The following is an 86,385-nucleotide window of genomic DNA, read 5'->3' as shown; positions in this document are numbered from 1 at the left end:
CGCAAGCTCGCGATTCTCGACGAGCTGCGCGAAGGGGTTCCCGGCGCCGAGATCGACACGCTGGCCGTGGAGGGGATGGGCGATCCGACCAAGGACCTCGTCATCCGCGCGACGTGGCGCGCGGCGGCGTACGCGAGCGCGGCGGGGGCGAGGCGCATCCTGCTCCCCAACGTGAGGACGCGCGAGGGCGCGCACGCCTGGAGCGTGACCGAGCGCCCCTGGCCGGTCGACCTCGGGGAAGCCTCGGAGGTCTTCGACACCGTCTTCCTCCGGCTGCCGAAGGGGGTCAAGGACGTCGCCCTGCCCGGCCCGAAGGCCCGCCTGGCGGCGGGGCCGGTCGGAACCTACGAAAGCCAGACCGAGCGGCGCGGCGAGGTCGTCGTCGCCACGCGCCGCATGACGCTCCACCTGTACCGATTCCCGGCGTCGTCGTACCCCGACCTGCGCCGGTGGTTCTCGGACATCGCGGCCGCCGACGACCGGCCTCTCGTCGTTACCCTCGCAGAGGAGTCCCCGCAATGAAGCTCGTGTCGCGCCTGCTCGTGGTCGTCCTCGCGACGACGCTCCTCCCGGCCGCTCCTGCGGGAACGCCGAAGCGGAAACCCGCGGAGCTCCTGCTCAAGGACGAGTACCCGCCCATCACGGACGCGGACAAGCAGCTCGCTTCCGTTCCGTTCGAGCCGGGGGCTCCCGCGGCGATGCTGCTGTACGCCGAGCAGCGGCAGCTCCTCGTCGAGTCCGACGACCTCCTGCAACGCGTGCACGTCTACCGCCGGGTCAAGATCCTCGACGCCGCGGGGGTGGAGGACTACGGCGATTTCGAGTTCGAGGCCTACGGGCGCTGGCGGCTCCAGAAGGTCGAGGCGAGGACGGTGCTCCCGGACGGCAAGATCGTCGATGCGGCGAGCGGGATCTTCCGCGAGCAGTCGAAGGGGACGACCCACGAAACGGAGCGCAACCAGTTGCGCGTCGCCTGGCCGGAGGTCCGGCCGGGGGCGATCCTCGACCTCCACCTCTCGTACATCGTCGACGAGATCCCGAACGTCATCTGGCCGGTCCAGCTCGATCTTCCGGTCCTCGACAATCGGCTGATGTTCGAGGTCGACGGCGGGTTCGGCTTCTCCACGCTCGGGATCGGACTCTCGCAGGAGGAGACCGCGGTCCATTCGTTCCGCTCCGCGCGCGGCATGGCGCACGTCTGGCATTGGACCGACGTCCCGTCGCTGTCGGGGGAGCCCCATTCCCCCCCGGAGAGCGAGAGCCCGCGGCAGCTCATCGTCTACCCGCGCGAGTACAAGACCGAGGGGTACTCCGAGCAGTGGGCCGTGGAGTGGGCGCCCTGGACGAAGCGCCAATACGAGGAGTTCTGGACGATCTGGGCCAAGCGCAAGGTCAACGCGACCACGGCTCTGGCCAAGGAGGTCGCCGGTTCTCTCGCCACCCCGCTCGAGAAGGCCGAGGCGGTGCGCAAGGTCCTCCGCGAGCGCCTGCGCGTGTCCGTCTGGGCGTACGGCGTCACCGCGCCGTCCCCGGACGACGTGCTCGCCCAGGGGTCCGGGAGTTCGACGGAGATCGCGGCGACCGCCGTCGCCATGCTGAAGGCGGTGGACGTTCCGGCGGAGCTCGTCGCCTACCGGCGGCGCGCGTCCGGTCCGCTTCCTCCGCAGGTGCCGCTGCCGATCCTCCTCGACGCGGGGATGTTCCGTTTCGCCGGGGAGAAGGGGCCCGTGTACGTCGATCCGCTCTCCGACAACCCCGCAGGGCCGGTGCCGACGCAGGCCCGCGGCGTCTTCGTGATCCCCTTCGACGGCAAGACGACGGCGCCGGTCCGGCTCGGCGAGATCGGGGTCGCCGACAACCGGTTGGTCAACGTCGTCCGCGGGAAGCTGGACGCGACGGGCCGGCTCGAGCTCGAGGGGACGTTCACGGAGTACGGCCTCGCGGCGGAGCGGGGCCGCAACGCCGTCCGCGATCTCGACGACGCGGCGCGCCGCGAGCGGGTCCAGCGGCGCCTGCGCCGCCACATGCCGGGTGCCGAGATCGTCTCGCTGCAGTTCGACGGGCTCGACGGCGACAAGCAGCTCAAGACCGTCGTGAAGTGGACGGTCGAGGGGTACGCCGTTCCGGCGGGCAAGCGGATACTGGTCAACCTCAACCTGCTCGACCGGATGGACCCCGCCGACTGGGCGGCCGAGACGAGGCGCAACGACGTGTACTTCGGGGAACCGTTCGACCGCACCGACACGGTCCTGCTCGAGCTTCCCGAGGGTGCGACCGCGGCCGTTCCGCAGGGGCTCGACGCCGCCGCGCCCCCGGTCGGGAAGTACACGTCGACGCAGGCCGTCGTGGGGCGGAGCGTCTCCAACCGGCGCCTGATGCGTCTGGAGATGCCGCGCGTCCCCGCGGCCGCGTACGCGACGCTGAAGAACTGGCTTCGGGACATCGCGAAGACCGACGACCAGCCGGTCGTCGTGACGCTGCCGTGAGTCGCGGCGGCAGGGCCGCTCTCGCCGCTCTCGTGCTGGCCGCGTCGGTCGGCGGCGCCTTCCCGGCGAAGCCGAACCGGCGGACGGTTCCGCTCGCGGATCTGCCCGCGTGGGCGAGGGAGGCGGCGGCGACGCCCACGCCCGCCACCGACGCCGCCGCCGTGGTTCTCCACGACGAGACGATCGCCCAGCCGATCGCGGAGGGGGGCGTGAAGGTCACGCGACGCTACGCCATCCGGCCCTTGAAGCGCGCCGCGATCGCCGACGCCGAGATCTTCGCGGTCCCCTATCGCCGCGACGACACGAAACCCGAGGTCCGCGGCTGGACGGTCTCCCCCGACGGCCGAACGGCGGTCGCTCCGGACCCGGTCCTGGATCGCCGGGACGATCCCTGGACCGACGGCGGAAGCGTGGCGGACGATTCCCGGATCCTCTACCTCGCCGCCGCGAACCCGGTCGTGGGGGCGACGTTCACGAGCGAGTCCTCCGTGATCCGGACGCTCGACCTCGGCGCCGTGGTCCACCACTTCGGACACGAGCGGTATCCCATGCTGCGAAGCCGGCTGATCCTGCAGGCGCCCAAGGACTGGGGGGTCGACTGGTCCGCCTCGGGAATCCGCGAGGTCCCCTGCGCGGTCGAGGGCTCGACGGTCACCTGCGACGCCTCCGACGTTCCGCCGCTCCCCACGGAGGAAGGCACTCCCCCCGCGGCGGACCTGATCGCCCGCGTGTGGGCGCGCTGGTGGAGCCCCGACGGCCGGCGCGGCTTCGCGGACTGGGAGGCGCTCGGGCGATGGTACGAGTCCTTGACCTCGCCCGTGCTCGTCGACCTCGGCGAGGTGACGCGGCTCGCGCAGGCGTGGCACCCGAGGTCTCCGGAGGAGCTCGGTCCCGCGATCGAGCGCGCCTTCGACTACGTCTCGACGGACGTGCGCTACGTCTCGATCCAGCTCGGCATCGGCGGCTACAAGCCCCATCCGCCCTCGCTCGTGCTCTCGAGGAAGTTCGGCGACTGCAAGGACAAGGCGTTCCTGCTGCGCGCCATCGTCGGACACTGGGGCCTGCGCACCTTCCCGGTCGTGGTCAAGACCCGGAGCTCCGGGGAGGTGGACCCCGACGTCCCCGCCGCGAACCAGTTCAATCATGCGATCGCGGGGATCCTGCTCCCGGAAGGCGCTCTCGTCGATCGTTGGCCGGTTCTCGACGTCGAGGGCGTCGGGCGCGTCTTGTTCCTCGACGGAACCGCGCGGGGCTGGTCCGCCTGGACCCTTCCGGACGGCGACCAGGGAACGCGCGCCCTCCTCGTGTTGCCCGAGGGCGGCCGGCTGATCGAGCTCCCCGTGCAGCCGCCCGACGCCTCGACGGTCGAGCGCACGCTGGACGCGGAGCTGGACGAGGCGGGCACGCTCCGTTCGGCCGTGCTCGAGGAGCGGCTGCTCGACGCCGAAGGGGCGGAGCTGAGGGCCGGCTGGTCCGCCGTGGCGGAGAGCGAGCGACGGCGCCTCTACGAGGCGTGGCTGCAGTCGCGTTTCCCCGGGAGCGTCTTGGGGTCGTACACCGTCGAAGGCCTCGAACGTTCCGGAGCGCCGGTGGTGCAGCGCTCCACGCTGCGGGGAGGGTGGTTCGGCAAGCGCGTCGGGGGGATGCTCATCGTGTCGCCCGGGAAAACCGCGGGAGGGCTCTACCCCCGCAACCTCCCCTCGTCGCTGCGATGGGACCTCCGGGTCCTTCCGCGCCAGGAGCGGGTCGAGGCGGCGGTGCTCGTCCCCGACGGCTTCGTTCCCGAGGAGCTGCCGCGACCGATCGAGGTGAGCGCCGGAGGCGTCGAGGGGCGTGCCGACTGGACCTTCGAGCAGGGGCGACTCCGCTACCGGCGCCTCGCGCGGCTCACGGCGCACCGGGTCGAGGCGGAGGGGTACGCGGCGTTCCGCGACGCGGTCCGAAGGCTCGACGCCGCGGACGCGACGGCGGTGGTCTTCGTGAAGGCGGCTCCCTGAGGGGTGTGCGTCAGCGTGCGTCGAGGACGAGCGCGGCCGCGACCGCGACGAGGTAGACGAGCGAGTAGAGCATCGCGCGGCGCGCCCACGCGCCGCCCACCGCCCGGATCACTCCGTCCACCGCGATGACGAGGAAGCCCGCGCCGACGAGCGCGGCGACGACGGCGTAGGGAAGCCCCGCCGCGCCGATCGGCAGCGCGACGAAGCTCCATGCCACGAGGGCGACGGTCCAGGCGAGCAGGCGACGCCGCGCGCTCGTTTCGCCGCGGACGACGGAGAGGACGCGCAGGCCCCCGCGGGCGTAGTCCTCGCGGAGGTAGATCGCGATCGCGATGAAATGGGGGAGCTGCCAGAAGAACAGGATGCCGAAGAGCATGAAGCCGCCCGCCTCGAGGCCGCCCGTCGCGGCGGCCCAGCCCATCAGCGGCGGGACGGCGCCCGGGATCGCGCCGATCTCGAGGGCCCAGGGGGTCACCCGCTTGAGCGGCGTGTAGACGAGCACGTAGATCGCGTGCGCGATCGCGCCGAGAAGGGCGGTGAGGGGATTCACCGCGACCGCGAGGATCGGGACCGCGAAGACGCCCAGGAACACGGCCAGGGCGAAGGCCGTCCATGGGTCGAACCGCCCCGCCGGCAGCGGCCGCTCCTTCGTACGGAGCATCCGACCGTCGACGTCGCGTTCCATCCAGCTGTTGAAGACGTTCGCGGAGGAGACGAGCATCGTCGTCCCGACCAGCAGCGCCACCGTGCGGGCCACGGAGATCGAGGTCGGCGCGGCCCACAGACCCATCGCGGTCGTGAAGACGACCATCCCGGTGATCCGGGGCTTGGCGAGCTCGACGGCGTCCCTGAGGACCGCGACGAGGCCCTCTTCGGGGAGGGTCAAGGCCTGCGACATGACCCCCGGACTATAGCAGGAGGGTCACTCGGCCCCGAAGACCTCCGCCTCGAAGACCAGCAGCCGGCCGTCGCGCCAGGCGTCGCCGGGAAGGCCCGCCTTGCGCGCCAGGTGCGAGAGGAGCGTCGGGACGTCCCACCCCTGCTCGGGGGCGACCTGCGGAAGGAACACCGCCCGCCGCGACCTCGCTTCGAGGACGACGCCGTGACGGCCGATCTCGATCCCCGCCGGGCCCTCGACCGGACGGGGGATCGTCAACGCCGAGATCGACACCTTGGTGCGGGGCCATTCGGCCGGGGAGAGCGGGTCGAAGCGCGGATCCTCGAACGCGGAGGCGACGGCGCACCGCTCGACCGTCTCGCGGAGGGGGCGGTCGCTCTCCAGGTGGCCGATGCACCCCCGCAGTTCGGAGGTCTTGAGGGTGACGAACGCCCCCCGCGCCGCGTCGAGCGCCGGGGAGGGGGGAAGGGCGCGGCGCGCCCGCTCGAGGACGTCGCCGCCGAACAACTCCTGTTCGATCGCGGCCCGCGCGAGCGCCAGCAGGGCCTCGCGCTCCGCAGCGTCGAGGGTCGCGGTCACGTCCGCGCCCGTTCGAGCGCGATCGCCGCGTAGGAGACCGTGTGGTCCCAGTCGCCGGTCAGGGCGCCGGAGGTCGTGTAGGCGGCGACGGCGCCGCGGCCGAGGCCGAGATCGAGGGCGACCTCGATCGCGTCGCGGCCGCAGATCGTCGCGCCCGTGCGATCGCAGTAGTCGCGGAAGCCGGGGGCGTCGCCGTTCACGATGAACCGGGCCGCCCCCAGGTCGAGGTCGCGAAGTCCCGCCTCGACGTCGTCGAGGAACGGGACGTACCCGAAGGCGTCGCCGTAGTGCGTGAAGTCCGACGAGACCACGATTCCCGCGCCGGAGTCCGCGAGCGGGCGCAGCGCGTGCGCCACGGCGTCGAGATCCGCCGCGGAGGAAAGCGATCCCACGAGCACCGGGACGATCGCGAACCCTTCGGGGTCGCCGAGTGCGCGCTGGAGGAACGGGAGCTCGCTCTCGAGACTGTGCTCACGCTCGAAGACGCGGTTGTCGAGGGCGAAGCGAGGGTCCTCGGCGAGGGCGCCGACCGCCTCCAGGTCGATCGGGACGTCGCCCAGGGGCGTCGAGCAAGCGGCGGCGTCCGGAAGGCGCGCCCCTCGGAAGCCGTGATAGTGGCTCGGGCCGAGGAGGATCCAGCGACGGATCCCGGCGCCGACGTATCGGCGGAACGCCGCGGCGGCGGTCGCTCCCGAGTAGGCGTATCCCGCGTGAGGGGCGATCACCGCGGGCACGAGCGGTGCGTCCGCCGCGCCGTCGAGCAGGGCGTCGACCGCGTCGGCGAGGGCCTGCGCTCCCGCCGGGTACCAGCGGCCCGCCACGGCGGGCCCGACCCTCGCGGCGCGCGGGGCGGTCATCGCGCCTCCACGGCCGCGCGGATCGCGTCGGCGACCTCGGCGGGCGTGCGGCCGGTCGTGTCGACGGCGTGATGCGCTTCGGCGTAGAGCCGCTCGCGCGCGGCGAGCATCGCGCGAAGCTGCGCCAGGGCGTCGGGGTTGTCCGCCATCGGGCGGCGATCCCCCTGCGCGACGACGCGGTTCCAGTGGTCTTCGGGGCGCGCCTTGAGCCAGACGACGGTGGCGCGCGCGAGCAGGGTCTCCCACGTCGCCGGTTCGTTCACGACTCCTCCGGCCGCGGCGAGAACCGTCGCCCGCCCCTCGGCGAGGATGCGGCCGAGGATCTCCCGCTCGAGACGACGATAGTACGCCTCGCCGTGGAGCTCGAACACTTGGTCGACGGGGACGCCGGAAGCTTCCCGGATCAGGGTCTCCATCTCGACGAACGGGGCGCCGAGCCGCCGCGCGAGCAACGGTCCGACCGTGCTCTTTCCCGCGCCGCGCATCCCGACGAGGGCGACGACCGGTCCGTGGCCCGGGTTCGGGCGGAGCAGCTCGTCGGGAGCGACTCCCAGCGCCGCGGCGATCTCGGCGAGCCGGAGCACCGAGAGGTTCCCGTCCCCGGATTCGACCCTCGCGAGAAAACGCATCGAGACCCCGGAGCGCTGCGCGAGGTCGGCGCGCGTGAAGCCCCGGGACTCGCGGACGGCGCGTATCCTCGCGGCGAGCGCGTGGAGGAGTCCCTCGCCGTCGATCCGGATCGAGGGAGGAAGATCGGACCGTTGCGTCATGCGTGCACTATAGTGCATGGCGATCCCCGTAATCGACGGGTAGTTTGTGCAGTATATTGCGCGCTCGAGGAGGAACGTTGGAAACGCAGGTCAAGCACGAACCGGTGACCTTCGGGCGCCACCCGAGCACCTACAAACACTGGAAGCTCGCGTTCGAGGGGGAGATCGCCCGCCTGACGATGGCGGTCGACGAGGACGCCGGCTTGCGCCCCGGGTACAAGCTCAAGCTCAACTCCTACGACCTCGGCGTGGACATCGAGCTCGCCGACGCCGTCCAGCGCCTGCGCTTCGAGCACCCCGAGGTGCGGTGCGTGGTGGTGACGTCGATCCAGGAACGGATCTTCTGCGCCGGCGCGAACATCTTCATGCTCGGAAGCTCCGGCCACGGCTTCAAGGTGAACTTCTGCAAGTTCACCAACGAGACGCGCATCTCCATCGAGGACGCGTCGTCGGGGAGCGGCCAGAAATACCTCGCCGCGCTCAACGGGACCTGCGCCGGGGGCGGGTACGAGCTCGCCCTCGCCTGCGACGCGATGGTGCTCGTGGACGACGGAAACTCCGCGGTGAGCCTCCCCGAGGTGCCGCTGCTCGGCGTGCTCCCCGGGACCGGCGGCCTCACGCGCCTCGTCGACAAGCGCAAGGTGCGCCGAGACCTCGCGGACGTCTTCTGCACGCTCGCCGAGGGGATCAAGGGGAAACGCGCGGTCGAGTGGAACCTCGTCGACGAGGTCGCACCGCGCAGCCGCTTCGCCGAAGTCGTCGATCGCCGGGCGAAGGCGCTCGCCGCGGCCTCACCGGCCCGCGCGGCGAAGGGGGTCGCCCTCACGCCGATCGCCTCGCGCCGCGAGGGGGACGCGATCGTCTGGACGCACGTGCGCCTCGACCTCGACCGTGAGCGGCGGGTCGCGACCCTGACCCTGCAGGGTCCGCCGGCCGACCTCCCCGCCGACGCGGCCGCGATCCGCGCGCTGGGCGCCTCGTGGTGGCCGATGCAGGCCTTCCGGGAGCTGGACGAGGCGCTCCTGCACCTGCGGCACAACGAGGACGAGATCGGCCTCGTGCTCCTGCGGACGCAGGGAAGCGCCGAGGCGGTCCTCGCGCTCGACGCCACGCTCGACGCGTTGCGCGGCGACTGGTTCGTGAACGAGGTGCGGCTGCTGATCGCCCGCGTGTTGCGCCGGGTGGATCTCACCGCGAAGTCGTTCTTCGCGATGATCGAGCCGGGCTCGTGTTTCGCAGGGACGCTGTTCGAGCTCGCGCTGGCCGCCGACCGGTCCTACATGCTCGACGACGAGGAGCGGCCGACCGCGATCCACCTCTCGCCGCTCAACGGCGGGACCTACCCGATGACCCACGGCCCCTCGCGCCTGGAGGTCCGGTTCCTCGGGGAGCCGGGGCGGGCCGCGGCGCTGCTCGAACGGCCGCGCGGTTACGACCCCGGGGAGGCCTCGGAGGCCGGGCTCGTCACGATCGTCGCCGACGCGATCGACTGGGAGGACGAGGTGCGGGTCGCGACGGAGGAGCGCTCGTCGCTCAGCCCCGACGCGCTCACCGGGATGGAGGCGAGCCTGCGCTTCGCCGGGACCGAGAACGGCGACTCCAAGATCTTCGGAAGGCTCACCGCGTGGCAGAACTGGATCTTCCAGCGCCCCAACGCCGTCGGGGAGCGGGGCGCCCTCACGCTCTACGGAAAGCCGGAGCGTCCGACGTTCGACTTCAGGAGGACGTGATGCAGCTCTTCGAGAAGATCCCCAACAACGTGAACCTCTCGCAGGACAAGAAGCTCCTGCGCGCGCTCGAGAAGTGGCAGCCGAACTACCTGAAGTGGTGGTCGGACGCGGGGCCCGCCGACTACCAGGTCGACGAGATCTACCTGCGCACCGCGATCTCGGTCGACGCCAAGGGGTGGGCGCACTTCGACTACGTGAAGATGCCCGACTACAAGTGGGGGATCTTCCTGACCCCGCCCGAGCACGACCGCCGGATCGGCTTCGGCGACTTCTTCGGGAACCCGGCGTGGCAGGAGGTCCCCGGCGAGTTCCGGAACCAGCTCCGGCGCATCATCGTGACGCAGGGGGACACCGAGCCCGCGTCGGTGGAGCAGCAGCGTCTGCTGTGCGACAGCGCCCCTTCGCAATACGACTGCCGGAACCTCTTCCAGGTGAACGTCGAGGAGGGGCGCCACCTGTGGGCGATGGTGTACCTGCTGCACGCCTACTTCGGGCGCGACGGGCGCGAGGAGGCGGACGAGCTGCTCGAGCGGCGGTCCGGGTACACCGACAAGCCGCGCATCCTCTCGACGTTCAACGAGCCGATCGAGGACTGGCTGTCGTTCTACATGTTCACGATGTTCACCGACCGGGACGGGAAGTACCAGCTGCTCGCCCTGGCGGAGAGCGGCTTCGACCCGCTCGCGCGCACGACGCGCTTCATGCTCACCGAGGAGGCGCACCACATGTTCGTCGGCGAGACGGGCGTGGGTCGCGTCATCCAGCGGGCCTGCGAGCTCATGAAGAGCGACAAGAACGAGGACGCGCGCGCGCAGGGAGGGATCGGCCTGGATCTCATCCAGAAGTACGTCAACTTCTGGTACTCGTCGTCGCTCGACCTGTTCGGCGGGGAGATCTCGTCGAACGCGGCGGAGTACTTCGCCGCGGGGCTCAAGGGGCGCGAGCACGAGGAGAAGTTCGAGGACCACGTCGCCCTCAACGCGACGTACCACGTCCCGGTCTACGAGGACGGCCGCGTCACGGACCGCGAGGTTCCGCTGCGCAACGCGATGAACGAGGTCCTGCGCGACGCCTACATCGACGACAACCAGCGCGGCGTGGACCGCTGGAACAAGATCATCGCCGACCAGGGGGTGAACTTCACCGTCAAGCTCCCGCACCGGCGCTTCAACCGCGCGATGGGGATCTACCGCGGTCACCACTTCGACCCGGAGGGGAACCCCATCTCCAAGGAGACGTGGGAGCGCCGGAAGTACGACTGGCTCCCCACCGAGTCCGACAAGACCTACGTGAAGAGCCTCATGCTCCCCGTCCTCGAGCGCGGCAAGATGGCCCACTGGATCGCGAAGCCCGAACGCGGGATCAAGGGGCAGCCGATCGATTTCGAGTACATTCGGAGGGTCTGACGAGGAGGGGGGTCAGGTCTGACCCCCCTCCGTCCGAACGACCCGATCCTCTTCGACGCACCACGCCGTCAGCTCCCCGCCGTACACGCAACCGGAGTCGAGGCCGAGGACGCGCCCGGACCGGTGGTACCCCCGCCACGCCCAATGCCCGTGCACGACGAGGTCGTTCCCCCGGTAGAACGAGTCCCACGCCCGGAACGGGGGAGGGCAGTCCGCAGGTGGGCCGACATGTTTCGTGCGGGTCCCGTCCTCGGTGCAGCAGCGGACGCGGGTCGCGAAGGTCGTCTCCTCGCGCGCGAGCCACGCGTCGTCGTGCGGCCCGGTGGTCGTGAGGAGCTTCTCCGGGTCGTCCCAGCGCGGGTGCAGTCCCGCGTGCACGAGGACGACCTCCGGCCCGAGCCGGACGAACAGCGGCTGCGCGCGCAGGTGCGCGAGGAGCTCCCCCGCGTCGGGGGCGGCGAACAGCCCGTCGAGCCGGTCGTGATGCCGGGGGACCGCCCCCGCAAACGCCCGCAGGGCGTAGATGTCGTGGTTCCCCAGGACGGCCCGGCCGCCGAGGTCCCGCCAGAGGCGCAGCGTCTCCAGGGAGTGGGGGCCGGTGTTCACGAGGTCGCCCGCGGACCACAAGGCGTCCCGCTCGGGATCGAGCCGGATCTCGCGGACCAACCGCTCGAAGGCCCGCACGCAGCCGTGGACGTCGCCGACCACCCAGATCACGCCGCGCATGCTACACGGGTCGGGGTGGGCTATCTTCCCCGCCGGAGGGCCCATGACCCCGCAGGCCATGTACGAGCAGCTCCACGCCCGGCTCCACCGGGTCGTCCCCGACGTCGAGCTTCGCGAGAAGGCCGTCGTCGCCGCGGCGATCCTCGACGAGAAGCGCCGTCGCAACGCCGTCATCCTCGGCCACAACTACATGGAGCCGGCGCTGTTCCATTCGATCTGCGACATCACGGGGGACTCCCTCGAGCTGTCGCGGCGCGCCGCGAAGGCCGAGGCCGACGTGATCGTCTTCTGCGGGGTGCGCTTCATGGCGGAAACGGCGAAGATCCTCAACCCGTCCCGCACCGTGCTCCTTCCCGCCGAGAAGGCAGGCTGCTCGCTCGCGGCGAGCATCACCGCCGCCGACGTGCGGGCGCTGAAGGCGCGTTTCCCCGGCGTGCCGGTCGTCTCGTACGTGAACACCTACGCCGACGTCAAGGCCGAGAGCGACGTGTGCTGCACCTCCTCGAACGCCGTGGCGGTCGTCGAATCGCTCCACACGGACACGGTGATCTTCCTTCCCGACGAGTACCTCGCGCGCAACGTCGCCCGCGAGACCGGCAAGCACATCGTCTTCCCGTCGCGGGACGGCGGACCGGTCGCGGGCGACCTCGACGTCCAGATGATCGGCTGGAGGGGACGCTGCGAGGTCCACGAGCGCTTCACGGTCGCCGACGTCGAGGCGGCGCGCCGGCAGTTCCCCGGCGTCCTCGTCCTCGCGCATCCCGAGTGCAGCCCCGAGGTCGTCGCCGCGTCGGATTTCTCCGCGTCGACGACGGCGATGGCGCGCCGGGTCGCCGAATCGAACGCACCGTCCTACCTCCTGCTCACCGAGTGCTCGATGGGGGACAACATCGCGGCGGCGAACCCGGCGAAGGAGATGCTCCGTTACTGCAGCATCCGGTGTCCGCACATGAACGAGATCACCCTCGAGGACACCCTCGCCTCGCTCCGGAACGACCGCTGGCGGATCGAGGTCCCCGAGCCGATCCGGACCCGCGCGGCGCTCGCCCTCGAGCGCATGATCGCGATCGGCTGACCGCGCGATGGCCGAGCTCGTCGAAGCCGAAGTCCTCGTCCTCGGAAGCGGCATCGCCGGCGGCGTGACCGCGTTGCGCCTCGCCGACGCGGGGATCCCGGTGGTGGTCGCGACGCGGGCGGCGGATCCCGGGGAGAGCAACACGATCTGGGCGCAGGGTGGGATCATCTACCGGGGGCATGACGACTCGGCCGAGAAGCTCGCCGAGGACGTCGCGCGCGCCGGGGCCGGGCACTGCAACCCCGAGGCGGTGGCGATCCTGGCGAGCGAGGGCGCCGACCGGGTCCGCGAGGTCCTCCTCGAGCGCCTCGAGGTCCCGTTCGACCGGGACGACCGCGGGGGGCTCGCGCTCGCACGCGAAGGCGGGCACACGCTCCCGCGCATCCTCCACGCGGCCGACTTCACCGGACGCGCGATCGAGGAGGCGCTGGTCGGGGCCCTCCGCGCGCACCGCAACGTGAGGCTGCTGACGTCGCACACCGCGGTCGACCTGCTCACCCCTTCGCACCACGCGTCGAACCGGCTCCACGTCTACGACCCTCCGAAGGCGATCGGGGCGTACCTGCTGGAGCGGGACGGCGATCGCGTCGTGCGCTGCGTCGCGCGCAAGACGGTGCTCGCGACGGGCGGGCTCGGTCAGATCTTCCTGCGGACGACCAATCCCGCCGGAGCGCGCGGCGACGGTCTCGCGATGGCGGTCCGCGCGGGAGCGCGCGTCATCAACGCGGAGTTCATCCAGTTCCACCCGACGACGTTCTTCCACCCGCACGCGCCGCGGCTGCTGATCTCGGAGGCGGTGCGCGGGGACGGCGCGCGCCTCACCGACGCGGCGGGGCAGCCGTTCATGCAGCGTTACGACCCCGAGTGGCGCGATCTCGCCCCCCGCGACGTCGTCGCGCGCGGCATCCACCAGGAGATGCTCGAGCACGGCGTGCCGAACGTCTTCCTCGACCTGCGGAGCTACATCCCGCGCGAGCGCATCCTCGAGCACTTCCCGACGATCCACCGCGACCTGCTCGCCTACGGTACCGACGTCACGAAGGACCTCGTGCCGGTGGTGCCCGCGGCGCACTACGCCTGCGGCGGCGTCTGGGTCGACGCATGGGGGCGCACCACGATCCGCGACCTGTACGCCGTGGGGGAGGTGGCGTGCAGCGGCGTGCACGGGGCGAACCGGCTGGCCTCGACGTCGCTTCTCGAGGGCGTGGTCTGGGGATGCCGCGCGGCTGCGGACGTCGAGCGCACGCTTACGTCCGCGCCGCCTCCCGACGCCGGCGAGATCCCCCCGTGGCGCGACGCCGGACGCGAGCGCCCCGACCCCGCGCTCGTCGCCCAGGACATGTCGTCGATCCAGCACATCATGTGGAATTACGTCGGGCTGGTGCGAACGACCCCCCGGCTCGAGCGCGCGTTGCACGAGCTGCGCAGCCTCGAGTGGGAGGTCGAACGGTTCTACCGCCGCGCCCGGATGACGGACGGTCTCGTCGGCCTGCGTAATGCCGTCCGGACGGCCGCCGTCGTGGCGCAGGCCGCCTGGGAGAACAAGCGAAGCATGGGGTGCCACTATCGTGTCTGAGATCCGCCTCATCCAGATTCCGTTCAGCCACAACTGCATCAAGGTCCGGCTGGCGCTCGAGCGCAAAGGGATCCCTTACGCCGTCGAGAACATCCCGCCGGCGGATCGCCGGAGCCCGCGCCGCGCCTCGGGCCAGGGGCTCGTCCCCGTGCTCCTCGACGGCGGTCGGGCCGTCTCCGACTCGACCGCGATCCTGCTCCACCTCGAGCAGCGGTTCCCCGAGCCGGCGCTGCTTCCGCGGGACCCGGCGCTCCGGGCGGAGTGCCTGGTCCTCGAGGACTGGGCCGACGAGCGCTTCATGGCGATGTCGCGCCGGATCGCCTACTTCCACGTGCTCTCGCGCCCGGGACTTCTCGGACGGATGTTCTTCCCGGACCTCCCGGCCTGGCGGCGGGCGCTGCAGGAGCGGCTCGCGCGTCGCGTCGTCGTGCGGCGCTTCCGGATCTCCGCCTCCCGCCACGCGCTCGATCTCGTCGCGGCGAAAGGCGCCGCGCGCCTGGCCGTCGACCGCTTGGCGGGCCGCGCGCACCTGCTCGGGGGCGGGCTCACCCTCGCGGACCTCGCGCTCGCGACGATGTCCGCCCCCCTGGCGGCCGACGCGGGGCTTGCGGCCGACCCGGCGGTCGCGGCGCTGCTCGCGTGGGACCGGAGCATCGTCGGGGCCGCAATCATGGACGCCTACACCGGGTGATAGAATCCCCGCTCTTTCTCGGGGGCGGGGAGCCGACGTGTCCGAACGCATCTGGGACTTCGACGAACTCGTCCGGTTCACCAAGTGGGAGGACGCGGAGGTCCGTTACTGGGGCGTCGACCGCCTGATCCGCCATTTTCCCGAGCGGTGCTCGGACGCCATCGCGCCGTTCCTGCTCGACGACCACGAAGCGACGCCTTCGCTGGTGGCCCGTCACCTCGGCGAGCACGGCGATGCGCGCCACCACGCGATCCTCCTCCGGGCGTTCAAGCTGCTGCGCGGGGTGGTGCCGGGCCAGTGCCTGCAGGCGCTCGCGCGCCTGGGGTACCCGGGGACCGTCGACGTCGCCGCCTCGGCGTTCCCCCGCGGCGACCTCAACGCTCCGTCGCTCGGGCTGATCGTCGAGGCGCTGGCGGAGTTCGGGACCCCCGAGGCCCGCGCGCTCGTGCGTGAGTTCACGACGCGCAAGGTCGAGCTGCTCACCGAGCCCGCGGCGCTCGGAGGCGCGATGAAGGTCGCGGACTCCCACGAGATCGCCGACGTGTTGCGCCGGTTCCACATGGCCCTGCAGTGGCGTGGCGCGCAGAACGCGGGCGAGGGGTTCCGGACCCTGATGGAATCGCTGCAGATCGACGACGCGGGCTGGTGCTTCCGGACGGGGCCGTCGGGACGGATCGAGCTGCGCAAGACGATCAAGGCGGTCGACTCCGCCTACGACTCGGACATCCTGGCCGCGATGGGGGAGCCGACGATCCGCGGGATCGCGCAACGGTTCCGCACCGGCGGCCACGCGGAGATCGTGCGCGGCATCGCCGAATGGACCCTCGAGGCGATCTCGCGCCTGCCTCGCGACCCCGAGGACGGCCTTCCCGGCCGCATCGCCGCCGCGGTCGAGGCCTTCGTGAAGGCGGACCTCCTGCAGGACGCCGAGCGCCTCGGCCACCAGTTCCAGCAGTGGGTCGTGGGCTTCCAGCTGTCCGCGGCCTTCGCCGTCGCGCGGTACGTCAACGCCGAGCTCGCGCTCAAGCGCGCGCGCGGGGACCTGGACAAGCTGCTCCGCCTCGCGGAGCTCGAGACGGCCTTCGTGCTCCCGGACCTCCCGCCGGCGATCGCGGTGCTGTGCCGCGGCGACGACGCGCGCGCGTCCAAGGCCCAGGACTGGTGCCTGCGCATGCTCGAGGCGCAGGGGCCGTTCTTCCCGAAGGTGGTCGCCCTCGAGACGCTCGGCGAATTGCGCTCCGTGCACTTCATCCCCGAGGTCATGGAGTACCTGTCCGACGAGAACTCGTACGTGTACGGCGCCGCGGAGCGCGCCCTCGGCAAGATGGGGGAGGCCGTCGTCGCGCCGGCCCGCGCGAAGATCGAGGGCGGGACCGTGGACGTCGAGTCCGCCCACAGTCTGCTCGTCCTCCTGTGCGACCTCGGGACGCGCGACGCCTACGAGGCGGTCGTGGCCAACCTCGACTGGTTCATGGAGGAGGTGGGCCCCGGCACGAGCGCGGAATGGGTGAGCCTCTTCGGCGCGGAGGAGCTGATCGACCCGCTGCGCGACTGGCTCGACGAGGATCCGGCGATGGTCGGCCAGGGGGTGCTCCTGCTCGGCTCGATCCACAACGTGCGGATCCCCGAGGAGGAGGAGATCCTCCGCGCCATCGAGGAAGAACGCGACCGCCAGGCACGGGAGCCCGGCGACGACGACCGCGGCGCCGGCGGGGACGGCGGCCGCTACGTGAACTGAAGGCCCGATGCCCACCCTTCCGATCGAACGCGTCCGCAACATCGGGATCGTCGCCCACATCGATGCGGGCAAGACGACGACCACCGAGCGGTTCATCTTCTACACCGGCCGCAGCCACCGGATGGGCGAGGTCCACGACGGCCAGGCCGTGATGGACTTCCGTCCGGACGAGCGCGACCGAGGCATCACGATCTCCGCCGCGGCGACGACGCTCTACTGGAAAGACCACGAGATCCAGCTCATCGACACGCCCGGGCACGTCGACTTCACCGCCGAGGTCGAGCGCGCCCTGCGCGTGCTCGACGGCGCGGTCGTGATCTTCGACGGCGTCGAGGGCGTCGAGCCCCAATCGGAGACGGTCTGGCACCAGGCCGACCGTTACCACGTCCCGCGCATCGCGTTCGTCAACAAGATGGACCGCGTCGGCGCCGACTTCGACGCCGCGGTCCTCTCGATGCGCGAGCGGCTTCGGGCGCGGGCGGTTCCCCTCCAGTTTCCCGACGGAGCGGCGGAGACGCTGCGCGGCATCGTCGACGTCGTGGGCATGCGATACCTCACCTTCGACGCGGCCACCCTCGGAAGGGACGTCGTCGCCGGCCCGGTTCCCGATCGCCTGCTCGACGAGGCCAGGCGTCGCCGTCAGGAGGCGATCGAGTCCCTCGCCGAGGTCCACGATCCGCTCGCCGAGCTGTTCCTCGCCGAGGCGGAGGTTTCCGCCGACGCGCTGACCGCGGCGGCGCGCGCCGCCACGATCGCCCGCACGGCCGTCCCGGTCTACTGCGGCGCCTCGCTCCGGAACCTCGGCGTCCAGCCGCTGCTCGACGCGGTCTGCGCGCTGCTCCCGTCCCCCGTCGACGTCCCGCCGCTCACCGGCCACGACCCCAGGACCGGGGCGCCGCTCGACCGCCCGTGCTCGCCCAAGGCCCCGTTCTCCGCTCTCGTCTTCAAGGTGGTGGCGACCCCCTCGGCGGATCTCTTCTATCTGCGCGTGTACTCCGGGCGGCTCCCCGCGGGGGAGCGTGCGTTCAACCCGAGGACGGGCGAGCGGGAGCGGCTGCGGCGCGTCTTGCGCATGCACGCGGATCGCGGGGAGCCGGTCGAGGTCCTCGAGGCGGGGGATATCGTCGCGGTCGCGGCGCTGCACCGGTCCCAGACCGGCGACACCCTCTGCGACGAGGCGGCGCCGGTGCTCCTCGAGCCGATCCAGTTCCCCTCCACCGTCGTGTCGGTGGCGGTCGAGCCGCGCTCGAGCGCGGATCGGGACCGGCTGTCCGAGATCCTCGCCCGCGTGCAGCGCGAGGATCCGACCCTGCGGTCCTCGGTCGACCCGGAGACGGGGCAATTGCTGCTCTCCGGCATGGGAGAGCTCCACCTCGACGTGACGCTCGGGAGGCTCGCGAGGGACTTCGGACTCTCCCTCGCGTCGGGGAAACCCCGCGTCTCGTTCCGCGAGACGGTGCGCGCCGGATCGCGCGGCGAGGCCGAGTATCGCCGGCAGGTCGGCGGCGAGAACCTCTTCGCACGGGTCGCGATCGAGGTCGAGCCGCTCCCCGAGCCGGGGGCGTCCGTCGTCGCCGAGAGCGCGCTCGCCCACGGCGCCGTGCCTGCCGCCATGGTCGCCGGGCTCGTGGACAGCCTTCGCAACGCCGCCGACGGCGGCGGGGTCTTCGGCTACCCCGTCACCGGCGTCCGCCTTCGTCTGGTGGAGGCCGTGTTCGACGACGTGGGTCAGCCCGAGATCGCGCTCAACTCCGCGACGAGCCTCGCGTTCCGCGACGTGCTGCGCCGGGTCGGGGGCGTCGTGCTCGAGCCGTACGGTCGCCTCGAGGTTCGCGTCCCGGAGGATTTTCTCGGCGCGGTGGTGAAGACGCTCAACCAGCGTCGCGCCGTCGTCGAGGACACGGGATTCTCGCGGAGCGCGGTCGTCGTGCGGGGTGTCGTCCCGATCGGCGAGATGTTCGGCTACCTGACCCTGCTCCGGTCGAGCACGCAGGGGCGCGGCTCGTTTTCGCTCGAGCCGCTCGACTACCGGCCCGTTCCGGATCAGCTCGCCGCCTCCCAGCACCAGCGCCTGTACGACTGACCGTCGCCTTGACACCCCTCCGGCACCGTCTTAAAGCCTTGCGCGTCGCGGCGCAGCAGGCCGCGAGGAGGTGAGGACGATGACCTTGGTGCGTTGGGATCCTTTCCGTGAGCTCGTCACCATGTCCGACCGGCTCAACCGCATGCTCGCCGAGCCTTCGGCGCTCGCGCGCGAGGGGGAGCCCTACGGGACGTGGGTGCCCCCCGTCGACATCTTCGAGAAGGACGACACGCTCTACCTGCGGGCGGAGCTTCCCGGGATGCGCAAGGAGGACATCGACCTGCGCATCGAGAACGGGGTGCTCACCCTCACGGGTGAAAGGCGGCGCGACGAGATCCTCGCCCGCGCGACGAGCCATCGCCTGGAGCGCCAGCACGGCAACTTCACGCGCAGCTTCACGCTTCCCACGACCGTGGACGCCGGCAGGATCGCGGCCAGCTACCGCGACGGCGTCCTCGAGATCCAGCTTCCCAAGTCCGAGGCGTCGAAGCCCAAGCGGGTGGAAATCCGCACCGCTTGAGATCCTCGAGCGTTCGAGCCGGGCGTCCCCGCGGTTGGCCGTCGGCCGCAGGGACGCCTACTATTCCCGCGTCCCTGGCGTAGCATCGGCGTGCCGGAGGGGCCCTCTCAGGGCTCGCATCGGCGGCGAGGTCGCATGGAAAACCTGAGCATCCCGGCCGAGATCGGCGTTCTCCCCCTTCGCAACAGCGTGTTGTTCCCGCACGCGATCATGCCGATCTCCGTGGGCCGGAGGAAGACGCTCAACCTCCTCGACGACGTCGTCGCCGAGAACAAGCTCATCGCGGTCGTCTCACAGCGCAACCCGGCCGAGGACGATCCCGACCCCTCCGGCATGTACCGCGTGGGGGCGGTCGCGCGCATCCTGAAGGTGGTCCGGCTCAACGGGAACAACGTCAACCTGATCATCCAGGGGCTCGGGCGTGCGCGCGTGGACCGGTTCACGGCGACCGAGCCGTTCATCAAGGCCTCGATCAGCGTCCTCGACGACGTCGTCGAGTCGGGCGTCGAGCTCGAGGCCCACGTCCGAAGCCTGATCAACCAGTTCCAGAAGCTCGTGCAGATCTCGCCGAACATCTCGAACGACCTCGGCGAGATGGTGCTGTCCGCGGGCGCGGGCGACCCGGCGAGGCTCAGCGACCTCGCGGCGTCGGTCCTGAACATCTCCGTCGAGGAGAAGATCGGCCTGCTCGAGCGCGCCAACGTCAAGGACCGGATCCAGAAGCTCGTCGAGACGGTCACGCGCGAGGTCGAGCTGCAGGAGATCTCGAGCCGCATCCAATCGCAGGTGGCCGACGAGGTCGGCAAGACCCAGCGGCAGTACTACCTGCGCGAGCAGATGAAGGCGATCCAGAAGGAGCTCGGCGAGGACGACGACCGGCAGCAGGAGATCGACGAGTTCCGCAAGAAGATCGAGGCCGCGGGGATGCCCGAGGAGGCCCGCAAGGCCGCGGAGAAAGAGCTCGACCGGCTGAGCAAGATGCCGCCGCAGGCGGCGGAATACACGGTCGCGCGCACCTACCTCGACTGGCTGGTGACGTTGCCGTGGTCGGTCGAGACCGAGGACAAGCTCGACATCCACGAAGCGCGAGCGATCCTCGACGAGGACCACTACGACCTCGAGAAGGTGAAGGACCGGATCCTCGAGTACCTGGCGGTGCGATCGTTGAAGAAGGACCTCAAGGGCCCGATCCTGTGCCTGGCCGGCCCTCCCGGCGTCGGGAAGACCTCCCTCGGAAAGTCGATCGCCCGCGCGATGGGGCGGAAGTTCGGCCGCATCTCGCTCGGCGGCATCCGCGACGAGGCGGAGATCCGGGGACACCGTCGCACGTACATCGGATCGCTTCCGGGCCGCATCATCCAGGGGATCAAGCGCGCCGGGACCAAGAACCCGGTCATCGTCCTCGACGAGATCGACAAGGTCGGCACGGACTTCCGCGGCCATCCTTCGTCGGCGTTGCTCGAGGTCCTCGACCCGGAGCAGAACTTCTCCTTCTCCGACCATTACCTCGAGGTGCCGTTCGACCTCAGCAAGGTCTTCTTCGTGACGACGGCGAACATGCTCGACACGATTCCGCCCCCGCTTCGGGACCGGATGGAGATCCTCCGCCTCCCGGGATACACGGAGGAGGAGAAGCTCGAGATCGCGAAGGCCCACGTCGTCCGCCGCCAGATCGACGACCACGGACTCAAGCCCGATCAGGTGACGTTCACGGAAGGCGCGCTCGCGAAGATCGTCGCCGACTACACGCGAGAGGCGGGCGTCCGCAACCTCGACCGCGAGATCGCCAACGTCTGCCGGAAGATCGCGCGGAAGGTGGCCGAGGGGCAGACGGGGCCGTTCGTGGTCGACGAGACGCTCGTGGCCGAGCTGCTCGGCCCCGAGAAGTTCTTCCGGGAGCTCGCCGAGCGGACGGACCGGAGCGGGGTGGCGGTGGGCCTCGCCTGGACCCAGGTGGGCGGCGAGATCCTCTTCGTCGAGTCGACGCGCATGAAGGGCAAGGGAAAGGTCACGATCACGGGAAGGCTCGGCGACGTCATGCGGGAGTCCGCGATGGCGGCGCTTTCCTGGATCCGCACGAACAGCCAGGCCATCGGCGTGGACGAGAACCTGTTCGAGTCGAGCGACTTCCACATTCACGTTCCCGCCGGCGCGACGCCCAAGGACGGGCCGTCCGCGGGCGTCACGCTCACGGTCTCCCTCGTCTCGCTCCTCACGGGGCTCCCGGCGCCGAGTGATCTCGCGATGACCGGCGAGATCACCCTGCGCGGCAAGGTGCTTCCGGTGGGCGGCATCAAGGAGAAGGTCATCGCCGCGAAGTCCGCCGGGATCCGGCGCGTCATTCTCCCCGACAAGAACGCGAAGGACCTGGAGGACGTCTCCGCCTCCGTGAAAGAGGCGTTGACCTTCCACTTCGTCCAGGAGATCGACGCCGTTCTGGATCTCGTCTTCGGCACGGCGCTCCGGACGAGGCCGATCCCGGAGGCCTCGCTCGTGCCGCCGGTCGTTCCCGAGGAGACCGAGGACGAGGCGGCGGTGTCCTCCGAAACCGCCAACTGAACGGGAGCCACACGCACCTTGCCGCTGCCGGAACGAGCCTTTAGACTCTCGCCGCTCGTTCCAAGGAGGTACCGGCCGTGGCCAGAGGTCGAGTGAAGTGGTTCAACAACACGAAGGGGTACGGTTTCATCGCGCGGGAGGACGGTCCCGACGTCTTCGTTCACTATTCCGCGATCCGAGCCGACGGATACAAGACCCTCGACGAGGGCCAGGAAGTCGAGTTCGAGATCAAGGACGGTCCCAAGGGACCGCAGGCCGATAACGTCGTCCGCGTCGCCTGAACTCCCTTCCCAATCGACATCCTCGAGCGGCCCCGGTTCGTCCGGGGCCTTCGCTTTTTCGGGCTCCCGTCGTTTCCGTTGACTCCGACTCGCGCGCGTGCTTTCCTTCTCCGTCGCGCGGGGGGAAGCACGGAATGACGGCGTGGTCGGCGCGGCCGCAGATCGAGTTCACGGGGATTCGTCGGCACGGCGGCGTCCGCGGTGCGGTCCTCGTGCTCGAGGGCTCCACACGGGAAGACCTCCGACGCGCTTCCGCCCTCGCCGCGTTTTTCACCGACCGCTGTCTGCTCGTCGCCGTCGACGGCGGCTGGAACACCTGTCGGGCGGCCGGCCGCCCGCCCGACCTCTACGTCGGCGACGCGGACTCCACGCGGCGCGTGCCTCGCTCGGTCCCGTCGGTCGTCTACGCCGAGGACAAGGACTTCAGCGACCTGGCGGGAGCGCTTCGCGAGATGCGCCGCCGCCGCGTGCAGGTTCTCGTCGTTGCGGGGCTTCTCGGCGGGCGGCTCGACCACGAGTGGGCGAACGTGCAGGAGCTCGGCGCCCACGCCTCCGGATTCGCGGGGGTGATCGCGCCGAGCCGGCGCGGCGTGGTGATCGTGACCGCGCGCGGGTTCCGCGCGCGGACGGTGCGTGGACGCTCCCTCTCGCTGTTCCCGGTCGGCGCGGCCGCGGTCGTCAGCCTCGTCGGGCCACGCTGGGCGCTCACCCGGCGGCGCCTCAAGCCCGGCTCCGTGGGCCTGAGCAACGTGACCGGTCAGCTCATCCGGCTCACCGTGCACCGCGGCGTCGCGGTGGTCGTGTTCCCCTCGGGGAGATGACGCCGACCGACTCGAAGAACGAGACCATCGCCTCGCCCACCACCGCGCGGTAGAGCACCAGGGTGGCGTGACCCGCGTCGACGTGAAGCGAGCGTGCGGGGCGGAGCGCCGCCTCGAGACGCTCGCTCGAGGGCGGCGGGTCGACGCGATCGTGCCGGCCGGCGATCAGAGGACCGGCCGGTCCCGCAACCTCGGGGCCCATCGTTCCAGCTGCATCGCGTCGACCGACCGCTCGAAGCTCTCGCGATCGATTCCCAGCCGCGTCAACGCGTCCCGCAGGCCGCGCGCGATCGGGCTGTTGAAGACGCCGTAGCCGTAACGGTTCGTGCAGGCGATCGACACGATCGGAAGCTCGAGCCCCCCCGCCGCGCCGAGCAGGAGCGACTGGAAGGCTCCGAGGCTGAAGCCGACCACCCCGCCGGTGCGCAAGCCCAGGGTCTGCTCGAGGAAGACGCGTGTCGCCGCGTGGTCGCGGGTCCACTGCCGGACCGCGGAGTACAGCCGCCACGGGTTCGGATTGACGTACCCCTCGCCGGAGAACTCGCCGCGGGGCGTGCGGCGGAAATGGAAGGGCGCCGCCATCATCGCGACGGGTGCACGCTCGCGCAGCGGGGCGAGGAACCAGTCCCACGCCTCCCACCGCTTCTGGTAGAGCGGATGGTGGAAGAGGATCGCGGGCGCCGGGACCTTCCCCCCCGGGCCCCGATGCACGCGAACCACCACGCGGTCCTCGGAGCCTCCGGGAGGCTGCGGCGAGCGGAACGACCAGGTCTCGACGTCCCGGCTCGTGGAATCGAGTCGGACGTCCGCGGGGCGAACGTCGTCGTCCGGAAGGAGGAACCGCAACAGGTCGCGGTTCGCCTCCGCGCACGCGGCGGCGGCCGAGGCGAAGCCACCCTCGTCGAAATACCGCGCGGGATCGGGGTACTCGCCGACGCCCGCGAACCGGTTGCGCAGGCGCAACGCGCCCTCCAGGGCCTCGACCGCAGCGGGCGTCATCGCACGAGCCACAACCTTTCCTGCGACTCGGACAGGAACCGAGCGCCGTCCTCCTCGACGACGACGATGTCCTCGCACGTGGCGATGCCGTGCCCCGGCACCGTCAGGCGGGGCTCGATCGTGTAGCACTGGCCCACCTCGAGGGGCACGAAAGGCGTCGCGCCGTAACGCTCCCAGCGGGGAAGCAGCCCCCCGCCGCCGTCGTGCGCGACGCGGCCGATGGGATGACCGGTGCCGTGCGGGTATTCGTCGTAGCCGCGGGCGGTGACGTAACCGCGGACGACGTCGTCGATCTCCGCACCGGTCTTCCCGGGTCGCATGGCGCGGGCCCCGGCGCGGATCGATTCCAGGATGGTGTCGAAGCCTCGCTGGACGGCGTCGGGGGCATGCTCCTCCCCGTCGCGCAGTACGTACCAGGTCCGTTGCAGGTCGGAGCAGTATCCGTCCTGGCGGACGCCGAAGTCGACGTTGACGATGTGGCCTCGCTCGATGCGGCGATCCGTGGGCCCGGCGTGGGCGCCCGCCGAGTCGGGACCGGTGAATACGGCAGGACATTGTTCGGGATCCCACGCGGTCTCGGTGGCTCCCGCCCGGTGCATCGCCTCGACGATCGTGGCGGCGAACTCCCGCTCGGTCATCCCGGGCCTCAGTTTGGGCGTGACCGCGGCGAAGATGTCCGTCGTCGTCCGGCACGCCCGGCGGATCCGTTCGCGCTCGAGCGCGGTCTTGCGTCCCCGCAGCGAGGCGATGAGGGCTCCCGACGAGGTCAGACGATCGCCATACGGGGTTCCGTCGAGGGCCTTCAGGAGGATGCGGTGCATGCCGACGGTGAGCCCGTCCGCCGTGGGGTCGTCCTCGGAGACGTTGATCGCGATCGTTCGCGGATCGAGGCGGGACAGCAGCCGCCGCAGATCGTCCGTGATGCCGCCGACGTAGCCGGTGATCTCCGGCCACAGGCCGAGGCTTTCGAGATTGGCGCGGTCGAGGCTCCCGACGATCGCGTACCGCTCACCCGTCCGGGTCAGCAGGAACGCCGACGGCCACGTCACCTGGGTCCCGACCACCACGTCGAGCGAAGGGTCGTGGACGGCGGAGGTCTCGCGAACGAAGATCAGCCAGGCGTCGAGGTTCAGCTCGGCGAGAATTTGCGGAACTTGGGCCAGCTTCTCGAGGAAAACGGGGTCGGTGGACGCCATGGTTCCTCCTGACGGCTCCGTGGAGGAGGCGGGATATCGAAAACCGCCCACTTTGTCCACCCACCCCTGCATGGATGGATTTACAAATTCGTTCTCCATGGAGTTGCCTATGACATAAATGAAAACTAGATTGCAAAACGCGAGCACCCCAGTAGGTATCTAATGGGGTGGTTGAGGAGGGGACGATGGGGGAGCGAAGCGTTGCGGACGGCTACAGGGCACGGACCTCGGATTCCGGGTCCCTGATCGTCGATGCTCACGGGACGATCCTCGGGTTCGACGAGCGGCTCGAGCGCGTGACCGGCTGGTCGGCGGCCGAGGTGGTGGGCCGCGATCGCGTCGAAGGCCGTTCGCTGTGCATCGTCGAGGAGGGGGGGCGCCGCACGCCGTTGACCTTCGACATCGAGTCCCTGCGCCGGCGCTCCGGGATCCTCCCTCTCGAGCTTCGCGTGCGATGCGCCGACGGTCGGCTTCTCGACGTGGAGGCCTCCGCGTTCCGGACCCCCGGCGCCGGGGACCGCGTCACCGTCGTCATCCACCGCGTGCTCGCCGCCACCGAGGGCCCCGCCGATCCGGCCGAGCCGACCGACGCGCTCACGGGGCTCGCGACGCGCGAGAGCTTCCTGGAGCGGCTCGACGCGGACCTTCGCGTCGCCGCGAGGAACGCGCGCCCGCTCGCGGTGATCCTCGCCGACGTCGATCATCTCCGGAAGGTGGGGGATCGTTTCGGTCGTGAAGCGGAGAACGCCGTCCTCTGCAAGATCGCCGGGATCCTCCGGGCGACCGTGCGCGACGAGGATCTGATCGCGCGGCTGGGCGGCGACGACTTCGGATTGATCCTGTCCGGGATCGGCCGCGGCAGCGCCCGGCAGATCGCTGCGCGTCTCCGCTCGACCGTCGAACGATTCCGGTTCCTTCACCCGGGTGCGTCCGAGGGAGGCCTTCGGCTCACCCTCAGCCTCGGGGCCGCGACGTTCCCCGCCGACGCGGACGGCCCCTCGGATCTGCTGGCCCGAGCCGAGGACGCGCTGCGGGAAGCGCGCGAGCTCGGCCGCAACCGCGTCTGGTGTTACACGCGCCGGCCGCGCGTGCCGCTTCGCACGCCGGTCTACCTCGACGGCTCGGAGCCGCTGCTGCTCGGGTACACGAAGGACCTCTCGCCCAGCGGCCTGTTCGTTTCGACCCCCGCGCCCATCGAGATCGGCATGCGCTGCGCGATCTCGTTTCCGCTCCCGAATGCCGTCGGCAACGTCCACGTCATCGGGCGGGTGGTCCGCGCGGTGCCGCTCCAGGACGCCGCCTCCGGACGCGACCTCCAGGTGCCCGGGATGGGGGTCGAGTTCGAGCGGTTCGGTGCGGAGGACCGGCGGGCGATCGAGAGCTTCCTCTACGAGAACGAGAGCCGTTCGATTCGGCCGGAGGACGGCAGACTCAGCGTCGCGCCGTAACCCCGCCGTGGGGTCGATCCAATCGCCAGTCCTGTAGCGCCTCGATCGTCCGTTCGTCGAACTTGAACCGCAGCGCGACGAACGGTCCGCGATCGGTCCGGTCCAGGTCGGAGAATCCGTCGTCCCGGAATCCGAGCACGTTCCATCCGCCGAGCACCCAGAGGTTCCGGACGACGAGATATCCCGCCTCCACCCCCGCGCCGAACGAGGAAGTCCGCGTGTCGCGTTGCGCGAAGTGCCGCGCGGAGGCGCCGAGCGTCCACCGAGGATGCACCTCCGCGGTGTAGTGGAGGCCCAGCAATGTCGTCAGGCTCGAGCCGACGTGGATCGAAGGCTCCGCGTCCACCCGCCGGAGCGCCACCGTCCCGGCCAGGCGTTGGCGCGACGACGCCCGGACGCCCAGGGCCGCGACGATCGTCTGGAGATCCGGCCCGAGCGACGACCTCGAAGGATCGGTGCCGAGTCCCGGCGGGGTCGCCGCCGGCGGCGGCGACCCGAGGATGGCCCCCGCGGTCGTGGGAGTGCCGCCCGAGGTGATGTGATCGAGTCGCAAGAGCGCCTGCCACCGCCCCGCGAACGGGCGGTACGCGGCGCCCCAGAGTCCCTCCGCTCGCGCCGCGCGATCCCCGCGCTCCGGCGAGGAGGCGAAGAGCCGCTCGCGCGCGAACACCATCCACGACGGGCCCGCGCGGAACGCCCCGGAGACGGTCGCGACGTGGCGCGTCTCCAACGACTGCAGGCTCGTCTCCCATCGCGCCGAGAGCAGCGAATCTCCCGCCCGACGCTCGATGCCCGCGGCGAGCGTCGTGAAGTCCGACGCATCGTCGCCGCGCGTCGTATCGACGCGTGAGGCGGCGAGCTGGAGGGACAGGCCCGGGCGCAGCGGGAGGACGGTCTCGATCCCCGTCGCCGAACGGAGCGCCGTGCCGGACGCCCCGCCCTGCATCTCGTAGCGTGCCGTCGCCTTCGTGTTCGCACCGATGCGCGTCTCGACCCCGAGCGCGGTGCGGTCGCGGGTCTGGCCGTCCCCCGACTCCGCCTCATGACGCAGGAACAGGCGCCGTCCTTCGGCGAGGTCGTAAGCGAGTCCGGCGAGCGTGCGGGGGCCGTAACCCTCGGTCGTTTCTCCGCCCAGCGCCTCGCGCCGCGAGATCTCCGCGGTGAGCCGACGCCCGAGGCGGCCGCGGATGCCGGCTTCCGCGAGCGTCGCCCGGGACGAGGTCCCTCCCTCCTCGGAGTCGACGGCGTGGAGGCCTCCGAGGAGCGTCATCCGGTCGAAGCGACGTTCGGTCTGCACGAACGCCACGGATCGCGAGCGGTCGGTCTCGAGGTCCTGCTGCGAGAACGCCTCCGCCTTGACGCGCCAGGCCCGCCCGGGGTCCCACAGGAGGCTCCCCCCCAGGCGGCGCGAGCCGACCTCCGGCGCCGCCAGGAGCGTCGGGTTCGCGTATCCGGCGGGGAGATCGCGCCAGGCGACCTCCCACGTCAGGTGGTTCGGCGTCCGCCCACGCGCCTCGAGCCGTGTCGCGGTGGCGGTGGATCCGGCGTCATCCGTGCCGGCGACTTCCGCGCGCACGCTCGTCCCGGGGAGGGGGCGCCAAGCGAGATCGAGCCCCCAGAGGTCGAGTGCGCCGCCCAGACGGTCCTCGTGCACGAGCGAGACGCCGGCATCCAGGCGATCGTCGGGGCGGAAGGTGACGCGACCGCCTGCCACGAGCTTCGAGGGCGACGCCCCGTCGAGCTCGTAGAGCACCACGACCCGAATCGGGTTCAGATCGCCGTCGAAGGGTGCGACGGGCCCGCGGAACAGGATCGTCCCCGCCTCCGGGTCGAGGTCGTAGTCGAGGTCGACGACGAGCTGGCGGCGCGCGAGCACGACGTCCTCCCGGTAACGGTCGCGGGTCTCGATCACGATCCGCTCCGAGCGGGCGATCACCGGACGCTGGGACAGAAGGTATGGCCCCGAGGTGCCGTCCGGGGCGAAGAGATCGCGCACGACGGTCTGCTCGGTCGGCGCCGCGAACCCCTCGATCTCGAATCGTCCGAACCGTCCGCGCCCCGAAGCGCCGCTGAGTCGACGGTCGTAGCGGGCGAGCTCGGTCCTCTCGAAGCCGGTCTCGAAGTCGCCCAGCTGCGCGAATCCGCTCGGTGCGTCGACGCGGACGAACAACGGTCCCTGGCGTTCGGTCTCGCGGCTCTCGATCGAGGAGTCGCCGTAGACCGGGAAGAACCGGTCGGGCTCGAACCCGCCGAACAGGCGCGTCGTGTCGCGCCGGCGGGCGGTGTCGAGGGACACCGTGAGACGGGCGTCCCGCCCGATCGGCCCCCGCGCGAGGACGGCGAGGCGAGCGTCGCTTCCGAGCGCCTCCGCGTCGGGGCCCGGGGGAACTCCCCCTTCTCCCTCGACGCCGCCGTCGCCGGCGACCCGCGCCTCGGCGAGGCCGACGAGGCGCCAGGCGCCGCCGGCGGGGAGGACCTCGACGAGGATCTCCGCCTCCAACTCGTCGCGACGGGCGCGAAGGTCGACCCGTCCCGGAAAGGTCCGTGGCGCGAGATCGAGGGCGGCCGCACCCTGCTCGAGCGCGATCTGCCAGCCGTCGGCCCCGGGGTCGGCGTCCGGCGCGAGCGGGCGAGCGCCGTCGATCTCCACGGTCACGACGGGGGACTCGGCGACGCGCATCCCCCCGGCGTCGACGGCTTCGACGCGGACCCTTCCCGGGGTCACGCCGTCGGCGAGCCACCGCGTCTCCGGCGGAGAGAGTCTCAGCGCCGCGACGGGACCGGGGACGTGAACCGTGCGCTCGACGGATCCCTCCGCACCGTCGGCATGGAAGCGGAGGAGGTTCGGCCCGGGAACCAACGACACGCCGACGTATCGCGAGGCGGCGAGTCCTCGGGAGGGGAGCGTCGAGGTGGCGCCGATGCGGCTCGTCGGGACCTCGACGCCGTTCACCTCGAGGACCGGTCGGCTCCCCACGGGATAGGCGACCTCGACCGCGAGCTGCGAGCCACCGGCACGGTGGCCGTCGGCGGGGGACACGATCGCCACGACCGGCGGCGACTCCCGAACGACGCGTTCGAGCGGGTCCTTCGCGGGTTCCGGCGACGGAGACGGCGCGGACGGCTCCGGCGCCGGAGCCGCGACGCCGGCGCGCCGGGCCACGAGCTCACGCAGCCGCGAACGGATTCCCGGCGCGCTCCGCTCGAACCCCGGGCAACCGACCACGATCGCGTCCGGCGATCGCCCGCCGGTATCGAGGAGGTACTGCGCCGCCTGTTCGAGGTGCACGTCGACCGTGCGGGACGCACCGCCCTGGGCGTCGAGCAGGCTCGCCGCCGGGAGGGTCAGAACCGCGTCTCCCGAGGCGACGCGGCATCGTGCCGACCCCGGCGGCCCGACGGGAAGGTCCGCGATCGCGAGCGACGCGGTGCGGGCGACGACGATCCGCGAGCCGCGGTCGGAGCCCCAGTCGGCGCCGCCGTCGACGGGGAGCAGCGTCTCCGGCAGCGTCGATCGGTCCAGCCGCACCACGTGGGTTCCGGCGCGGACGCCCTCGAGATGCCACTGGCCGGTGATGTCCGTCACCGCGCCCCGGCCGTCCTCCGCGACGACGAGCACTCCCGGCACGCCGGGCTCACCCGGATCCGGCTCGCCGTCGTCGTCGTCGTCGACGAAGACCCTGCCGACCAGGTGCGCCTCCTGACGGAACGGCCCCGGCACGACCGCGATCGCCGCGCTCGCGACGTTCGAGGCGGTGTCGAAGCCGCCGGCGGTGCGGGCGAGCACCTGGGCCCGGTTCAGGGCCTCGCCCGCGCGGGCGGTGGCGGCGACGCGCGCCGCCAGCCGCACCACGCGCACCCCCCCTGGGGGGAGCGGCCCGACCGGGACGCGCAACTCGTGCCCCGCCGCGTCGATCGCGGGCTCGCCGACGGCCGCGCCGTCCACGCGAAGGGAGCCCGGCACGTAGCGGAGCTGCTCGGGGAGGGTATCGAGGAGCGTCGCCTCGGGGAGATCGGGGGACGTTCCGGTGTGGCGCGCGAGGATCGTGTAGCCGACCGCTTCGCCGGGAATCGCGGTCGCGCGATCGACGCGCTTTTCGACCGCGACCAGGGGCGGGAGCACGATGCTCAGCACGGGGTTCGAGAGCACCGGCTCCGCGACCTCCGCCGCGAGCGCCCGGCCCACGAGCTCCACGCGCGTCTCCGGCGGCGCGTCTTCGCGGACGACGGCGTCGACCGTGAAGCTCACGCTCGCCCCCGGGGCGAGCGCGTCCACCACCCACCAAGCCGAGCGGGTCGCCGCGTCGTAGGCGCGCTGCGGCCCGACGGCGGGGCTCGCGATCCGGAGATCGTCGTCGAGCGGGAGCTCGAGCCGGACCGCGGTGAGCGGGGCGTTCGAAGCATTGGTCGCCGCGAGCGTGTAGGTCAGGCGCTGGCCGGGAAGCACCGTGCCCGAGGGTCCGACCTGGAGCCGGACCGCCTGGAGCGAGAACGTCGGCGCCACCCGCGTCGACGCGGCGTTCGACGCGAAGCGCTGTGCGCCCACCGACGCCGTGGCGATGTTGACGATCGTCGTGCCGGGGGGCGTCTGGGCGAAGGCGGGGGACCAGGCGAGCAGGGCGGCGACGCACGCATTCCTTGTCGCGCGCGCGCGCGCGAAAAGAAAAGACGGCTCACGCCGGACGTCGCTCATCTCGAGGACGCTGCCTTTCGCCCGGAGGGTGAGAAGCGGCGGGGCGCCCCGAAGGACGCCCCGCCCGCCGATCACGGAACGTTTGCGTTCCGGCCGAGTGTCAGTTGATGGTCACCTGGAACGTGACGGTCACCGAGCCGCCTCCCGCGGCGAGCGTTCCCACGTTGACGGTGACCTGGCCCGCGTTGGTGAAGCCGAAGTCGGAGTCGTCGGGGTCCGCGGCGTCGGTGCGCGGGTTGCCGCCCACCGTGATCGAGCCCGGGACGTAGGTCGTGTCCGTCGGGGCCGGGTCGGTGAGCACGACGGCGTTCGCCGCGCCCGCGCCGTTGTTCGTGACGACGATCGTGTAGGTGAGGACCGTCCCGGGGGGCTGCGCGCCGAGCGGGGCGACGCTCTTCACCACGGAGAGGACCGGAGCCTGCACGTTGATCGTGTCGAGCGCGGAGTCGGTCGCGGTCGGAGCGAACACCGTCGTGCCGGTGACCGTGACCGTGTCGGGTGTTCCGTTGGCGGTTCCGACCGGGATCGAGACGGCGACGAGGATGCGCATGGAGCCGTCGTCGGCGAGCAGCCCCGAGTCGGGGATCGTATCGCCGTTGGTGTCGGCGAGGAGCAAGTCGGTGCCCGCATCGTACGCCTGGTTGCCGTTCACGTCGCGATAGAGGGTGACGGTCCACCCTGCGGCGCTCGACGCGGCGAGGTTCACCGTATCGTCGAAGTTCCCGGTGTTGGTGACGAGGTGCGGGAAGTACAGGGTCGAGCCCGGCGTGCCGTTCTGGTTGTTGTCCGGGTCGACGGTGACACCCGCGACCTGGCTGACCGTCGTCGAGACGACGTTCGACAGCGCCGTTCCGGGGTTCCCGTTGGCGTCGGTGAAATTCACCGTTGCTTGGTTCGTGATCGTGGTGCCCGCGCGCGTTCCGAGCGCGTAGGCGGGGGTGATCGCGGCGGCCGCCAGCAGGACGAGCGCCGCGGACCCGAGCCAAAGGACGAGTCGCGTTCGTTTCATGGGATTCTCTTCTCCTCTCCTCTCGGACTCTCGCTGCCTAGCGGATCCGGACCTTGAACGAGACGTTTCGGCTCTCCCCAGGCGCGATCGCGCCCGGCAGGGACCAGCGAAGGTGGGTGTAGGCCTCGGCGGGCGCGGGGACGCGGGTGACGGTCCCGTCGTCGGCGCGGCGCTCGAGGGTGGCGGGGAAGGCGACCCAGGTCTTCGCGCCGTCGAGGCTCGCGGAGAGCGAGGCGCCCGCGCGGTCGACCGAGTCGACCACGAGCGTGGTTCCCTCCGGGATGGGGTCGTCGAGATTCGCCCCCACGGCGTTTGCGTCGCCGGCATTGCGGGCCTCGAGCGTGTAGACGAGCGTATCCCCCGGCGTCGCGACCCCCACGGGCTCGCGGTGCACGATGCGGCGCCCCGACGGGTCGTCCTTCACGACCTCGCGCTCGACGCGCACGTGCACCTCGAGCCGCGGGGAGCCCGCGGTCGCGAGGGCGACGGTGGCGGCGGCCCCGAGCGCCGCGGCCAGGAACGCATACCGGATCTTCATCGGGTCCCTCCTCTGCGATTTCGTCATTGCACGGTCACGCGGAACGACACGGAGCCCGTCGCGCCCGGCGCCAGGGGGGCGGCGAGCGTGAAGCGGACGTGGGTCACCGGGGGGGCGTCGGAGGCGCCGTACGAGGCGCCGCCGTCGCGGCTGAAGGTCACCGAAGCGCCCGGGCCCGTCGCGGATCCCGGCACGTAGGCGGTGCCGGCGGGGACCGGGTCGGTCACGGTGACGGAGTACGCGGCGGCCGATCCGCCGCCGGTGTAGGTGAGCGTATAGGCGACGGTCTCGCCCGGGGCTGCGACCGCGCGGTCCACCGACTTCACGAGCGTCACGAGCGGCGTGGCCACCGTGACGGTGTCGACGACGACGTCGAAGGTCGTGGGCGAGGCCGCGGAGGTCGACCGCCCGGTGAACGTCGCGGCCTGGCCGTCCGTCGCTGCCGCGGGCGTGTCGACCACGAGCAGCAGCGCGATCGACGCGCCCGCGGCGACCGGTCCCGAGGAGACGACCGCCGGCTCGCCGGCGTCGAGGACGCCGTCCGCGTCGGTGTCGCGATGCCACGCGACGGACGTCGGGACGAGCGTGCCGGTGCCGGCCCAGGTGAGCGTGAACGTATCGCTCGCGAGGCTCGTATTCGTGAGGGTGTGGGCGTACGCCACCCGTCCCCCGACCGACACGGTCCCCGTGCGGTCGGGTTCGAGCGTCACGCCCGCGACGCGGGTCCAGCCGACGAGACCCCCGGGGCCGCCCATGTTGTCGTGGATCTGCGAGGGGAGGTTCGTGCTCGCGGAGGTGGCGACGTGAAAGCGGAGCGGCGTGCCGGGCGGCACGCCGAGCTCGCTCCACGCCACGCGCGACTCCATGCGCCGGCCGGTCGATTCGCCGCCGTAGCCGCTCTCGACGAATCGCACGAGTTGGACGCCACCGGGCATGTCCCAGCCGTCGGCGAATCCGGCGGGGCTGCCGAGAGGATCGCCTCCCGCGGAGGCGGGGAGGTAGCGGTAGAGCGAGACGTCGGTGCGGCGGGAGGAGCCGAACCACTGCACGAGCACGACGGGCTCCGCCGCTTCCTGGCGCCCGTCCTCGTCGATGTCGATGTAGTACCAGAAGCGTTGCTGGTTGTTGTCGCTTCCGGCTCGCGCGGTGTACAGGAACAGGTGGGTCGCGTCCCACGTCCACGCGAACTCGGTGAGGTCTCTTCCGGTGGTGGGAACGGGTGCGTCGCGGTCGACGAGCGCCCCCGCGGGACCGTCCAGCGAACGTTGGTAAGGGTCGGAGCGGACCTCCGACCAGTCCGAGAGATCGCCGTCGACGGCGATCGTCCTCAGCACGGCGGCCTCGCAGGGCGCAAGGGTGGCGACGGCGAGAATCGCCGCCGCCCCGAGTGCGAAAACCGTCGGGTTGCCTCCCACACGGTTTCGCAATCTATGGACAACTATTTACTAGGCAAATTCTATATAGTCACGATACAGAGTATTTATATGTATAGCGTTTGGTCGATAATTAGCCAAATTCCTCCGGGGTACTCGCCCAAAGACCCGCCGACAACCTTCAGAAAACCAACTTGAACTCGTCTCGAATCCAACTCTGAAGGTGTGGGGCCGTTCTGCCGCGATCAGGCTCCGGAAGCCGTCGCGGTGGGGCGCGGGCCTTCGGGGTCGCCGAGGGGACCCCGCTCGTACTTCTGGAACAAGCCGCCCCAAGCCGTCGAGTCCCGCCACGACTCGAAGGTCTTCCGGTCCTTCAACGGCCACCGGTAGTAATCGTGGTACGCCTCGGAGCCGAAGATGAACGCGTGCACGAGCGGGGTCCGGAAGAACAGCTTCTGGAATCGCTTGAGCGGGGAGAACCAGAGCAGGTCGCCGACGAGGCTCGCCCCGTTGTCGCCGACGCGGAAACCCCAGGACTCGTTCCCGAGGTCCGCGTCGCCGACGATCTCGATGTCTCTCGGATCGCCGACGCCCAGGCCGTCCTCGTGCGCGACCCGGATGTACTCGATGGACATCGGGTCGAAGCCCATCATCTTCGCCGCCACCGCGTCGATCGCCGTCTGGTCGGACGAGGCGAGCATGACGTTCTTGATCTCGGGGAACATCGTGCGCGGCCCCGGGCCGTTCCCCGCGGTCGTCCCGTCCATCACCGCGAAGATCCCCGGGTGGATCTCCTGCTGGATGGCCAGCAGGTCGACGAGCGTCCGGTGGATCCACGAGTGCGTGTAGTGGCGATGATTGTGGAGCAGGCCGCCGAAGGCGTTCTTCATCGCGCCCGTCGTCGTCGTGTAGATGTGACACTTCACCGTCGGGAGATGGACGATGTTCTTGCCGGGAAAGTACTCCGGGATCCGGATTCCCTCGGGGAAGATCGAGTCGAGGACGTGCAGCTTCCGCTTCGGCCGGAACTCCATCCACTTCATGTCCGACTCGCGGAAGTTGTAGAGGATCGGGACGCCGTACCGCTCGAGGATCGGGACGTAACGGTTGAGGTCCTCCCCCTTGAACGCGTCGGTGACGACCGTCTGGTTCTGCACGCACGTCAGGTCACGAAGCCCGCGAGCGCGCAACGCACGGATCGTTCCCTCGAGTTGCCAGGGCGTCGTGTTCGCGCCCGGGAAAGGGAAGTGCCACGAGATGTTGTCCTTGAGGATCGTCGTGGCCCCGCGCGCGAGCGTCCGTTCCATGCCGGCGAGGCCGCACAGGCGATCGATCTGCTCGAGGATCGTCTCCGGGGCGACGCGCAGCGCCGCGACTTGGCTCTTCATGGCGGGCCTCCAACGGGAAGGGGAGTGTACGGGAGGCGGGAGCGCCGTCAAGGAGCCGGAGGCGGGAGCCACCTCGCCAGGCTTCTCAGCGCCTCGCCCGAGCGCAGGATGCGAGGCCATTGCGCGTCGGTCTGCTCTCCTCCCGCAGCGTCGTTCCCCTCGCGTGAGCGCGCCTCGAAGTGGCGCTGGCACCCGGTCAGGCATGCCACGAGGCGCCCGGGCCAGCTCTCGGGCTCGAGCTCCGGGAGGAAGTTGCCGCGCGTCGCCTCCGCGAGCCGGTCGAGGTCGCGCTCGTAGGGGGCGAGGGCCTCCCTGCGCGCCGCGAGCCAGGCGCGCCGACGGAGCGGATCCTCGGGTGCCGGGCCGCCGAGAATCGGGTCTCGCGTGGTGCGCAGCGACTCCACGTCGTCGATCGCCGCCGCGAGATCCTTCAGGAACCGGAGCGTCTCGGGAGCCGGAGGGGACCCCCCGCCGGCGAGGGCGTCGCGTCGCGCCGTCAGCCACCGCGCCAGGTCGTTCTGCCAGTCGCAGGCATCCAGGACGTGGAATGGATCGTCGCCGTAGATCGCGGCCCGCAGTCCTTCGACATTCCGGTAGAGCGCGACGAGCCGCGGCTCCGCCCCTTCGGGTGGTCGAGCGGCGACCGCCCAGGGATCGGGGATCGGCGGCGGTGGCGGGGGGGGCGCCGCCGCCCGTTCCCGCGCGGCGACCACCTCCGGCGCATCGGGGACGTCGATCCTCACGGTCCCGCGGGCTTCGCCGCGCGCGGCGAGCGCCCGCAGCGTGATCTTCCACTGACGCCCGGCGGCCAGCCGCTCGCCGTCGACGTCGACGTCGATCCGCTGGGGGGATGGACCGGACCGCCGCCAGATCGCCCCCTCGCCCGGCCCTTCCAGGCGGAGCGAGAGGATCCGGGGCCCCTTCCAGTCCGCCGTGACCGCCACCGAACCCGCGAACACGGATTCGAAGGGGATCTCGAAGGCGGCCGGCTCGTCGGCACGCACTTCGATCGCGTACTCGAAGGTCTCCGCGCGCGCGGCGAACCCGAGCAGGAGCAGCGCAGTGGTCGGGGCCCAGCGTCGCATGGGGGCCGAATATAATTCCCGCTTCCCCGGCGGCCAATCGCCGCCCCGAAGAGGCGTCCCGATGCCCGATTCCCCCTTCCGGCGCGTCCGAGCGCTGCTCGCCCGCCCCGGGGTCCTCTGGCGCCTCCGGCGCCTGAGGGCCCTCGAGGACTGGACGGGCGCGCGCATCGCGTACGGCAATCGCGTGGAGGTCTTCCACCGGGGTCGTGACGCCTTCGACTCCATCGAGCGCGCGATCGCGGCGGCGCATCGCGGGATCGCCATCGAGATGTACACGTGGGCCGACGACCGACTCGGGCGACGGGTCGCGGAGGCCGTCGCCGAACGCGTTCGCGCCGGAGTGCCTGCGTTCGTGATCCTCGACGCCTTCGGCAGTCTCGGGAGCACGGGCATCGAGCGGATTCTGACCGCTGCGGGCGCCGAAGTGGTCTGGTACCACCCGCTCCTCCCCTGGACGCAGCGGTGGTTTCCCAATCGCCGCGATCATCGCAAGCTCGTGCTCGTCGACGGCGAGGTCGTCTTCGCCGGCGGGATGAACGTCGCGGAGCCCTACTCCGACGAGTTCGCGGGGGCTTCCGCCTGGCGGGACCTCTCCGTGCGCGTCGAGGGCCCTGCGGTTCGCGATGCCCTGAGGCTGTTCCTGGGCACCTGGGCTCGCGCGGGAGGGGACCTGCAGGGGCCCGCGGGGCTCGCGGTGGCCTCCCCGGATCGCGGCCGAGCGGGCGTGCAGTTCGTGGGAGGGCGCGGACTTCTCGGACGCCGGAAGCTCCGGCACAGCCACCTCGCCACCCTCGCCCAGGCCCGGCGACGCGTGCTCGTGGCCAACGCGTACTTCGTTCCCGAGGCGCCGCTGCGCCGCCAACTGGTGCGGGCGGCTCGAGCGGGGGTTCGCGTGGATCTGCTCCTCCCGGGGGCCACCGACGTCCCGCTCGTGCGGTGGGCGAGTCGCGCGACGTACGGGGCGCTGCTCGAGGCCGGGATCCGCATTCGCGAGCACCGAGGGCCGGTCCTCCACGCGAAGGCCGCGGTGTTCGACGACGAGATCGTCGTGACCGGCTCGGCGAACCTCGACTACCGCTCCTACCGGCACAACCTCGAGGTCTCGGTCAGCGTCTTCGACCGGGAGGCGGCGCGCGTCGCGAGTGAGGGGCTCGAGCGGGATTTCGACGCGGCGGAGTCGATCGAGCTCGCGGTGTGGCGCGCGCGGGGCACCGCGGAGCGGCTCCGGGAGCGCGTGGCGACGCTGCTACGGTACTGGCTGTGATCCAGCTCGCCGGCATCCAGCGACGGCACGGGCCCCGCGTCCTCTTCGACGGGTTGACGTGGCTGATCCCGCGCGCCGCGCGCCTGGGATTCGTCGGCCCCAACGGCGCCGGAAAGACCACCCTGCTGCGGATCCTCGCGGGTCAGGAGACCCCCGACGCGGGGGAGGTCCACCGGGCCGGCACCGTCACCGTCGGTTATCTCCCACAGGAGGTCGAGACTTTCGCGGACGGCAGCGTGCTCGCCACGGTGCTCGACGGATTCGGAGAGCTGCGTCGCATCGAGGAGGAGCTCGAATCGCTCGAGCGACGGATGGCCTCTCTCGGGCCGGGGGATCCCGATCTCGCGCGCGCGACGGCGTCCTACGGCGACGCGCGCCACCGATTCGAGGCGATGGGAGGCGACGAGGTCGAAGCGAAGGCGCGGGCGATCCTCACCGGGCTCGGTGTCCCTCCGGATCGCTTCCACGAGCCGCTCGCGCGCCTGTCCGGCGGGTGGCGGATGCGCGTCGTGCTCGCCCGATTGCTGCTCGGCCGCCCCGATCTCCTCCTCCTCGACGAGCCGACGAACCACCTCGATCTCGAGGCGATCGCCTGGCTCGAGGGGTTCCTCGAGACGTACGAGGGGGCGTTCGTCGTCGTTTCCCACGACCGCTACTTCCTCAACCGGATGGTCTCGGGGATCGTGGAGCTCGAGCGGGGGAAGCTCACGCACTGGCCCGGGAACTACGACGCCTATCTCGAGGAGCGCGCCGCGCGCGAGGAGCGCCTCGAGGAAGGGGCCAAGCGGCAGGCGAAGGAGATCGCACGCGTCGAGCGCTTCATCGAGCGTTTCCGATACAAGGCCTCGAAGGCCAAGCAGGTGCAGTCCCGGATCAAGGCGCTCGAGAAAGTCGAGCGCATCGCGGCGCCGAGCGGGGTCTCGCAGATCCGGTTCGGATTCCCGCCCGCGCCTCGCTCGGGGGACATCGCCGTCCGCGTCGAGGGGGTGGCCAAGGCGTTCGGCGACCGCGTGGTCTACCGCGACGCGAACCTGCTGCTCCGCCGGGGTGACCGCGTGGCGCTCGTCGGGCCGAACGGGGCGGGGAAGTCCACGCTCCTCAAGCTGCTCGCGGGGCGCCTGCAGCCCGACGCCGGCATCGCGGACCTCGGTCACAACGTCATCCCCCAGTACTACGCGCAGCACCAGCTCGACGCGCTCGACCCGAAGGCCACGGTGCTCGAGGAGATCGAGAAGGCCGCCTCCGAGGACACGCGGACCCGGTTGCGCTCGATCCTCGGCCGCTTCCTCTTCTCGGGCGACGACGTGGACAAGCTCGTCGGCGTGTTGTCGGGGGGGGAGAAGGCGCGGGTCGCGCTCGCGAAGATGCTGATCCGCCCGTCGAACCTTCTCCTCCTCGACGAGCCGACCAACCATCTCGATCTGCGCAGCCGCGAGGTCCTCGAGGAGGCGCTCGACGAGTTCGGCGGCACGCTCGTGGTCGTCTCTCACGACCGCTACTTCATCAACCGAATCGCGACGTCGATCGCCGCCTGCGGGAACGGGACGATCGATCTCTACCCCGGGGACTACGACACCTTCCTGGAACGTCCGACGGCCGCACCGGAGGGCGCGGAAGACGGCGCGGGGGGCGCGAAGCGCGACCGCGACGCGGAGCGCGACGCGAAGCGGCTCGAGGCGGAGGAGCGCAACCGGCGCTACCGCGAGAAGAAGGCCGCCGAGGCGAAGCTCGCCCCGGTCGAAGGGGAGATCGCGAAGCTGGAGGCGCGCCTGAAGGAGCTCGAGGCGTCCCAGACGGATCCCGCGGTCTACGAGAGCCCGGAGAAGGCGAAGGCCGTGGGGCGCGAGAAGGCCGAGGTCGAGTCCAAGCTCTCCCGCCTCTACGACGAATGGGAGCGCGTGGCGGGAGGGCTCTTGTGAACGGAACGCCCCCCGTTCCGTTCGCTACAGCTTCCGCGTGCGCTCGAGGATCGTCTTCAGGTCCTCGATCGTGCGCTTCTTGTGCGCGTCGTTGAAGCCGAGGATCTGCTGGAGCGCGTCCCCGATGTGCGGGATGTACTTCTCGATGTAGGAGCGCTTCTTTTCCTCGTCGGCGACCCGGCGGCGATGGCGAACGAACGAGCCCAGGCGCCGGCCGGCCTCCATCAGCGCCAGCCGCAACTCCTTGACGATCTCGGGGTACGAGGCGACCGCCTCCTTCGATTCCGACGTGAACGGCACCCACACCGACGCGATGTGCACGAAGAGGATCATCGGGCCGGTCGGGAGCGCTCCCTTCGACTGCTGCAGGCCGTAGTTCTTCCAGTCGACGGCGAGGCCCGACTTGAAGATCGCGCAGGCGGACTGCTGGTACTGGAGCGGGACGCGGTTCGCGAAGCGGAAGACCTCGATCAGCTCGTCGCCGGGGAGCCCCCCGCCGTAGGCCAGCCCGACCTCCACCTGGAACGGGTTCCCGCGGTAGACGGCGGGAGGCCGCGTGACCGCGGTGACGAAGTCGGCCTGCACGCGCGTCGCGAGGCCCTTTTCCAGGAGGTCCTCGCCGATGGGGGAGAGGCACGCCGTCGGCGGCGCCATGATCTTGACCTTGGGGATCGAGCGGAATACCGCCTCCACCTGCGCGGGGGAGAGCTTCGCGGGCTTCGTGTCCGGGGAGACTCCGGCAACCGAGCAGATCTCGTCGGCGACCGAGAGGCTCACGCGCGAGAAATCGCTCTGGAGCGCGGCGCGGACCGTCCTGCCTTCGGTCTCCTTGAGCATCTTGAGGAGAATCCCGAGCTCGATCCCGTAGGGATGCGGCTTGATCTCCTTCGATTCGACCGGCAGCTCCTGCGTGACCCGGTCGTAGATCCGCGGCTCCTCCTTCGGGGCGACGTATTTCAGGCGCACGTGCGGGTTCGCGAGCGCGGTCTGCTCGACGTAGTCGTCGACCGAGCGGCGGCCTTTCTTGTAGACCGCTTCGATCTCGATCTCCACGCGCGTGCCGTGCTCCCTCAGCCAGTCGATCTCGACGTCCTTGTGGACAACGGGAGCGTTCTTCTGCGTGTCGATCGCGATCTCGAAGAGATGGGCGGGCTTGTTCCTCCCGACGCGCGAGATCACCCGCACGGGTTTCCCGGTCGTGAGCACCCCGTACATGCCCGCGGCCGAGATCCCGATCCCCTGCTGGCCGCGCTGCTGCTTGAGGCGATGGAACTTCGAGCCGTAGAGGAGCTTGCCGAAGATCTTCGGGATCTGCTGGCGCACGATTCCCGGGCCGTTGTCCTCGATCGCGATGCGGTATCGGCTCTCGCTGATCTCGTGGATCTCGACGTCGAGGTCGGGGAGGATCCCCGCCTCCTCGCAGGCGTCGAGCGAGTTGTCCACGGCCTCCTTCACCGCCGTGAGGAGCGCCTTCTGCGGGTTGTCGAACCCGAGGAGGTGGCGGTTCTTCGTGAAGAACTCGGCGATCGAGATGTCCCGCTGCCGGGCCGCCATCGAGTCTGCGTTCTCGGCGGTGCGCGCGGTTCGGGACGGGCGAGGGGGAGCGGGCGCGAGGGGGGCCTCGGCGACGGCGCCGCCGCCGAAAAGGGCGGCCTGCGGGGAGCGCGCGCGGACGGTGCGTGTTTTGGTCGACATGCGGTCGCGCATTCTAGCAACGCGGGTACGCGCGGACGCCGTTCACGTCCGTCGGCGGACGCTCCTCGGGCGCCGGGAGCGCGGCGGCGCGCCTTCCGATCTGGCCGGACCCTTGCGCTTGTCCGGGGCGCGCGGCGCGGAGCATGGTGCTTCCGGCCGACCGGTGCGGGAACGGGACCCTCGGCGCCGGCGGCTGAAGCCGCCGGACGCGGGCCGGAGACTTCGAGGAGGCGGCTCCGGCCCGCGCCCGACGTTGTCGATCAGCTTCGCGCCCAGCGGAAGATCTCCGGGATCGTCGGGCGCTTCCCGTACATCAGCACGCCGATGCGGAAGACCTTCGCGACGCCGCGGAAGACCAGCCAGATCGTTCCCACCATGAGCACGAGCGAGAGCGCGATCTGCCACCACGGCGGGGTCAGGACCATGATCCGCATGAACATGACCATCGGGGTGAACATCGGGATCAGGGAGAACACGATCGACGCCGTCGAGTCCGGCTGCTTGAGCAGCAGGAACGTGGCGATCATCGGAATCACGAGGCACATCACGACGGGAGTCTGGAGGTTCTGCGCCTCCTCCATCGAGTTGCAGACGGAACCGATGGCCGCGAACAGCGAGACGTAGAGGAAGTAGCCCAGGACGAAGAACAACACGAAGAAGACGAGCTTGAGGGGGCTGAAACCCTCCACGAAGCCCTGCATGTCGCCGCCGGCTCCGCGCGCCAGGATCCATGCGCGGGCGGCACCCGCCGTCAGCGCGTAAAGGAGGACCTGCGTGAGCCCGACGGCGCCGATCCCGAGGATCTTCCCGGTCATCAGCTCGGTCGGGGAAACCGATCCGAGCAGGACCTCCATGATGCGGCTCGACTTCTCCTCGAGGACGCCCTGCAGCATCATGATCCCGTAGATCAGGAGCGACATGTAGAGGAGCAGAACGAAAATGAAGGTGGAAAAATAGGCCGAGAAGAAGCCTCGTCTGGATTCCCCCTCCTCGGAGACCTGCACGGTCTGGGCCTCGACGCGTTTGGTGAGCTTGGCGATCTGGTCCGGGGTCACGCTCAACGAGGCTCGCTCGATGCGCAGCTCCAGCAACGCCCGGGACAGCGCCCGTTCGAGGTCCCTCGTCGCGTCGGCGTTGCCGACGTTCTTGGTGTAGTAGTGCACGTTGTCGTCGGCGTCGATGTTCTCGCCGACCGTCAGGACGCCGAACAGCTCGCCGCTGAGGACCTTGGGGCGCAAGCGCTGGAACGCGGCTTCCGCGCCGCCCTCCACCGACTCCTGCAGAAGCTCGTACTGACGCTCGCCGTTCTTCAGCTTGTTGTCGGCCAGAGCGAGGTCCGCCGCGGCGTGAAGGCGGCCCGTCTGGTCCACGAGGGCGATGCGCAGCGTCTCCTGCGACTCGAGCATCGCGAACCCGAGCTGGGCGAAGATCATCCCGATCATCAGGGTCGGGAAGAGGAGGGTGCCGATCCAGAATGAGGGCTTGCGGACCCGCTCGCGGTACTCGCGGCGGACGATCATCAGGATGTTATGCATCGCCGACCCTCTCGAGGACCGTGTCCTTCTGCGCGCCGACCTTCTCGATGAAGATGTTGTGCAGCGTCGGCGCGACGATCTCGAACTTCAGGATGCGCAGGCGCTCCGCGGCGGCGCGCAGGATCGCCTGGGGATCGGCCCCCGTCTCGAGGCGGATCTCGACCCAGCGGCCGTAATCGTCGATGCTCGAGACTCCAGGGGTCCTGCCGAGGAAGGTGGCGTCTCCCTCGAACTCCAGGAGCACCGAGTTCTTGCCGAAACCCGCCTTGACCTCCGCGAGCGGCCCGTAGAGGACGAGCGCTCCCTTGTCGATCAACGCGATGGAGTCGCAGAGTCGCTCCGCGGTCTCCATCTGGTGGGTGGAGAACAGGACGGTCGCGCCCGACCGCCGAAGCTCGAGGATCGCGTTCTTGAAGGTGTTCTGGTTCACCGGGTCCATCCCCGAGAACGGCTCGTCGAGGATGAGCAGCTCCGGCTTTCCGAGCACGGCGCCGATGAACTGCACCTTCTGCTGCATCCCCTTCGAGAGCTCCTCGACCTTCTTCTGCGCCCACCCCTGGAGCTCGAGCTTCTCGAGCCACTCGGAGGCTTCCTTCCGGGCGGCCGGGGGCCGGGCGCCGCGAAGGGTCCCCGCGAACTCGAGCATGTCGAGGACCTTCATCTTGCGGTAGAGCCCGCGCTCCTCGGGGAGGTAACCCACATGACGGCGGACGCCGTCGCCGTGGCTCTTGCCGAGTACGCGAACCTCCCCCGAGTCGGGGCGGATGATGTCCAGGATCATGCGGATCGTCGTCGTCTTTCCGGCGCCGTTGGGCCCGATCAGGCCGAACGTCGAGCCCCGGGGGATGTCGAACGACACCCCGTCGACGGCGCGGTGCTCACCGAACGTCTTGACGACGTCGCGGATGGCGACGGCGTGGTCCATGGGAGTCCCTCCTCCTGCAGCGAATGCGCAGTGTATACGGCCGCCGGCCGGGGAAGTTCCCGGCCCCAACGCGCGCTTGACACCTCTTCCGCCGCGCCGATACCTTTCGCCGCGATGATCACGGGCTACAACACCGACGTCCAGTACGACGGCCGCGTCTTCCACGTCCAGACCGAGGACAAGGGCGCGTCCAACCCGACGATCGAGAGCCTCGTGTACACCGGCGGCGAGATCGTGACGACGCGGCGCGACTCCTACGCGGAGCTGGTCCGGGGCGGCACCGTTCCCGAGGCGGAGGTCCAGAAGCGGATGGAGGCGCAACACCAGGCGCTCATCCGGGAGATCGTCTCGGGCCGGTTCGATCCGGAGGGGCCGAAGCCGTTCGGCTACAACATCATCACCAACCGAAGCCTCGACGACGTCGTGCTCGACTTCCTCTCGCGCGAGGTCGGACTCGAGCAGATCCGCCTCGAGATCGAGGGGCAACCCGCGCTCGAGGAGGGCACGAAGCCCACCCTCCGGTTCCGCGTCATCGCGGAGGCCTCCGATCGGCCGGTCGCGGGCGCGAAGATCGTCGTGAAGCTGCTGACGACCCGCGAGAAACCGAAGGAGCTGTTCTCCGGGGCCACGGGCGCCGACGGGACGGTCGAGGCGTCGATCGAGATCCCCGCGACCCAGGGCGCGAACGCGGCGGTCCTGGTCCAGGCCGACGCCGCCGGGAACAGCGCCGAGCTGAAGCAGCTGGTGCTCAAGCCGGGCGTCGCGCCCTGAGCGTGCCCGTCACTTCACGCGACGGGCGCCCCGCTCCCGATCCATCTCCCGCTTGACGTCGCGCTCCCGGATCGCGTCCCTCTTGTCCGGTCCCTTCTTCCCTCTCCCGAGCGCGAGCTCGACCTTGATGCGCCCGCCTCTGGCGTAGAGGCGCAGGGGCACGAGGGTCGTGCCCTCGTCGGCGACGGCCTTCTCGATCTTGCGGATCTCGTGCGCATGCAGGAGGAGCTTGCGGTCCCGCGTGGGGTCGAGCGTCGAGGCGGGGGCCTGCTCGTAGGGGCTGAAATGCGCATCCAGGAGGAAGATCTCGCCGTCGCGCACCCGGGCGTAGGCCCCCTTGAGATTGACCTGTCCCGCCCGCGCCGACTTCACCTCCGGGCCGCTCAGCACGATCCCGGCCTCCCAGCGGTCGAGCAGGTGGTACTCGTGGGAGGCCGAACGGTTCCGGGCGAGGGTGGGCTCCTCCTTCTCCTTCGAGCGGTCCCGGGCGGCGGTCATCGGTCCTCCGAGTCGTGATTGCTGCGGGATCGCGGAGTCTACGCGGTATAGTCCGCGCGGAGCCACACCCGATGGATGTCATCACGGTCCGCCTCGCTTCGTCGGTCCGGCCGCGGCCGTGCGATCCCGCCGGTCACGAGCTCGAGGTGGGGGAGTCCTGCCTCGTCGACCACGAGGGGACGGTCGAATTCGGGACGGTCGTCGCCCCCGTGCTCGCCAATCCCCACTATGCGCCGGGCGCCCGCCTTCCGCGCCTGCTGCGGCGCGCGACCGTCGAGGACGAAGAGGCCTTCTCACGCAAATCGATCGCCGAGCGCGATGCGACGGCGTATTGCCGCGAGCGGATCGCCGAGCGCCGCCTCGCCATGAAGCTGGGAAAGGTCGAGCAGCAGCTCGACGGGCGCAAGCTCACGTTCCATTTCACCGCCGAGGGGCGCGTGGACTTCCGCGATCTCGTCCGCGACCTTGCCGCGAGATTCCACACCCGGGTCGAGCTGCGGCAGATCGGCGACCGCGAGGACGCCGGGATGCGCGGCGGGATGGGTCCCTGCGGCCACTCCCTGTGCTGCTCCTCGTTCCTCAAGAAGTTCGACCCCATCTCGATCAAGATGGCGAAGTCGCAGGGCCTCTCGCTCAATCCGTCCAAGATCTCCGGGATGTGCGGGCGCCTGATGTGTTGTCTGAAGTACGAGTACGACCCGGACGCCCGCCCCGCCAAGAAGGGAAGCGGCTGCTCCGGGTGTTCGATCAAAAACGGCCCCACCCCCGAGGGCGGACCTCCCGACGGGCTCCCCGTCGTGTCCTGACCGCGCGGTCAGCGCTCGCCGAGCTCGGCGAGCCGGCGCTGCAGTTCGGCGCGCTTGAGCCCGAGTTCCTTCGCGGCCGCCTTCAGCGACGCACGACGGTCGGCCGTCGCGGCGCACGCGGCGGACCAGACGGCACGGATCCGGGCGGCCGATTCGTCCTCGCCCGAAGGGCCGTCGCCGAGCACCTCGTGGCCCGCGATCGCGAGGACGACCTCCCCGAGGATGTCGCCGTCCCCCAGCCTCGCCAGAAGCTCGGACGCGCTCGCCCGCAGGATCGTCTCGTGGATCTTCGTCAGCTCCCGCCCGAGGACGATCGTTCGTCCACCGAAGACCTCCGCGACGTCGCGAAGCGCGTCGCGGAGGCGGTGGGGCGCTTCGAACACCACGACCGTTCGCGTTTCCGCTCGCAACTCGCGGAGCCGGCGCCGGCGCTCCCCTTCCCGGGGGGGGAGGAACCCGTCGAAGACGTAGCGGTCGGCGGGAAGGCCCGCCGCGGAGAGGAGCGCGGCGACGGCGGAGGGGCCGGGGACCGGCGAGACGCGGTGTCCGGCTTCGATCGCGGCGCGCACGAGCCACGCACCGGGATCCGAGATTCCCGGCGTGCCGCCGTCGGAGACCAGCGCCACCTCCCGCCCTTCCGCGAGCAGCCCGAGGATCGCTTCGATGCGCTCCGCCTCGTTGAACTTGTGCAGGGAGAGCATCGGCGTCTCCACGCCGAACCGCGCCAGGAGGCCGCCGGTGCGGCGCGTGTCCTCGCAGGCGACCTTCGCGCACCGCCGCAGGGTCTCGACGGCCCTGGGGGACAGATCGTCCAGATTCCCGATCGGGGTGGCCACCACGTGCAACGTGCCGCTCAAGAAACCTCCGGACCGGATGCGCCAAGATGCAGCCTAGCGTATCTTCGACGCTCGTTCCGGAGGCCCCGTCCATGCGCAAGACCGCCGTCGCCGCCGCGTTGCTCCTGGGCGTTCTCGCGTCCTTCGCCGGGGATCCGCCCGCGCCCCGCCGGCTCCATGAGGACGCCGAAGCGATGCAGCGCGCGATGGGAGCGGCCCTCGACGCGCTGCTCCGGAACGACGCGAACGGGACCCGAGCGGCGCTCGATCGCATCGAGGCCGCCTGCCGTCGCATCGACCAGGACGCGAAGGCCGACTTCGGCGAGAAGACGGTGACGTTCGATCTCGCCTTCCACCGACAGCTCGATCTCGCCCGCGAGCTCGCGGCGCGAGGCGACCTCGAAGCGTTCGGACCGCACTTCTACGGGGTGATCAAGGGGTGCAGGGGATGCCACCTCGAGGCCGCCGGGATCACGTTCGCCAGTCCCTCGGGTAGCGGAAGTCCCACCCCAGGGAGCGGGTCGACACCTTCGCGATGACCGGCGGGCGGCGTTTGAACTGCATCCGGACCAGCAGACGCTCGACACGGTCCACGAACTTCCGGTCCCAGCCGCGCTTCACGATCGCGTCGCGGCCGAGACGCCCGTCCACGAGGAGCGCGAGCACCTGATCGACGTCCCCGTAGGAGAACCCCAGCTCGTCCTCGTCCGACTGGTCGGGCCAGAGGTCGGCGGAAGGGGGCTTCCGACGGATGGACGCGGGCACGTCGAGCCAGGCGGCGAGCTGTCGGACCTGCGTCTTGTAGAGGTCCCCTAGCGGATTGAGGGCGCTCGCGAGGTCCCCGTGCAGCGTCCCGTATCCGAGGAGGAGCTCCGTCTTGTTGCTCGTCCCCACGACGAGCGCGCCGAGCTCCGCCGACCGGTCGTAGAGCACGATCATGCGCGCGCGCGCCATCGCGTTTCCGAGCCTCAGCCTTCCGGGGGAGGGGGTGGTCGCGAGGAATCCGTCGACGATCGGCGAGATGTCCACGCGTTCCGCGACCACGCCGAGCTGCGCGACGATCTTCTCGGCGTCGTGGACGGATGCGGCGCTGCTGCTCCGGTAGGGGAGGAGCACCGGGGTGACCGCGGCGGGGCCGAGCGCCCGCACGGCGAGGTGCGCCACCACGGCGGAGTCGAGCCCCCCCGAGAGGCCGAACACCGCGCGGCGAGCCCCCGTCCGCCGGATCTCCGACGCCAGGAATCCCTCGAGGATCCGGCAGCTCGCCTCGGGGTCGATCGTGAGGTCGGGCTCGGGAGCGACGTTCATCGGCGAAGCGATCGCCGTCGGAGCGGGGACGGTTCGGCCGGTGCCTCGCGATCGGGCAGGGCGTATCGCTCGGTTCGGATGCGGTCCAGTTCCCGCCACGCGAGGTCGAGGTTCTCGTCGCGAAGCAGGGGGTAAGCGGTGCGCGCCCGCCGGAGGACTTCGGCGTCGAGCTCCGCGACCGCGAGTCCGGGATCGAGGGCGTCGAGCGAGGTCACCGTGCGGCCGAACGGGTCGACGGCGATCGATCCGCCCCCGAAGTTCAGACCGTCTTCATACCCGACGCGATTGACGTACACGACGAACGCGGTCTGGAACTGCGCCGTCACGCGGACGAGGTCGTTCCAGACCCCGACGCTCGTGACCCCGCGCCCTTTGCGCGCCCCGCGGGTGGGGCCCGCCGATTGGACGAACAGGATCTCCGCACCCTCGAGGGCGAGAAGCCAGGCCGTCGAGGGGTGCCAGGCATCCTCGCAGATCAAAGAGCCCGCGCGTCCGAACGGAGCGTCGAACGACCGGATGCGGTCCCCGGCCGCGAAGTCGCGACCCTCGTCGAACATCCCGTACGTGGGGAGGTAGACCTTGCGGTGGACGTGGACGACCCGTCCCTTCGAGAGGTACACGGCGGCGTTGTGGAACCGGTGCCCATCTGCCTCCTCCACGCCGCCGAAGAGGATGTCGACTCCGTTCGAGGCCTTGAGGAGCGGGGTGAGGCGACGGTCGTCGAGCCGCACCGCCACCTCCGGAACCTGGTCCCGGAGGAGGTACCCCGTGAGGGAAAGCTCCGGAAACACCACGAGTTGCGCCCGTTCACGGCGGGCCCTGCGCACGAAGTCGAGATGGAGGGCGAGATTCGCTGGAAGGTCCCCGAGTTTCGGGGCGATCTGGGCCAAGGCCACGCGGACGGTACGCATCCGTTCCTCGGGAAACGGCGCACCGTAGCACACGTGGAGGGAACGGGACACGTCACAACGGCGCACTTTTCGCGCGAGCGCTGTAACTCGGCCAACTTGGAGTGGTTAATTGCGCGCGATGCGGTGACAGCGACATCGACGCGGCACGGGGGAGTTCGGGAATTCCATCACGTTCGCGCCGTTTTTCCGACACCGTTGGACGTGGTTCGCCCGTGGACCGGGCTGGCGCGGATCTTTCATTGGTTTGGAGTCCCGAATCGGTATTTTTCTTTCGGAGAGTTCATGGCGCGCAAGATGACACTGGACGAGATGGTCGAGTTCGACCCGAACGCCGCGGACGCGGTGGCCGAGGCGCAGGCCGAGATCGAGGCCGCGCAGAGGGCCGCCCGCCGGCGGAAGAACGCTCCGGCGACCGAAACCGATCGTCCGACGGCGGCGATCCTCCCGATCTACCTGCGGGAGATGGGTGCGACCCCGCTCATCGACGAGCACAAGGAAGTCGCCCTGGCGCGTGAGCTTCAGGAGGGGCGTGAGGGGCTCGCGAAGCTCGCGGTGAAGCTCCCCGTACACGTCCGGGACTACGTGCTCGAAGGGGACCAGGACGGTCCCAAGCGCGGGCGCGAGTGGCCGCTCGACGACCTCGAGACCTTCTGGGGCCGGCTCGTCCGGTACGAGCGGGAGCACCGCGAGCCCAAGGTCTCGCTGGTCCTGCGCGAGGGGCGCGAGCACAAGCGCCACGTCGACCATGCCCGTGACGCGCTGATCCTGGCGAACCTCCGCCTCGTGGTCCACATCGCCAAGAAGTACCTGAACCACGGGATCTCCTTCATGGACCTGATCCAGGAGGGGAACATCGGCCTGATGAAGGCCGTCGAGAAGTTCGAATACGAGCGCGGCAACAAGTTCTCGACGTACGCGTACTGGTGGATCAAGCAGGCCATCGAGCGGGCGATCGCGGACAAGGCGCGGATCATCCGCATTCCGGTGCACGTCAACGAGAAGATCAAGAAGATCGCCCGCGTCAGCCGGGAGCTCGGCGAGACTCTCGGCCGCAAGCCGACCCCGCCGGAGATCGCGAAGAAGCTCCGGATGCCGGTCGCGAAGGTCGAGGAGATCCTCGGCGTCGTCCAGGAGCCGCAGGCGCTCGACGAGCTCTCCGCGGACGACGACGCGCCGAGCCTGCTTCGCTTCGTCGCCGACCCGAACGCCCCGTCTCCCCTCGAGAAGACGGTCGATCGGGAGCTCCGCGAGAAGATCGAGGCGACGCTGCGCGTGCTGAACCCGCGGGAGATCGAGATCATCCGCCTTCGCTTCGGCATCGGACGCGACATGCCGTTCACGCTCGAGGAGATCGGCCGCGTGATGGGCCTCAGCCGCGAGCGGGTGCGGCAGATCGAAGCCACGGCGCTGAAGAAGATCCAGCAGGCTCAGGAGTGCAAGGACCTGCGCGAGTTCCTGGGGTAACCCCACGACCCATCGACTGCAACGAAGGCCGGGGCTCACGCCCCGGCCTTTTTGTTGTGGAAAACGTCCTGGGCCCCGTTCGGCGGCCGCGACATGCGCATGTGCATAACGCAAGCACCCCTCCAAGCCCTTGCTAGATAAGGGGTTGATGCCTTCGCCGTGGTTTCGTATCCACAGGCCGTCCACAGGGGGGATCTTCCGTTTCGCGCCGGTTTCCACAGGTAATCCACAGTCGGCGTGGCCGCTGCACCGGGGCCGCACGGGTCCGCGAAATGTCTGGAGCCGCGGCGCGCCTCTCGGTACATTGACGCCGTGATCGAACTCGATCCCGAGATCTTCCGGCTCCGGCAGGCGTACCACGATTCCCTGTCGAACATGCGCGGCTGGCTGGGCGACACCAGCGTGTCCGGACAATTGACCGTCCTGGACCGGCTGTCGATCCTCGACGCGTGGCAGCAGGAGATGGTCGAGTACTTCGAGCGTCACGGCTACTGCTTCGCGTGCAATCGGCGACTTTCCCGTTGCCGGTGCCCCCGCGAGGGCGCCGAGTAAACTAGGCGGGTGCCGACCCTCAACGTCGCCCGCTCCGACCAGATCGAAGCCGTCTATGAAGAGTCGCACGCGCTGTGGGGCGCGGGTCTCGACTTCACCGGTTATCACGGCCTTTGGGAGGACCTGCGGCGCACCGCTTGGGGCCGGGACCACCTCCGGTTCCTCGTCTGGACGGAAGGGGACGGTCCCATCCTGTCGAGCATGAAGTTGTACCGCCCGCGCGTGCGCCTGCGGGGGCGGACCCGTCGGGCCTGTGCGATCGGTGCCGTCTTCACCCCCCGGGCGCGTCGCCGCCGGGGGCACGCGGCCGCGATGCTGATGCGTGTCCTCGAGGAGGCCGCCGCCGCGGGCGACGGACCGGCGATGCTCTTCTCGGACATCGGAACCGGCTATTACGCCTCGCTCGGTTTCCGGGAGCTCCCCGCCGAGGAGGCGCACGGCACCCTCGCCCGCGCCCCGAGGGGACTGGTCGGCTGGTCGCTCAGGCCCATGCTGCCGGAGGACCTTCCCGCAGTGGCGGAGGCGCACGACGCGTGGTGCGCCACGCGGCCGATCGCGGTCCTGCGCGATCTCGCGCACTGGCGGTTCCTGCTGGAACGCGCGCGCTCGTACTTCGCGCGGTTCGACGGTTCGGACCTCAGCCGCCGGTACCGCGTGGCGACACGGGACGGACGTTTCGCGGGGTACGTCGTGGCCGTCGAGGGCGAGGGGGAGTGGGAACTCCGGGAGGCGGGTGCGGTGGACGCGGATCCGGACACCCTCGCCCAGCTGCTGCGCGTTGCCGCGGCCGAAGCGCGCGCGCGCGGGCTGCGCAGGGTCTTCGGCTGGATCCCCCGCTCCCAGGCGGCCCTCGTTCCCGAATGGGGGCTGCGCCAGGTCGCGAGGATGCGCGCCGTCCCGATGCTCCGGGCGCTGGACGCGACCTCCCCGACCGCGGACCTGCTCGATGCCGAGGCCGCGTTCCTCCCGTATCTGGACCAGTTCTGATGGCCCGGGCGCTCCGGCTGGTCCTGGCGCTCGGCGCGGTCCTCGCCGCGGCCGACGTCGTGCGGGCGCAGGCCACGGCGCTCGAACCTGCGTGTCCCGCGGCGTTCGCCCGGGTCACCCTCGAAGGAGGGGTCGACCTCTGCGCGCGCTCGATCCGGGAAAGCGCCGACCGGAGCTACGAGGCCGAAGGGGACGTCACGATCACCGTGAAGGAGAACGGAACGCGGGTCCAGGCCGATCGCATCCGCGTCGCGGGGAAGAACGCGGTCGGCGAGGGGAACGTCCTCGTGGTGTGGCAGCGCAACCGGATCGCCGGCGCCCGCCTCGACTACGACCTCGAGTCCGGAGACGGCACGATCGACGACGCGAGCGGCCAGTTCGTTCCCGAGTCGAACGCCGGGCGCGCCGAGTTCTTCTTCACCGCGCGCCGGGTGACCAAGAAAGGGGAAGACCGCGTCCTGCTCGAGACGGCGGTGATCTCGACCTGCACGCAGCCGACCCCCTACTGGTCGATCGCGATCTCCCACGCCGACGTCCGGCTCGAGCGCTACGCGCGGATGCGCAACGTCCGGTTCCGCGCCAAGCAACTCCCGCTCGTCTACCTCCCGTATTTCCTCTGGCCCGTGAAGAGCGATCGCGCCGCGGGGTTGCTGTTCCCGGACTTCGGATCGACGCTCAATCGGGGAAACGTCTACCGCCAGTCGCTGTTCATCCCGTTGGGCGACAGCGCCGACCTGACGCTCACGGGCGAGTACTACACCCGGGCCGGGTTCGGAGGGGGCGGGAGGTTCCGCGCGAAGCCGAACCCCTCCGGGGACCTCGACGTCGCCGGGTTCTACATCGACGACCAGGTCTCCGGCGAGGCGCGGTGGAAGTGGAGCTACCAGCAGACGCAGACCTTCCTCAACGGCTTCCGCATGGTCGCGGACGTCAACCAGATCAGCGACTTCGACTTCTACAACGACTACGAGAGCTCGATCAACCTCGTGTCGTCGCCGACGATCCTGGGGCGCCTGGAGTTCTCCCGCAACGGCGCGTGGACCAGCATCAACGTGCGCGAGCTGCGCCGCGAGCAGCTGTTCCAGGAGTGCGACGGGGTCGTCTGCGTCGAGACGAGCAAGGTCCAGCAGACGTTCCCGGAGATCGAATGGCGCGGCAGGAGCCGAAGGCTCGGGCGGACGCCGCTCTATTTCACCTACGAGGCCTCGGTCGCGAGCATCCAGCAGCGATCGGACCGGATCGACGCCGACTACCGTCGCGGCGACCTGTTCCCGACCCTCTCGGCCCCTTTCTCGCCTTTTCCCTGGCTCGACATCAACCCGAGCGTCAACATCCGCATGACGCACTGGACGCAGAGCCAGACGCCGCCGACCGACGCCGACGATCCGATCGAGGTCCTCGACACCGGCCTGTCGCGATTCGTCGCGGGGGGCGGCATCGAGCTCGTCGGGCCGAAGCTGTTCCGCATCATCGAAAAGCCGGGCGGGAAGTTCTCCAAACGCTACAAACACACCATCGAGCCGCGGGTCACGTACGCGCACCAGGAGACCTTCGATCGCTCCGCCGAGATCCTCGTCTACGACGAGGTCGATCGTCTCATCGGGGCGTTGGACCAGGTGAGCTACGGCGTGCGCTCGCGCCTGTTCGCGCAGCGCCCCCGCTCCCGTCCGCCGGCCCCGGTGGACGAAGGCGAGCGCATCCTCGTTCCGGACGTCTCCGGGGGCCCCGTGCGGGAGGCCAGCGATACCGCCGCGCCCCCCTCCGAATCCGCGCAGGCGCTCCAGCCGGCGACCGAGCCTCCGCCGCCGCAGGAGCCGGTCGAGATCGCCAGCGTGGAGATCTCGCAAACCCGGTCGTTCCTCAACGACCTGAGCTTCGCCGACCTCGATCGCGACGGCTCCAACGAGTCGGTGTCGCGTCGCTCGCCGGTTGCGCTCAGCGGCCGGCTGAACCCGCTCCCCAACGTGAGTCTCGACCTTCGCACCTCGTACGACATCCTCTACGACCGCCTCCGGAGCCTCTCCTTGTCCGGCGCGTACCGGAGCGACGCGTTCCGGGGTTCGTTCACGCTGACGAGCACCCCCGGCCTCGCGGTGGGTGCCGCCGATTCGACGCAGATGCGCCTGGCGACCGGGGCGACGCTCTGGGACGGCCGCGTGCGATTCGACGTGGAGGGGACCTTCAACCCGGACGCTCCAGCCGGGGAGACGAAGATCCCCGAGCAGGTGTGGCGCCTCGAGTACTACCTGCAGTGCTGCGGCTTCCTGGCCGAGTACCTGAAGCGCGACTTCACGGGTGCGGAGCGACGCGATTTCCGTTTCACGATCGACCTGCGCGGCATCGGCAAGCTGATCGACTGGCGGGGGACGCAACAGTGAGAATCCTGGTTTCGGGGGTCACCGGCTTTCTGGGAGGGCGCGTCGCGACCGCGCTCGCGGCGTCCGGGCACCGGGTGCGTGGATTCGTGCGCGAGCCGTCGCGCTGGACGTCGCGACCGTCGGAGGCGGAGACCGCCGTCGGCGACGCGACCGATGCCGCCGCGTTCCGGAAGGCCGCGGACGGGTGCGACGCGATCGTGCACGCCGCGGCGCTGGTCAAGGTCTGGGTGCGGGATGCGTCGCAGTTCGATCGCGTGAACGTCGGAGGGTTCTCGAGCGCCCTCGACGCGTCGCGGGCCACCGGGGCGAAGCTCGTCTACGTGTCGTCGTTCTTCGCCCTCGGGCCCACGGACGGGACCGAGTTCGACGAGGACACGCCCCGCCCCGCGCTCGGCCCTTTCAACGACTACGAGCGCACCAAGCTCGCCGCGGACCGGCTCGCCCGCGAAGCGGCGGGGGCGGGGCTTCCCGTCGTCCGGCTCTATCCCGGCGTGATCTACGGCCCCGGGGCGCTGACCGAGGGGAACCACGTCGTCGCCACGCTCCTGCAGCACGCGCGCGGGAAGCTCCCGGGGATGCTCGGCCCCGGCGATCGTCGCTGGTGCTTCGCGTTCGTCGAGGACGTCGCCCACGGGGTGGTCGCGGCGACCGAGCGAGCCGCCGCCGGGTCGGCGTACGTCCTGGGCGGCGACAACCGGACGCTCAACGACCTGTTCGCGCTCTTCGCCCGGGAGACGGGGATCGCTCCCCCCAGGGTCAAGATTCCCTACGGCGTGGCGTCGGGGATCGGAAGGCTCCAGCGCCTCGGCGCGACGTGGTTCGGAATCCAGCCGCAGCTCACCGAGCGCGAAGTCGAGATCTACCGCCACGAATGGGCGTACCGTTCGGAGCGCGCGATCCGGGAGCTGGGGTATGTTGCGCGCCCGCTCGAGGACGGCGTGGCGCGCACGGTGGCGTGGCTGCGCGAGACCGGGGCGCTTCCGCGGAGCTGACGCGCCGGACGGGGGGATGCGGTGTCGGGATCGAGGACGGAGCTCGTCCGCAAGGCCGTTCACGTCGCGATGGGCGGCTTCGCCCTGCTGCTGCGCTGGCTCACGCCCGGTCAGGCGATGCTCTGCGCGCTCGTCGCGCTGACGTTCAACCTGTTCCTGCTCCATCGCCTGACGAAACGCGCGCTCCTGCGCGAGGGAGAGCGCGACCGCGGGTACTCCCTCGGCATCGCCCTGTACCCCGCCGCCGTGCTCGCGTTGCTCGTCGTGTTCCGCGACAGGCTCGAGCTCGCCGCCGCCGTCTGGGCGCTCATCGCCTTCGGCGACGGGATGGCGGCGGTCGCCGGGACGATCCTGCGAGGGCCGAAACTGCCCTGGAACCCCGGCAAGTCCTGGGCGGGGTTCGTCGCCTTCGTTCTCTGGGGCGGCGCGACCTCGGCGTGGCTTCTGCGATGGGTCCAGCACGGCGCCCTCGACGGCGCCGCCGGCCGGCCCGTCACGTGGATCGGCGCGTCGTTCCTCGACGCGGCGCAGCCGCACTGGGATCCGATCCTGCTGCTGGGCGGGTGTTTCGCCGCGGCGCTCGCGGCGGGGGTCGCGGAGTCGCTGCGCACCGGGATCGACGACAACATCCTGGTCCCCGTCGTGGGCGGGGCGACGCTTCTGGCCGCGACCTTCGTCGAGCCGCAGGCCCTCGTCGACGCGTGGCCCACGATGTCGCGCGACCTGCTCGTCGGCGCCGGCGTCAACGCCGTCCTCGCGGTCGCGGCTTTCGCCGCGCGCGGGGTCGGCACCTCCGGAGCGATCGTGGGGTGGATGCTCGGCACGCTCCTCTACGGCTTCTCGGGCTGGCGCGGCTTCCTGATGCTCTTCACGTTCTTCGTGCTCGGGACCGCCTGCACGAAGCTCGGCTACGCCAGGAAAGCGGCGCTCGGGATTGCCCAGGAGAAAGGCGGCCGGCGCAGCGCCAAACACGCCCTCGCGAACACGACGGCGGGTCTCGCGTTCGCGTTCCTCGCCGTCGCGACGGGCCGGCCCGAGGGATTCCTCCTCGCCCTCGTCGCCGCCTTCGCGACGAAGGCCTCGGACACCGTCGCCTCCGAGATCGGGCAGGCGTACGGGAAGCGGCATTTCCTCGTGACGACCCTCGAGCGGGTGAAGGCGGGGACCGACGGCGCCGTCTCGCTCGAGGGGACGCTCGCCGGCATCGCCGGCTCGCTCGTCGTGGGAGCGGTCGCGTGGGCGACCGGGCTCATCGACGGGCCCGGGGTCGGGATCGTCGCGGTGGCGGCGTTCGTGGGCACGACGCTCGAGTCGTTCCTCGGCGCCACCTTCGAGAAGGTCAAGTTGATCGACAACGAGATCGTCAACTTCACCAACACCGTGGTCGGCGGTCTCGTGGCGCTGGCGCTGGCGGGGCTGGCCGGTTAGACGAGGTACGCCAGGGCGAACCCGACCTGCGCCGCCATCATCATCAGGTACATGTGCGTCCACGACGGGTGGTTCTCGGTCGTGGCCAGGTCGTCCGGGTTCTTCAGGATCAGGTAGACGGTGTAGGCCCCCCAGACCGACAGGAGCGCGCCCAGGGCCACGAGCATCCCCTTGTTTCCCGTCAGGATCGTGTGGTCGGGCCAGAACGGATCGGGCACGAACGCCCCGATCGGGATCAGCAGCCACGGGAAGACGAAGAACGGCGCGATCATCCGGGCCGCGTTCCGCACGCCGTAGCGGATGGGAAGGGTCCGGCAGCCGGCCGCCTCGTCCCCCTTCATGTCCGAGAAGTCCTTGGTCGTCGCGGCGCCGATCAGGAAGAGGAAGAAGATCGTCCCGATGAACCACGGCTCGACGTGGAAGACCGACGCGACCATCGACCAGCCGGCGACCTTCAGCAGGCAACCGCGCGGGATCGCGATCGTGAGGTTCGCGAGGAACGCGTTCGCCTTCGTCCGACCCCACGCCGGCGCGCTGTAGATGAACGTGAAGATCATCCCGGCGATGTAGATGAAGAAACACTGGTGCAGATGGAGCTCGGCGGCCGCCTTCTCGGCGAGCGTCCGCGCGGGCCAGATCACGACGAGCCACGTCGGGAGCACGGCGACGACGTAGAGCGCGACCGAGTACCACCACGCCGCGCGCACGGAGATCTCCCCGGTGCAAAGCGGCCGCTCGGGCTTGTTGATTCGGTCGTTCTCGAGGTCGTAGACCTGGTTGATGACGTTCGAGGCGGCGTTGAGGAGCGCGGCGCACAACGAGCCGAGGACGATCGTCGAGACGATGCTCCAGGTCCACTGGCGGGGGAGACCCGCGAGGACGTGGGGGTTCGACGCCGATCCCCATGCGGTGATCGCGCCGGAGACCACCCCCAGAAGCGGAGGCATCAGGGTGAACGGGCGTGTGAAGCGGACGTAAAGCCCGAAGCGACTCACGCGCGACCCACGATCACGCGGGCCGCGCGCAGGACCCGATCGCCGAGCCGGTACCCGGGTCGCATCGTCCGGAGGACCGTGTGATGCTTCGACGGGTCCTCCACCGGCTCGGCGGCGAGCGCCTCGGCGACGTTCGGGTCGAACTCCGTGCCGTCCAGGTCCATACGCTCGACGCCGCCGCGCTGCAGGGCGGCGACGAACCGGTCCCGCGCGATGGCGGCGCCGTGCGCGAAGGCCTCCGCGGCGGGGTTCCCCTTCGCGTGCTCGATCGCGAGGTCGAGGTCGTCGAGCGCCTGAAGGACCCCCTCGACGACGTCGCCGAACTTGCCGGCGACGCGCCGGTCGAGGTCGCGCTCGACACGCTGGCGCATCGCCTCCTGCTCCTGACGCATCTGCGTGACCGCCGCGCTCAGGTCGTACAGGCGCTTCTCGGCGGCCTCCGCGCGGGCGAGGGCGGCCTCGAGCTCGGGGTTCGCCGCGGGAGGCGTTTCGGGCTCGTCGGTCTCGCCCCGGGCCCAGAAACGCCGGTCCTCGACCTTGATCGTCGGCTCGTCCTTCTCGTTGGTGTCGTTCATGCCTTCCTTCACCGCATCACTTGACGTCGACCTTCACCCGCGCCGGCCCCTCGTCCTTCCGCTTGGGAAGGACGATCTCCAGGACCCCGTCCCGGTGGGCCGCCTCGATCCTCGCACGATCGACCGACGCCGGGATCTGCAGGCTGACGCCGAACCCTCCCTGCGGCCGTTCGGAGCGCAGGTACGCGTCGCGCGGGACCCCGAGGTCCATCCGGCGCTCCCCGCGGACGTGCAGTGCGGTCTCCTCGACCTCGATCTCGACGTCCGACGGAGGGACGCCCGGGAGGTCGACGCGCACGACGTACCGCGCGGGCTCCTCGAACACGTCGGTCGACGGCCTCCAGCCGGTGCGCGCCGCCGACTCCGCCTCGCGCACCGCTCCCGAACGCGCGAGCACGTCGTCGAACAGGCGGTTGAACCGCTCCTGGAGCTGAACCAGATCCCGGACCGGATCCCAGCGCTGGATCGCCATCGCGCGCTCCCCGGGTCGCGAAACGGACGACCCGACCGCTTATTGTACGGTCACGCCGCCAGCCGTCAGGGTGATCCCTTGGCCGTTCGACTCCGCGACGACGACGTTTCCCTGCGCGATCGACCCTTCGAGGAGCTTCAGGGCCAGGGGGTCCTGGATCATTTTCTGGATCGTCCGCTTTAGCGGCCGCGCCCCGTAGGCGGGGTCGTAACCGGCCTCCGCCAGGCGCTGCTTGGCCTGCGGAGTCACCTCCAGCTCGATCCGGCGCGGGGCGAGGATCGCCCGCAGCCGCTCGAGCTGCAGGTCGACGATCTTCAGGAGGTCGTCCGGGGTCAGCGACCCGAAGACGATCACGTCGTCGATCCGGTTCAGGAACTCGGGCCGGAAGGAACGGCGCAGCATCCCCTCGAGCTCGGCCTTGAGCAGGTTCGGCCGCTCCCCGGTGCGCTCGAGGATCAGGTCCGACCCGAGGTTCGAGGTCATGATCACGATCGTGTTGCGGAAGTCGACCGTGCGCCCCTTCCCGTCGGTGAGCCGCCCGTCGTCGAGGACCTGCAGCAGCACGTTGAAGACCTCGGCGTGCGCCTTCTCGATCTCGTCGAGCAGGACCACCGTGTACGGCCTGCGCCGGACCGCCTCGGTGAGCTGGCCCCCTTCGTCGTGGCCGACGTACCCGGGAGGGGCCCCGATCATCCGAGCGACCGTGTGGCGCTCCTGGTACTCGCTCATGTCCAGGCGGATCATCGCCTTCTCGTCGTCGAACAGGTTCGCCGCGAGCGCCCGGGCCAGCTCGGTCTTTCCGACCCCCGTCGGTCCGAGGAACAGGAACGAGCCGATCGGCCGATCGGGGTCCTTGAGGCCCGCCCGCGCCCGGCGGACGGCGGTTGAGACCGCGGCGACCGCCTCGTCCTGGCCGACGACCCGGCGGTGCAGCTCGTCCTCGAGGTGGACGAGTTTCGTCGCCTCCCCCTCGAGCATCCTCGCCACCGGAATCCCGGTCCATTTCGACACGACCGCGGCGATGTCTTCCTCCCCGACCTCTTCCTTGAGCATCGCGCCGTCCCGCTGGAGGTCGGCGAGCTTCGCATTCTCGTCCGCGAGCTCGTGCTCGAGTTTCGGGACGATCCCGTAACGCAGCTCCGCCGCGCGGTCGAGTACGGACTCCTTCTCCGCGCGTTCGGCCTCGATCCGCGTCTCCTCGATCTTCTTCTTCAGCGCGCCGATCCGGCCGATCGCCTCCTTCTCGGACGACCAGCGGGCCTTCAGCCCCTTCAGCCGCTCCTGGAGGTCGGCGAGCTCGCCCTCGAGCCTGTCGCGGCGCTCCGCCGAAGGGGCGTCGGTCTCTCGCTTCAACGCCTGCCGCTCGATCTCGAGGCGGGTGACCTGGCGCTGGACCTCGTCCACCTCGGTCGGGACCGACTCGATCTCCATCTTCAGGCGCGCCGCCGCCTCGTCCACGAGGTCGATGGCCTTGTCGGGGAGGAACCGGTCGGCGATGTAGCGGTGCGACAGGGTCGCCGCCGCGACGAGCGCCGCGTCCTGGATCTTCACGGAGTGGTGGGTCTCGTACCGCTCGCGCAGTCCCCGGAGGATGGAGATCGTGTCCTCGACGGAGGGCTCGCCCACCATCACCGGCTGGAACCGTCGCTCGAGCGCCGCGTCCTTCTCGATGTGCTTGCGGTATTCGTTGAGGGTCGTCGCGCCGATGCAGCGCAGCTCGCCGCGCGCGAGCGCGGGCTTCAGGAGGTTCGCCGCGTCGACCGCCCCTTCGGCGGCGCCGGCCCCGACGAGGGTGTGCAGCTCGTCGATGAAGAGGATCACGCGCCCGTCGGCGTCCTGGATTTCCTTGAGCACGGCCTTGAGCCGGTCCTCGAACTCGCCGCGGTACTTCGAGCCCGCGATCAGGGCCCCGAGGTCGAGGGCGACGACGTCCTTGTCGCGCAACGACTCCGCGACGTCGCCGTCGGCGATGCGCTTGGCGATCCCCTCGACGATCGCGGTTTTCCCGACGCCCGGGTCGCCCACGAGCACCGGATTGTTCTTCGTTCGCCGGCCGAGGATCTGCAGCGTGCGGCGGATCTCGTCGTCGCGGCCGATCACGGGGTCGATCTTCCCGCGCCTCGCCAGATCGGTCAGGTTGCGCGCGTACTTCCGAAGCGCCTGGTACTTGTCCTCGGGGTTCTGGTCGGTGACGCGGCTCGACCCGCGCACGGCGCGCAGGGCGTGCAGCACGTTGTCGGGGGTCGCCCCGAGCTTCTTCAGGATCTCGGCCGCCTCGCCGGTTCCGCGGACCATGGCGAGGAGGAGGTGCTCGGTCGAGAGGTACTCGTCGCCGAACTCCTTGGCGGCGGCCTCGGCGGTCGTCAGGACCTCCGCGAGCGCCCGGGAGACGTGCGTGTCGGGCTGTCCCTGCACGCGGGGGAGGGACTCGAGCCGTTCCTCCGCCGCCGAGGCGACGGCTCGCGGGTCGGCCCCGAGCTTCTCCAGGATCGGGCCGACGATTCCTTCCTTCTGGCGGGCGACGGCGACGAGGAGATGGAGCGGGCGGACTTCGGCGTGGCCGGAGCCGGCCGCGGAAGCCTGCGCCTCCTGCAGGGCTTCCTGGGCTTTCAGGGTGAACCGATCGGCTCGCATCCGCACACCTCCCGTCTCGCGGAAAACCGCGCCGCGACGAGGGGTCTTGTGGGATGGCCCGGGGGACCTGTCAAGCGAGGGTCAGTAGTAGTCCGCGCAGCTCAGGTAGTACCCGCAGGCGGGATCCGGGCAGTAGAGCTTGCACTTCCGCTCGGCGAGCTCCTTCCCGCAGTTCGGGCAGGTCCGCACGGCCCGTTCGACGGGGTCGGAGCGGCGGGCGGGCTGACGATCGTCAAGCACGGAGGGGAGGATACCGGAGCTAGGATCGCCGGCAAGGAGTCGGAGGATCCCGATGGCGCCGTTCGTCGAGACGCAGACCTTCCGCTCGTCCTCGCTGGGTCGTGTGGGGATGCTCCTCGGTGCCATCCCCGGCCTGATCGGCGTGGTGATGTTGATTGCCGCGCGGAGCGCTCCCTCGAGGGTCACAGGAGGGAGTCTCATCGTGGTGAGCGTCACCGTCGCGGTGAGCTTTCTCGTCCCATGGCTGCGGGTGGAAGTCCAGGGCGCGACGCTGACCTACCGGTTCTTCCCGTTCCACGGGAAGCCGCGGATCGTCGATCTCCGGGATGTCCGCGCGGCGCGTGCGGTGACGTACCGGCCGATCCGGGACTACGGAGGGTGGGGGATCCGGATCGGGGCGAAGGGCTGGGCCTACAACGTCAGCGGGGATCGGGGCGTCGAGCTGGAGCTGCGGGACGGCACGCTCCTGCTGATCGGCTCGCAACGGCCGGAGGAGCTCGCCGCGGCGATCGAAAGCGGACGTCCCGGGGGATAGGGACGCGCCTACCTCGGATCGATCCGGCAGGTCACGAGAAGCCCCGGCGTCGTCTCGTCCTCGAACCGGACGAGCGTCGTCCCCGGATCACGCAGGAGCGCGAACAGGTTCCCGGAGATCGTGGCCTTCACGCGCCCGCCCTTCCGTGACCATGCCTGCGGAGCCGACAGCGAGAAATCGCCGCTGGCGGTGTCCTGGGTGTGCACGCCGAGAACGCTCAGGATCAGCGCGACCGCCTCCCGCTCGGCCTCCTCGTACGGCACCTCCGACGCCGCGGTGAAGGCGACCGCCTCCATCGACAACGCGTGCGCCGTCGGAGCCATCCCGAGGCGACGCCCGTACTTGAGGTCGAGGATCGGCGTCACGAGGCGTCCGCGGTCGATCAGGGTCGTCGGTTTCGACGGGACCCCTTCGGTCGAGAAACGATACGACCCCGGGCCGAGCGGTTTCCACGGGTCGATCGTCAGGCCGAGATCCTCGCGCAGGACCGGATCGCCGCTCCCGAACTGCTCCTTTCGAAAGGCTCCCTCCGCGTGCGCGACGGTCGCGCCGTCGAGGTTCGAGAACAACGTGCCGAGGACGTACTCCTCGACGACGTCGGGGTGGAGGAGGACGCGCTGGAGCCCGCCCGCGAGCGAGGCCGCGGGCTCGCGCAGCTTCAGGACGGTGTCGACGATCCGAAACACGCGCGACTTGAACAGCTCGCGCGACTCCGGAACGCGGAGCGCGCGTCCGGCGCCGAGCTCCCCATCCAGGACGGCGCTCCAGCCGAAGGTCGTGCCCTTCCCCGAGGCGTCCATCCCCGTCGACGTCACGATCCGCCCCAACCCCTCCGACGCACTGATCGAGCCGCTCCAGGTCCGAAGGCCGCGCTCGACGACGACCTTGCGGATGAACGCGAGGCGCTCGGCGATCGGCTCGACTTCCCCCGCAGCGATCGCCGCGGTCTCGGGGGCGTGGATCGCGACATCCGGGATCTCCGATGGCTCGGGGACGAACGCGCCGTCGGGGTCGTCGATCGCCGCGCTTCGCGCCTGACGCAGCGCGTCGTCCACCTCGAGCTCGATCTGGCGGCGTTCGAGCGAACCGCGGCTCACGCGACCGTCGGCCCAGACGACCTTGTACGCGGCGGCGAGCCCTTCGGAGACCGAGAACGGGGCGTGCGGGTTTCCCGACTCGCGGTCCTTGGTCCCGAGGGACAGGCGCCGGAAGGACGTCGTGTAGATCGACCACGCCCTCGCTCCCGATGCCTCCAGGGCCTCGACGAACCGATCGGTCGCCACCTCAGCGCCCTCCGAGCCGGACCGAGGGCTCCGGCTCGAGGAAAACGAACCAGTGGGAGCCTCCGCTCGACGGGACGCTCTGCCCCCACTTCCCGCAGGTGCCGATCGCGTCGAGGGCGAGGGGGCCGAACGCCTCGCGGATCGCGCCGAGGGCGCCGAACATCGACCCCGAGAAGATCGCCGGCTTGTACAGCGTGGCTCCCGAGTGGCCGAGGCGGTAGATCGACTTGCAGTTGAAGACGAAGTCGCCGGTCACGGTGTTGACCTGGCCTCCGGAGTATCCCGAAAGGAACACGACTTCCGGGTGGCGGCGGAAGATCCCGGCCGATGCCAGGAGCTCCCGGACCTCCTCGGGGCCGTAGTCCTCGAAGGCGCCGGGGGCCGGGATCGGCGCGTCCACCTCGATGCGGATGTTGGTCATGCGCGGCAGGGGCGCGCTGCGGAACGACTCGGCGCGCTCGGCGCCGGTGAGCGAGGTCCCCGCGGAAGCCGAGGTCCACGCGTCGGTCAGCGCGTCCTTCAGGTGACCGTGGTCGACGATCGTCGCGCGCCGCCGTCTCACGCCGTTCGCGCTGAAAGGCTGGAAGGCGTGGTCACCCCGCACCGGCTCGTCGATCACCGACACGTGCGCGGGACCGACGCGATCCCCCGCGCGGAACTTCCCGTCCTTCGCGAGGATCGAAGAACGAAAGCCGTCGGCCTCGGAGGCGTGGCCGAACGCCTCGTGGGCGAGCCCCTTGGCGAGGGCGTAGTCCATGAGGATCGGAAAGCTCCCCGAGGGGTGATTGGGCGCGTCCGGAAGCCGGGTGGCGAGCCGTGCCGCGGCGAGCGCGCGCTCGAGGAACTTCGCGACCGTCGCGTCATTCCACGGCAGGTCCGGAAGGGGGCCCGACACCGACGCGCCGACCGAGTGCCGGTCGCCGCTCCCTTCGTTGGACGCGGTCATCCGCATCGTGCAGCGGGGCATCGCGAAGGTGACGTCGGTGCCGTCGTCGCGGACGACCCGCCAGCCGTCGAGGTCGGTCCCGAAGGCCAGGCGCAGGGTCACGCCCTCGACCCGCGAGGCGATCTCGCGTTCGAGATCGATCAGCCGGTTTCGCGCCGCCTCGAGGTCGAGCCGCTCGAATGCCTCGAGTCCTTCGGGGACGTCGCGCGCGCGCAGCGCCTCGGAGGAGGCCGCGGGAACGCGGGTGAGCCCGAGGTCGGGGCCGTGCGCGGCGATCCCGATCACCCGATCGAGCAGGTTCGCCGCCGCGCCGGGGTCGAAGTCGTCGCGGCTTCCCAGCGCCGTATACCCTTCGGGAGTGACGACCTGCACGCCGTGACCGGAGGCGGTCGAGACGCCGGTCTCCTCGGCGCGGCCGCTTTGGACGAGGACCCGGGACGTGCGCCGCGCCTGCGCGCGCCAGATCAGGCCGACGCCCGCAGCGCGGGCGCGGCGGGTGAGGTCGGAGGCGAGGTCGGTGCGTCGGTCGAGCTCGTCGATCACGCGGGGAGCGTAGTCGGAGGCCCAGCGGCGCACAACCTCGGCATCGCGGCGATCCGTCGGCGCTTATTGCATGGCCGGACGTGCGGCCGACCGGTATCTCCGAGCTAGATGCGCTGCGAGGAGGGACTCCCATGATCCTGACCGTGCTGACATCCCTGGCGCTGGCCTCGGGGCCGCCGAGCGCGCCCGTCCCGGTGACCTCCAGTGCCGCGGGGTGGATCGACGCCGAAGTCGACGTCGCGGCGTGCGCGCAGGCGTTCCCGGCTTGCGAGAGCTCCCCCGGCATCCCGGCTGGGGAAGGAAACGCCAGTCCCGTCCGAGTCGTCGTCCAGATCCAGTCCTCGCGCCTCGCCGGAGCACTGGCGCTCGACGACTTCGACGTTCGCACCGCGTTCTCCCCGTGGGAGGCGGGCCCCCTGGCCCCCGCGACGTGCGATGCGTGCTTCGATGCGAAGGAGGGGGGGAGCTACGCACTCTGGCTCGCACCCGTCGAGGGGAACTGGAAGTCGGGGACCTATTTCGTCACCGTGGGGGTGAAGGGGCGCGCGTCGCTCGCGCCGGCGCTGCTGAGCGTCGAGATCGGGGGCGGAGCTCCTCCCCGGGGAGCCGCTCCCCCGGTCGCCGTGATCGCGATGGTTCCGGCGGGTCGGCAGGCGGCCGGTTTCCCGGTGCTCTTCAACGCCAACGCCTCGTCGGACCCGGACTCGGATCCGATCATGATGTACCGGTGGACCGTCACGTCGAACAATCCCGATTCGGGATCGCCCAACCCCTTGGTCATCGAGGGCCCGGGCGTGTCCGTGTTCGACAGGATCTTCTCCAACGTGCAGGCGTTGAGCGTGCAGCTGCAGGTCACCGACGATCCGCTCGCGCCCGAGATGTTCGCGTCGGGCCAACCCATCCCGTACCCCTCCGCAGCGATCACCGCGTACGAGATCGTCGGCTACCTCTGTGACGGCAACGTCCCTCCGGTCGCTCGGATCGCGGGAGAGTCGATCCAAGCTTCGGGGTCGACGGGGCAACTCATCAACGTCCTTCTCGACGGCACGTTGTCGTCCGACCCCGACCAGCGCGGCATCGCGGACTACGTCTGGAGCTGTGGGAACAACGGCGTCCCCCAGAAGCAACCGCCGGACGGGTCAAAGGCCGTGTGCACGTATCTCGTGGGGCTCTCGGCGCGGACGTACACCGCGACGCTTCAGGTGCGGGACAAGGGGACGGGGGAGTTCGACCCGCGGACCGGCGACTACAGCTGCGCGATGGTCTCGGCGCCCGACTCGATCCCGGTGACGATCGCGCCCCTGGTCGGACCGGAATGAGGGGCTCCGGGAATCAGTCGACCTCGATCGCCCCGGAGGCGCAGTTCTCGACGCAGATGTAGCAGTTGGTGCAGGCCCGGTTGTTGAGGATCAGCGGGCGGCCGTCCTTGAACTCGAGGACGTCCTCGGGGCAGACCACAGCGCAGGTCCCCGCGCCCTCGCAGGTGTCGGTGTCGATCGTGATCGTCATCGCCGGTCCCTCCCACCCGTCGGCCGTGAACTTAGGGCCGCAGCCGGAGAGGGGCAAGGGGGGTCGCCCGGCGTGCATAATGCGACTCCATGCCCGAGCCGATGCGCCGCGTTTTCGAGCGTCTCGAGGAGGAAACGCTGGCGCCGTTCGCGCTGCGCTCGAAGAACGCGACCCGGCGCCATCCCCTCGAGGATGAAGGGCGCGCCTTCGACTACCGGACGGCGTTCCAGCGTGACCGGGACCGCATCGTCTATTCCCGGGCCTTCCGGAGGCTAAGGCAGAAGGCGGTCGCGGGGATCCTCCCGGCGTACGAGGACCACCGGCGCAACCGGCTGACGCACACCCTCGAGGTGGCGCAGGTCGCCAGGACGATCGCGCGGGCGCTGAGGCTGAACGAGGACGCCGTCGAGGCGATCGCGCTCGCGCACGACCTCGGCCAGCCCCCGTTCGGGCCCGCAGGGGAGCGTGCGCTCGACGATCTGTTGTCCGGGCGCCGGGACGGGAAGGGGGGCCCGGGCCTCGGCGACCTCGGCGGATTCGAGAAAGCCTGGCAGGGGGTCCGCATCGTCGACCGCCTCGAGAAACGGTACGAGCACGCGGGACTGAACCTCACCGATCCCGTCCGCGAGGGGATCCTCAAGTCGGGGCGTTCGGGGCGGCCTCGCGGGGAGACCCTCGAGGGGGTGCGCGACGGCGAGCCCGCGGTCCTCGAGACGCAGGTCGTGGCCCTCGCCGACCGCATCGCCTCGGCCCTGCACGACCTCGACGACGCGCTGCAGGCCGGGGCGGTCGGAGTCGAGGAGGTCGAGCGGCTGCGCGCCGTCGCGGAGCTGAAGCGCAAGCTCGGCGGGAAATGGCGCGCGCGGGCCTCGCGCTTCATGAAGGCGAACGCGATCCACCGCGGCCTCACGCACCTCCTCGTGACGGGGACGATCCTGGGAAGCCGCGAGAATCTCGACGGGTTCGAAGGAGAGCCCACGGGACGGGAGATCGCGCCGAGCGCCGCGGGAGCGAGGCTGCTCTCGGACCTCGAGGGGTTCCTCGAGCGCCGCGTCCATCGCGGGTCGGAGGCCGAGAAGGTCGAGGCGCGCGGACGGCGCGCCGTCCTGGGGTTGTTCGGGGCCTACTTCTCCGACCCGGGGCTCCTCGACGACCACGTCCTGCTCCGTTACAAGGAACTCGCCGGCGTGCCATACTTCCGCGACCTCCCCCGCGAGATCCGCGACCGGGAAGCCTCGCAGCGGTACCGCAAGGATCCGCGCTTCACGAGGCTGCTCGCCGATCACCTCGCGGCGATGACCGACGGATACGTCCTGGCCGAGTTCGGGAGGTTGCTCGAGATCGGCGCGGTCCCGATCCCGAGCGTCGAACAGCTGCTCCGGGAGGAAGGGCGATGAAGCTCGGCGTCGGCTCCGATCACGCGGGGTACCAGGCGAAAGAGCACCTCAAGCGCTGGCTCGCCGAGCGCGGCCACGAGGTCGAGGACGTCGGGACGCACGGCACGGCCTCGGTCGACTACCCCGACTACGCGGGGCAGGTCGGACGGCTGGTCGCCTCGGGGACGGTCAAGCTCGGTCTGCTCGTCTGCGGGAGCGGCATCGGGATGTCGATCGCGGCGAACAAGGTGAAGGGAGTCCGCGCGGCGGTCTGTTCCGAGCCCTTCTCGTCGAGGTTCTCCCGCATGCACAACGACGCGAACGTCCTGTGTCTGGGCGCCCGCGTGACGGGGCTCGGACTGATGGAGGACACCCTCGAGGCGTTCCTGAACGCCGCGTTCGAGGGGGGGCGCCACGCGAACCGCGTCGAGAAGATCGGCAGGCTCGAGAACGATTGCGGCTGCTGAACCGCGAGGAGTGGACGATGACGACGATGAATCAGGGCCTGAGGGCCGTCGATCCCGAGGTCGCCGACGCGATCCTCCACGAAACCGAGCGGCAGGCGAAGGGGCTCGAGCTGATCGCCTCCGAGAACTTCGTCAGCGAGGCGGTCCTGGAGGCGATGGGCTCGGTCTTCACGAACAAATACGCCGAAGGGTATCCCGGCCGGCGGTATTACGGCGGGTGCGAGCACACCGACGTCGTCGAGCGGCTGGCGATCGAGCGGGCGAAGCAGATCTTCGGCGCCGAGCACGCCAACGTGCAGCCGCACTCCGGATCGCAGGCGAACCAGGCCGTCTACATGACCGTGCTCCAGCCCGGCGACACCGTGCTGGGGATGGACCTCTCGCACGGCGGACACCTGACCCACGGCCACCCTCTCAACCTCTCCGGGAAGCTCTACCGCTTCCACGCCTACGGCGTCCGCAAGGAGGACGAGACCCTCGACTACGACGCCCTCGAGAAGATCGCGGCCGAGCACAGGCCCAAGCTCATCGTCTGCGGCGCGTCGGCCTACCCCCGGGTGATCGACTTCGAGCGGATCGCGGCGATCGCGAAGTCGGTCGGCGCGAAGGTGATGGCGGACATCGCCCACGTCGCGGGACTCGTCGCGACCGGGCGGCATCCGAGCCCCGTACCGCATTGCGAGTTCGTGACGACGACCACGCACAAGACCCTGCGCGGCCCGCGGGGCGGCCTCATCCTCTGCAAGGCGGAGTTCGCCAAGGAGCTCGACAAGGTTCTCTTCCCCGGCGTGCAGGGCGGGCCGCTCGTCCACATCATCGCGGCGAAGGCGGTCGCCTTCCGCGAGGCGTTGACCCCGGAGTACCGCGGGTACATCGACCGCGTGATGGAGAACGCGAAGGCGCTCGCCGCCGCGATGGCCGCCGAGGGGTACCGCATCGTCTCCGGCGGGACCGACAACCACCTCTTCCTGATGGACGTCTTCTCGAAGGGGATCACCGGGAAGGTCGGGGAGAAGGCCCTCGAGGCCGCCGGGATCACGGTCAACAAGAACACGATCCCGTTCGACCCCAACCCGCCGATGGTCGCGAGCGGCATCCGCGTCGGAACACCCGCCATCACCACGCGCGGGATGGGCGTCGCCGAGATGAAGGAGGTCGCCTCGCTGATCGCGCGCGCCCTCGACGCTCGCGAGAGCCCGGACGGCCTTCGCGCGATCGCCGCGGACGTCGAGCGGCTCGCCTCGCGGTTCCCGCTCTACGCGGCGCGGCTTCTGACCTCGCGCGCGTGACCGAGGAGTCGATCGCGGGGTTCTTCGCCCCCGGCGGGGGGCTCGAGCGGGCGCACCCCGACTACGAGACCCGGCCGGGGCAGCTCGCGATGGCCCTCGCGGTCGAGGAGACGTTTCGCGACGGCGGGCGTCTGCTCGTCGAGGCGGGGACCGGCACGGGGAAGACCCTCGCCTACCTGATCCCCGCGATCCGCTCGGGTCGACGCGTGGTCGTCTCGACGGGGACGCGCAACCTCCAGGACCAGATCTTCCAGCAGGACCTGCCGTTCCTGCGGAACAAGGCGGGTCTGCGGTTCGACGCGGTCCTGATGAAGGGGCGCGACAACTACCTCTGCCGGCAGAAGTGGGCGGAGTTCGAGAAGCAGCCCCTCCTCGAGGTGCGCGAGGAGGCGCGGTGGATCCGGCCGATCGCCGCCTGGTCGCGCGCGACGCGAAGCGGCGACCGCGCCGAGGTCGGGGACCTCCCCGACGACCTGCGGCTCTGGCGCGACGTCAACGCCCGCGCGGACACCTGCTCGGGGCGCAAATGCCCCGAGTTCGAGACCTGCTGGCTCACGCGGCTCAAGCGCGCCGCCGAGAACGCGCAGGTCGTCGTCGTGAACCACCACCTCTTCTTCGCCGACCTCGCGGTGCGCTCGGCGTACGGCGCGGTCCTCCCCGAATACGACACGGTCGTCTTCGACGAGGCGCACCTGCTCGAGGACACCGCGACCGCCTTTTTCGGGACGACCGTCTCGACCGCGCAGGTCGACGAGCTCGCCCGCGACGCCGAGAAGCTCGCGGGGGGGAAGTCGTCCGCGTCGGGGCTTCGCGAGGCGTCGCGGGCGTTCTTCGACGAGGTGCGACGCCACTTCCCCGACGGCGCGGGGCGGCGCCCGTTCCCCTCCCAGGAGCGCGGCGGCCCCGACCTCGACGAGGCGTGGGGGACGCTCTCGGGGGCGATCGACGAAGCGGTCCGCGCGGCGGGAACCGCGGGGGAAGGGATCGAGGGGCGCGCGGCGGAGCTCAAGGCGGCGTTCGTCGCGGTCCTCGACCGGAAGCAGGCCGGGTTCGTGTACGGCGTCGAGCGGCGCGGTCGGCTGGGGGTGATCCTGAGCGCCTCGCCGATCGACGTCGCGCAGACCCTCCGCGAGCGCCTGTTCGACTCGCTGCACGCGAGCGTGTTGTGCTCCGCGACCCTCGCCGTCTCGGGGAGGTTCGACTTCTTTCGCAGGCGGCTGGGCCTGGAGGACGCGCGCGGGGAGATCGTGGAGTCGCCTTTCGATCCGGCGACGCAGGCCCGGCTGTACCTCCCGAAGTCGATGCCCGAGCCGCGCGACCCTTCCTTCGTCCCGCGCGCGATCGGGGAGATCCGGCGCCTGCTCGAGATCACCAGGGGGCGCGCGTTCCTGCTCTTCACCTCCTACGCGAATCTCCACAAGGTGAAGGACGCCCTCGAGCGCGAGGGGAGGTGGGCGTTGTTCGTCCAGGGGGAAGGGAGCAAGGCGGCCCTCGTCGAGCGGTTCCGCGAGACCCCCGAGGCCGTGCTCCTGGGCACGTCGTCGTTCTGGCACGGGGTCGACGTTCCCGGCGAGGCGCTCTCGCTCGTGGTCATCGACAAGCTCCCCTTCGACGTGCCGAACGACCCCCTGGTCGCCGCGCGGATCGACCGCATCCGCGAGGACGGCGGCAGCCCCTTCGACGAGTACCAGCTGCCGCTCGCGGTGCTCGAGCTCAAGCAGGGGGTCGGGCGCCTGCTGCGGCGGAAGACCGACCGGGGGATCGTCGCCGTTCTCGACCCGCGCCTCACGACGAAGGGGTACGGGCGGACCTTCCTGAAGTCGCTTCCTGCGTACCCGGTCCTGCGCGATCAGGAAGCCTGCGCGGCCTTCTTCGGGGCGTCGTCCAGCAGCTGATGGAGGCGGTCCAGAAGGTCGGCGAGCCTGAACGGCTTGTAGAGGACCCCGTCCGCCATCGAGAACTGCAGGAAAAGCGCCTCGCGCTCGGGGTCGTCGTCCAGGCGCCTCGCGGTGACGATCAGCACCTTCGGAATCGGGGCGTCGCCGGTCGCGCTCTTGACGGCTCGGGAAACCCGGTAACCGTTCTCGCCGGGCATCATGACGTCGAGGATCATCGCGTCGGGATGGAAACGCCCCGCGGCCTCGAGCGCCGTCGGACCGTCGTGGGCGGCTGCCACCTCGAAACCCTCGAGGCGCAGGAGCTCCGCCATCGCGGCCAGAATGGCCGGCTCGTCGTCGGCGACCAGGACCCGCTTCGGGACGCTCACCCGTTCCTCCCGTCGGTTCGGAGGAGAATGTGATCCGTTGCGAGCGGCACGCCACCCGTGGGACGGGGAGAAAGGTCGTTTCGTGCGACTCGGTGTCGTGATTCCCGCAAGGAACGAGGTAGAGACGATCGGGGCGTGTCTCCTTTCGGCGCGACCTTTCTTCCACGCCGGGGACGAGGTGGTCGTCGTCGACGACGGCAGCACGGACGGGACGAGCGGGGTGGCCGGGGCCGCGGGAGCCCGGACCGTCCCCTCGCGGCAACCCGGGCGGGGGCACGCGGTGGCGATCGGGGTCGCCGACGTCCGGGCTTCCTGCGAGGGGATCGTCATCCTCCATGCCGACATGACGGTCCCTCCGGCGGCCAGGGACGCGATCGTGCGCGTCCTCCGGCGTGCGCCGGCGGGGTTTCTCGGTCACCGCATCGCCGACCCGGGCCGGCGCTTTCGGGTCGTCGAGGCAGGGAACGCCTTCCGGGCGAGGTCTCGCCGCCTCCCGTACGGCGACCAGGGGCAGTTCTTCCGGACGTCGGTCCTCGACGCGATCGGCGGGTTCCCCGATCAGTCTCGGCTCGAGGACCTCGAGCTCGCGCTGCGCCTGCGCAAGGTGGGGGAGGTCCTCGACGCGGAGGCGCCGGTGACGATCCCGGCGAGGCACTGGGAACGAGGGATCGTCCGGGCCTTTCTGAGGAACAACACGGTCGTCGCCCGGTATCGGTTCGCGCGGTGGAAAAATAACCCTTGACGCGGACCTTTCAGCCTGTACATTGTCCTAGGACATTAGGACAATACACGTGCTCGAAAACCTCGACCCCGCGAACCCGGTTCCCCTCTACCTCCAGATCGTGGAGCAGGTCCGGCGGTTGATCGCGCTCGGGGGCCTCCGACCCGGGGATCGCTTCCTGACCGTCCGCGATCTCGCCGTGAAGGCGAGGGTCAACCGCAACACCGCCGCCCGCGCGATCCAGGAGCTCGAGCGCGCCGGGCTCGTGCGGACCCGGGTGGGGCAGGGGACGTTCGTCGCCGAGGGGAGCTCGACCCCCGCACCGGACCGGGAGGCGGTCGTGGACGCGGCGATCGACCACCTCCTCGTCCAGGCGCGGACCTCGGGCCTCCCACTCGAAGAGCTCGGCTGGAGGCTCTCCAAACGGATCGAGGCGTTCCGGCGGAAGCTCGCCGCCGCGCAGGAGAAAGCATGAGCGCCCCCTCGCTCGCCTTCGAACGGGTGACCCGACGCTTCGGGAAGAAGGTCGCCCTGGATGTCGTCGACCTCTCCGTCGAGCCCGGCACCGTCCTCGGCCTCGTCGGTCGGAACGGCGCGGGGAAGACGACCGCGCTGCGCCTGGCGATGGGGATCCTGTGGCCCGACGCCGGGACCATCGCCGTCCTCGGCCTCGACCCGGTCACACAGGGGATCGCGGTGCGCGAGCGGGCGAGCCTCCTTTCCGAGGAGACCGCGCTCTACCCGTGGATGACGGTGAAGGAGCTCCTCGACCTCGCGGCGGCGCTCCACCCGAGGTGGGACCGCGAACTCGCCGAACGCACGCGGAAGAACCTCGACCTCGACCCGGAGGCCAGGATCGCCGACCTCTCGCGAGGCACGAAGGCCAAGGTCGCCCTCGTGGCGGCGGTCGCGCCGCGCCCGGAGCTGCTGCTCCTCGACGACCCGACCGCGGGGCTCGACCCACTCGTCCGCCGCGAGGTCCTCGACGCGTTGCTGGATGCGGTGGTGGAGCAGGGGGGGGCCGTCGTCTACGCGTCGCACCTGATCCACGACATCGAGCGGATCGCGGACCGAGTCGCGGTGCTCGACGCGGGGCGCGTCCGCGTCGACGCCCCCCTGGATGCGATGAAGGCGCGCATCGTCCGCGCGCGGGCGGTCTTCGAGACGGAGACCGCCGCGATCCCGAAGATCCCGGGAGTCCTCACCGCCGACCGGGAAGGGCGCGTCCTCACCGTCGTCGCCGAGCGCGAGAACGGCGAGCTCCGCGCGGCCCTTCTCGGCGCCGGGGCGTCGGAGGTCGAGATCGCCCCGCTCCCGCTCGAGGAAATCCTCATCGCGCTGCTGCGCGAGGGGCGGCCGTCGAAGGAGGCCGAGCATGTTTAGGGCGCTGTTCCTCAAGGAGTGGAGGCAGCTGCGGACGCTGCGGTGGGGCGGGATCGTCCTGACCCTGGTGCTTCCGATCGCATTCCTGATCGGCGCCGAGGCGGCGAGCCGGGGGTGGGCGTTCGGGACGTTGAGGAGTTACTCGACGAAGACACTCTGGGGAGAGGCCCTGCCCGCGACCCTCGCGCTGGCCGTCTGGCCGCTGTTCACGGCGCTGCAGGCCGCCCACGCATGGTGCGCGGAGCGGCAGGACGGAACCGGGTCGTTTCTCCTGGCGCGACCGGTCCGCCCGGAAGTCCTGTGGCGCGCGAAGCTCGCCGCCGTCGTGCTTTCGAGCGGGGCGGTCGTCGGGGCGGGGACGTTGATGGGTGCGGGACTCGCCAACACGGTCGTTCCCTGGAGCAAGCTGCTGGAGCTCATCCGTTGGGCAGGGACGTCCTGGTTGTTGCTCGGCTCCACCCTGGCCGTCGTCCTGGCCGCAGCTTCGTTCGTCACGTCCACGCTCTTCGCCGCGCTCCTGGGGGTGGTGTTCGGTGTCGGCGTGGGCTTCGCCGGTTTCTGGACCGGAACGTTCCTGCCTTTCGCCACGCTGACCGTCGCGGAACGGAGCGTGAACGCGGCGTGGGCGACCGTGTTGTTCGTCCCCGCGTGCCTGCTGGTGTCGTGGCGCGCCTTCACGGCGGGAGAGCCGGCCGGTCGCGCGCGCGCCGCGCGTGCGGGCACGGTGCTCGGCGTGGCGACCGCGGCGATTGCGGGGGTGCTCGTGACGACGGCGTGGGGGATGGTGCGGTGGAACTCCGCCGCGGTGCCGAGGACCGCCTGGGTCGAGGCTCCCTCCCGCGGATCCTCGTTCCTGACGAGCTCCCCGGGGTGGAACCTCGTCGATGCGCGCACGGGCGCCGTGCTGCGCAGGTTCGTTCCCCCCGCGACGAGCGCGGCTTGGAACGCCGAGGGGTCGGTGGCCGTCATCGAGTCCAAGGCGGGCCCGCTCGGCTCCGTCCGGAGTCGTCCGCGCCTCCTGTTCGTCCGAAGCGACGGATCCGAGGCCACCGCTCCCGTGGAGATCCCCTATCCGATCCCCTGGCACTCCGAGCTCGCCTGGTCGGGGAACCGGGTCGTCGCGCTCAGCCCGGACGTCCATCGAGCGTCAACCCACGGCTTCGGTTGGAAGCTCTTCGTCGTGGAGTTCCCGACCGGAAGGGTCGTACCGATCGAAGTGGGGCCGATCTCGCGGGTGGCGTGGTTGGAAGGACCGAGCGAGACGGGAGAGATCCTGCTCAACCTCGCGAACTGGGGATGGGACGCGAACACGAACGGTCGTCGCTTCGACCGGGATCGCCCCTGGGAGGTGTACCGCGTCGACCTCGAGCAAGGCACGCTCGTTCCGGACCGTCGTCACGCGTCCTTCGGGTTTCCGGTTGTCCGCGCGGCGCTTTCCCCATCGGGGCGATTCGTCAGCGTGGATTCCACTCCGTCCTGGCACGGTCCCAAGCGCGTGATCCTCCGCGAGACCGGTGAGGTCGTCGAGATCGCGGCGACCGATGCCGCGATCTGGCTGGACCGAGATCGCCTGGTCTGGAGCGAGTCCGCCGGGAAGGGGACGCGGCTTTTCGTCGCGCGGCCCGGCGAGGCGCCGGTCGAGATCGGCGCGTGGCCCACCGAGGACGTCGACCTCGCGCCGTCGCCCGACCGTCGCCGGCTGCTCGTCCGAGCCGAGGCGCACGCGGTTTGGGATGCGGATACGGCCGGGTGGACGTCGGTTCCCCGTCTCCTCCCGAAGCCCACGGCGGAAACCGTTCACTGGGTCGGCCCGACGACCCTCGCCTGGCGCGGCCCCGACTACCTCGTCCTCGCCGACCTCGATTCCCTCGACAAACGCCGCGTCGTCTTCGGCGAAGATCCGCTCATGAAGGGGACCGCCGCGGACTGAGGTGTGCCATCCTCCGCCCGTGCCCGAGCTCACGGCTTCCCGCGCGGTCCGTTGGCTCGCGCCTGCGTTGCTGCTCGCCCTCTGGGCCGCCTACTACGCCCCCGCGCTCTTCGGCGGCGAGACCTTCTACTTCCGCGACCTGTTCTTCTTCTTCCGCCCCCTGCGCGAGGCGTGGGCGGCGACGATCGCCTCCGGGAACCCGCCCTACCTGAACACGGGGCTGAACCTCGGGCAGCCGATGCTGGCGGATCCGGGCTACGCCACCTTCTACCCGGGGAATCTCCTCTTTCTCGCGTTGCCCTTCGACCTCGCGTGGCGGCTGTACCTCGCGGGGCACGTGTTGCTCGCCGCCTGCGGGACGTACCTGCTCGCGCGCACGCTCGGCGCGTCGCGCGGGGCGTCGTTCGCCGCCGCCGGGGTGTTCGCCTTCGGCGGGCCCGTGCAGTCGGCGCTCAACCAGTCGAGCGTGCTCGTCCTCGCGTCGTGGGCGCCGTGGATCGGGTGGCTCGCGCTCCGGGCGTGGCGCGAGGGCGGCTGGTGGGTCTCGGCGTGCGGCGTCGCGCTCGGGATCCAGGCGCTGGCGGGAGAGCCGACGACCTTCGCCTGGACGACGGCCGCGCTGGCGGCGGGCTGGGCGTGGGGGCTCGCGCGCCAGCCGGAGCGCGCCGTGCGATTCGGGCGGGGGGCCGCCGTCGCGGCGATCGGCGCCTTCCTCGCCTGCGCGCAGTGGATCCCCGCCCTGATGTGGATGCCGCAGACCGACCGCGGCGCGAGCCTTCCGTTCCGCGAGTCGGCGGCGTGGTGGTCGCTCCATCCCCTTCGCCTCGCGGAGTTCCTCGTGCCGAGACTCCAGGGGAACGCGTTGGGCGAGACGGCGGCGGCCTTCTGGGGGAGCGGGTTGTCGGATGCCGGGTTCCCGTACCTGCCCTCGGTCTACCTCGGCGCCGCCGCGCTCGTGGTCGCGCCGCTGGCGCTGCGCTCGCGCTGGGGGCGGGCGGCGCTCGTCGCGGCCGGCGCGGGCACGCTGCTGTCGCTCGGGCACTACCTCCCCGGATACGAGGCGATGCACCGGGTGATTCCGTTCTTCTGGGTCACCCGCTACCCCGAGAAGTTCGTGATGCTCGCGTCCCTCGGGCTCGCGGTCGCCGTAGCGGCCGGGGTGGACGAGGCCGGGCGTGGTCGCGTCGCGCGGGGGATCACGTCGGCGTCGGCGCTGGTCCTGCTCGCGTGGCTCGGGATGATCGCCGTGGGGACGTGGGGCGTGCCGTCGGGGGGGATCACCCCGGAGCAGGACGCCCTGCGCACGGCGGCGATCGCGCAGGCCTCGTACGCGGTGGTGGCGGCGGCGTTTCTCGCCGCGATCGGCGGGCGATGGGTGCGACTCCTCGTGTTGCCGGCGCTGCTCGTCGCGGACGTCGCCTGGCTGACGCAAGGCGTCGCCGCGACGCGCCCCGTCGAGGTGGACGATGCCCCTCCCGCGCTCCTGACGACGGCGCCGCAACTCGCGACGACCCCGATCCTCCACCTCGGCGAGGTGCGTCCGGACGCCTATTTCGCCGGAGGGCGCGAGCCGCTTCCGTCGATGCGGGACGCGCTGCACCCCTACGACGGACTGCGCTTCGGCGTGACCTACGGGGCGGTGAAGGACACGGCGCGCACGATGTCGCGGGCGAGCGCCGCGCGGCGCGAGGCGATGATCCGCGACTTCGGGGGGGAGACCTCCCTCGCGGCAATGCGGGACGCAGGGATCGGGGCGGTCGTGGTGCTCGACCCGCTGCGCGCATGGGTTCCCCGGACGCCGCCGTTTCCCTTCGCGCGGATCGAGGCGGACGGCAGGGCCGTGCCGTTCCGCGTTCTCGCCCCGCACGCGATCGACCTCGACGTGGAGGGGCCCGCCCGTGTCGTCGTCCAGCGTGAGGCGATTCCCGGATGGCGGGCGGAGGTCGACGGGACGCGAACCCGCGTCGGGCGGAGCGCGTCGGGACTGATCGTCGTCCACGTCGAGGCGGGGCGTCACGGCGTGACGCTGCGTTACCGCCCGCCCGGGATGGGGGCCGGGCTGGGCGCGGCGGCGATCGGGGTTGCGCTCGCGTTCGCGCTGGGGGGTAGACTCTCGGCCCCATGAGCTCCGAACGCCGCGTCCTCTACCTCGTCGACGGCACCTCCCAGATGTTCCGCGCCTACTTCGCGATCCGAGGCCTCACCAACGCCGACGGGCTCGCCACCAACGCCGTCTTCGGATTCACCTCGATGCTGCGCAAGCTCCTCGACGACGAGAAGCCCGGCCACATCGGGGTCGCCTTCGACCTTCCGGGTCCGACCTTCCGCGAGGAAAAGTACGCGGACTACAAGGCCCAGCGCCCGCCGGTCCCCGAGGACCTCAACGCGCAGTTTCCCTTCGCGAAGGAGGTCTGCGAGGGGTTCCGCATTCCGGTCCTCGAGCTGGCCGGGTTCGAGGCCGACGATCTGATCGCCACGTACGCGAGGCTCGCGCGCGAACACGGATTCGACGTCGTGGTGGTCGCGTCGGACAAGGACCTCCTCCAGCTCGTCGGCGACGGCGTCGTCGTGCTCAATCCGAGCAAGAATCTCCGGCTCGATCCCGCCGGCGTGAAGGAGGCCTTCGGGGTCTTCCCCGAATACGTGCGGGACGTGCTGGGGCTGATGGGCGACGCCGTCGACAACATCCCGGGCGTCCCGGGGGTGGGCGAGAAGACGGCGATCGAGATGGTCTCGACCTACGGCGGGATGGACGCGATCCTCGAGCGCGCGAAGCGGTTCGTCGCCGCCTGGAGCGCGAAGGACGCCGCCGTCGAGTCCGGGGCGCCGACGCGGGAGCTGAGCACGGCGTTCGACGCGCTCCTCGAGATCGAGCCCGCGGGCGAGTTCCGCGATCGGATCATCGCGGCACGCGCGGCGATCGCCGTTCCGGCGGCGGATCCGAAGCAGGCCCGCGCGCTCGCGAAGCTCCTCAAGGACCTCGACAAGGGATCCTCCCGTCGCGTCTGGTTCGCCGTCGCCGAGCACGAGGAGCAGGCGCGCCTGAGCAAGGACCTCGCGACCGTGCACGTCGACGTTCCCGTCACCTTCGACGCCCGTGCGCTGCGGCTCGATCCTCCCGACCGCGAGAAGCTGACGGTGTTGTTCCGGTCGCTGGGGTTCCGGACGCTGACCGCGGAGTTCGAGCAGGCGCCCGCCGAGGAGCCCGCGCCGACGCCGGCGGCGGAGCGGGCGGCGTACCACGCGGTTCTCACCCGTGCGGCGCTGTCCGACCTCGCGAAGGCGCTCCGGCGCGCGGGGCGTTTCGCCGTCGACACCGAGACGAACCATCAGGACCCCATGCGCGCGGCGATCGTGGGGATCTCGGTCGCGTGGAGGGCGGGCGAGGGGTTCTACATCCCGCTCGCCCACCGTTACCTCGGCGTCCCCGACCAGCTCGACCTCGAGGTGGTGCGGGAGATCCTCGGTCCCGTGCTCGCCGACCCGGCGATCGCGAAGGTCGGGCAGAACTTCAAGTACGACCTCCACGTCCTGCGGCGGCACGGGTTGCCGGTCGAAGGGTGGGCGCTCGACACGATGGTGGCGGCGTTCCTGCTCGAGCCCGACCGCGTGAGCTTCGGCCTCGACCAGCTCGCCGCGCACCTGCTCGGTCACGAGACGATCAAATACGCCTCGCTCGTGGGGACGGGGGCGAAGCAGCTCACCCTCGACCAGGTCGAGGTCGAGCGCGTGACCGACTATGCGGCGGAGGACGCCGAGGTCACCTTCCGCCTCGCCGAGGTCCTCGGGCCCCGACTCGCGACCGCGGGGGTCGCCGAGCTCTACCGGACGATGGACGGGCCCCTCCTTCCGGTGCTCGCGCGCATGGAGGCCACCGGCATTCGGATCGACGCCGCATCGCTGCGGGCGATGTCGCGCGAAATGGACGTGTTGCTCGACCGCGCGCGCAAGGACATCCACGAGCTTGCGGGGTCACCGTTCAACGTCGACTCCCCCAAGCAGCTGCGGGAGATCCTCTACGGGAAGCTGGGGCTCACGCCGGGGCGGAAAACCGCCAAGAGCGGCGTGCACTCCACCGACGCGCAGACGCTGGAGGACCTCGCGGGGGAGCACGAGATCGCGCGGAGGCTGCTCGCGTATCGCGAGCTGGCGAAGCTGAAGGGAACGTACGTCGACGCCCTTCCCGAGCTCGTGAACCCGGAGACCGGTCGGATCCACACCTCCTACCACCCGACGGGAGCGGCGACCGGGAGGCTCTCCTCGTCCGATCCGAACCTCCAGAACATCCCGGCCCGCTCGGACGTCGGGCTGCGCATCCGCTCGGCATTCGTCCCCGAGCCCGGATGGGTCTTCCTCGCGTCGGATTACTCCCAGGTCGAGTTGCGGGTTCTCGCCCACCTCTGCGAGGACCCGGGGTTGATCGAGGCGTTCCGGGCGGGGGAGGACATTCACCGCGTCACCGCCTCCAAGGTCTTCGGCGTGACCCCGGAGGCGGTGGACGACGGGATGCGCCGTCGCGCGAAGGCGGTGAACTTCGGCATCCTCTACGGGATGTCCGAGTCCCGCCTCGCCCGCGACCAGGGAATGAGCCGCGGCGAGGCGCGGGAGTTCATGAAGGCGTATTTCGACCGCTTCCGGAACGTCCGGGCGTACATCGACCGCGTCCGTGAGGACGCGACCCGCGAGGGGGCGGTGCGCACCCTGTTCGGACGCGTCCGTTACTTCCCCGCGCTCCGGCGCGGCGGCCGGGCCGAGGTCGAGCAGGCGCTGCGGGCGGCGGTGAACACGACGATCCAGGGAACCGCCGCCGATCTCATGAAGCTCGCCATGCTCCGGGTCGACCGCGCCCTGAGCGATGCGGGGGCGAAGTCCCGGATGCTCCTCCAGGTCCACGACGAGTTGCTGCTCGAGGTCCCGGAGGGGGAGGTGGAGGTCGTCCTGCCGCTCGTGCGCCGTGCGATGGAGGAGGTCCACCCCCTGAACGTACCCTTGCTGGCGCAGACCTCCGTCGGCCGGGATTGGCGTGAGGTGACCTGAGGGAGCGTACAATACGCGCCCCATGAGCCACTTCCGCTCCTCCAGCCCCAAGCGCGTCCTCGTCGTCGACGACGAAGCGGCGGTGCGCGAGGTGCTCGCCGACGGCCTCGACCTGTTCGGCTTCGACGTGCGGACGGCGGGGGATGCGTCGGAGGGGTTCGCCGCGGTGAAGGCCGGCGGGATCGACCTCGTCCTTTCCGACATCGAGATGCCGGGCGAAAACGGCCTCGCGCTCCTCAAGCGGATCAAGGCGCACGATCCCGACGTCGACGTCGTCATGGTGACCGGAGTCGTGGACGTCGAGACGGCGATCGCCTCGATCCGCCAGGGGGCGAGCGACTACCTCACCAAGCCGTTCAACCTCGAGGAGGTCCGGATCGTCGTCGAGCGGACGCTCGACAAGCGGCGTCTCATCACCGAGAACCGCGCGTACCAGCACCGGCTCGAGGAGATGGTCGAGGAGCGCACGGCGGAGATCGTCCGGCAGAAGAGCCAGATCGAGAAGCTGTACGTGGACCTCGAGGACTCGTACGAGTCCACCCTCGAAGCGCTGATCACGGCGCTCGACTTCCGCGACAACGAGACGCACGGGCACTCCCGCCGCGTCGTCGAATACGCGGTGCTCCTCGCGGAGCGGCTCGGGGTCACCGAGCCCGACCTCGCCTGGATCCGTCGCGGTGCGATCCTCCACGACGTCGGCAAGATCGGGATCTCGGACACGATCCTCCGCAAGCCCGGGAAACTCGACGCCGCCGAGTGGGAGGAGATGAAGAGACACCCCGAGATGGGGTACCGGATGCTCCAGCAGATCCGCTTCCTCTCGCCGGCGCTCGACATCGTGTATTGCCACCAGGAGCGCTACGACGGAACGGGGTACCCGCGCGGGCTGCGCGGCGAGGAGATCCCCCTCGGCGCGCGGATCTTCGCGGTCGTGGACACGTTCGACGCGATGACCTCGGACCGCCCGTATCGGGCGGCCCTCACGATCGACGCCGCGCGCGAGGAAGTCCGGAAGTTCTCCGGCACCCAGTTCGACCCGAAGGTCGCGGAGGCGTTCCTGTCGATCGACGCCGAGCGGTGGACCGCGATCCGCGAGCGCGTGCACGCGGAGGTCCGGGGGCTCGAGGCTCAGGGCGCGGCGTTCGTCAGCGAGGGCGGCGGCTCCGCCGCGCGTCCTTCGTAGGGGATCATCCGGACCACGCGGTCGCCCGGCTCGATCCGTGACAACACCTCCGCGAAGTGCAGCCCCACGCGGCCGAAGACGGTGTAGCGACCGTCGAGGTGCGGCTGGGCCGAGACCGTCACGAACCACTGGCTTCCCGCCGTGTCCTTCCCGTCGGAGGCCATCCCCAGCGCTCCCGCGTCGAAGTGGGCGGCGCCGTATTCGTCGCGAATCGCGTACCCGGGCCCGCCCCAGCCGTCGCCCCGAGGGTCGCCGTCCTGCACGACGAAGTTCGGCACGACGCGGTGCACGACGAGACCGTCGTAGAACCCCTTGGACGCGAGCTGCCAGAAGTTCCAGGAGGCCAGGGGCGCCTCGTCGGCGTCGAGCTGCACCGTGAAGCCGCCCGCGGGAAGGTCCCCGCGCTGCACGACGATCGCGACGGCGTGCGGTGTCTGCGCCCAGCGCACGAGGGCCTCGTAGTCCTCGATCGGCCGGTCGCTCGCCGGGCCGGCCGCCCCGGCGCGTTTCCGCACGAGCCAGTCGGGAGAGTGCCGCGCCGCCTCGACCAGCGCCTTGGCGCGTGGGTCGTCCTCCGCCTTGAGGGCGGCCGCGACCACCTCCAGGCGCGCATCGGGGATCGGATCGGCCGCCGCCGCCGCCCACAACGTCTCCAGCAGGGCGATCGCCCCCTCGTCGCCGATCCTGCGCCCGCACGCCTCGGCGACGGCCGCGCGGACGACCGGGTCGGCGGAGGCGGCGGCGGAGGTGAGGACACCGGCGATCGCACCGGGCGCCTGCGACGCGATCGGAATCGCGCCGGCGGCGACGCGGGGCGAGGGGTCGAGGGCGAGCCGCGTGGCGAGCTCGACCGCCCGCGGATCCTCCACCCCCGCGAGGAGCGGTCCCGCCCCGGCTCGCAGGGTGTCGTCGTCCGACGCGGCGAGCATCGCGGCCACCTCGCCGCGAAGACCCGGGACGACCTGCGCGAGCGACGCGTGGGCGGCTTCGAGGACCCAGGGATGGCGCACTCCCGCGCCGCGGATCCCGTCGCGGAGGACCTTCTCCGCCTCGCCGCCCCCCACGCGGCCGAGCCCCTCGACGACGGTGCGCAGCACCCTTCGATCGCGTTCGAGGAGCGCGCGCTTGAGATACGGCTCGAGCGGAGCTCCGGGGTAGGAGAGGGCGCGCAGGGTGTTGATCCGGACGCGCACGTCGCGGTCCCCGGCGAGGGTTCCCAGCGCGGCCCGTTCGGCGGGAGTGTCGGGCTTCGTCAGCGCGCGTGCGACCTGCATCCGCACCTCGGCTTCGGGGTCGGTCACGAGCTCGGCGACGGCGGCGCGGATCCGGCGAAGGTCGTCCTCCGCGAGGCGGGCGACCGCGGCCCCCGAGGAGGGGGCCGCGTACGGCGCGGAACCGAGCCGCGCGAGGGCGTAGGCCGCGGCGAACCGGACCGCGCCGTCGCCGTCCCGGAGCAGCGCGATCAACGGGTCGAGCGCGGGGGCGGGATCTCGGAGCTTCCACGCGGCGAGTGCCGCCTCGAAGCGCACGGCGGCGATCGGGTCGGCCAGCCCCGCCGTCACCACGGTCGCGTGCGTTGCCCCGACGCGCCCGATTCCCTCGACCGCCCGGGCGCGGACCGACGGGTCCGCGTCGTTCGCGAGCGCGACGAGGGTCGCCTCCCCCGCCGGCTCACCCAGGAGCCCCAGCGCCAGGGCCGCCGCCGCGCGGACCGACGGCTGGCCGTCGGTCGAAGCCTGCTCGATCCGGGCACGGACGGTCGGATCGCCGATCCGTCCGACGGCGCGGACCGCCTTGGCCCGGATCGCCGGGTCGGCGTCGCCCAGCCGCGCGAGGAGCGGGTCGTCCACGACGCGGCGATCCTCCGCCCGCAGGATCTCGGCCAGCGCGCGGATACGCGGATCGGGAGGGGGGGCGGGGGTGCTGGCCTCGGGGGGGCGTGGTGCGGCGCACCCCGCCGCGGCGACGAAGACGAAACTCACGGCGGCGAAGCGGCGTCCGATCATCGCGTGCGTGCTCCTGAGGGGCGCGGGATCATAACCCCTGTGGATTCTTGACGCTCCGGGGGGGCGCTGGTACGGTTCGACGAGGGTGGTGGACGGGAGACGCGGATGAAACGAATCGCAGCCTGGGCGTTGGGGATCGGAGCCGCGGCGGCAGCCGCAGCGCAGCAGCCGACGGCGCTCGAATCCGTGCTTTCCAAGTTCGACGGGGTCCAGGGACGGCTCGTCACCCTGAGCGCGGAGTTCACCGAGACGACCACGAGCCCTCTGCTCAAGCAGCCCCTCGTCTCCCGGGGGCGCGTCTTCCTGACCAAGCCCGACTCGGTCCGCTGGGAGTATTCCGCCCCCGAACCGATGCAATTCGTGATCGCCCGCGACGAGTACGTCGGCGTCTTCCCGGAGCGCAAGAAGGCCGAGCGTCGGGACGTGAAGCGCTGGAGCGAGCAGCTGTTCCGGTACTTCGGGCTCGGGCAGGGTTCGGGCGAGCTCGGAAAGATCTACGAGATCCGCCTGGGGGACCCGGGTCCCTCGATGAAGGGGACCGTGCAACTGGTCCTCTCCCCCAAGAAACGCCGCATGAAGCGATCGGTGGACGAAGTCCTGCTCTGGGTCGATCAGGAGAAGATGCTCCCGGTCCGCCTCGACTATCACGGCAAGGACGGGAACCTCCGGTCGATCGTCTTCCGGAACGCGCAGTTGAACCCGCAGCTGTCGGCGAGCCTGTACGACCTGGACATCCCCGAGGGGTTCGAGATCTCGCGCGGATTCACCGCCCTGGGCGCGTCGCAGTCCTCGCCGGCGCGCTGATCCCGTGCGCCGCGTCGGACTCCTCCTCGATCCGCGGTTCGAGCGCCACGAGACCGGTCCCGGTCACCCCGAGCGGCCGGAGCGCCTTCGGGCGATCCGCCAGCGCTTCGACGAGCGGGGGATTCCCGCGCGCTGCGTCCCCCTGGGGACGGAGTCGGTCGACGATGGCCTGCTCCGGCGGGTCCACGACTCCGCCCACGTCGATCGCGTGGACGCCGCGTCGGCGTCCGGGGCGCGCCTGCTCGACTCGATGGACACGACGATCTCCCGCGAAAGCGCCGGGCTTGCGCGCCTCGCGGCGGGCTCGCTCGTCGCCGCCTGCAGGGAGGTCCACGGGGGGCGCCTCGACGCGGCCTTCCTCGCGATGCGCCCTCCGGGGCATCACGCCGAATACGATCTTGCGATGGGGTTCTGCCTGTTCAACAACGTCGCCGTGGCCGCGACGTCGCTGCGCGAGGCGGGGGTGGGACGCGTGCTGATCGTCGACTGGGACGTCCACCACGGGAACGGGACGCAGCACCTGTTCGAGTCCGACCCGACCGTCTTCTACTTCTCCTGTCACCAGATGCCCCTCTACCCGGGGACCGGCTACGCGCACGAGCGCGGGAAGGGGGCGGGGGAGGGGTTCACCCTGAACTGTCCGCTTCGCCCCGGCGACGGCGACGACCGGTTCCTCGCGACCCTGTCGGGCCCGCTCACCGAGGCGATGGAGACCTTCCGGCCGGAGTTCGTCCTCGTCTCGGCTGGGTTCGACGCCCACGTGCGCGATCCGCTCGGCGGGCTCGACGTTTCGACCGATGCCTTCGCCGAGGCGACCCGGATCGTGCGCGCCGTCGCCGACCGGCACGCCGGCGGGAAGCTGGTCTCGGTCCTCGAGGGGGGGTACGACCTCCACGGCCTCGCTGACGCCGCGGGAGCGCACGTCGAGGAGCTGCTGGGGACAGCAACCATTTTCCCCGCCCCGTAGCGTGGATCCCGGGGCAGGGAAAATGGTTGCTGTCCCCATTTACCCGACCGCGAGCACCGCGCCTTCGGGAAGATCCCGCCACTTCACGTAACCCATCACGACGGGTCGCCCGCTCTCCGGGCAGCGCGCGGCGCTCGTCACGGTCCCCACGCGCGTCCCCTGATGCAGGACGACGGTCCCCGCGGAGGGGACCGGCGCGCCGGGGTCGAGCTCGAAGGTCACGAGCCGTCGCGAGACCTTGTCGTAGGTGTTGAGGCGGGCGACGACCTCCTGGCCGACGTAGCAACCCTTCGTGAAGCTCACGTGGTCGCGGAGTCCCGCCTCGAGGGGGTTCCAGTCCTCGGTCAGCTCGCGACCCGGCGCGGGGTAGCCCAGGCGCACGCGCCAGGCCTCGAGCTCCTCCGCATCGATCGTCGGGCCCAGCGCGTCCAGC

General features: G+C 70.8%; 71 protein-coding genes and 1 pseudogene. 41 read left to right on the top strand and 31 right to left on the bottom strand.

The window, feature by feature from the left end; all coding sequences use genetic code 11:
• From VF139_17380 to VF139_17370, 3 genes are all read left to right on the top strand, one after another.
• Positions 1–522: hypothetical protein (locus tag VF139_17380; GenBank protein ID HEX6853171.1), on the top strand; the 522-nt coding region annotated here is incomplete at its 5' end.
• Positions 519–2,486 (top strand): DUF3857 domain-containing protein, encoded by a 1,968-nt coding sequence (locus VF139_17375; GenBank protein ID HEX6853170.1) that lies wholly within the window; start codon positions 519–521, stop codon positions 2,484–2,486. The genes VF139_17380 and VF139_17375, both read left to right, overlap by 4 nt.
• Positions 2,483–4,483 (top strand): DUF3857 domain-containing protein, encoded by a 2,001-nt coding sequence (locus tag VF139_17370; GenBank protein ID HEX6853169.1) that lies wholly within the window; start codon positions 2,483–2,485, stop codon positions 4,481–4,483. Before VF139_17375 ends, VF139_17370 begins: the two co-directional genes overlap by 4 nt.
• Positions 4,484–4,493: 10 nt before the next feature.
• On the opposite strand, the gene cyoE is transcribed toward VF139_17370, so the two are convergent.
• From cyoE to VF139_17350, 4 genes are read right to left on the bottom strand one after another with little or no spacing between them, the layout of a single operon-like run.
• Positions 4,494–5,381, bottom strand: coding sequence for a heme o synthase (gene cyoE, locus VF139_17365; GenBank protein HEX6853168.1), 888 nt, complete (start codon positions 5,379–5,381; stop codon positions 4,494–4,496).
• Between the two features lie 24 nt (positions 5,382–5,405).
• The gene (gene amrA, locus VF139_17360) at positions 5,406–5,960 is read right to left on the bottom strand and encodes an AmmeMemoRadiSam system protein A (protein ID HEX6853167.1); all 555 of its coding nucleotides are present in this window, start codon (positions 5,958–5,960) and stop codon (positions 5,406–5,408) included.
• Complete coding sequence (gene amrB / locus VF139_17355) at positions 5,957–6,817, bottom strand: AmmeMemoRadiSam system protein B (GenBank protein HEX6853166.1); 861 nt, start codon at positions 6,815–6,817, stop codon at positions 5,957–5,959. Before amrB ends, amrA begins: the two co-directional genes overlap by 4 nt.
• On the bottom strand, positions 6,814–7,587 hold the full coding sequence (locus VF139_17350) for a shikimate kinase (protein ID HEX6853165.1): 774 nt from the start codon (positions 7,585–7,587) through the stop codon (positions 6,814–6,816). Before VF139_17350 ends, amrB begins: the two co-directional genes overlap by 4 nt.
• Before the next feature lie 77 nt (positions 7,588–7,664).
• On the opposite strand from VF139_17350, the gene boxC reads away from it, so the two are divergent.
• Positions 7,665–9,317, top strand: a complete 1,653-nt coding sequence (boxC, locus tag VF139_17345) for a 2,3-epoxybenzoyl-CoA dihydrolase (GenBank protein ID HEX6853164.1) — start codon at positions 7,665–7,667, stop codon at positions 9,315–9,317.
• A complete protein-coding gene (boxB, locus tag VF139_17340) occupies positions 9,317–10,723 on the top strand; it encodes a benzoyl-CoA 2,3-epoxidase subunit BoxB (GenBank protein ID HEX6853163.1) in 1,407 nt (468 codons plus the stop codon). The genes boxC and boxB overlap by 1 nt, the downstream gene beginning before the upstream one ends.
• A 12-nt stretch (positions 10,724–10,735) precedes the next feature.
• On the opposite strand, the gene VF139_17335 is transcribed toward boxB, so the two are convergent.
• Entirely contained in the window at positions 10,736–11,440 is a 705-nt protein-coding gene (locus VF139_17335; protein ID HEX6853162.1) for a metallophosphoesterase, read from the bottom strand.
• A gap of 52 nt (positions 11,441–11,492) precedes the next feature.
• Between VF139_17335 and nadA the strand changes: the two genes are divergently transcribed.
• From nadA to VF139_17290, 9 genes are all read left to right on the top strand, one after another.
• Positions 11,493–12,524: a quinolinate synthase NadA gene (nadA, locus tag VF139_17330; GenBank protein HEX6853161.1), complete on the top strand. Its 1,032-nt coding sequence runs from the start codon at positions 11,493–11,495 to the stop codon at positions 12,522–12,524.
• A gap of 7 nt (positions 12,525–12,531) precedes the next feature.
• Positions 12,532–14,100: an L-aspartate oxidase gene (nadB, locus tag VF139_17325; protein HEX6853160.1), complete on the top strand. Its 1,569-nt coding sequence runs from the start codon at positions 12,532–12,534 to the stop codon at positions 14,098–14,100.
• A complete protein-coding gene (locus VF139_17320; protein HEX6853159.1) occupies positions 14,093–14,791 on the top strand; it encodes a glutathione S-transferase family protein in 699 nt (232 codons plus the stop codon). Before nadB ends, VF139_17320 begins: the two co-directional genes overlap by 8 nt.
• Positions 14,792–14,828: 37 nt before the next feature.
• Entirely contained in the window at positions 14,829–16,529 is a 1,701-nt protein-coding gene (locus VF139_17315) for a hypothetical protein (GenBank protein ID HEX6853158.1), read from the top strand.
• Positions 16,530–16,536: 7 nt separating this feature from the next.
• Complete coding sequence (gene fusA, locus VF139_17310) at positions 16,537–18,612, top strand: elongation factor G (protein ID HEX6853157.1); 2,076 nt, start codon at positions 16,537–16,539, stop codon at positions 18,610–18,612.
• 79 nt (positions 18,613–18,691) lie between these two features.
• Complete coding sequence (locus tag VF139_17305; GenBank protein ID HEX6853156.1) at positions 18,692–19,132, top strand: Hsp20/alpha crystallin family protein; 441 nt, start codon at positions 18,692–18,694, stop codon at positions 19,130–19,132.
• A 135-nt stretch (positions 19,133–19,267) separates the two neighbouring features.
• Positions 19,268–21,691 carry an endopeptidase La gene (gene lon, locus VF139_17300; protein ID HEX6853155.1) on the top strand — a complete coding sequence of 808 codons (2,424 nt, stop codon included), beginning with the start codon at positions 19,268–19,270 and terminating at the stop codon, positions 21,689–21,691.
• Positions 21,692–21,768: 77 nt separating this feature from the next.
• On the top strand, positions 21,769–21,972 hold the full coding sequence (locus VF139_17295; protein HEX6853154.1) for a cold-shock protein: 204 nt from the start codon (positions 21,769–21,771) through the stop codon (positions 21,970–21,972).
• Positions 21,973–22,106: 134 nt separating this feature from the next.
• Positions 22,107–22,793: a thiamine diphosphokinase gene (locus VF139_17290; GenBank protein ID HEX6853153.1), complete on the top strand. Its 687-nt coding sequence runs from the start codon at positions 22,107–22,109 to the stop codon at positions 22,791–22,793.
• 165 nt (positions 22,794–22,958) lie between these two features.
• Here the strand turns inward: VF139_17290 and VF139_17285 are convergent, their stop codons facing one another.
• Both VF139_17285 and VF139_17280 read right to left on the bottom strand, forming a co-directional pair.
• A complete protein-coding gene (locus VF139_17285; protein ID HEX6853152.1) occupies positions 22,959–23,792 on the bottom strand; it encodes a hypothetical protein in 834 nt (277 codons plus the stop codon).
• Positions 23,789–24,988, bottom strand: coding sequence for a M24 family metallopeptidase (locus VF139_17280; protein HEX6853151.1), 1,200 nt, complete (start codon positions 24,986–24,988; stop codon positions 23,789–23,791). Before VF139_17280 ends, VF139_17285 begins: the two co-directional genes overlap by 4 nt.
• Positions 24,989–25,173: 185 nt before the next feature.
• Here VF139_17280 and VF139_17275 point away from each other — a divergent pair, with 185 nt between their 5' ends.
• The gene (locus VF139_17275; protein ID HEX6853150.1) at positions 25,174–26,436 is read left to right on the top strand and encodes a diguanylate cyclase; all 1,263 of its coding nucleotides are present in this window, start codon (positions 25,174–25,176) and stop codon (positions 26,434–26,436) included.
• On the opposite strand, the gene VF139_17270 is transcribed toward VF139_17275, so the two are convergent.
• The 6 genes from VF139_17270 to VF139_17245 all read right to left on the bottom strand — a co-directional run bounded on the left by VF139_17270 (position 26,420) and on the right by VF139_17245 (position 36,522).
• Positions 26,420–31,129, bottom strand: coding sequence for a hypothetical protein (locus VF139_17270; protein ID HEX6853149.1), 4,710 nt, complete (start codon positions 31,127–31,129; stop codon positions 26,420–26,422). The genes VF139_17275 and VF139_17270 overlap by 17 nt on opposite strands.
• Before the next feature lie 100 nt (positions 31,130–31,229).
• Entirely contained in the window at positions 31,230–32,138 is a 909-nt protein-coding gene (locus VF139_17265) for a DUF11 domain-containing protein (GenBank protein ID HEX6853148.1), read from the bottom strand.
• A 37-nt stretch (positions 32,139–32,175) separates the two neighbouring features.
• On the bottom strand, positions 32,176–32,676 hold the full coding sequence (locus tag VF139_17260) for a hypothetical protein (GenBank protein ID HEX6853147.1): 501 nt from the start codon (positions 32,674–32,676) through the stop codon (positions 32,176–32,178).
• A gap of 23 nt (positions 32,677–32,699) precedes the next feature.
• The gene (locus VF139_17255; GenBank protein HEX6853146.1) at positions 32,700–34,091 is read right to left on the bottom strand and encodes a hypothetical protein; all 1,392 of its coding nucleotides are present in this window, start codon (positions 34,089–34,091) and stop codon (positions 32,700–32,702) included.
• A 203-nt stretch (positions 34,092–34,294) separates the two neighbouring features.
• Positions 34,295–35,437, bottom strand: coding sequence for a DUF362 domain-containing protein (locus VF139_17250; protein ID HEX6853145.1), 1,143 nt, complete (start codon positions 35,435–35,437; stop codon positions 34,295–34,297).
• A gap of 47 nt (positions 35,438–35,484) precedes the next feature.
• A complete protein-coding gene (locus VF139_17245; GenBank protein ID HEX6853144.1) occupies positions 35,485–36,522 on the bottom strand; it encodes a hypothetical protein in 1,038 nt (345 codons plus the stop codon).
• Positions 36,523–36,583: 61 nt separating this feature from the next.
• Here VF139_17245 and VF139_17240 point away from each other — a divergent pair, with 61 nt between their 5' ends.
• Positions 36,584–37,786 carry a phosphatidylserine/phosphatidylglycerophosphate/cardiolipin synthase family protein gene (locus tag VF139_17240; protein HEX6853143.1) on the top strand — a complete coding sequence of 401 codons (1,203 nt, stop codon included), beginning with the start codon at positions 36,584–36,586 and terminating at the stop codon, positions 37,784–37,786.
• Entirely contained in the window at positions 37,783–39,705 is a 1,923-nt protein-coding gene (locus VF139_17235) for an ABC-F family ATP-binding cassette domain-containing protein (protein ID HEX6853142.1), read from the top strand. Before VF139_17240 ends, VF139_17235 begins: the two co-directional genes overlap by 4 nt.
• A 24-nt stretch (positions 39,706–39,729) precedes the next feature.
• Here the strand turns inward: VF139_17235 and VF139_17230 are convergent, their stop codons facing one another.
• From VF139_17230 to VF139_17220, 3 genes are all read right to left on the bottom strand, one after another.
• The gene (locus VF139_17230) at positions 39,730–41,400 is read right to left on the bottom strand and encodes a DNA topoisomerase VI subunit B (protein HEX6853141.1); all 1,671 of its coding nucleotides are present in this window, start codon (positions 41,398–41,400) and stop codon (positions 39,730–39,732) included.
• Between the two features lie 260 nt (positions 41,401–41,660).
• The gene (locus VF139_17225) at positions 41,661–42,920 is read right to left on the bottom strand and encodes an ABC transporter permease (protein ID HEX6853140.1); all 1,260 of its coding nucleotides are present in this window, start codon (positions 42,918–42,920) and stop codon (positions 41,661–41,663) included.
• A gap of 7 nt (positions 42,921–42,927) precedes the next feature.
• On the bottom strand, positions 42,928–43,860 hold the full coding sequence (locus VF139_17220) for an ATP-binding cassette domain-containing protein (protein HEX6853139.1): 933 nt from the start codon (positions 43,858–43,860) through the stop codon (positions 42,928–42,930).
• Positions 43,861–43,974: 114 nt separating this feature from the next.
• Between VF139_17220 and VF139_17215 the strand changes: the two genes are divergently transcribed.
• On the top strand, positions 43,975–44,631 hold the full coding sequence (locus tag VF139_17215) for a hypothetical protein (GenBank protein HEX6853138.1): 657 nt from the start codon (positions 43,975–43,977) through the stop codon (positions 44,629–44,631).
• Positions 44,632–44,640: 9 nt separating this feature from the next.
• On the opposite strand, the gene smpB is transcribed toward VF139_17215, so the two are convergent.
• Positions 44,641–45,129 (bottom strand): SsrA-binding protein SmpB, encoded by a 489-nt coding sequence (gene smpB / locus VF139_17210; GenBank protein ID HEX6853137.1) that lies wholly within the window; start codon positions 45,127–45,129, stop codon positions 44,641–44,643.
• A 71-nt stretch (positions 45,130–45,200) separates the two neighbouring features.
• On the opposite strand from smpB, the pseudogene ricT reads away from it, so the two are divergent.
• Positions 45,201–45,851 (top strand): annotated as a pseudogene (ricT, locus tag VF139_17205) (regulatory iron-sulfur-containing complex subunit RicT).
• Between the two features lie 92 nt (positions 45,852–45,943).
• Here ricT and rsmI read toward each other — a convergent pair.
• Positions 45,944–46,792, bottom strand: a complete 849-nt coding sequence (rsmI, locus tag VF139_17200; GenBank protein HEX6853136.1) for a 16S rRNA (cytidine(1402)-2'-O)-methyltransferase — start codon at positions 46,790–46,792, stop codon at positions 45,944–45,946.
• Between the two features lie 71 nt (positions 46,793–46,863).
• Between rsmI and VF139_17195 the strand changes: the two genes are divergently transcribed.
• Entirely contained in the window at positions 46,864–47,310 is a 447-nt protein-coding gene (locus VF139_17195; protein ID HEX6853135.1) for a hypothetical protein, read from the top strand.
• Here the strand turns inward: VF139_17195 and VF139_17190 are convergent.
• Positions 47,243–48,079 (bottom strand): NAD+ synthase, encoded by an 837-nt coding sequence (locus VF139_17190; protein HEX6853134.1) that lies wholly within the window; start codon positions 48,077–48,079, stop codon positions 47,243–47,245. The genes VF139_17195 and VF139_17190 overlap by 68 nt on opposite strands.
• A complete protein-coding gene (locus VF139_17185) occupies positions 48,076–48,990 on the bottom strand; it encodes a nitrilase-related carbon-nitrogen hydrolase (protein ID HEX6853133.1) in 915 nt (304 codons plus the stop codon). Before VF139_17185 ends, VF139_17190 begins: the two co-directional genes overlap by 4 nt.
• Positions 48,991–49,272: 282 nt before the next feature.
• Here VF139_17185 and VF139_17180 point away from each other — a divergent pair, with 282 nt between their 5' ends.
• From VF139_17180 to VF139_17155, 6 genes are all read left to right on the top strand, one after another.
• Positions 49,273–50,454, top strand: a complete 1,182-nt coding sequence (locus tag VF139_17180; GenBank protein ID HEX6853132.1) for a sigma-70 family RNA polymerase sigma factor — start codon at positions 49,273–49,275, stop codon at positions 50,452–50,454.
• A 312-nt stretch (positions 50,455–50,766) separates the two neighbouring features.
• Positions 50,767–51,006, top strand: coding sequence for a hypothetical protein (locus tag VF139_17175; protein ID HEX6853131.1), 240 nt, complete (start codon positions 50,767–50,769; stop codon positions 51,004–51,006).
• A gap of 9 nt (positions 51,007–51,015) precedes the next feature.
• Positions 51,016–51,993 carry a GNAT family N-acetyltransferase gene (locus VF139_17170; GenBank protein ID HEX6853130.1) on the top strand — a complete coding sequence of 326 codons (978 nt, stop codon included), beginning with the start codon at positions 51,016–51,018 and terminating at the stop codon, positions 51,991–51,993.
• Positions 51,993–54,371: an LPS assembly protein LptD gene (gene lptD / locus VF139_17165; protein ID HEX6853129.1), complete on the top strand. Its 2,379-nt coding sequence runs from the start codon at positions 51,993–51,995 to the stop codon at positions 54,369–54,371. Before VF139_17170 ends, lptD begins: the two co-directional genes overlap by 1 nt.
• Entirely contained in the window at positions 54,368–55,363 is a 996-nt protein-coding gene (locus VF139_17160) for an NAD-dependent epimerase/dehydratase family protein (GenBank protein HEX6853128.1), read from the top strand. The genes lptD and VF139_17160 overlap by 4 nt, the downstream gene beginning before the upstream one ends.
• 21 nt (positions 55,364–55,384) lie before the next feature.
• Positions 55,385–56,791: a DUF92 domain-containing protein gene (locus VF139_17155; GenBank protein ID HEX6853127.1), complete on the top strand. Its 1,407-nt coding sequence runs from the start codon at positions 55,385–55,387 to the stop codon at positions 56,789–56,791.
• On the opposite strand, the gene VF139_17150 is transcribed toward VF139_17155, so the two are convergent.
• From VF139_17150 to VF139_17130, 5 genes are all read right to left on the bottom strand, one after another.
• Positions 56,788–57,786, bottom strand: coding sequence for a UbiA family prenyltransferase (locus VF139_17150; GenBank protein ID HEX6853126.1), 999 nt, complete (start codon positions 57,784–57,786; stop codon positions 56,788–56,790). The genes VF139_17155 and VF139_17150 overlap by 4 nt on opposite strands.
• Positions 57,783–58,361 (bottom strand): nucleotide exchange factor GrpE, encoded by a 579-nt coding sequence (gene grpE, locus VF139_17145; GenBank protein HEX6853125.1) that lies wholly within the window; start codon positions 58,359–58,361, stop codon positions 57,783–57,785. The genes VF139_17150 and grpE overlap by 4 nt, the downstream gene beginning before the upstream one ends.
• A gap of 16 nt (positions 58,362–58,377) precedes the next feature.
• Entirely contained in the window at positions 58,378–58,833 is a 456-nt protein-coding gene (locus tag VF139_17140; protein HEX6853124.1) for an Hsp20/alpha crystallin family protein, read from the bottom strand.
• 39 nt (positions 58,834–58,872) lie between these two features.
• A complete protein-coding gene (gene clpB / locus VF139_17135) occupies positions 58,873–61,467 on the bottom strand; it encodes an ATP-dependent chaperone ClpB (protein ID HEX6853123.1) in 2,595 nt (864 codons plus the stop codon).
• An 81-nt stretch (positions 61,468–61,548) separates the two neighbouring features.
• The gene (locus VF139_17130) at positions 61,549–61,707 is read right to left on the bottom strand and encodes a hypothetical protein (protein ID HEX6853122.1); all 159 of its coding nucleotides are present in this window, start codon (positions 61,705–61,707) and stop codon (positions 61,549–61,551) included.
• Between the two features lie 52 nt (positions 61,708–61,759).
• Here VF139_17130 and VF139_17125 point away from each other — a divergent pair, with 52 nt between their 5' ends.
• Positions 61,760–62,242 (top strand): hypothetical protein, encoded by a 483-nt coding sequence (locus VF139_17125; protein HEX6853121.1) that lies wholly within the window; start codon positions 61,760–61,762, stop codon positions 62,240–62,242.
• 8 nt (positions 62,243–62,250) lie between these two features.
• On the opposite strand, the gene VF139_17120 is transcribed toward VF139_17125, so the two are convergent.
• Both VF139_17120 and VF139_17115 read right to left on the bottom strand, forming a co-directional pair.
• On the bottom strand, positions 62,251–63,525 hold the full coding sequence (locus VF139_17120) for a metallopeptidase TldD-related protein (protein HEX6853120.1): 1,275 nt from the start codon (positions 63,523–63,525) through the stop codon (positions 62,251–62,253).
• A gap of 1 nt (position 63,526) precedes the next feature.
• Positions 63,527–65,014 (bottom strand): metallopeptidase TldD-related protein, encoded by a 1,488-nt coding sequence (locus VF139_17115; protein ID HEX6853119.1) that lies wholly within the window; start codon positions 65,012–65,014, stop codon positions 63,527–63,529.
• A 131-nt stretch (positions 65,015–65,145) separates the two neighbouring features.
• Here VF139_17115 and VF139_17110 point away from each other — a divergent pair, with 131 nt between their 5' ends.
• Positions 65,146–66,333, top strand: coding sequence for a hypothetical protein (locus VF139_17110; protein HEX6853118.1), 1,188 nt, complete (start codon positions 65,146–65,148; stop codon positions 66,331–66,333).
• A 13-nt stretch (positions 66,334–66,346) separates the two neighbouring features.
• Here the strand turns inward: VF139_17110 and VF139_17105 are convergent, their stop codons facing one another.
• Positions 66,347–66,523 (bottom strand): 4Fe-4S dicluster domain-containing protein, encoded by a 177-nt coding sequence (locus tag VF139_17105; protein ID HEX6853117.1) that lies wholly within the window; start codon positions 66,521–66,523, stop codon positions 66,347–66,349.
• 89 nt (positions 66,524–66,612) lie between these two features.
• Between VF139_17105 and VF139_17100 the strand changes: the two genes are divergently transcribed.
• From VF139_17100 to VF139_17085, 4 genes are read left to right on the top strand one after another with little or no spacing between them, the layout of a single operon-like run.
• On the top strand, positions 66,613–67,920 hold the full coding sequence (locus VF139_17100; GenBank protein HEX6853116.1) for an HD domain-containing protein: 1,308 nt from the start codon (positions 66,613–66,615) through the stop codon (positions 67,918–67,920).
• Positions 67,917–68,366 carry a ribose 5-phosphate isomerase B gene (gene rpiB / locus VF139_17095; GenBank protein HEX6853115.1) on the top strand — a complete coding sequence of 150 codons (450 nt, stop codon included), beginning with the start codon at positions 67,917–67,919 and terminating at the stop codon, positions 68,364–68,366. The genes VF139_17100 and rpiB overlap by 4 nt, the downstream gene beginning before the upstream one ends.
• A gap of 17 nt (positions 68,367–68,383) precedes the next feature.
• Entirely contained in the window at positions 68,384–69,655 is a 1,272-nt protein-coding gene (gene glyA / locus VF139_17090) for a serine hydroxymethyltransferase (GenBank protein HEX6853114.1), read from the top strand.
• A complete protein-coding gene (locus tag VF139_17085) occupies positions 69,652–71,550 on the top strand; it encodes an ATP-dependent DNA helicase (protein HEX6853113.1) in 1,899 nt (632 codons plus the stop codon). The genes glyA and VF139_17085 overlap by 4 nt, the downstream gene beginning before the upstream one ends.
• Here the strand turns inward: VF139_17085 and VF139_17080 are convergent.
• Positions 71,505–71,921 (bottom strand): response regulator, encoded by a 417-nt coding sequence (locus VF139_17080; GenBank protein ID HEX6853112.1) that lies wholly within the window; start codon positions 71,919–71,921, stop codon positions 71,505–71,507. The genes VF139_17085 and VF139_17080 overlap by 46 nt on opposite strands.
• Before the next feature lie 37 nt (positions 71,922–71,958).
• Here VF139_17080 and VF139_17075 point away from each other — a divergent pair, with 37 nt between their 5' ends.
• From VF139_17075 to VF139_17045, 7 genes are read left to right on the top strand one after another with little or no spacing between them, the layout of a single operon-like run.
• Positions 71,959–72,663 carry a glycosyltransferase gene (locus tag VF139_17075; protein ID HEX6853111.1) on the top strand — a complete coding sequence of 235 codons (705 nt, stop codon included), beginning with the start codon at positions 71,959–71,961 and terminating at the stop codon, positions 72,661–72,663.
• Between the two features lie 49 nt (positions 72,664–72,712).
• The gene (locus VF139_17070; GenBank protein ID HEX6853110.1) at positions 72,713–73,117 is read left to right on the top strand and encodes a GntR family transcriptional regulator; all 405 of its coding nucleotides are present in this window, start codon (positions 72,713–72,715) and stop codon (positions 73,115–73,117) included.
• Positions 73,114–74,025 (top strand): ABC transporter ATP-binding protein, encoded by a 912-nt coding sequence (locus VF139_17065; protein ID HEX6853109.1) that lies wholly within the window; start codon positions 73,114–73,116, stop codon positions 74,023–74,025. The genes VF139_17070 and VF139_17065 overlap by 4 nt, the downstream gene beginning before the upstream one ends.
• Entirely contained in the window at positions 74,018–75,955 is a 1,938-nt protein-coding gene (locus VF139_17060; GenBank protein HEX6853108.1) for an ABC transporter permease, read from the top strand. Before VF139_17065 ends, VF139_17060 begins: the two co-directional genes overlap by 8 nt.
• Before the next feature lie 19 nt (positions 75,956–75,974).
• Positions 75,975–78,080: a hypothetical protein gene (locus VF139_17055; GenBank protein ID HEX6853107.1), complete on the top strand. Its 2,106-nt coding sequence runs from the start codon at positions 75,975–75,977 to the stop codon at positions 78,078–78,080.
• On the top strand, positions 78,077–80,992 hold the full coding sequence (gene polA, locus VF139_17050; protein HEX6853106.1) for a DNA polymerase I: 2,916 nt from the start codon (positions 78,077–78,079) through the stop codon (positions 80,990–80,992). The genes VF139_17055 and polA overlap by 4 nt, the downstream gene beginning before the upstream one ends.
• Before the next feature lie 22 nt (positions 80,993–81,014).
• Positions 81,015–82,175 carry an HD domain-containing phosphohydrolase gene (locus tag VF139_17045; protein HEX6853105.1) on the top strand — a complete coding sequence of 387 codons (1,161 nt, stop codon included), beginning with the start codon at positions 81,015–81,017 and terminating at the stop codon, positions 82,173–82,175.
• Here VF139_17045 and VF139_17040 read toward each other — a convergent pair.
• On the bottom strand, positions 82,121–84,181 hold the full coding sequence (locus tag VF139_17040; protein HEX6853104.1) for a HEAT repeat domain-containing protein: 2,061 nt from the start codon (positions 84,179–84,181) through the stop codon (positions 82,121–82,123). The genes VF139_17045 and VF139_17040 overlap by 55 nt on opposite strands.
• Positions 84,182–84,286: 105 nt before the next feature.
• On the opposite strand from VF139_17040, the gene VF139_17035 reads away from it, so the two are divergent.
• Together VF139_17035 and VF139_17030 are read left to right on the top strand one after the other, a co-directional pair.
• Entirely contained in the window at positions 84,287–84,985 is a 699-nt protein-coding gene (locus VF139_17035) for an outer membrane lipoprotein carrier protein LolA (protein HEX6853103.1), read from the top strand.
• Between the two features lie 4 nt (positions 84,986–84,989).
• A complete protein-coding gene (locus VF139_17030) occupies positions 84,990–85,952 on the top strand; it encodes a histone deacetylase (GenBank protein HEX6853102.1) in 963 nt (320 codons plus the stop codon).
• Between the two features lie 39 nt (positions 85,953–85,991).
• Here the strand turns inward: VF139_17030 and VF139_17025 are convergent.
• The coding region (locus VF139_17025) for a folate-binding protein YgfZ (protein HEX6853101.1) at positions 85,992–86,385 on the bottom strand (394 nt) is incomplete at its 5' end.

It is taken from the genome of Candidatus Polarisedimenticolaceae bacterium (assembly GCA_036376135.1).
Classification (GTDB): domain Bacteria; phylum Acidobacteriota; class Polarisedimenticolia; order Polarisedimenticolales; family DASRJG01; genus DASVAW01.
This window is presented reverse-complemented; position numbering and strand designations above follow the sequence as displayed.

What these genes read in the sequence shown, in the direction of transcription:
- VF139_17375 (HEX6853170.1), top strand. Translation starts at nt 519, where the DNA reads ATGAAGCTCGTGTCGCGCCTGCTCGTGGTCGTCCTCGCGACGACGCTC.
- cyoE (HEX6853168.1), bottom strand. Translation starts at nt 5,381, where the DNA reads ATGTCGCAGGCCTTGACCCTCCCCGAAGAGGGCCTCGTCGCGGTCCTC.
- amrB (HEX6853166.1), bottom strand. Translation starts at nt 6,817, where the DNA reads ATGACCGCCCCGCGCGCCGCGAGGGTCGGGCCCGCCGTGGCGGGCCGC.
- VF139_17350 (HEX6853165.1), bottom strand. Translation starts at nt 7,587, where the DNA reads ATGACGCAACGGTCCGATCTTCCTCCCTCGATCCGGATCGACGGCGAG.
- boxB (HEX6853163.1), top strand. Translation starts at nt 9,317, where the DNA reads ATGCAGCTCTTCGAGAAGATCCCCAACAACGTGAACCTCTCGCAGGAC.
- nadA (HEX6853161.1), top strand. Translation starts at nt 11,493, where the DNA reads ATGACCCCGCAGGCCATGTACGAGCAGCTCCACGCCCGGCTCCACCGG.
- nadB (HEX6853160.1), top strand. Translation starts at nt 12,532, where the DNA reads ATGGCCGAGCTCGTCGAAGCCGAAGTCCTCGTCCTCGGAAGCGGCATC.
- fusA (HEX6853157.1), top strand. Translation starts at nt 16,537, where the DNA reads ATGCCCACCCTTCCGATCGAACGCGTCCGCAACATCGGGATCGTCGCC.
- VF139_17305 (HEX6853156.1), top strand. Translation starts at nt 18,692, where the DNA reads ATGACCTTGGTGCGTTGGGATCCTTTCCGTGAGCTCGTCACCATGTCC.
- lon (HEX6853155.1), top strand. Translation starts at nt 19,268, where the DNA reads ATGGAAAACCTGAGCATCCCGGCCGAGATCGGCGTTCTCCCCCTTCGC.
- VF139_17290 (HEX6853153.1), top strand. Translation starts at nt 22,107, where the DNA reads ATGACGGCGTGGTCGGCGCGGCCGCAGATCGAGTTCACGGGGATTCGT.
- VF139_17285 (HEX6853152.1), bottom strand. Translation starts at nt 23,792, where the DNA reads ATGACGCCCGCTGCGGTCGAGGCCCTGGAGGGCGCGTTGCGCCTGCGC.
- VF139_17280 (HEX6853151.1), bottom strand. Translation starts at nt 24,988, where the DNA reads ATGGCGTCCACCGACCCCGTTTTCCTCGAGAAGCTGGCCCAAGTTCCG.
- VF139_17275 (HEX6853150.1), top strand. Translation starts at nt 25,174, where the DNA reads ATGGGGGAGCGAAGCGTTGCGGACGGCTACAGGGCACGGACCTCGGAT.
- VF139_17270 (HEX6853149.1), bottom strand. Translation starts at nt 31,129, where the DNA reads ATGAGCGACGTCCGGCGTGAGCCGTCTTTTCTTTTCGCGCGCGCGCGC.
- VF139_17265 (HEX6853148.1), bottom strand. Translation starts at nt 32,138, where the DNA reads ATGAAACGAACGCGACTCGTCCTTTGGCTCGGGTCCGCGGCGCTCGTC.
- VF139_17260 (HEX6853147.1), bottom strand. Translation starts at nt 32,676, where the DNA reads ATGAAGATCCGGTATGCGTTCCTGGCCGCGGCGCTCGGGGCCGCCGCC.
- VF139_17250 (HEX6853145.1), bottom strand. Translation starts at nt 35,437, where the DNA reads ATGAAGAGCCAAGTCGCGGCGCTGCGCGTCGCCCCGGAGACGATCCTC.
- VF139_17245 (HEX6853144.1), bottom strand. Translation starts at nt 36,522, where the DNA reads ATGCGACGCTGGGCCCCGACCACTGCGCTGCTCCTGCTCGGGTTCGCC.
- VF139_17240 (HEX6853143.1), top strand. Translation starts at nt 36,584, where the DNA reads ATGCCCGATTCCCCCTTCCGGCGCGTCCGAGCGCTGCTCGCCCGCCCC.
- VF139_17230 (HEX6853141.1), bottom strand. Translation starts at nt 41,400, where the DNA reads ATGTCGACCAAAACACGCACCGTCCGCGCGCGCTCCCCGCAGGCCGCC.
- VF139_17225 (HEX6853140.1), bottom strand. Translation starts at nt 42,920, where the DNA reads ATGATCGTCCGCCGCGAGTACCGCGAGCGGGTCCGCAAGCCCTCATTC.
- VF139_17220 (HEX6853139.1), bottom strand. Translation starts at nt 43,860, where the DNA reads ATGGACCACGCCGTCGCCATCCGCGACGTCGTCAAGACGTTCGGTGAG.
- VF139_17215 (HEX6853138.1), top strand. Translation starts at nt 43,975, where the DNA reads ATGATCACGGGCTACAACACCGACGTCCAGTACGACGGCCGCGTCTTC.
- smpB (HEX6853137.1), bottom strand. Translation starts at nt 45,129, where the DNA reads ATGACCGCCGCCCGGGACCGCTCGAAGGAGAAGGAGGAGCCCACCCTC.
- VF139_17195 (HEX6853135.1), top strand. Translation starts at nt 46,864, where the DNA reads ATGCGCAAGACCGCCGTCGCCGCCGCGTTGCTCCTGGGCGTTCTCGCG.
- VF139_17190 (HEX6853134.1), bottom strand. Translation starts at nt 48,079, where the DNA reads ATGAACGTCGCTCCCGAGCCCGACCTCACGATCGACCCCGAGGCGAGC.
- VF139_17185 (HEX6853133.1), bottom strand. Translation starts at nt 48,990, where the DNA reads ATGCGTACCGTCCGCGTGGCCTTGGCCCAGATCGCCCCGAAACTCGGG.
- VF139_17180 (HEX6853132.1), top strand. Translation starts at nt 49,273, where the DNA reads ATGGCGCGCAAGATGACACTGGACGAGATGGTCGAGTTCGACCCGAAC.
- lptD (HEX6853129.1), top strand. Translation starts at nt 51,993, where the DNA reads ATGGCCCGGGCGCTCCGGCTGGTCCTGGCGCTCGGCGCGGTCCTCGCC.
- grpE (HEX6853125.1), bottom strand. Translation starts at nt 58,361, where the DNA reads ATGAACGACACCAACGAGAAGGACGAGCCGACGATCAAGGTCGAGGAC.
- VF139_17140 (HEX6853124.1), bottom strand. Translation starts at nt 58,833, where the DNA reads ATGGCGATCCAGCGCTGGGATCCGGTCCGGGATCTGGTTCAGCTCCAG.
- clpB (HEX6853123.1), bottom strand. Translation starts at nt 61,467, where the DNA reads ATGCGAGCCGATCGGTTCACCCTGAAAGCCCAGGAAGCCCTGCAGGAG.
- VF139_17125 (HEX6853121.1), top strand. Translation starts at nt 61,760, where the DNA reads ATGGCGCCGTTCGTCGAGACGCAGACCTTCCGCTCGTCCTCGCTGGGT.
- VF139_17110 (HEX6853118.1), top strand. Translation starts at nt 65,146, where the DNA reads ATGATCCTGACCGTGCTGACATCCCTGGCGCTGGCCTCGGGGCCGCCG.
- VF139_17105 (HEX6853117.1), bottom strand. Translation starts at nt 66,523, where the DNA reads ATGACGATCACGATCGACACCGACACCTGCGAGGGCGCGGGGACCTGC.
- VF139_17100 (HEX6853116.1), top strand. Translation starts at nt 66,613, where the DNA reads ATGCCCGAGCCGATGCGCCGCGTTTTCGAGCGTCTCGAGGAGGAAACG.
- rpiB (HEX6853115.1), top strand. Translation starts at nt 67,917, where the DNA reads ATGAAGCTCGGCGTCGGCTCCGATCACGCGGGGTACCAGGCGAAAGAG.
- glyA (HEX6853114.1), top strand. Translation starts at nt 68,384, where the DNA reads ATGACGACGATGAATCAGGGCCTGAGGGCCGTCGATCCCGAGGTCGCC.
- VF139_17065 (HEX6853109.1), top strand. Translation starts at nt 73,114, where the DNA reads ATGAGCGCCCCCTCGCTCGCCTTCGAACGGGTGACCCGACGCTTCGGG.
- VF139_17060 (HEX6853108.1), top strand. Translation starts at nt 74,018, where the DNA reads ATGTTTAGGGCGCTGTTCCTCAAGGAGTGGAGGCAGCTGCGGACGCTG.
- polA (HEX6853106.1), top strand. Translation starts at nt 78,077, where the DNA reads ATGAGCTCCGAACGCCGCGTCCTCTACCTCGTCGACGGCACCTCCCAG.
- VF139_17045 (HEX6853105.1), top strand. Translation starts at nt 81,015, where the DNA reads ATGAGCCACTTCCGCTCCTCCAGCCCCAAGCGCGTCCTCGTCGTCGAC.
- VF139_17040 (HEX6853104.1), bottom strand. Translation starts at nt 84,181, where the DNA reads ATGATCGGACGCCGCTTCGCCGCCGTGAGTTTCGTCTTCGTCGCCGCG.
- VF139_17035 (HEX6853103.1), top strand. Translation starts at nt 84,287, where the DNA reads ATGAAACGAATCGCAGCCTGGGCGTTGGGGATCGGAGCCGCGGCGGCA.